A 115,343-nucleotide genomic window follows, 5' to 3' on the forward strand; every position below is an offset into this window, starting at 1 on the left:
GACGTTTAGCTTCGGTGACGTAAGCATTGCCCGGCCCAAAAATTTTATCCACTTTAGGGATTGATTCACTGCCGAAAGCCAGTGCTGCAATAGCCTGAGCGCCGCCGACCTGGAACACTTCGGTGATGCCACATAGCGATGCGGCATAAAGGATTTCATCGGCAATCGGCGGTGGCGAACACAACACTACGCGCTGACAGCCTGCGACGCGCGCCGGAATACCGAGCATCAATACGGTGGACAGCAACGGCGCGGTACCACCCGGAATGTATAAACCGACTGATGCCAGTGGGCGGGTGACCTGCTGGCAACGTACGCCGGGCTGGGTTTCGATATCAACCGCAGGCAAGATTTGGGCGACGTGGAATTTTTCGATATTCTTGGCAGCTTGTTGCATCGCCGCTTTGATCTCTTCGCCTAGACGAGAGGCCGCTTGATCGATATCACGCATGCTGACGCGCAACGTGGTGATATCGACTTTATCGAATTTGGCACTTAGCTCACGCAAAGCGGCATCGCCGCCGGATTTAACCTGTAGCAGAATATCGGCTACGCTGGCGCTAATCGAGTCAGACGCGGCGACCGCTGGACGTTGCAATAGCGCTCGTTGCTGCTGCGCATCGCATTCGTTCCAGAAAGTGATGTTGTTAAAGTTGGTTTTCTTATCAGCAGCAATCATCGCTATTACTCCATCATTTTTTCGATTGGCAGAACCAGAATCGAGCTAGCACCCAGAGATTTCAGTTTTTCCATGGTTTCCCAGAACAGGGTTTCGCTGCTCACCATGTGCATGGCGACGCGGTTTTGGTCACCAGCCAGCGGCAGTAATGTTGGACGTTCAGCCCCCGGCAACAGCTGAATAATTTGTTCCAGCTTGTCGCTTGGCGCGTGCAGCATGATGTACTTAGATTCGCGAGCTTGAATTACGCCTTGAATGCGGGTCATCAGTTTGTCGATAAGTTCTTGTTTAGCGGCTGGCATTTCGCCATCGCGCTGGATCAGGCAGGCCTTGGAGCGATAAATCACTTCGACTTCGCGTAGACCGTTGGCTTCAAGCGTTGCACCAGTAGAGACCAAATCGCAGATCGCGTCGGAAAGGCCAGCGCGCGGCGCGACTTCCACCGAGCCGTTCAGCAAGCATGATTTAAAGCGGATATTTTGTTTATCGAGGTATTGCTTAAGCAGGTGTGGGTAGGAGGTCGCGATGCGGGAATCTTGTAAACACTGCGGGCCGTCGTAAGGAACGTCTAACGGCATCGCCAGTGATAAACGACAGCTGCCGAAATCCAAGCGACGCAGCGTGAAGTAGCGCGGATCTTCGCCCTGAGCGCGGCGGCTCAACAGCTCTTCTTCCAAAACGTTCTCGCCAATGATGCCCAAATCAACAACGCCATCCATCACCAATCCGGGGATATCGTCATCGCGAACGCGCAGAATATCGATAGGCATGTTTTCAGCGAATGCGATCAAGCGTTGCTGCTGTAGATTAATTTTAATGCCGCAGCGTGCCAGAAGTTCTTGAGAGTCTTCGCTCAGGCGACCGGATTTTTGCATGGCGATACGTAAACGAGTTTTGTCTAACATGTGGCTTCCCTTAATATTTTATAAATTCTGTGATGTTATTTACTAATCTTCGGGCAACAAAAAAGCCCTCGGAAGATAATCTTCCGAGGGCTCTCTTTTGCGTTCTGCGCCACTGGAAGATTGTTAACCGTCTTCCAGCACTCATCGGCCTGTCAGACTAGTCAGGATGATGGTGATGATGGTGGCTGAACTGAACGCGAGTAAGCATTTTTTGTAATCCAATAATTTGGCAGACACGATTGTCTGCGTTAACTGTAAATTAACCTAAACCAAATGCAGGGGGGATGGCAACCCCTTTTTTGTGGTCATTTTTTGTTTTATCTCTAGCTGGCACAGAGCGAGAAAAGTTTAATATTTCGTTTTTGTTTCATTTACCCAGCATGATTGATTATTACTGACAATACTTTACTGCACGATATAGCGTGGAAATTGTATAAACAGAGAGAGTGGCGTAGCCTGATTTATATGAATAAATTGTTTTCCATGCATAATTCATCAGAACAAAGGGTGCGATTAGGTCGCAGGTCATGCGTATTGAGAGGGCCGCAATGAAAAAAATATCAATAGTAGGACTTGGTTGGGTTGGTATGCCGTTGGCCCTATCTTTGCTGGGGCGCGGCTATCAGGTCGTTGGCAGTAAAACCACGTCCGACGGCGTTGAAGCCGCTCGTATGAGCGGGATTGAATGTTATCCGTTGGTGATGACGCCTGAACTTGAGTGCGAGCAAGACGATCTGGAACAGTTGCTCGATGCCGATGCTTTAGTGATTACGCTGCCAGCCAGTCGTAGACCCGAAGAGGGGGAGCGTTATCTGCATGCGGTTCAGCTTTTGGTGGATAGCGCTTTGGCACATAACATTCCACGGATTATTTTCCTGAGCTCTACCTCGGTTTATGGCGACGCCGTTGGTACCGTCAACGAACGATCTGAGCTGCAACCGAGCACCAGCGCTGGCCGCACGTTGGCTGAGTTAGAAACGTGGCTGCACGATTTGCCAAATACCTCTGTCGACATTTTACGCTTGGCGGGATTGGTTGGCGCAGGGCGTAATCCGGGCCGTTTTCTTGCAGGAAAAACCGGTATTGCTGGCGCCAACAGCGGCGTGAATCTGGTGCATCAAGATGACGTGATTGCGGCCATTCAAATGCTGCTCAAACTGCCTCAGGGTGGGCATGTATATAACCTGTGTGCGCCGATCCATCCGACTAAGGCCGAGTTTTATCCGCCTCTAGCGCGAGCTTTAGGATTGGAGCCACCGCAGTTTGCCGATGAAGATCAGCCTGCGCAGGGAAAATTGGTGGACGGCAGTTTAATCAGCAAAGAATTAGGGTTCGAATATCAATATACAAATCCGACGCTGATGCCATTGAATTGATTTGCGCTTAAAGTAAAAAAGCCTGTCAGATGACAGGCTTTTTATTGTCAGCTTTAAACCACCTCCTCGGGAGGTGGTGATTGTCCCTGTGAGGCTATAGCCTGAAGGAAGCCCATGCCAGAAAATTCCAGCTTACTCACCACAAGTAAGAAGGAAATCACTGACATGAGCAGTTATAGAAGTTCAGCACATGTATTCTGGCGTTGCAAATATCACTTGGTGTGGACGCCAAAGTATCGCTACAAGGTTTTAGCAGGGGCGGTAGGTAAAGAGCTTTATCGCTCAGTTTATATACTTTGCAATATGAAAGATTGTGAGGTACTTGAACTGAATGTTCAGCCAGACCATGTTCATCTTGTCGTGATGATCCCACCGAAACTCTCGATCTCAACGCTGATGGGCGTCCTGAAAGGGCGCACAGCTATTCGTCTCTACAACAAGTTTCCGCATATACGAAAGAAGCTGTGGGGTAATCATTTTTGGGCGAGGGGATATTTTGCCGACACAGTTGGAGTGAACGAAGAAATTATCAGGCGCTACGTGAGGCATCAGGATAAGAAAGACCAAGAATACGAACAGCAAATGGCGTTATTACAGGATTAAAACGAACAAGGCCCCCTTTTAGGGGGCCCCATTTAAAGCCACCTCTTCAAGAGGTGGATTTTTACTGCAGAAATGAACGTCGTTATTACGCGCTAACGCTGCCCCACATATCATATTCATCAACGTTTTCGATGGTGACGTTAACCACGTCGCCGATCTTCAAGGTGGTTTCGCCGTTGAGATAGACCGCGCCGTCGATTTCAGGTGCATCAGCCATGCTGCGGCCAATAGCGCCTTCTTCGTCCACTTCATCGATGATAACGGGAAGGGTTAGGCCAATTTTGTCTTTCAGACGCTGGGCTGAAATTTGTTGCTGAAGCTGCATAAAGCGGTGGAAACGTTCTTCCTTCACTTCTTCCGGCACTTGGTCAGCCAATTCATTGGCGGTAGCCCCTTCAACTGGGCTGAATTTGAAACAGCCAACGCGGTCGAGTTTCGCTTCAGTCAGGAAATCGAGCAGCATCTGGAAGTCTTCTTCGGTTTCGCCTGGGAATCCAACGATAAATGTTGAACGCAACGTGAGCTGCGGGCAAATTTCGCGCCAGCGTTTAATGCGCTCAAGGGTGCGTTCTACTGCGCCAGGGCGCTTCATCAGTTTAAGGATTTTTGGACTGGCGTGCTGAAGCGGGATATCCAGATACGGCAACACTTTGCCTTCTGCCATCAATGGAATGACGTCATCAACGTGCGGATAGGGATAAACGTAGTGCAAGCGAACCCAAACGCCAAGTGAGGAAAGCTGTTCGCACAGGCCGATCATGCTGGTTTTCACCGGCTGTCCGTTCCAGAATCCGGTGCGGTGTTTGACGTCAACGCCGTAGGCCGAGGTATCCTGCGAGATAACCAGCAGTTCTTTGACGCCCGCATCAACCAAACGTTTTGCCTCATCCAATACGGAACCAATCGGACGACTGTCCAGATCGCCGCGCATGGATGGAATGATGCAGAACGTGCAACGATGATTACAGCCTTCAGAAATTTTCAGGTAAGCGTAATGTTTCGGCGTGAGTTTGACACCCTGTTCTGGCACCAAACTGGTAAACGGATTATGCGTTGGTTTCGGCACATACTGGTGTACGTGTTCAAGCACGGCTTCGTAGCTGTGTGGCCCCGTGATTTCCAAAACTTTAGGGTGAACTTCGCGGATCTGGTTCTCTTTTGCCCCTAAGCAGCCGGTAACAATCACTTTGCCATTTTCGTTGAGCGCTTCACCGATAGCCTCTAACGATTCTTGCACGGCGCTGTCGATAAAACCGCAGGTGTTCACGATTACGAGTTCGGCGTCGTCGTAGCGGGGGACTACATCATAACCTTCGGTGCGCAGTTCGGTCAGAATACGTTCGGAGTCCACTAGGTTTTTCGGGCAGCCCAGAGACACAAAACCAATACGCGGTTGGTGCATATATTACGCTCACAAAATGTTCAAAGAAGAAAAACGGCTGAGATTTTACACGGGAATTTATTTTGCCTCTAGTTTTTATCATGACGGGTGCTTAGGCTAGATAAATTCGTCGTGATGTTGTCAGAAATCTTGACCGATTTTTAAGGATACATAGATGGTAATGCTCGAAACTCAAAGACTCATCATGCGGCAAATAAATGAATCAGACTGGACGTTTTTCAGCGATCTTTACCGTGATGAGCAAGCTATGGCGCTGATTGCCGACACGCAAACGGAGCAGCAGATTTTGGCTGCTTTCGATTGCCGCTTACCTGAATGGCGTAATGAACTGCCCCAATGGTTGTGCTTAGTCATGATTGATCGAGACTCTGGTCAGCGAGTGGGATTAACCGGCTTTGTTTCTGAATGGATGCCACATCGTATGGCCGAAGTTGGTTTTATCATCAGCCCACAGTTTCAGCGTAAAGGCTATGGCAAAGAGTCTCTCACCGCGCTGATTCATTTTGCGTTTTCACAATGTGGTTATCACAAGCTAAAGGCGGTGGTGACGTCAGGTAATGAGGCATCGCGGGGATTGCTAATACGCAGCGGCTTTCAGCAGGAAGGCTGTTTGAGACAAAATTATTTTCTGCAGGGGAAATGGCATGATGACTGGGTCTTCGGCTTGTTGGCCGAGGAATATAGCAGGGGCGAACCCCTGCTGAGATTTGGTTGATTATTCAGCTAATTTCCTTTTCACGAAGAGCTGAACACAGAGAAGAAGCACTAATACTCCGGCGATAACCAGCAAATGTTGGATGCGGAAATGATCGGCAAGCGGGCCGAATAGCACCATACCCAGCGGCAAAGCGCAGCAGTTGGCAACCTGCACCAAGCTGAAAATTCTACCGTGCATTTCGGGTATCACTTTCTCTTGTAGAAGAGAAGTCACCGGCGCGTTAAAGCACGGCATAGTGATCCCTATCAGGAAATTAAAAACCAGATAAATGCTGAATAGAGGCGCGCAGCCCAGTGCGATCATGAAAAAGCCATAGGCGCCGCCAGCGAATAAGGTGGTGCGTAGGCGATTGGTAAATCCTCCCCACATCGCAATCAATATCCCGCCTGCAATAGCGCCGCTGCTAAACGCCATTTCATTGATAGCTAACCGCCATGCCTCTGGGCCAAACGAACGGCTGACCATCAGGGGCGTCATAAATGCCGCGGGGCTTATCAAGATCATCATGACAATCAAGAACATAATCAGATAACGGATAAACGGGTTTTGTCGCAGGTAGCGAAAACCTTCACCGATAGCCTTGATTGTCGATTGACCGTCAAGATTGTCGTTTGTGAGCTTGGTGATCTTTAACATCGACATCAACACTAAGCCAATCGCGGCGGTAATGACGTCGGCGAAGAAGATTTTTTCGATGGAGAAATAAGCATACAGAACGCCACTGGCCGCCGGTGCAATTAGCATATTCAACGAGCTTAAGGTGCTGTTTATTCCATTTATTTTTATCAAACGGTCTTTGGGAACTAACTGAGGAATGATCGCATTTACCGTAGGCGTTTGAATTCCCGTACCAAAGGAACGAACGGCCAATACGGCAAAGATCAGCCATAGCGGCTTGTATCCTAAGATAAATGAAACGGCCAGTAGCAGCGTCACTAGCGTAATAGCCGCGTCTGAAATCATGCTGACATACTTGCGGTTATAGCGGTCTACCCATACACCGGCAAACAGCGAAATAATGAGCTGAGGTAAAAAACCGCATAGCGTCGAAATGGTGATCATCAGCCCTGAAGACGTAGTCAGCGTGATGTACCAAATAATGGCGTATTGCACGATGGATGAACCAAGCAGAGTCACTGTTTGGGCTGAGAGGAAAAGGGCAATGTCCTTTTTCCAATGAAGTTGTTGCGTCATGGTATTGATACTCAAGTTTTTTCAATAAAAAAGCCGGTTCGCACTGTTGGCGGCCCGGCTTAAAGATTGTCTATTTCAACAATCCGTCACGGATGTTTTGCAACATCAAGGCCACAGATAAAGCGTGGCGAGAGACATAAACCCTTAGTTTCAGCTAGCAAAAAGCGACGTAACTAAACGACCGATAACGAGCTAGCTGATGAAGAGTTTAAGCAGCGGATGGCTGCTGATTAGGCTCCGAACAACGCTTCATCTTTCGATTGCGCGGAGCTGCGTCTGGTGACGGATTTTTTGAAGTAGGTACAAACCATGAAATTCACTCGATACCAAGAGACAAATTCTCTTTAGATTAGGTGCGAATTATATCTGTGTAATATAGATAGGGCAAATCGAGGTCTTTTGATGGCTACTCTAGGCTAAGGATATCGCCGGTATTAAACGGCTGAGCATTTAACCATAAGCGACCCCAACCACCGGTACAGTGGCAGCCATAAATGAGGTTGATTTTTTGCTATTGGAAATAGCGTCGGGTGCGGAGCATTTCAGGCAAACCTGCGCTGCGTAAATGTAGACCGCCGATAACGGCGCTAACTTTTTCTACTCCGGCGATCTGCTTGGCATAGTCAATGATATCGCAGATGCCTGAATGTGAGCAGCCAACAATAATCACTAAACCTTGGCTTCCACGCCAGATTAAACAGCTATCATCTCTGACATAGTCAGTTTCATAACCGGTATCATTTTCAATTAAGCCGAAGCGTTTATCGGGATTGCTGCGGGGGATTTCTCCGGCAAAAATAAAGCGCGTACCAATGTTTACCGGTTGGCGTGAAAGCTGAAAGGGGAAATGGGTTTGTAATTGCGTTTTGTTATTTTCAGGGGATATTTTTTTAATTTTGATGGCACGAGAACCGATAAAGCCCCCCGCATAGCGCGTGAGGAATACATCGGGGTGACATATGACCTTAGGCTTGTGTGGAGTGTAGGGAATCAGATAAGGAAGCCCACCAAAGTGATCGTAATGCCCGTGTGAAAGCACCACGGAAGAAACAGTGCTTAAATCTATTCCTAAACGTTGCGCGTTATGACAAAAACGCCGATCTTGCCCCGTATCAAATAGGACCCGCTGTTCGCCATCATCCAGCCATAAACTTAATCCTACGCCGCTGTTTAAATCCGCGTGACGGGTGTGATTTTCTAGCAAAACCGTAATCTTAAGCGACATCTGTTATTTGTCCGCACAGTTGATAATGACTAACTAAACTAGATATGAATCAGACAGCCGTTTTCTTCGAGCTGAGCCAGCTGTGCCGGATAGTGGCCAAATGAATTCCAACGCAGATCGAGTCGTTTAAGATTCTTGAGCGTGTAGATACTGTCTGGCAATGAGGTGAGATTATTTGCTCGCAGATCCAGCGTTTGTAGCTGGGTAAGAGCGGCAATACTTTCTGGTAATTCAGACAGATTATTGAATCTGAAATTAAGATCTTGTAAACGGCTTAATTGCGTTAAGGCATCCGGAATCGATTTAATGCGGTTACCCGATATATCTAGCACGCGTAGCTGGGTGAGCTGATTGATTTGGTCTGGGAACTGGCTGAGATGATTGTTCATTAAATGCAGTTCTTTGAGATTTGTCAGCTCCCCTATCTTTTCAGCAAACAACGATATTTTATTATTGTATAAGCGCAGCTCTTCCAAGGCGTACATGGAAAAAACGGTTTCTGGAATGGTGGTGAGGTGGTTATCAGTGATATTCAGGTAACGCAGGTTATGTAGTGCTGACAACGTTGCTGGAATATCGTTGAGTTGGTTATTGCTCAAATAGAGATAGACCAATTCAGTTAGCTGTCCAAGCGTGCTGGGCAATTCAGATAATTTATTATGCCCGAGATCGAGCATTTCCAGCGCGCGAAGCTGCCCAATAGAGTCAGGAATATGTGGGATCTGATTACAGGATATATTGAGCACCTGTAGCTTAGTTAAGCTGTCAATTTGCTCGGGATAGTCGCGTAGCTGGTTGTTATAGACGCTAAGACCTGTCAGCCCTTCATTCAATTTAATGTTATCAAGCTGCTCAAGTTGTTGATTATCAAGATTGAGAAACGGCGCGTTAGCCTGTTCTGTCGATGTTATTGAGCGTTGGTGTAATAGCATAGGGATGAATCCAATGAGTGAGGCTGGCAGTGAGGAGATCACTGTAGCCAGTTTGCCTCGTGATGGGAAGAAAAGGGGAGCAAAACTGAGTGCTCACAAGGATAAAATAAATCCTATTACGTGTTGTTTATAAACAGTGAGTTGGCGCACGTTGCTACGATGAATAGCTTCTCATAATGCCACTAACCATAATGCTACTAACGTTAACGAACCTGGGAAGAATAATGGAACCATTACATGCGGTTTGGGTCACTGTTGGGTTGTTTGTTCTGACCTTTTTTAATCCGGGAGCGAACCTTTTTGTGGTGGTTCAGACGAGCCTATCTTCTGGGCGGCGCGCGGGTGTGCATACAGGATTAGGCGTAGCGCTGGGCGATGCCATTTATTCTGGTCTTGGCCTATTTGGCATGGTGGCCTTGATGACCCAGTTTGAAAGCCTGTTTTCAATCATCAAAATAGCAGGTGGTGTTTATCTGCTTTGGTACGCTTACGGCGTCGTCAAAAATCAAAATGATATACAAATTGGCGCGTTGCATACGCTGGTTCCCGGCGAAGGTGCGGTATTTTTCCGCCGTGGACTGATTACCGATCTTTCTAACCCACAAACTGTGCTGTTTTTTATCAGTATTTTCTCAGTAACGCTGAGCGCTGAAACGCCGACTTGGGCTAAGTTATTAACGTGGTTTGGCATTGTGATGAGTTCGGTCATTTGGCGTATTTTCCTCAGTCAGGCTTTTTCTCTCTCGGTGGTACGCCGTGGTTATTCCCGCATCCAACGCGTAATTAGCAAAGTGATCGGTGCCGTTGTCGGGGCGTTTGCGTTACGCCTGATTTACGAAGGTGGCCGCGAACTTAGTCGTTAACGCGAGCTTAGCCGTTAAATAGCATCACCGGGATAAGCCGCAACGCTTATTAATATTTCAACTATGCTGTTATTGGGCGAAAGACAGATATGTTGCGGGATGATAAGTATGACTAATTCACTTTGGGAGTGAGGTTGCTGCTTATTGGTATCGATCGCGGCTTAGGTCACTAAGACGATCGTTTTTTGAGTTGTATGCAAAATTGTTAGATTTATGGTGGGTTATTTAATCAAATAATCAACATTTTGTGCGATCCGTCACACTTACATAGTTATAAACGTCTACCGCTTGTTTTCCTCCCTAATCAGTAAGTTACCCGTAACAATTCGTTTTATTCACGCCAAAACTGCCATTTCCAAACGTAGCGTAACGTAAACAAATGTTTCATAACAACACATTCAGCAAGGAAATGGTGTTAAATAACTGATAACATTTTGTAGATAGGCAATGTCATGGCAAATGAAAAATCTGGAAGCTCAAGAAGAGATTTCCTTCTAAAAACAATAACATTAGTACCCGCAGTGGCTATCGGTGGAACAGGTATTGGCTCACTGGCTGCTCCGATGGTTGCGCATGCAGCCGAACCTAAAACGCCGGAAAAACATACGGCACGTGATTACACTCCTACCTTTTTTACTCCTGAAGAATATGCGTTTGTGCAAGCGGCCGCTGCACGCCTGATCCCGAATGACGATCGCGGCCCCGGCGCGCTAGAAGCGGGCGTGCCTGAATTCATCGATCGCCAAATGAATACCCCCTATGCCACAGGTTCGCAGTGGTATATGCAGGGGCCATTCAACCCTGATGCGGAACATGACTTTGGCTATCAGCTACCGTTAACGCCGCAGCAGATTTATCGCTTAGGCGTAGCCGAAGCCAATGATTACGCTAAAAAACAGGCGGGCAAAATCTTTGCTGAATTACCGCAAGACAAACAAGACGATCTGTTAAGCCAAATGGAAGGTGGAAAAGCGGAATTTACTCAGGTTCCAGCCAAGATCTTCTTCTCTTTCTTACTGCAAAATACCCGTGAAGGTTTCTTTAGCGATCCCATCCATGGCGGTAACCAAGGCATGGTCGGCTGGACGCTAATTAACTTCCCCGGCGCACGTGCAGATTTTATGGACTGGGTAGAGCGCGGTGAACGTTATCCGTTCCCTCCGGTGTCTATTCGCGGAGAAAGAGGATAAATCATGGCGAATACAATGAAGAAAGTCGATGCGGTAGTGGTGGGATTCGGTTGGGCGGGTTCCATTATGGCGAAAGAGCTCACTGAAGCCGGTTTAAATGTGGTTGTACTGGAGCGTGGGCCGCATCGTGATACCTATCCTGATGGCGCCTATCCACAGGTGATTGATGAACTAACCTATAACACGCGTCGCAAGCTATTTCAGGATTTATCCAAAAGCACCGTAACCATTCGCCATAACGTCTCTCAAACTGCGTTGCCTTATCGCCAGTTAGCGGCATTTTTACCGGGAACGGGTACCGGTGGGGCGGGTCTGCACTGGTCTGGGGTGCATTTCCGTATCGACCCGATGGAATTGCGCATGCGCAGCCATTATGAAGAACGCTATGGCAAAAATTTCATTCCTGAAGGGATGACGATTCAAGATTTCGGCGTTACCTATGAAGAGCTTGAGCCGTATTTTGATAAGGCTGAGAAAGTCTTTGGTACGTCAGGCACGCCGTGGAGCGTGAAGGGGAAAGTGATTGGTCAGGGCAAAGGGGGAAACCCGTTTGCGCCAGATCGCTCTGACAATTTCCCGTTACCGGCTCAGAAACGCACCTTCTCTGCACAGATGTTTGCTCAAGCCGCGGAGTCTGTGGGCTATCATCCTTATGACCTGCCTTCGGCGAACACCTCAGGCCCGTACACCAATACCTATGGCGCTCAGATGGGGCCATGTAACTTCTGCGGATTCTGTAGTGGTTATGCGTGCTACATGTACTCCAAAGCTTCTCCAAACGTTAACGTGTGGCCAGCTTTACGCCAAGAGCCTAAATTCGAGCTGCGTACCAACTCACATGTGCTGCGCGTTAATCTGACCGATGATAAAAAGCGCGCCACCGGTGTGACCTATGTGGATGCGCAAGGACGTCAGGTTGAGCAACCTGCTGATTTGGTTATTTTGGCTGCATTCCAGTTCCATAACGTGCATCTGATGCTGCTGTCTGGCATTGGCCAGCCTTACAACCCAATTACTAATGAAGGGGTGGTAGGCCGTAACTTTGTGTACCAGAATATTTCAACCATCAAGGCTTTCTTCAATAAAGATATTTTCACTAATACCTTCATTGGTGCCGGTGGTGCAGGTGTCGGCGTGGATGACTTTAACGCTGATAACTTTGATCACGCCAAATATGGTTTCGTCGGCGGATCGCCGTTCTGGGTGAACCAAGCGGGGACTAAACCGATTTCAGGTTTGCCAACTCGCCCAGGAACTCCAGCGTGGGGAAGCAAATGGAAAGCCGAAGTCGCTGATGTTTATCCGCATCATGTCTCTATGGATGCGCATGGCGCGCACCAGTCTTATCGTGCTAACTATTTGGATTTAGACCCTAATTACAAAGATGTTTATGGTCAACCACTGCTGCGCATGACGTTCGACTGGCAGGAAAATGACATCAAAATGTCGCAGTTTATGCATGGACGTATGCATAAAATCGCCGAGGCCATGAACCCAACGGTGATTAGCGGTGCGCCTAAAAGTGAAGGGACGCATTTCGATACCACCGTCTACCAAACCACGCATATGAACGGTGGGGCGATTATGGGCGACGATCCGAAAACCAGCGCCATTAACCGCTATTTGCAAAGTTGGGATGTGCCAAACGTATTTGTACCGGGAGCATCGGCATTCCCGCAGGGCTTGGGCTATAACCCGACCGGAACCTTGGCGGCTCTGACTTACTGGTCTGCTCGTGCCATTCGCGAACAGTATTTGAAAAATCCAGGACCGTTGGTGCAGGCTTAAGGAAACCAGAACATGAAAAAAATACTCTCAGTGCTGGTATTTGGTGCGTTTAGTCTCAGCGCATTGGCTCAGGAAATGAGCGGCGCAGATTTGATTAAACGCGGTGAATATCTGGCTCGCGCCGGAGACTGCGTGGCCTGCCATACCAGCAAAGGCGGAACCCCGTTTGCAGGTGGGCTACCGATGGCAACGCCAATCGGCACGATTTACAGTACCAACATCACGCCAGATAAGAAGCACGGCATTGGTGAATACTCTTTTGAGGATTTTGACCAAGCGGTGCGCCATGGCGTGGCGAAGAACGGCAGTACGCTATATCCGGCGATGCCATATCCTTCTTATGCCGTGGTGACTGAACCGGACATGCGCGCGCTTTATGCGTATTTCATGCAGGGTGTGAAACCTGTCGATCAGGCAAACAAAGATAGCGATATTCCTTGGCCGTTGTCGATGCGCTGGCCATTGTCGATTTGGCGCGGGATGTTTGCGCCAGATGTGCAGGATTTCAAACCCGCACAGGGTGAAGATCCCGTACTGGCGCGTGGTCGCTATCTGGTGGAGGGTTTAGGGCACTGCGGTGCTTGCCATACGCCACGCAGTATCACCATGCAGGAGAAAGCGCTTAACAATGCCGAAGGCGATGTTTACCTTTCCGGCAGTGCACCGATTGATGGCTGGATTGCTTCAAATCTGCGTGGCGATAACAAAGATGGGTTAGGCAGCTGGAGTGAAAAAGATCTGACTGAGTTCCTGCGAACAGGGCGAAACGATCGTACCGCCGTGTTTGGCGGCATGACCGATGTCGTTGAACATAGTTTGCAGTACTTAACGCCAGAAGACGCCACGGCAATTGCGCGGTATCTGAAGTCGCTGCCGGCAAAAGATAAAGATCAGCAGGCCTTTAAAGAGGACAAAACCGTCGCTAATGCGCTGTGGAAGGGCGATGACAGTAAAAAAGGCGCGGCGGTGTATGTTGATAACTGCGCGGCTTGCCATCGAACTGACGGTAGCGGTTACACGCGTTTCTTCCCTGAACTGCGCGGCAATCCGGTGGTGATGACCGATGATGCTACTTCGCTTATCCATGTAGTATTAACCGGGAATACGCTACCGGGCGTGAAAGGGGCTCCATCCTCGATCACGATGCCTGCATTTGGCTGGCGCTTGAACGATCAGCAGGTGGCTGATGTGGTCAACTTTATTCGTACCAGTTGGGGGAATAAAGCCCCTGAAATTACGGCTAAAGACGTTGCCAAAGTGCGCGAGGACAAGGACATCATTCCCGATCCGAAACTGCTAGGCAGCCCTGAAATTGAAAAATTACAGGTCACACAGCAATAGCAAAAATCTGCATGCCGTTCGTTTAAGCGAGCGGCATGTTTTCTAAAGCCGGATGAGATGTGCCTATGGAGCCTGGCGTTGATGCAATATGGCGGCAATCACTAAACGTTCATCGCTGATGATGTAATAAATCACATGGCTCCTATAGGGAAAATAGAATGATTCTGCGGCCATGTTGTTACAACGGATACCCATCTGTGGCGTTTTCGCCAGCAGCTGTAGCTGCTTTCTGAGGCCGAAGAGATAATTATCCGCCTGCTCGATGCCCCAATGTTCAACGCTGAAGGCTCGGATCGTGAGCAGATGCTGCTTTGCCGCCAGCGATAAATGATAAGCCATCATTTCTTATCGTGTTTACCTGCCACAAGATCCTGCATAAAAGCTTCGCCATCAATGGTTTGCCCGTTAACGATATCGCGTTGCGCCTGTTCAAAACAGTGCTGTAGATGGGCTGCTTTAATATCTTCCACGGCTAGATAGTTTTCATAAGACATGACTACGGCCACGGTTTTGCCGTTTTTGCTGATTTGAATCGGTTCTGCCTGAACGCTCATTAATAACTCTCCAAACTGGGTTTTTGCTTGGTTGGCGGTAAAGGTTTTCATGGCTTCGCTTTGGTGGTGAGAATATATGCAAAAAATAACACGAATCGAACGATTTGCGCGATAAGCTTTGGCTTAAAATTGTTTTGCATAAACCAATATAAAAATGCCCACGGGCGTTGCCGTGGGCAGTATCAATAAAATCGATAGGGATTGCTGAGGTTTTTAGCTGTCTAATGCAGAATTTGCGAGCGATTTCATCCCTATGGCTGCATTTGCACGGGTTTGCAAATCGCGAACTGTATTTTTAAGCATCCACCAACGGGCTTAGATGCTGGAATAGCGGATCAAGATACTGATTCACCTGACGATAGACCTGCTGATTTAAGGCGTTATACAGGCTATGGTTTTCTGCGTTAGGCATAAATGTATCGCCCATTCGTACCATTTTCTGTGTCGCTTCTTCATAGCTATCAAACGCGCCGACGGCCATGCCCGCGTTAATCGCGCACCCGATGGCCGCCGACCCTTTCATCACATTTCGACGGGTGGGAATCCCAAATATATCGGCGAATATCTGCATGAAGACATCGCTGTTAGCACCGCCACCAGAGATGATGAGGCTTTTGAACGGGGTTTTTAGCTCGGCCGCCATTTTATCCATATGATTTTTCATGGTGAATGCGATGCCTTCCAGCACGGACCGATACATGTGTCCACGGGTGTGGCGGCCATCAAAGCCAATCATGGCTCCTTTGCGGAATTCAGCCTCGGATGGCGGTGCCCAGTCATGAATGGTGAGTAAGCCTTCGCATCCAGCCGGTATTTTTTCTGCTTCACGATTGAGCAATTCCTCAATGCTTTCGCCTTGGTCAGCCGTATCGGCTAAAGCCGCTGCGCCAAACTGATCGCGGAACCAGCTGATTGTCCACATGCCACGGCGAACGCCCATGCATTCATAGAGATAATGATTTGGAATCGATGCTTGGAATGGCCAGAAGTTTTTAGCATCTTTAACATTTTCGTGCCCGTGTACCATGGCACCGATGTAGGTGCCCAACGAGATCAGCGCAACGCCTTCGTCAAGAGAGCCAGCCCCCAAAGCTTCAACGGCTTTATCATGGGCGGTGGCAATAACGGGAATACCGGCGGGAATCCCCAATTTCTTGGCTACGCTATCGGTAATATGACCCAGAATTTCCCCCGGACGCACAACATCAAACACCTGCTCACGAGAGAGATTACAGCTTTGCCATGTGGCCGGATCGGTGCTCCAATCCAACGTATCATTGTCCATTGGCCACCAGCCAATGTAGTTTGCACAGGTATCTTTAAATTCCCCGGTTAGCCGATGAGTAATATAACCGGACGTGGTCGTGACATAGCGAACGCCTTGGTAGGCATCGATATACTCATAGGGTTTATTTAAACGCTTATCCATCCAGTTAATGACGGGATAAGCCAGTTCCCCATTGGCTTTGAGTAGCACTCGGCAGCAGCGAATGATACATACGCCCATAGCCAGAATATCGCTTGCATGACGTCCTTGCTGGTGGAATTTTTGCATCGCAGTGCGGAAAGCAATTTGCAGTGCATCCCACAGATCGTCATCAGGATGTTCGGCCAATAGCGGTGCGGGAATATCCATTTTTCTTAATGCTTGTTTCCCTTCACAAATAACCTGCCCGTCTACGTCAAAAATAACCACTTTTGCACTTTGGGTGCCCACGTCTACACCCATGAGATATTGACTTTTCATCTGTAAGGCCTCGCTCTAGAACTTAGGATTAATGATTAGTTTGTGATTTAGTTGATGACTGAACCGTATCTGAATGGCGATGTGTTGCTCGTCGCATGTTTTGAGCCAGCAGATAGGTAAACACGATAACGAGGCAGGTTGCGGCAAGCCCCATTAGCCACATATTTCGATAGGCCTGCGCCGCCGGTAACGTGTCTTGCCAATGCCCAACAATGGGATAGACAAAGACATCAGGAAGAAAGCCAATCACCGAGCAAATGCCAACGGTGGTTCCCATGATGTAGGCGGGGGTTCGCGCCTCGCCAATGCAGGCAAAATAAAGCCCACGCGAGGCGTAACACACAAAGGCCAGCAACAAGATCAAGCCTATTCCGATCGCAACAGAGCGCGGATTTTGGTTAGTGATGAGCAGCGCAACTAATGTGATGACGCTGATGACAGCTAAAAACTGTATGACGCGAGTGGGGGATTTGAAACGGCTATAGGTGGTGATTAAACCACCAAGCGGCCCACACATGGCGCGGAAGATCTTGTTGATCACGATCCCCATATAGCTAGCCGCCACCAGATCCATGGCGTACATTTCGGTGAGATAATTCGTCGAATAGCTGAGAATGGCGTAGATGGTATACACGCCAAAAATAATCATGCTGCAATACCACGTGGTACTAATTTTGAGTACGGAGAGAATATCGCTGAGGTGGAATGCGGGAGAGGAGGTTTCTCCGCGCTGGCTAAAGCCGTCTTTAACAAAAAACCAGCAAAGAATGCCTAGCAAAATGTAGACACTGCTATAAATTAAAATAACAGCTTTCAAGCTATTAGGATCGCTGGGGGAAAATAACGAGAACACCCACATGGTGAATACGGCTAGGGCCATAACGCCAACGCCGCGCAGGCCTTCCATCCAGCCCATAATTTTTCCCTGTTCATCATGCGAACCCAGCAACGAGGCGGCTTTAATCGAAACAGACCAGAGTAAAAGAATAGTGGTAATGGCAAATGCCACCTGAATTAATATCATGACCCAAAAAGGCGGATAAACCATCATTAATAGGCCAAGTAGCCCGGTGGCAATCATAGAAAATGACATCATTTTCTTATGAGAAAACTTATCAGCGATAACGCCGCTAGGGGCATAAAGAATAATTGCCGTAATACCAAAAGTGCTCATAATGAGCCCGATTTCGGTGTTTGAAAAACCCATAAACTTCGCCATGGGAATTTGATAAATATAGCGTAGATAGGCGAGGTCGAAACTGACACCACCGCTAATACTTATTATTGCAAGTGTTACCCAACGACGAAAATTATCTTTATCCATAATGATTTCTCAGTAAGCACATGGCAAAAAAAAAGAGAAAAGTAAACTCCCCGCAAGGGAAGTTACTTTTCTCTTAGTCTCCAGTAACGGCTGAAATTAATAGCATGATGTTTGAATTTATTTCGTGAGAGTTATCACAATTCTAATTTTGACTAATAAACAATGGTGAGAATATAAAATGCTTGTAGTAAATGTGGTTAATTTATTTTTAGACAAATAAAAGAAAGTTTTTGATGTGCGGATTTTTAATCTGTTTTCGTGAGATTTATGTGATTAGTGTCACGGAAGTAGCGAAGGTAATCATGATACTAATCTTAATCAGTTACTCGAGATAAAGAGAAAAGTAACTTCCTGCTAAGCGGGGAGTTTGCTTTTCTCTTTTTTTTTGCTCTTTTACTATGAACAAGGGATATATCATGTCACTAAGCGCATTAAATGAATTTAATCTCGACTTTTTCTCGTTAAAAGGAAAGAACGCGATCGTCACCGGTGGGAATAGTGGATTAGGTCAGGCTTTTGCAGTGGCCTTAGCCAAAGCAGGGGCAAATCTCTTTATTCCGAGTTTTATTATGGATAAAGGTGAAACTCGTGAGCTTATTGAACAGCAGGGCGTACAGGTTGAGTTCTTACAGATTGATATCACAGAAAAAGGCGCACCGGCTAAGGTGATTGCTCAGTGTGTAGAGCGGTTTGGCTCTGTGGATATTTTAGTTAACAATGCCGGTATCTGTAAGCTCAACAAAGTGCTCGATTTTGATCGTAAAGATTGGGATCCGATGATTGATATTAACCTCACGGCAGCCTTTGAACTTAGCTATGAAGCCGCAAAATTTATGATCCCACAAAAAAGTGGGAAAATAGTTAATATATGTTCGTTATTTTCTTATTTAGGTGGGCAATGGTCACCGGCTTATTCTGCAACCAAACACGCGCTAGCCGGATTTACTAAGGCTTACTGTGATGAACTTGGTCAATATAATATTCAGGTTAATGGTATTGCGCCAGGATATTACGCAACAGAAATTACGACAGAGACGCGTAAAAACCCAGAAACTAATCAGCGTGTATTGGATCATATTCCAGCTAATCGTTGGGGGGAGACTCAGGATCTGATGGGAGCGATGGTTTACTTAGCGAGCAGAGCATCAAATTATGTCAATGGACATTTGCTGGTGGTCGATGGTGGCTATTTAGTGAGATAGATAAATCTAAAATGACTCAATGAAAATAAAAGGTGGTTCCTTTTTATTTGAGGTTTTTTAGCACGGATTTATTTACTAAGAGTTAAATTTTAATTATCAAATAATGATAAGGATTTACTATGCCGTTAACACGAGAAGAAATTGTTGAGAATTTGAAAGAAATTGTTGGTCCAGCGCGCGTGATTACCGACAAAGCCGTATTACAGAAAAACAGTATTGATCGCTTCAGAAAATATGCCGATATACATGGCGTATTTACACTGCCGTTGCCAGCAGCGGTCGTGATGTTAGAAAATACCGAGCAGGTTTCACAGGTCTTAGCATTTTTAAATAAACATAAAATTAATTGCGTACCGCGTACAGGTGCATCAGCAACTGAAGGTGGTCTTGAAACCGTGGTTGAAAACTCAGTGGTGCTCGATGGCTCGGGGTTAAATAAAGTCATCAAGATTGATATTGAGAACATGCAGGCAACGGCGCAGTGCGGTGTCCCATTAGAAGTATTGGAAAACCAACTGCGCGGCAAAGGCTATACCACCGGCCACTCTCCGCAGTCCAAGCCTCTCGCGCAGATGGGCGGGTTGGTTGCCACGCGCAGCATTGGCCAGTTTTCAACGTTGTATGGCGCAATCGAAGATATGGTGGTGGGGTTAGAAGCGGTATTCCCCAATGGCACTATTACTCGAATTAAAAACGTGCCGCGCAGAGCCGCTGGGCCTGATATTCGCCACGTGATTATCGGTAACGAAGGTGCACTGTGCTATATCACTGAAGTTACGGTTAAAATCTTCAAATACCAGCCAGAAAATAACCTGTTCTATGGCTATATCCTCGATAACATGCAGACCGGTTTTAAGGTTTTGCGTGAGGTTATGGTGGAAGGATATCGTCCTTCGATTGCACGCCTTTATGATGCGGAAGATGGTACTCAGCACTTTACCCATTTTGCCGATGGAAAATGCGTGCTGATTTTCATGGCGGAAGGGAGCCAAAAAATGGCGCAGGCCATTGGCTCTGGCATTGAGGAGATTGTTGCTCACTATCCTGAATGTCGCCGTGTTGATAGCAAACTCATCGAAACATGGTTCAATCATCTGAACTGGGGGCCGGATAAAGTCGCCGCCGAGCGCGTTCAGATTATGAAAACTAACAATATGGGTTTCACTACCGAAGTATCGGGTGATTGGGGAAGCATTAATAAAATATACGAGAATGTGATTCACCGCATCCGCCATGAATTCCCACACGCCGACGATATCACCATGCTGGGAGGTCATTCGTCTCACAGCTATATCAACGGTACCAATATGTATTTTGTCTATGACTATAACGTGGTGGACTGCAAGCCAGACGAAGAGATCGATAAGTACCATAACCCGCTAAATAAGATCATCGTGGAAGAAACCATCAAGCAGGGCGGCTCTATGGTGCACCATCACGGCATTGGTAAACACCGCGTGCACTGGACAAAAGACGAGCATGGCTCCGCCTATTATATCCTCAAAGCGCTAAAAGACGTTTATGATCCGAACGGTATCATGAATACGGGGACCATTTATCCAATTGAAAAATAGAAACTATTTTTCTAGCGGTAGGGCTTCTGTTTAAAGCGCGATGAAGCATACTCAGATCGCTTGATCTGAGTATGCGCACTGAAACAAATGACTGCGCATGAGGATCATAATGTTACAACAACACCCTCAGCAGGTACGGATGGATGATGTTCCGTTAAGCCGATTTCATTTTCGCATGGCGGGTTTAACGTTTGGCGCACACCTAACCGATGGTTATGTGCTTGGCGTTATTGGCTTCGCGCTCGTGCAGATTAAGCCACAAATGGGGCTTTCAACCATTTGGGAGGGATTAATTGGTAGCTCCGCATTATTTGGCCTATTTATTGGCAGCCTGACATTAGGCTGGCTATCTGACCATATTGGCCGACAAAAGATTTTTACCTTAAGTTTTGTGCTTATCACGCTGGCCTCGTTTTTGCAGTTTTTTGCCACCTCTCCCGAACAGCTTTTCTGGCTACGGGTTTTGGTCGGCATCGGGCTCGGTGGCGACTATGCGGTTGGTCACACCATGCTGGCTGAATTTGCCCCACGCAAATACCGCGGCGTGCTGCTTGGTGCTTTCAGCGTTATTTGGACGATTGGCTACGTACTCGCCAGCCTGATGGGGCATTGGTTTACAGATTCAGGGCCGGACACATGGCGCTGGCTGCTGGGATCTGCCTCCATACCGGCGTTGTGCATTATGTTACTGCGTTGGGGAACGCCGGAATCGCCGCGTTGGCTGATGCGGAAGGGGCGAATTGAGGAGGCGCATCAGGTGGTTCGTTTATATCTGGGGCGAAATGTGATCCTTAACGATGAAATACCGGTGGAAACCTCTCACCACATTCGCACTTTATTTTCAGCACGTTATTGGCGTAGGACGGTTTTTAATAGCCTATTTTTTGTCTGTTTGGTTATCCCTTATTTTGCTATTTACACCTATCTTCCCTCCATGCTGATCCTGCTAAATATCGATGCTGGTTTTGCGACAGACATGCTGCTGCATGGGCTGCTGATCGCCGGTGCATTATTAGGCTTAGTCTTAACGCAATATTGTTCGCGGCGACGGTTTTTAATTGGCTCATTTATGGTGCTGGTGTTTTGCCTCGTGGTTCTCGCTTTCACGCCCTATCAGCAAGTCGGCATGCTGTTAGGGCTGTTTGGCATGTTCACATTAACCATTTCGGCGGTGAGTAATTTGGTGGGGGTATTTCCTGCGGAAAGCTTTCCCACCGACATCCGCTCGCTTGGGGTGGGGTTTGTCACGTCGATGAGCCGGTTGGGATCGGCAATCGGCACGGGCTTGCTACCGTTGTCGGTGTTAGAGCTGGGGATCCGCACAACGACCTTAATTCTGGCTTTAATACTTCTGCTGGGCGCGTGGATTTCTCTGCTGTGGGCACCAGAAACCAAAGGTGTAACCTTGGTTTGCGCATCTCAGGTGAAGAAAAAAGAACCACACGCTGTATTGACGCCTTCTGAACCTCTGTAAGGAGCGATCCTCGTGAAAGCATTACTTGCGTTTAAGCCTCTGTCCGATCTCAGCATGCTTTCAGAGCATGACTGGATCGCAAATGAGCAGCTACGGCTGAATATCGACTACGTGCGCTCGGCGCTAAGCTGCTTTGATGAGACTGCGGCAGAACTGTTATTAAGAGCACAGACGGCAGATCAAAGTATTAGGCTAGAAGCCTTAGCTTTCAATGACAACATGGCTGAATCTCACCTTAAATTACTGTTGGCTCTAGGTTTTGAGCGGGCGTCACGTCTGACGTCTCCAGTCTGTGAGTGCGCTTTTAACCCATTAGCCAATGCGACAATATTGGCTAATTATCTGCGAGGTGGACAACATTCTCTGGTTGTTCTTGGCATGCAGTTTGGTGACGCCGACGATGGGCAAACGGCAGCCATGCTGGCCGAAATGTTGGGATGGCCATATTTGAGTCAGGTCAGCGACTTCACATTATCACCAACGCCCCATACGATTCGCGTCAGTCGAATGGCGGAGACTGAGGTTCAACATTTCACTATCGCGTTGCCCGCCGTTTTGGCGGTGGGTAACTCAACTCAGGCAGCCGCGCTTCGAATACCTACGCTAAAACAAAAGTTGGCGGCCAGCAGAGCGAGCATTGAGGTGGTAACACATGAACTTTGCGATATAGAGCAGATAAACTCGCCGGTTTTAAAAAAGTTATCGCCCATTAGGAAACAGAGAAAAACGCAGTGGCTTGAAGGGAGAACGCCCCAAGACAAAGCGCTCGAACTCTATGATGTGTATCTGCGGAGGAGAATGAATCTGTGAAAATTGCGTTGCTGTTTGATGCCCGTTCGCCAGCATTTTTGCGCCATGCCAATGAGATGTGGCGGTTTTTACAAGATAGCCAAATAGAGAACGCCACTTTCACCTTTTGGCTTTTTTATCATCAAGATAAGCCGAGTGAACTTCCATTACTCCATTTGCTACCCGCTGAAATTATGTGGTTTGCAGTGCCAGAACCGATACAGGCCGAAGCCTGCTTAGCCAGCCTTGAAGCGGCCTTCGCCGAGCAAAAGCCTGAAGTCATACTGTGCAGCAGTGGGCCATGGGGAAACGAAATGGCTGCTCGGCTAGGGATGCGGCTACATGGGAGTGCAATAACTTCGGCACGATCCGTTTTGCTGTCTTCATCAAGCTGCACAGCCTATAAAGCCGTTTATGAACAACATCTACTGGCAGAGTTTTCGCTGTCTTTACCGCCGTACTGTATATCGGTAGCGCCAAGTGGTGGAGGGAATATCGCGGTTGCATCCGCTGCTCGGATCTCACAAATAGACATTTCAGCTCCCGTTCCTCCATGTGAATGGCTGCTTTCGGTGGACGTCGAACAGAGTGCGAATATTTCTCCGCTCAGTGAGGCTCGCCGTGTATTAGCCGTGGGGCAGGGCGTTGGAAGCCGTGCCGGATTTCAGAGAATGCAAGATATTGCGCAACAGTTGGGCGCACAGCTTGGTGCAAGCCGTCCTGTTGTGATGAATGCGTGGGGGGAAATGTCGAGATTGGTGGGTATCTCCGGCGCGATTGTGGCGCCTGACATTTGTATTGCGGCAGGTGTATCTGGAGCCGCGGCGTTTTCAGCAGGCATCAGCCATAGCCAATTTATTGTGGCGATAAACAGCGATCCCCAAGCGGCTATATTTGCTCACGCTGACGTCGCCATTGTCGATGATATGGATCAGGTGCTGGAAGCATTGGCTGCTTGCGTGCAGCAGACCTCTTTGCCGCAGAACAACTGAATACGTCCTGCGGTGAGGGATATTGCTTCATCAATGGTCGAATGAGAGTTGCCACACGCCGGTGTTGGTGGTGGAAATGGCGGTGGCACCGGCATCAAGCGCATTATTGGCGTCTTCCGCGTCGCAGACGAGACCACCGGCAATAATCGGCAGATCGATCTTCTCTGTTACCCACTTCAGAACTTTTGGCATGCAGCCGGGGAGAATTTCAATACAGTCTGGATTCGACTGGGCAACTTGTTTATCAATACTGTGAAATGAAATTGAGTCGAGCAAAAAGAGTCGATGTATGCCGTAAAATCCTTGGGCCCGAGCGGCCTTAATCATCGATGCTTTGGTGCTAATAATGCCGTCGGCGGCGGTGACGATTTTAAGGAAGTTAATCACGATTTCTTTATTCGAAGTGCCATCGAGCAGATCAACATGAATAAACGCGTATTTATCTGCATTTTTAATGCGCTGAACAATGGCTCCGATGTTGCAAATATTGCCGTATAGCACTGAAATAATTTTGCAGTCTGACTGCAATGCGATATTTAAACTTTCGGTATCTTTCACGGCCGCGATCACGGGGTGATGACGAAGAAGTGGCAGAATTGACACAGGTGCTCTCCAGCATGATGTTAATTAGCGATTCTGAACATAACATATCACTCCGCTGCATAACGTATGCGGAGATATCTCACAGCACGCCATTATCCATATCTGAATAAAATCCCAGCGCCTGCGGGAGGATATTCCCAATGCGCAAAAACCGCGCTGTCGCATAATATGCGGCAGGTGCCACATTCCAAACAACCAAGGTGATCGAATTTCAGATTGCCCTGAGCGTCTAATTGATAAAGCCCAGCAGGGCAGCCGTGAATCAATATTTGAGCCGTTTGCGGATCGATATCCTTAGATAAAATGATATGTGCTGGGCTATCAGGGGACGATTGAAAGCAATTTTTGGCGAGCTTGTCGTGAACATTCATAAGCTTTTTCCCCCTCGAACAAGGTCCTTGAGCAATTTAGTTATTCCACTGCGTTTCGCATATTTCCACAGCAACGATCTCAGCGGCGGAGGCGGTGTTTCATTGAGGGTAAAAAGATCGTGCATGAAATTAGCCGCTAGCTGCGGGTAGTGATCGAACAAGCGTGGCATTTTGAGCTGCATTTCTGGTATATGGCGATAGCGATGCATCAGCGATAATAGCGAAGTTTCTTTCAGGGCGGCGTGATATCCGCTTAGCGATGAGGAGCTAAAATCCTGTTTTTGCCAGGCGGAGATTATTGTTTGGGCTGCGGCCTGAGCGGAGAGAACGGCCAGATCCATGCCACGTACCGTGTAGCCGGTATTCACGCAGTAACCAGCGGCATCGCCGATCAATAAATATCCTGCTCCATAGACTGAGCGCGGGCTGTGGGTAATATCTTCGGGAATGAGATGAGCGCTATATTCGAGCCGTTCGCTATTTTTGATTATCGGCGCGATGACCGGATGCTGGCGAAAATCATCCATAATCTGTGGCAGGCTCTGTTTTGTGTCGTTCAGCGAAGAGAGGTTGCAGACCACACCCAGTGATAGCGAGTTGCGGTTGGTATAGATGAATCCGCCACCGACTATCCCGTGGGTGCAAGCGCCCGCAAACATCCATGCGCAGCCTTGCTGAGGAAGCAGCGTAAAGCGATCTTCTAAGGTTTGTTCTGGCAAGGCGAGAATTTCTTTTACACCAACCGCCATCGTATGAGGGGACGGTTTTGCAACGAGCTGATGCTTCTCTGCTAGCAACGTGTTTGCGCCCTCAGCAACCACGACCCAATGCGCATAGAGCGCTTCCTCGCCCATTTTTACGCCGCAAATGCAGCCTGAGCGATCGTCAATAAGAGCGTCGACATTTACGCCAAGCAAGCATTGGGTTCCTGCGGCCTCAGCCTGTGCCAATAACCAAGGATCAAAACGTGAGCGCAGCACGGAATAAGAGGCTGTGTGTGGTGCTTGAGGTGGGTGGTGATAGTCTAGCGTGACAGCGCTTTCATCGCTGAGTAATGATATTCGCTCTTGCGTTATCAGGCGTTCCAGCGGGGCGCTGGTGGCAAAATCGGGAATTAAACGGCTAAGACTATAGCTATACAGTCGCCCGCCGGACATGTTTTTCTCTCCGGCCTGCAATGAACGCTCTAAGAGAAGAACGTTCATTCCGGCTCTGGCAAGCAGCAGTGCGCAGCTACTTCCCGCGATCCCTGCACCGATGATGATGACATCAAATTTTTCATCTAAAGGCTCATTACTCATTGATGCCTATCCTCCTTCAATGGAAGGAAACAGCATAGCACTCTGCATTGCTGCAAACTTGACCTAGCACAGCACAATGATTAAGCAAAAAATTGATTAGCGAGTTTGTGAGGTTGGATTATATTTAAAGGGTTAATAATCTAGGGTTTATTCTTTAAGTTAAAGCCGTTATGGTTCCAAGCAGGGGATAAACACCCTTTGCGAAGGTAAAGAGTAATTTTTATTTATCTGAATGGATACGCTGGCATCATCATGAAGAAAATCGCACTCACTACGTTAATCAAAAAAATCACTCTCGGGGCAGGCCTGACGTTAATGGCAATCCCGATGACCTATGCGGATGAGGCTGCTCCGGCGGCCCCACAAATCAATGCCAAAGCCTATGTGCTGATGGATTACGACAGCGGGAAAATCCTCACTGAGGCCAACGCCGATGAGCGCTTGGATCCCGCTAGCCTGACGAAGATCATGGCGAGCTATGTGATCGGCCAGTCTATTAAGGCCGGTAAAATCACACCTAACGACATGGTTGTGGTGGGTAAAGATGCTTGGGCGACGGGCAACCCGGTTTTACGCGGATCGTCGCTGATGTTCCTAAAACCCGGTGACCGGGTGCCTGTTTCTGAGCTGAATAAAGGCGTGGTTATTCAATCGGGTAACGATGCCAGTATTGCGCTGGCCGACTATGTTGCCGGTAGTCAGGACGCGTTCGTTAGCCTGATGAATAAATACGTTGAAGCTTGGGGACTGAAAAACACCTCATTCAAAACGGTTCACGGGTTAGATTCTGAAGGGCAATACAGCTCGGCGCGCGATATGGCGCTGATCAGCCAACGTTTGATTGCTGATGTGCCCGATGAGTACGCGCTGCACAAAGAAAAAGAGTTCACCTTTAATAAGATCCGTCAGATTAACCGCAACCGTCTGCTATGGGATAGCAGCCTGAACGTGGATGGCATTAAAACCGGGTTTACCTCAGGTGCAGGTCATAACTTAGTCTCGTCGGCGACCGATGGCCCAATGCGTTTGATCTCGGTTGTGCTTGGTGCACCAACGGATCGAATTCGTTTTGAAGAGAGTAAAAAACTGCTGACGTGGGGCTTCCGTTTTTATGAAACCGTCACGCCAATTAAAGTAGGACAGGCATTTACTACTGAAAAAGTGTGGTTTGGTGATAAGAGTGAAGTGGAATTGGGCGTTGACAAAAACGCCGGTGTCACTATTCCGCGCGGGCAGCTGAAAAACCTGAAGGCCAGCTTCACCCTGAATCAACCTCAGTTGGAAGCGCCGTTAGCTAAAGGGCAAGTGGTGGGGACGATTGATTTCCAATTAAACGGCAAAACCATTGAGCAGCGTCCGCTGGTGGTGCTTAACGAAGTGAAAGAAGCCGGCTTCTTTGGCCGTATCATCGACTTTGTGATGATGAAAATTCATCAGCTGTTCGGTTCGTGGTTTGGCTAATTCATCCAGATATCAGCGTGCAACATGCACGCTGATTCATGCTTTATGCAATTCTCTTCGCAAGTCTTCATCGCAGTATGAAATACCGCTTTTCTCACCGAAAAATCACCGTTAGCCTGGCTGCGGGTGCTTAGGGCTGTCTGCTTTATACCCTTCATATTTCAAGCGGCATTTTTGTTGGCCGCTTTCGTTCACCCGAATCACTTACTTGAGTAAGCTCATCGGGATTCACTCACTTGCCGCCTCAATGCCGCTCGAACTATTTTGGGTATATGCATTAGTTGAAAGCAGAGAGAAAAAAGCCCCACCCGACTATAAATCGAAGTGAGGCTCAATCTTATGCAAGACAACATGAGGTTAGTCTCTTACCCGCCGCAAGGCAAGGAAAAGGAGGCCGGAGATGCCGCAAAAAACGGTGATTTATTGTGTATTGATCGTCTGTCTAACGCTGCTGGCGTTTATCAGAATCACTCACGGATATCTTTGTGAGATACATATAAAAAACGGTGATAAAGAAGTGGCGGCTGTTTTGGCCTACGCATCCAAACGGTAAGCTGACTCAACGGCGGGGAGGTTACTCCCCGCTTGTTGGGCCACGCGGGATCAATCTTGTGGCGTTAGTATCAGCCACTAAGCACCCATTTATATCATGCAGAATTAACCGCAGGTCAGAACCTTGAGTGCCAAGCCACCGCGTGAGGTTTCACGGTATTTGGCATTCATATCTTTACCTGTTTCGTACATGGTTTCGATCACTTTATCTAGGCAAACGCGTGGGTCGCTGGTACGGCGCATTGCCATACGAGAAGCGTTGACCGCTTTCACGGCGGCGATAGCGTTACGTTCGATACAAGGCACTTGAACCTGCCCAGCAACTGGATCACAGGTTAAACCAAGGTTGTGTTCCATGGCGATTTCAGCGGCCATACAAACCTGCGCAGGGCTTCCGCCCATCAGCTCAGTCAGACCCGCCGCCGCCATTGAACAGGCAACCCCGACTTCGCCTTGGCACCCAACTTCAGCACCGGAGATCGACGCATTCATTTTGTACAGTGCGCCAATAACGCCAGAGGCTAAGAAGTAACGGGAGTACGAGTTGGTATTAACTTCACGAATGAACTTATCGTAGTAGGCCAATACCGCAGGGATAATCCCGCACGCGCCGTTGGTTGGTGCTGTAACCACTCGGCCACCCGCCGCATTCTCTTCGTTAACGGCAAAGGCGTACATGTTGATCCAATCAACAACGGCCATTGGGTCAACGCTCATTTTATCGTGAGTCACCAGCATGCGACGCAGCGCAGATGCACGGCGTGGAACGCGTAATGGCCCTGGCAATATGCCTTCGGTATTCATGCCGCGCTCGATGCCGCTACGCATAACATCCCAAACGCGAGTGAAGTGGGCTTCGATCTCTTCTTTGCTGTGCAAAGCGAGTTCGTTTTGCATCACCAGACCAGATAGAGACAGCCCAGATGTTTTGCAATGTTCCTGCAAATCAGCGGCGCTCTTAAATGGATAAGGAACCTGCACTTCGTTTTCAGACTGCTTACCAAAGTTTTCTTCGTCAACGATGAAGCCGCCGCCGATAGAGTAATAGGTTTTACTATGAACCACGGTGTCGCCAGCCAGCGCAGTAATGCGCATGCCGTTCTCGTGCAGCGACAGGTTGTCTTGATGGAAATTCATGCTGGTTTCCAGCGGAAAATCCACTTCGTGCTGGCCTTTGGCCAACAACAGGCGTCCACGTTGTTCTACGTCTTTGATAAAAGCGGGGATCATATCGATATCAACGCTGTCAGGCATGTTGCCCGCCAAGCCCATGATGATAGCGAGATCGGTGTGGTGGCCTTTACCGGTGAGTGAAAGTGAACCGTAAACGTCAACAACTACGCGGGTGACATCGTTCAGGATGCCTTTTTCAATTAAATCGTCAGAGAATTCTTTACCGGCTTTCATTGGGCCCACGGTGTGGGAGCTGGATGGGCCAATGCCAATTTTATAAATATCAAATACGCTAATCATGTCGCCTCCGTACGTTAAACAGGGCTATATCCTTCGTACTTGAAGCTGCTACCGTGCTGCAATTCCAATTACTGTGGATATAAAGAATGGTGCTGCCAGAGAAGGGGAGTGATGCGGCCAGCGCAAGAGAAGAAGTGCGCTGGCCGGTAGAACATTAACTCTTACAGCGATTAACCGAACAGGGTGTACAGGATTGCAGAGATTGCAATCAGACCCATGATGACCACGAATACGTTGCTGATGTGGCCGCTGTATTTACGCATCGCTGGAACTTTATGGATGGCGTACATTGGCATCAGGAACAGGATCATCGCGATAACTGGGCCACCCAGGGTTTCGATCATACCCAGAATGCTTGGGTTCAGTGTTGCAACAGCCCAAGTAGTCAGCAGCATGAACAGCGCAGTGATTTTGTTCAGTTTGCTGGTTTCAATGGTTTTGCCTTTGCCACGCAGAGACTTGATAACCATACCGTTGAAGCCTTCACGAGCACCCAGATAGTGGCCCAGGAAGGATTTAGTGATCGCGATGAAGGCAATAACTGGCGCCATGTATGCGATAACTGGAGTATTAAAGTGGTTAGCTAAGTAAGACAGAATGGAGATGTTCTGTGCTTTAGCTTCAGCCAGATCCGCTGGAGACAGGCTCAGTACGCAGCTGAACACGAAGAACATAACGGTCAGAACCATCATGATGTGTGCGTAAGCTAGGATCTTAGAGCACTTCTTCTCAGCGTCTACACCGTACTCTTCACGTTTTGCCACAGCGAACGCAGAGATGATTGGTGAGTGGTTGAAAGAGAACACCATAACTGGAATTACCAGCCACAGGGTCATCCACAGGCCGCTGCCGTTCATTGACTGAGTCATTGCCGCAGTTTCGAAGATAGCACCGTTCCAGTTAGGGATCAGGTACAGAGCCAGCATCATCAGGACCGCAACAAACGGGAATACCAAGATGCTCATTGCTTTAACGATGAACTGCTCACCCAAACGAACGATAGTCATCAGACCCAGAATCAGGATCAGAGACAGAATGGCACGTGGAGGTGAAGACATACCCAACTGGTGAGTAATGAAGCTATCAACGGTGTTGGTGATTGCAACGCTATATACCAACAAGATTGGGTAAATAGCGAAGAAGTACAGCAGGGTAATCAGTTTACCTGCACCCACGCCAAAGTGTTCTTCTACAACTTCAGTGATGTCTTCGCCTGGATTTTTACCAGACAGCACGAAACGGGTCAGGCCGCGGTGCGCAAAGAAAGTCATAGGGAAAGCGATGATTGCCATGATGATCAGTGGAATTAAACCACCGACGCCGGCGTTGATTGGCAGGAACAGTACGCCTGCACCAATCGCTGTGCCGTACAGGCCCAGCATCCACATGGTATCTGACTTGCGCCAGGCCGTTGCGGAACCAGAAGTAGAAGTAATAGTACTAGTCTGAGTAGTGTCCATAGGGTCTCCGAAGTGAACACGTTTAAAACAGTTTCTTATCAAAACAATTCTTTGTTCAGTCGTGATGTTCAACGAAAGAACTTTATTCAATTCAACGTACTGCGTGTGTTGCTAATTACCTGGTTATAAAAATGGATTCATTCCATTAAATAAAGCGGCTGCACTATACAACAGTGTATAAAAACAACTGTGTATAAAAGGAACGCATAAAGCTTACTTTTTCATGGAGCTTGCTTTGTCCTGCTCTGCCAAAATAAAAAAAGCGAACAAATAATAGTCCGTTCATAAAATGCTCTTTTTAATTGTTGGTGAGTTGCAGCTGTTTTCGGCGGGAAAGATATATTTTTACAGTTAAAACGTCCGTGATCCGGCTCTCAATTGCGATATTCACTCGATTTTATCGCGTTTTTTCTGATTTTTAGGCTAAAATAAACACACAAAATTAACAAGGAAATTCATGCTAATTAACAGCGATAGGAAAAATAGTAAAAATTCGTTTCTTATATGAAATAAAAAACACGATTTAACTGAATTCCCAAAAACAAAGATTCTTATCACTTTGGTTATAGTCAACATGTGTATTATAAGTGAGGATATTTTAACTCACTGTTTTACATGAGTTTATTTTCGTAATTTTATTGTTTTTTGTATGACGAAAATATATGCATTTTAAATGAGAAATTAGATTAAAACTGATTATTCCTTGAGCGTAACTAATAAGCAATATTCACCTCAGTGAATGAAATTGGCTATTAAGTATGATTAATTAACTCGTTGGCGAGAAAGGAAATGATGAATAGAGGGGAAAAGATTGGTAAATAATGAAACGAATATAGCGGTGAAATGACTACAGTCTCAATTATATTGAAACTGTAGTTTATAAATAGGATTATCAAAGTGATAATGATTATTAAATAGTAGTTAGCACAAAAGTTGTACGTTCTTTAGGATCAAAAACTGGCAAATTTCCGTTCTCGGCGCCTGATCGGTGATCAGCGTGGAAAACTCGGAAAGTGGTGCAATCCAAGCTGGTTTGATTTCACCAAATTTGCTGGCATCGGCGATCAGCACCGAACGGCGCGCCCGCTGAATTGCTTTTTGCTTAAGTGCAATCTCATCGAGATTGAAGCAGGTTGCGCCCTGTTTCTGGGTGATACCTGCGGCGGAAATAAAGGCCAGCGTTGGGCAAAGGTTATCCAACTCGCTGCAAATCCCGTTAGGAACAAAAATGGCGCTGTCTGGATTAAATGAGCCGCCGCATAAGATCACACGGCAGTTTGGCTTGGTGCGCAATGCCATAAATGTGTTTAATGAGTAGCAGACGCCGGTGAAGCTCAGTGATTCATCAAGAGCATCAATGATGAAAGGAACCGTGGTACCGCAGTCAAAAAAGACGACGTCATCTTCTTGCACTAGCTGCGCAGCAAGTGTGCCGATGTGGCGCTTTTCTTTGACACGTTTTTCCTGCTGATCGGTCACGAAGTAGCGAGCGCTTTGATGGATTTTTGGGTCTAGCACCACATAACCCCCGAGTAAGACCACGTCGCTACTTTGTGAGGCTAAATCGCGGCGCACCGTCATTTCTGAGACATTAAGTAACTCGGCGGCATCTTTGAGATGTAGTTTATCTGTTCGTTTGAGCGCCTGTGACAAGCGGTTAATACGATCGTAACGCCGGGTTTCCATAGTTTCTCTCAGTAAAGTGACCGGTACTTAAGCCGGGCAAGAATAATCGGGATGCCTTTTCCCATGAGATTCCGGATAAGGAACAACGTTCCAACGTGATGTTGGATGAGATAAATGCGACTACTTTCAACGAATTCAATCGTTCGCGAGGCCTTTCATCTTACCTCTGCGCCTGCCGAGGCGCAAATTCGTGATTGAGTGAATGTAGTCTAGTAGATACAAAAAAGCCCGCAAAACGGGCTTATCATCTCATTGCGCTTATTGTCTCACCCAGCCTCGTCGAATCGGCAGAGCAAAGCTGAAGGAGTAAATCTGATGCAAGCGGCTGACGATGCTTTGGCCGATCATGCCCCAAAGCAGCTGTGTCACGGCGCAACTCATGAGTCCTACGAGCAGCCCGCCAACCATATCTAGCGGCCAATGCACGCCAAGATAGACGCGAGACCAAGCGATACACACGCCTAATGCCAACAAGATTACACCGAATAGCAGATGGCGATACCAGAACAAAAATGCCAGAGCAAAGGTAAAGATGCCAGTACCATGATCGCTCGGGAATGAGTTGTCGGGGGCGTGCGGGATAAATTGATAGCCGATACCGTCAACAAACGGCCGAGCATGAGGAAATATCATGCCAATGACGCGCGAGGCGAGTAGGGCAAAAATCAGGGCAAAGGTGGCTTTGGTAGCAAGAGTGCGGTTCTCGTCCATTGCCTTACGTGGCCCCCATAGCCAGAAACTCACGATCAGTATTGGCACAATGGCGATCAGATCGTTGGCAAAAAACTTGGCTAACGCAATCAGCCAAGCCGGAGAATTTGGTGTAGCGTTCACAAGCATAAAGAACGCTTGGTTAAACTGTTCCATATAACGTCTTACTCTTCTAACAAACCCAAAATAGGCATCTCAATGAAATAGCAGCTATTTTATCGAATGATGCCCTAACAAAGCCGAGCAGTAAGGCCACATTGACCCACATAAGTGACGGCAAAAGAGCGCGTACAATAAAAGTCGGCATCGCGGGAGTAAAGGCCATTAATCTGAAAATTAGCAAAAAGTGTGATATTCAGAATTTGAAGCAAAAAATGGTGCCTCATCCCATATCGTTACCTTAACAATCACAGCTTAAGGGAACATTAAGGGGCGATGCACCATTCGGTTTATGAACGATTGTTTGTGAATGATTAGTAAGCTCTTGCTGGTGTGGTTGGGAACATCAACCCGATGACCATGGCGCTAAGCGCAGGGAATAACGCCATCACAAACCAAGGTAGACCGGCGAGTGTTAGGCTGTGGCGAGTGGCTTCCATCAGCTCCCCGATGATGGGACTTCCCACTAAAACCGCAAAACCACCGCTCAAAGCCAACGCCTGATAATATGGCGTCGTATCATTGCCATTTGCAAAGTAGCTCACGAGGTGCTTGGTCGTGGGCACAATCAGGATCTGTCCACAGTTGATGAGGAATACAAACATCAACAGCGGCAAATAGCCATGCCACCCAGTGGTCTGATGGCGTATTGCGACAAATGCCATATAGATGAAGGCGAGCGATAGGGTTGAAAATCCCATCACCAATAACTGACTTTCTTTTCTGTTCGTAAAGCTACGTAGACCTTTCTGGATCAGCATTGAAATCAACACGGAAAACGCAAACAGCAGGCCAATGTATTCGCTCTCCCCACCCAAATGACGCAACGTCAGGGGAAGGGCTAAAAATAGCTGGCTGTAGCTGAGCAAATAGCTGCTATAGGCTAATACAAACACCAAGAAGCGGCGATTTTGCAACACGTTTTGCCACGTGCCTTTTTGCTTCGGCAACGCAGGGTAATAGAAACTAGCGGGGAGTTTTTGCGCTAACCAAATCATGGCGGCGACAAACACCAAAGCGCCAGCCCATGCAAGAGCATGAAAACCAAGGCTGACTAACCAAAATCCCAGTAATGGCCCTACGAGCGCGCCTATTTCGCCTGCGATAGCCACTGAATTCCCAAGTTCTAATATCTTGCCTGATTTCAGCTTATGATCGCCTTCGCCCGCTTCGTTCATCAGCAGGCTTTTGGCTGGCGCAAATAACGCACCGCCAACTCCTGTGAGTAGTACCCCTGCGATGAGCAGGTTGGGCTGATTAGCAAATGCTAAACACAAAAAACCACTCGCCTGCGTTAAGCATCCGAGCAGCAAAAGATTTTTCCCACCGATAGAGTGAGCGAGCTGTTCGCTCTTCATATACATCATCTGTTGGGCAAAAAAGCGCAGCCCAACGACAAACCCGATGACCTCCCCAGACAAGCGCAGCGAGTCATGCATAAACAGCACAAGGAAAGGAATAACGAGATAAAATGCACTGCTAAAGAGCGACTGACTCGCGATCAAGTCGCGCGAGTTTGCATACAGAGGGATTGGGATAATTTTATTTTTAATCTTCATAACATTACCAATAATGAGTGAAAGTCCATTAGGTACCATCTTGATAGAAGATGGCCTCAACCCGACTCATCATGAGAACGGCTTTAAAATCACTGCGGGTTCAAATCTGCCTTGATGCATAAAAGCAACGAATGCGGCGATGTGAATAACACAATACGCCTAGGGTATAGCGAGTTGCTTAAGCGAACATTAAGGATGAGAGATGTTATTGAATGAAATTATGAACAATGGCTAGGTATGGTTTAACTATTTGATTTTATGATGGTGTTTATTACAGGCAATAAAAAACCCGGTAGTCTTGAACCTAAGAAGGCGGGACTATCGGGCTCCTCAATATGGGGAACATCAAAGAAAAGCAGTGGCACTAATTAAGACTTTGTCGCGGATAGAAAGTTTCAGGCAAAGTGAAAAAAATCACAGTTTTTTTCTTTTTACCTGAATTCTAAGACTTTATTATCCGCCGATGCCGGGCCATATGATGACGATCAGTGTCCCCGCTAGTGTGAGCAGAACGTTGGCTATCGCGTAAGTGCCCGCATAGCCCAGTGCAGGGATGTTGCTGCGTGAGGCATCGCTAATGATTTCCATCGCGGGAGCACAGGTTCTGGCGCCCATAATGGCACCAAACAGCAGGGCGCGGTTCATGCGCAGCACGTAGGCACCAAACAGGAAACAGATCACAACGGGCAGCAAGCTAACCACCAAACCGGAGAGCAGCATTTGCCCACCGATTTGGCCCAGGCCGTGGTTCATGCCTGCGCCTGCGCTTAGGCCAACGCCCGCCATAAACACCATCAAGCCAAACTCTTTCACCATGTTCAGCGCCCCTTGTGGGATATAGCCGAAAGTAGGGTGGTTGGCACGCAGGAAACCCAGCATGATGCCGGAGAACAGCAATCCAGCGGCGTTACCGATGCCAAAGGAGAAGTTGCTGAACTTGAAGGTAATCAAACCAATCATCAAGCCGATGATAAAGAAGGCGCAGAAGGCTAAAAGATCGGTGACCTGACTATGGATGGAAATAAACCCGATGCGTTCTGCCACGCTTTTGACGCGGCGTGCATCACCGCTGACCTGCAGTACATCGCCTTTGTTGAGCACGATGTTGTCATCGATAGGCATTTCAATCTGACTGCGTATCACGCGGTTCAGGAAACAGCCGTGGTCAGTCAGTTTGATTTGGCTGAGGCGCTTACCTACTGCATTGTTGTTTTTGACCACAATTTCTTCGGTCACGATGCGCATATCCAGCAAATCGCGGTCGAAAACTTCTTTCCCATTACGGAAACTTGGGTCTAAACGGGCATGGGCATCAGGATAGCCGACCAGCGAAATCTCATCACCGACCTGTAAAACAGCGTCGCCGTCTGGCGTGGCTAAGATACCGTTGCGGCGGATACGTTCGATGTAACAGCCGGTTTGGCGATAGATGCCCAGTTCGCGCAGGTTTTTGCCGTCAGCCCAAGAAACCAGCTCAGGCCCAACGCGGTAAGCACGAATCACCGGCAGGAAAACTTTGCGCTGTACTTCATTATCTAAACCGCGTTCACGCGCGATCTGCTGCGCCGAGGTTGGCAGGTCTTGGTGCTGAAGCTTCGGTAAATAGCGTGCGCCAAAAATCAGGCTGACTAAACCGATGAGATAAGTCAGGGCATAGCCGAGGCTTAGGTTGTCTTGCAGATGAGGAAGGTTAGGATTGTTAGCCAAAGTTTGACGCAGCGTATCGCCCGCACCCACCAGCACCGGCGTAGAGGTCATTGAACCTGCCAACATCCCAGCGGTTAAGCCGATATCCCAATGGAAAAGTTTGCCAAAGCCCAGCGCCATCACTAGCGCACTGCCAACCATCACGAGGGCCAGCATGAGATAGTTTTTTCCATCGCGGAAAAAGATAGAGAAGAAATTGGGGCCAGCTTCCACGCCCACACAGAATATAAACAGCATAAAGCCGAGATTCAGTGCTTCCGTGTTGATGGCAAAATGTTGTTGTCCGAGGAGAAGAGAAACAACTAAAACGCCAATGGAGTTACCGAGCTGAACGGAACCCAAGCGTAATTTACCGAGGCATAACCCCAGCGCCAAGACAACGAACAACAGCAGGATGTAATTTCCTGTTAACAAACTTGCGACATCAATGTTCACGGCGAATAACTTATCGTTAACTAGCTTGCGCTTGATATGATTGACTATTGGAGATACATTCAACCATACAAAATAATAAATTTCATCTTTAACTCGGTTATCCCCAGTAATAGATGAAACCCCAATACGAACGGTGTATTGGCAGCTATTTTAGACGCGACTTGTGTGTTCGGCCAACAAAAAGCCGAAACATGTGGGAATGCGTCTTTTGCACGTTATCACGCTAGGGAATGCGTGGGCTCACAGAGCTATCTGCTTCGCCAAGGGCGGTGAAAAGGGTAGGTCACTGTGGGTGTATTGAATATCGCTTCTAAGGAAAGAGGGATTTTTGATGACAATGTATCGGCGTTGGTTGGGCGCGATGGTTGCTTTTGTCTTAGTTAGTTTGCTCTTCATGGTATTAAAACCGTGGGAGCACGCAGACGGCCCCAACATTGTGATGAAAGGTGAAATCAGCCTGCTGTGGTTTGTTATTCCCGGATTTATTGCGAGCTATGCTTCTGTGAACGGCCGCATTTTTTATCCTTTTCTTGGCACCCTTTGTGCCGTGCTGGTTTCAACATTGATTCACTTGTTTTATGGAACAGAGTTACGTAACGGATTACAGATGTTTGCGTATGGAACCAGTGCGCTTTTCTGGTCGACTTCAGGGGCGTTTCTTTTTTGGTTTGTCGCGCTCACCTGGCAGAAAAAGCGTTCGATTGGCGTTGAGCGCTATCGCTAGAAAGACACCACATTCTGATAGATAAAATAAAAGGGCATCCAAATGGATGCCCTTTTTTCGAAGCAGAAAACGATTACTGGAACAGAGCCAGATTTTCTTTAGCGTAGGCTTCAAAATCAGTGCAGCCGCCAATATGTTTCTGATCGATGAAGATCTGTGGAACGGTTTCAACAGGTTTACCGACGGTCTTTTCCAGATCAGCCTTAGTGATACCCTCTGCGTGGATATCAATATAACGGAAGTTGAAATCATCGCGTTCTTCGGTCAGTTTTTCAGCCAACTCTTTAGCACGGACACAATACGGGCAGCCCGGACGCCCAAAAATTACTGCAAACATGAGAACTCCTTGATTGATTTGAGCTTATTCACTAAATCTTGATAATGTTTAGCGCCGACTCACTTTAACTGCGTTTACTATGCCTGCTACGGCAGTTAAAAAAAAGTAGGATTTGCCTGTTACTTTGATAAATTTTGCCTATTTAGGGAGTCCGCATGAAGGCTTTAGGGGATTTGCCTAAACCTGTTTTAATCTGTGAAGCGCTGGGAATGGTGCTGCTGGTGGTAGCCTATCTCAGTATTCACGATTATATTCATCTACCCGATCTGCTCGCGACACCGCTCGCGGCGGTCATCATGATTTTTGCCGGTGTTGCGCTGATGATACCGGCTGCCGTGGCGCTGATTTGGAGCTTGACGCATAGCAAAACACCGCTGTTTAGCTTAACGCCAAAGTCAGATGCGTCGGCGGCAAAACCTGAAACAAAATCTGAGGAGCATAAAAATGACGCCAACCATTGATCTTCTGTGTTCGCATCGATCTGTCCGTGCGTTTACGCCACAGCCTATCGGTGACGCAGAGCGGGAGGCAATTTTTGCTGCGGCACGTGCCACGTCTAGCTCAAGCTTCTTGCAGTGCAGCTCGATTATTCGTATTACCGATCCTTCACTGCGTGAGCAACTGGTTGAGCTAACCGGAGGCCAACAGCATGTGGCGGATGCCGCTGAATTCTGGGTTTTCTGCGCGGATTTCAATCGCCATAAAGAAATCTTTCCTCAAGCGGAATTAGGTTTGGCTGAGCAACTGCTGTTAGGCACGGTTGATACGTCGCTGATGGCGCAAAACGCCTTTACTGCGGCTGAATCCTTAGGGCTGGGCGGCGTTTATATTGGTGGTCTGCGTAATAATATTGAGGAAGTTACCCAGTTATTAAAGCTGCCGCAAAACGTGCTGCCGCTGATGGGATTGTGTCTTGGCTATCCGGCGACTAATCCCGCGCAAAAGCCGCGTCTACCGGAGGCGATGGTGGTGCATGAAAACTACTATCAACCACTCGATCGTGAACTTCTGGCGCAGTACGACGCCCATATTTGCGCTTATTATCAAAGCCGTGGAAGTAACACGCGTAGCGATACTTGGAGCGAGCAGATTAAGCGCACGCTGGCGAAAGAGAGCCGTCCGTTTATGCTGGAATATCTGCATAAACAAGGTTGGATCCTGAGATAGTATAAGAGGTTGGCCGTGAATATCGTCATACTTTCCCGTGATGGCTCCCTATATTCATGTAAACGCTTGAAAGAGGCGGCGCAGCGACGTGGTCACAACATTGATATTGTTGATCCGCTTTCGTGCTATATGAACATCAACTGCGCAGCACCCAGCGTGCATGAAAAAGGGCGTCAGTTGGAACGCTATGACGCCGTGATCCCGCGCATTGGATCGGCGATTACCTTTTACGGCACGGCGGTTTTACGACAGTTTGAAATGCTGGGCAGTTTTCCGCTAAACAACGCCGCTTCGATTGCCAAAGCCCGCGATAAGCTGCATTCATTGCAGTTGTTGGCTCAGCAGGGCATCGATCTGCCTATTACGGGATTCGCGCACCGCCCTGACGATACCAGCGATTTAATTGAAATGGTCGGTGGTGCTCCGCTGGTGGTTAAGCTGGTTGAAGGCACGCAGGGGATCGGCGTAGTGCTTGCCGAGACGCGTCAGGCTGCGGAAAGCGTAATCGATGCTTTTCGTGGTTTGAATGCGCACATTCTGGTGCAGGAATATATCAAAGAGGCTCAGGGCGCAGACATTCGCTGTTTGGTGATCGGCAAGCGGGTAGTGGCGGCTATCGAGCGGCAGGCTAAACCGGGTGAGTTTCGTTCTAATCTGCATCGCGGTGGTACCGCGAAACGGGTGGTTATCTCCGAACAAGAACGCGAGGTGGCGCTGAAAGCCGTTGCCACGCTGGGCTTATGCGTGGCAGGCGTGGATATTCTACGCTCCGCGCGCGGCCCATTGGTGATGGAGGTTAATGCCTCGCCGGGGTTGGAAGGCATTGAAACCACCACGGGGAAAGATATTGCAGGTATGATGATCGACTACATTGAACGCACGATTGCGCGCAAAAAGCACTAAACCTGTACAAACTGATTGGTGGCAGGTTGATAGTGATATCCCGCCTGCGCCAATCGTTCCTGTAATCCACTCATCGAAATATCATAACGGCGGGCTAAATCCTCTAAGGTTGGGCACTCATCGCGGAGTTTCATGTTGACGATGCTCATCAGCATCAATGGGTCCATAGTGGCATAGCGCGTCAGCGACATTGTGTACTCCTCTTTCCGCCAAGATTGATGAATTAATTGTCTTTGAGCATAGATAAAACGGGCAATTTTCCGTAAGCTATGCCCCTTTTCTACGTCTGTGCTCATTATCTCCTGTTTTATCATTTTTGTAAGGTAGGCCACTATGGATTCGCTAATCGTCCCGGATCTGGATCTTTTACGACGCTGGCTGGATCAACTGGGCATCACCTTTTTTGAGTGTGACTCCTGCCAAGCGCTACATCTGCCGCATATGCAGAATTTTGACGGCGTATTTGACGCCAAAGTCGATATGATCGATCAAACGATTTTGTTCAGTGCGCTGGCTGAAATACGCCCGACCTCGCTGATCCCCTTGGTTGCCGATCTCAGTCAAATGAATGCCAGCACGTTAGCAGTGAAAGTCTTTGTTGATATTCAGGATGACAATTTACCGAAGCTGATTGCCTGCCTTTCATTGAACGGCAGCGTCGGTGTGACGCTTGAGCAGTTTGCTGAGTTCATGAAACAGGGCGAAGAACAGCTTTCGATGATCATGATGGAGACACGCGCCAATGGCATGTTGTTTCTCGGCGAAGGCGAAGAAAGCGACGCCGATTACGACCCAAACGCCATGAGCGGGCCTCTGCTCCATTAGTGATAACGCGCCTGACAATCACTGCGCCGACATGGTTCAACGGCACCTTTATGGTGCCGTTAGTTTTTGTATAAAAACCTCATAAATATTCTGCAAATTAATCAATCTCCCCGATATCTGACGCCATAAGCGGCTTGAATGGCGCACGACATAGATGCTATTGCATAGAAAATCGATAATTGACGTTTTTTCCACCGCTCGGTGGCTGGATAGGCTATCAGCAGTTATGCTTGATTTGCAGCGTACAGCCCAGATTTTCCTCATATTATTACTCAACATTTAAATGAAGAAATAACCGCTTTTTCTGATTTTATATGCATAACGATCTGCTGTCGCATGCCATCACGGCTGGTAAACGGGCTAGTGCGCGCCGTTTCTACATTATTTGGAGGGATTGACGATGATCAACGGGCATAAAAAATGGCTGGTAGGCGCTATCTCTGGGGCTTTAATGGCTACCGCGGCAACGGCCGCCGATCAGAAAACGCTGCATATCTATAACTGGTCTGACTATATTGCACCAGACACCTTGGCGAATTTCACCAAAGAAACCGGCATCAAGGTGGTTTACGACGTGTTCGATTCCAACGAAGTGCTGGAAGGCAAACTGATGGCCGGTAGCACCGGTTTTGACTTGGTTGTTCCTTCCGCCAGTTTCCTCGAGCGTCAGGTTGGCGCGGGCGTATTTAAACCCTTAGACAAAAGCCAACTGAGTAACTACAAAAACCTCGATCCTGAGCTGCTAAAGCTAGTGGCTAAGCACGATCCAGACAATAAATATGCGATTCCGTACACCTTTGCGACCACTGGCATTGGCTATAACGTCGAAAAAGTGAAAGCGGCATTAGGCAAAGATGTGCCGGTGAATAGCTGGGATCTGGTGTTGAAGCCTGAGAATCTGGAAAAACTAAAAAGCTGCGGCGTTTCTTTCCTCGATGCTCCCGCAGAAATTTATGCCACCGTACTGAACTACATTGGCAAAGATCCTAACAGTTCTGACGCCAACGACTACAACGGCGCGGCGAACGACTTGCTGTTAAAACTTCGTCCAAATATTCGTTATTTCCACTCCTCTCAGTACATCAATGACTTAGCTAACGGTGACATTTGCGTCGCGGTCGGCTGGTCTGGGGATGTGATGCAGGCCGCTAACCGTGCTAAAGAAGCTAAAAACGGGGTGGATATTGCCTACAGCATTCCGAAAGAAGGTGCACTGATCTTCTTCGATGTGTTTGCGATGCCCGCTGACGCGAAAAATGCCCCTGAGGCGTATCAGTTCCTCAACTACTTATTGCGCCCTGAAGTGATCGCAAATATTAGCAATCACGTTTATTACGCTAACGCCAATAAAGCGGCGACACCGTTGGTGAATCCAGAAGTGCGGGATAATCCGGGAATTTATCCTCCGCCGGACGTCAGAGCCAAAATGTTCACGCTGAAAGTGCAATCGCCAAAAATTGACCGCGTGATCACTCGCGCGTGGACCAAAGTGAAAACCGGAAAATAAATCAGCGAAACAGTTACGTAGATAAATAATGTGGCTACGCTGAATACACAGGCAGAGAAAACCTCTTTGCCTGTGTGCTTTTACACTGCTCATTGAGCGGTATGTGTCGATGCAGCCGGGTCTGTATCAGGTACGAGAGCGAGGACGTCCCGAATGAATGATATTATCCCCCGTCAGGCACCTAAGGTGCATAAAGCGTTTACGCCGTTGTTGGAAATACGCAATCTCAGTAAAACCTTTGACGGGCAGCTCGCCGTCGATGACGTCAATCTCACAATTTATAAAGGCGAAATTTTTGCGCTGCTCGGCGCATCAGGCTGTGGAAAATCCACCTTACTACGCATGTTGGCTGGTTTCGAAATGCCCTCCAGCGGGCAGATTGTCCTCGATGGGCAGGATTTAGCCCATGTGCCTCCTTATCAGCGCCCAATCAATATGATGTTCCAGTCTTATGCGCTTTTTCCCCATATGAGCGTGGAGCAAAATATCGCCTTCGGTTTGAAGCAAGATCGCTTGAGTCGCGGCGAAATCAGCCAGCGCGTGGAAGAAATGCTGTCACTGGTGCATATGCAGGAATATGCGAAACGTAAGCCGCATCAGCTTTCAGGCGGGCAGCGTCAGCGTGTTGCGTTGGCGCGCAGTTTGGCCAAACGGCCAAAATTGCTGCTGCTAGATGAGCCCATGGGAGCATTAGATAAAAAACTGCGTGAGCGCATGCAGTTGGAAGTGGCGGACATCTTAGAACGCGTGGGCGTGACCTGCGTGATGGTGACGCACGATCAGGAAGAGGCGATGACGATGGCAGGGCGAATTGCCATTATGAACCGCGGTAAATTCGTGCAAATAGGTGAGCCAGAAGAGATTTATGAGCACCCAAACAGCCGCTACAGCGCCGAATTTATTGGCTCGGTTAACGTCTTTGACGGCATTTTGAAAGAACAGTTAGACGATGCGTTGCTGATCCAAAGCCCCGGCCTGTTGAATCCGCTCAAAGTGGATCTCGATGCCGCCGTGGTTGAGGGCGTTCCGGTGCAGATTGCTTTGCGCCCAGAGAAAATTCTGCTGTGTGAAGAGCCACCGGAAGACGGCTGTAATTACGCAACGGGAGAAGTGGTGCACATTGCCTATCTTGGTGATTTGTCTATTTATCACGTCAAGCTGCTCAGTGGGCAAATGATTAGCGCTCAGTTGCAGAATGGTCACCGTTTCCGCAAAGGTATGCCAACCTGGGGCGACCAAATCAAGCTGTGTTGGGATGCCGATAGCTGCGTGGTGCTCACCGTCTGAGGAGATAGCGATGTCTACACTGTTTACAAGTCGCAGCGATCGCCCTCCGGTTCAGCGGGTGGGAAAATTCACTGCGTGGCTCTACCGTTTACGCGGGGTGCATGGCCGTAAACTGGTTATTGCCTTGCCCTATCTATGGCTGATCTGCCTATTTTTACTGCCGTTCCTGACGGTGTTTAAAATCAGTCTGGCCGAAATGGCACGTGCGATCCCGCCGTTTACCGATCTAATGACCTGGGCGGACGACAAGCTGGATATTGCGCTGAACTTTGCCAACTATTTTCAGCTTTTTGACGACCCGCTTTATGTCGATGCTTACCTTCAATCGCTGCAAATCGCCGCTGTCTCAACGATATGTTGTTTAATCATTGGCTATCCGCTGGCGTGGGCGGTAGCGCACAGCAGTTCATCGACGCGCAATATTTTGCTGCTGCTGGTGATCTTGCCGTCTTGGACGTCGTTTCTGATCCGCGTGTATGCATGGATGGGAATACTTAAAGAGAACGGCGTGCTGAATAACGTGCTGCTGTGGCTCGGCATTATCGATCATCCGTTGATTATTCTGCACACCAACACGGCGGTGTATATCGGCGTGGTGTACTCCTATCTGACATTTATGGTGCTGCCTATTTACACTGCGCTGACGCGTATTGATTACTCGCTGGTGGAAGCGGCGTTAGATCTCGGCGCGAGACCAATGAAGACTTTCTTTAAAATCATCGTCCCTTTGACCAAAGGTGGAATTATCGCGGGCTCTATGCTGGTGTTTATTCCCGCCGTGGGTGAGTTTGTGATCCCTGAATTATTAGGTGGGCCGGACAGCATCATGATTGGGCGCGTACTGTGGCAGGAGTTCTTTAACAATCGCGATTGGCCCGTTGCTTCGGCGGTGGCGATCTTGATGTTGTTACTGCTGATCGTGCCGATCATGTTGTTCCACAAATATCAGAACAAAGAACTGGGGGCACACTGATGAATACTTTACCGGTTGTGCGCTCGCCGTGGCGTATTGTGATTTTAGTGGTGTGCTTTTTCTTCCTGTACGCGCCGATGCTGCTGTTGGTTATCTACTCCTTCAACAGCTCTAAACTGGTTACCGTGTGGGCAGGGTGGTCAACGCGCTGGTACAGCGTGTTATTCCATGATTCGGTGATGATTAGCGCGGTAGGATTAAGCCTAACTATTGCCGCAGCGGCGGCTACGATGGCGACCATTCTGGGCACCATGGCGGCGGTAGTGATGGTGCGTTTTGGCCGCTTTCGTGGCTCTAACGGGTTTGCATTCATGCTGACTGCTCCGCTGGTTATGCCTGATGTCATTACTGGACTCTCACTGCTGCTGCTGTTTGTGGCGATGGGACACCTGATCGGCTGGCCCGCAGAGCGCGGCATGCTGACGATTTGGATGGCGCATGTGACCTTTTGTACGGCCTATGTCACCGTGGTGGTCAGTTCCCGCTTGCGTGAGCTGGATAAATCGTTGGAAGAGGCGGCGATGGATCTGGGCGCTACGCCGCTGAAAGTGTTCTTTGTGATCACCATTCCTATGATTGCCCCTGCGCTGGTTTCCGGCTGGCTGTTGGCATTTACGCTATCGCTCGACGATCTGGTTATCGCCAGCTTTGTGGCGGGGCCGGGATCAACGACGTTGCCGATGCTGGTGTTTGCCAGCGTGCGCATGGGTGTTAATCCAGAAATTAACGCGCTGGCCAGTATTATTTTGCTGGTGGTTGGGGTGATTGGCCTGATTGCATGGTGGTTTATGGCCAGAACAGAAAAACAGCGGCTGAAAGAGATCAGAAAAGCCGCAGGTGGTTAACCGTGGTTATCTAACCTATCTCAGCGAATATCATCACTGAGCGTGTGAATAAATAGGGCGTGTAACACGTTAATTTGAAACATAAAGATCATAAACCGCTAGCCTGAACAACATAATTTGTCCTATCATGAGTTTTTCAGGCTAGCTTATGGAATAAGATGTCAGAAATACTGCGTAACCGGCATGAAATGCTGAGAAAATGGGCTTTAGCCCCGGTACCTGTATTAATTGCCGGTACGGCAATGATCGGTATTCATACGCTTGGATTCTTGCTGTTACTCCATGAGCTGGGCTTTGACGGTTTAAGCGCGTTTATTTCAGATAGCGTACAGAATTGGGATTCCATGCTGCTTTGTATCGCAAGCGTTGCGGTGCTGAGTATTGAAATTGTCTGTGGGCTGGCCGTCATTCAGGGAAAAAACTGGGGGCGCTGGGGATACTTAGGCTGCCAGATTACGGTAATCGCCTATATGTTGCTGGCCTCGCTTGGCTGGTTTCATCCTGAAATGTTCAGCGTCAACGGAGAAACCGGCGGTGAGATTTTCGCTGAGCTAGTGCGTTTAAAAATTCCTGAGCTCATGATTTTAGCTCTGCTGTTTGTCCCCCTTGCTAGCCGCCGTTACTTTGGGTTGCAGAACCGCCGCAGGTAACGTCAGCGCGTTATTTACCTCCTGTATTTCGCCTGACCCTGTGCCTTTATGCTACAATCCGCGCCGCCTTAACCCCATCTTTTCTTATTCAATAGAGTCTTTGTGATATGCACTGTGCCCTGTATCAGTCGGGAACCTGTCGCTCTTGCCAGTGGCTTGAAACGCCATATGCCCAACAAATTACCCAAAAACAGCAGCAGCTAGAAGCGCTGATGTCTGCCTTGCCGGTCGGGCGTTGGCTACCGGTTGTCAACAGTGTAGAACAGGCATTTCGTAACAAAGCGAAGATGGTTGTCAGCGGCAGCGTAGAACGCCCGCTGTTAGGTATGCTGCATCGTGATGGCACGGCGGTTGATTTATGCGAATGCCCGCTTTATCCCGACGCTTTTGCCGCGGTGTTCGATACGCTCAAAGTATTTATCGCCCGCGCCGGGTTAACGCCTTACAACGTAGAACGTAAACGCGGTGAGCTAAAATATTTACTGCTCACCGAAAGCCAAAAAAATGGCCAACTTATGCTGCGCTTTGTATTGCGCTCGGAAACTAAGTTGGCACAGCTGCGTCAGGCATTGCCTTGGTTACAGCAGCAACTGCCCCAGCTCGCGGTGATCACGGCCAATATTCAACCGGTGCATATGGCGATTTTGGAAGGAGAGACGGAAATCTTTCTTACCGAACAGCAGGCGCTGGAAGAGTCGTTTAACCAAATTCCGCTGTATATTCGCCCGCAGAGTTTTTTCCAAACCAATCCTCAGGTTGCCGCGGCGCTGTATGCCACCGCGCGTGACTGGGTACATGAGCTCAATGTCAGCAGTATGTGGGATCTGTTTTGTGGCGTGGGGGGCTTTGGATTGCACTGCGCAACGCCTGAGATGGAACTCACCGGCATTGAGATTAGTGCCGAAGCCATCGCCTGCGCGACGCGCTCTGCGCAGCAAATCGGCCTGCATAACGTCCAATTTGCCGCTCTAGATTCAACGCGTTTTGCCACTGCCGAAGGCGAAGTGCCTGAACTGGTATTAGTTAATCCGCCGCGCCGTGGGATTGGGGCAGAGCTTTGCGCTTATCTTAGCACCATGGCTCCGCAATACATTCTCTACTCAAGCTGCAATGCGCAGACGATGGCTGTAGATATTGCGCGCTTGGAAAATTATCGCATCGAACAAGTTCAGCTCTTCGATATGTTCCCGCATACGGCGCATTACGAAGTATTAACCCTACTGGTTCGTCAGGATCGGTAGCTGATTTTCTCCAGATCGAGCAAGGCTTTTTTGATCGGTAATCCGCCTGAATAACCGGTCAAAGAGAGATCTTTGCCGAGCACGCGATGGCAGGGAATGAGAATCGAAATGGGGTTTCTTCCCACCGCGCCGCCCACGGCGCGCACGGCTTTCGGATTGTTTAACGCATTAGCAATGACCGAGTAGTGGCTGATGGTGCCGTATGGGATAGTGAGTAATGCCTTCCATACCGACTGCTGAAACGCCGTACCAACGGGCGCGAGCGGCAGGTTATCAAAACGTAGTTTTTCCCCTGCAAAATAGGCATCTAAACAGTCGCGAATTTGCCGGTTGATGCTGAAATCCCCATCCTCAATCCACTCGGCAGGGCAGATCTTTTCTTCGATCTCATTAGGTAGCCACAGCTGGCGCAGCCCTATTTCATCCGAAACTAATCTGAGCATGCCAACGGGCGAGGAATAAAGTGCGTGGTACATGAAGTCTCCCTGAGTTTGGTTTAGTCCACGTTGATTGGGCTAAGGTAGCAAAACGCAGCGAGGGAGGGTATTACCATGAAGGATAAGGGATAAAATTCAGAATTTCAGCGACCCCTCTCCCGAGGTGGGAGAGGGGGATTTTATTTATTGCGGGAACCACTGATCGTTGATTTTTTTGTACGTTCCATTGGCCTTGATATCGTCCAGCGCTTTATTGAGCTTTGCCAGCAGAGCGGTATTTTCAGGACGAACGGCAATCCCTAAGCCGGTACCGAAATATTGCGCATCGGTCACGTGATCGCCCACGGCGGCGAGATTAGGATTGCTTTTCAGCCATTCATTGACGACCGCAGTATCGCCAAATACGCCGTCCAAGCGGCCACTTTTCAGATCCAGAATCGCGTTTTGATAGCTATCGTAGGCCACGGTTTTAATTTCAGGATGCTTATCCTGCAAATATTTCTGATGGGTGGTGCCATTCTCCATCCCAACGCGCAGGCCTTTCATATCGGCGAAGGTTTTATATTTGCCTTTGTCCGCTATGATAATGGCGGAGTTAGCGTAATAGGGCTGGGTAAAGGTGACCTGCTTTTGGCGCTCTGGCGTGATGTCCATGCCAGAAATAACGGCATCATAACGTTTGAATTTCAGTGCAGGGATCAGGCTGTCGAAGGCCTGATTGGTGAATGTGCAGGTCGCCTGCATCTGTTTGCACAGCGCCTTGGCCAAATCCATGTCAAAGCCAACGATCTGGTTGTTTGAATCCATGGATTCAAACGGCGGATAGGTGGCAGAAGAGGCAAAGCGGATCGTTTCCGCTGCGGTGGCGGTAAAGCTCATTCCTGCCAGTAATGCACAAACCATCAGCTTTTTCATCGTAAAACTCCTGTCTGAAATAGTATCTTTAGGCGACCGTCTTTATTTTGAGGTATTCGCACGAACGGAACGATGTTCATACGGAATGACGGCTAAGTGAACAGAATTAACTTTGCCATTAAGTGAATTTATATGCAATATATTTGGTTAAATATTTATTGTGTGTTTTTTACAGACACAAAAAAACCAGCGCAATGGCTGGCTTTTTGTAGGTATTCTAAATGATTAGGTTAGTTTCTGCGTTCGAAGGCCAGTGCACGGCGTTCAACCATACGCATAATTAACGTAAGTAAACCATTTACGCACAGGTAAATCACGCCCGCTGCGCCGAACACCATAACATCGTAAGTACGGCCATACATCTGCTGGCTGTAACCCATCACTTCCATCAACGTGATGGTGTAGGCCAAAGAGGTACTTTTAAAAATTAACACCACTTCGTTGGAATAGGACGACAGTGCGCGTTTAAATGCGAACGGCAGCAAAATACGTAACGTCTGGCTGCGTGACATGCCAAGGGCTTCGCAGGATTGCCACTGACCGGATGGAATCGCCTTCACCGCGCCGTAGAACAGCTGAGTGGTATACGCCGCGCTGTTCAGCGCCAAGGCAACCATGGCGCATAGCCAAGGCTGCGACAGCATATTCCACAACCATGGCGTCTGCTTTATCCAGTCAAACTGCCCTGGGCCATAATAGATCAGGAAGATTTGCACCAGCAGCGGAGTACCGGTAAACAACGTGATATAGCCCTGCACTAGCTGAGTGAGCACGATAGGGCGAAGGGTCAGCACGATGGTGAACAGCAAAGCCAGCACCAAAGCCACCAACAGGGAAACCACGGTTAACGTTAGGCTGGTCGGCAACCCTTGAATGATATCGGGAATGTACTCAAACATTAGGCGTTCCCCCGCTCAAAGCGCGTGGTACGCAGTTCGATTCGCTTCAGAATATATTGGCTGAAAAGGGTAATAATCAAATAAATCGCCGCGGCAACCATATACCACGTAAACGGCTCTTGAGTTCGGGTGGCAATGCTTTTGGTTTGCAACATTAAGTCATTCACACTGATCAATGAAACCAGAGCGGTATCTTTCAGCAGTACCAGCCATTGGTTACCCAGTCCCGGCAGCGCATGACGCCACATCTGTGGCATGACCAAACGGAAGAAAATGGCGCTTTGGCTTAATCCTAATGCTTGACCGGCTTCGCGCTGACCTTCAGGAACGGCTTTCAGTGCGCCACGCAGGGTCTGAGAGGCATAGGCCGCATACAACATCGCCAGCGCGATAACGCCGCAAATGAAGGGGCTCACCTCAAAGTTTTCGATATTCAGCTGGATTGGGATCTGGATAAAGCCCAGATTCAGATTAAAACCGTCTGAAAGCACCATCAGCAACTGCGCTGAACCAAAATAGATAAACAGCACGACGAGAATTTCAGGGAGTCCGCGCACCAGCGTTACCCATGCGGTACCCAGCCAAGCCACCGGTTTAACCTGTGACGATTCCCATACGGCGAAAATCATGGCCAATATCAGCCCAAGAACTAATGCACAAAGCGCGAGGCCAACGGTCATACCCGCCGCGCTTAATAAAGGTTGAAATTCAATCATTGCTTGGAGCCTATCCCATCAGGCGCTATACGCGCCTGAATGATACTTTTTATTACGCCTACAAAGATAGGCACTATACCCGTCATCTTTCAAACTGCAGGTGCGTTGGCTGCTCTCGTTCACCCGAATCACTTACTTATGTAAGCTCATCGGGATTCTCTCGTTTGCCGCCTTCCTGCATCTTGAAATCTATCGGGTATATTCTCTGAACCCGTGGATTGCCTGCAGCACTAAATACCTAAGCGATATTACTGCTGGAACCATTTGCTATAGATGGTTTTATAGGTGCCATCTTGCTTCAGCTGGTTCAGCGCGGTGTTAAATTGATTCAACAGCTCCGCGTTGTTCTGGCGCACAGCAATGCCCAGGCCGGTGCCGAAGTAGTTTGGATCGGTCACTTTGTCGCCCACGGCGGACAAGGTCGCATTCTGCTTCAGCCATTCGTTCACTACCGCAGTGTCACCGAATACCGCATCCAGACGGCCATTTTTCAGATCCAGAATGGCGTTTTGGTAGCTGTCATAAGGAACTGGCGTAATTTCAGGATGTTTTTCCTGCAGGTATTTCTGGTGAGTTGAACCGTTTTGCATGCCAACGCGTTTACCTTTCAGCGCAGCGATGTCGGCAACTTTGCCTTTCTCCGCGATGAACAGCGCAGAGTTGTCATAGTATGGCGCGGTAAACGCAACCTGTTTCTGACGCTCTGGGGTGATATCCATACCGGAAATCACCGCATCGATACGTTTGAATTTCAGGCTTGGGATCAGGCTATCGAAAGACTGATTGGTGAACGTACAGGTCGCTTTCATCTGTTTACAGATGGCATTGGCCAGATCTATATCAAAGCCCTGCATCTGGTTGTTGGCGTCCATGAATTCAAATGGAGGATAAGAAGCTTCGGCAGCAAAACGAATGGTTTCCGCCGCTGATGCAGAGACGCTGATACCGGCTAATACTGTGGCAATTATGATTTTTTTCATCGCAGACTCCAACTTCTGTTAGCTAATAGTGTGGTCAAAAACGACCCTGTTAACGTGTCAATCTAACCGTTAGTGAGACAGATAACCGGCAAATGCTTCGGTTTGCGGATGTGCAAAATGACTGGCGTCACCGTGCTCAATCACTCTGCCTTGTTCCATATACACCACGCGGCTAGCGGTTTTACGTGCCACTTCCACTTCGTGAGTCACGATAACCTGTGTGATGCCAGTTTCAGACAGTTCGCGAATAATGCTAACGATCTGAGCGGTAATTTCTGGGTCTAGTGCCGCAGTCGGTTCGTCAAACAGTAATACCTGAGGTTCCATCATCAGAGCACGGGCGATGGCCACACGCTGCTGTTGACCGCCAGAAAGATGCAGCGGGAAACGATCCACGTAGTCTGTCAGACGCAGGCGTTGCAGCAATTTTTGCGCGCGTTCCACGGCCTGAGCTTTGCTCAACCCCAAGACTTTGCATGGTGCTTCAATCAGGTTTTGCATCACGGTCAGATGTGGCCACAGATTGTACTGTTGGAACACCATTCCGACGTTACGACGCAGTTCGCGGATCGCTTTTTCACCCGGCGTTTGGCTGAAATCGAACTGATTACCCGCAATAGAAAGTTGTCCAGAACGCGGCATCTCAAGCAGGTTTAATACCCGCAGCAGAGAGCTTTTACCTGCACCGCTCGGCCCCAGTAATACCAAGGTTTCGCCCGCAGGACATTCCAGTGTGATGTCGAACAGCGCTTGATGTGCGCCGTAAAAGCAATTAATGCCGTTTATTTGAATACTCATGCGCGTTTACTGAATAGCCATTGATGGGGCAAATGTTAACTTCCACAGAATACTTATGCAATCTTTGTGCGTTAAAATTTATTACCGCACCCCTTAATCGCTTAAGATTAGCACAATATCACCTTTTTACTGGAAAACTGGCACATTTGCCCAGCCTCGACTAAATCCTCTTGGCTGAATGCATACAAAGTGAATGAATAAGAGACTGCATTAGGTTTTATTGATGCGGCGCACTTCATTCAGTGACTGGCTAAGGTAGTCCAAAAAGGTTTTGAACAGCAGTGTCTGCCCGCGTTTAGACTCATACAAAGCGTGAATTGAGTGAGGTTCGTTAGTCCACTCGGGTAAAACATGCACTAGCGCACCGGAATCAATATGATCTAAGCAGATAAAACGCGGCAGACAGGTAATGCCGACGCCGTTAATCGCTGCATAAACCACCGCGCGCATATTATTGGTTATCAGGCGCGGAGTGACGTTGAGGGTCACTTTTTCTTTATGCACATTAATGAGACGCCATTGGCGGTTATTATCGTCGCTTTTTTTGATTATTGTTGCATGCTGTGCAAGCTCTGAAACATCGTTTGGCATGCCAAAACGCGCGATATAATCGGGGCTACATACCAATATTTGGTGCTCAATGCACAGAGGTTTAACGTGCAGGCTTGAATCGCGCAGCGGGAGTGGCTCTGGGCGAATCGCAATATCAATACCTTCCGTGGTTAAATCAACGTCTCGGTTCATGGCTAACAGTTCAATTTCCACATCGGGATATTTTTGAATAAATCGACACACCACCGGAGCCATAAATTCTTCTGTCATCATCACCGGCGCGGCGATTTTAAGCTTGCCGCTTGGGTAGGCCAATGCGTTGCTCACCAAATCTTCGGCAATTTGCGCCTGTTGCACGGCCAGACGGCACTGCTCAGCAAATTTAAGCCCCAAATCCGTGACGTTAAAGCGCCGAGTCGAGCGCTGCAATAGACGAACGCCAAGACTCTCCTCCAGCGATGCAATACGACGACTCAGCAAGGATTTTGATACACCGAGCGCTTTAGCTGCGGCGGTATAACCCTGATGGTCGACGGCATGAACGAAGTAGAGCATATCGTTGAGATCGCATTTCATTTTATTGTCTCGTTTTTGCAACAATGTTTCCGAAAATTAGATATTTCGCTCTGTAATTGCAACCATTAATCTAGCAGCAGTTATTTTTTCTTCAAAAAATGCATTTTTTGCAAACAGAATATCTTTAGGAATCAGAATGAAATTGCTGCATATCGACTCAAGCCCATTTAGCACCCAATCGACCTCGCGCCTGCTGAGCGCCGCAATCGTGGCCCAGTTGCAGGAAAACCACCGCATTCAATCTGTCATCTACCGTGATGTCGGGCTCACACCGCCGCCACATTTAACCGAAGCCGTATTCAACGCGATGCGAAATGGCGTTGAGGGATACAGCGACGAGGTTATTCACGCCGTACAGGCCGCCAATCAGGCAATTGAAGAGCTGAAAATATGTGATGCGCTGGTGATTGGCGCCCCGATGTTTAATCACTCCATCGTGACTAATCTCAAATCTTGGATTGATCAGGTCTGTCAGGCGGGGAAAACCTTTGCTTTTACCTCACAAGGTGCGCAAGGGCTGATTGCGGATAAGCCGGTATTTATCGCTTCAACGCGAGGCGGCATCTACGCGGACGCTGTTCACCGAGCGATGGATTTTCAAGAGCCTTATTTAGTTTCCGCGCTGTCTTTGATGGGGCTAAAAAACGTCAAAATTATTCGTGCCGAGGGCGTCGATAAAACGCATCCGGGCCGATCGGAAGCGCAACGCATGGCGTTGGAGGAGATAAAAAACACCGTTTTTATCGATTAATACCGCATCCAAAAGGGAGAGAATAATGACAACACAACAATACGACCACCTCATCGTGACCGATCTGGTGAATTGGATTGAAAGCCATATCGACGACAAATTGTTAATTGATGATGTTTCACGCCAGTCCGGTTATTCCAAATGGCATATTCAGCGTAAATTTAAAGCCGTCACCGGTAAAACCATTGCCAGCTATATTCGCAACCGTAAACTCACACGCGCGGCGCTGGCGCTGCGTAAAACAGATCGTCGCGTGTTGGATATCGCCTTGTCCTGTGGGTTTGATAACCAACAGACATTTACCCGCATGTTCCGCAAACGATTTGGTATTGCACCGGGATTATATCGCGCAAATGCTGATGCCTCTGCTCAGAATTTCATCTACCCAATCTAGATAAATTAAACGTAGAGAAAACAATTATTCGAACTACGATGATTTTTGCAGGCGAGCTCGGTTATTCAGAACAGCGTTCTCTCTCTCTGACTTAATTCCGTTATTATCTCGGTTATTGTTGTGACTTAGATGATGACTGCGCAAGCTAAAGGGAGAGTCGGCATGGATCTACTGAAAGAGAAAAACATTGTTTTAAAATCTGTACCACAGCCACAGGTATTTCCCGATGCTCAGCAGGTAGAGCTTCTGGATGAGACCCTTCAGCTTCGCTTGGATCGCGTGCTGGCGCGTATGAAAGCATCTGGGCACGACTATCTAGTGATTTATGCCGATAAAGAGCACGGGGCTAATTTCGAATATCTAACGGGGTTTATTCCTCGATTTGAAGAAGCGTTATTAGTGCTCGCTGTGTCAGGAAAGGCATTTTTATTGTTAGGCAATGAAAACATGAAAATGTCCCAGCATGCGCGAATTGCCAATCATGCCATCTGCGTACCTCATTTCTCGCTGCCTAATCAGCCGATGGATAACCCGATGACGTTAGCTCAGGCGCTGAAAGATACCGGAATTCATCACGCGTCTTCAGTGGGCATTGTGGGTTGGAAAATGTTCACTAGCCCAACAGAAAATAACGAGCAGATTTTTGATCTGCCTTATTTCATGATGAATGCTATTCAGCGCGTCGTTTCTCCTCACGCTAAGATCTGCAACGCGATGCATTTATTTATTGGCGGAGACAGCGGGGCACGAGTCATCAATTCGGCCAACGAAATTGCCCATTACGAATATGGCGCAAATTTAGCCTCAACCTGTATGTTGCAGGCGATGAACGCGATAGAACTGAATAAAATAGAAAAAGAGATTGGGCATTATCTCACGGCGGACGGGCAGCCCAATAACGTGGTGACGATTGCCGCGTTCGGTCAGCGGTTTAAAAATGCGCGTTTATATCCGGGTGAGAATCGTATTACGCTGTCAGATCGTGCCTCGTTGACGACCAGCTACAAAGGCGGCTTATCCAGCCGTGGCGGCTACGTTGCTCATGATCAACATGATTTGCCGCCTGACCAACGGGATTATCTCAACGCCGTGGCAAAGCCTTATTATCGCGCCGTTGTTGCATGGCTTGAATATATGGCGATTGGCGTAACAGGGGATGATATTTATCAGCGCATTGAGACTGTGCTGCCTAAAGCGCAATACGGTTGGCACCTTAATCCAGGCCATTTAGTTGCCGATGAAGAGTGGATGAGTTCACCCATCTATTCGGGTTCACAGGCTAAAATACACAGCGGTATGCTGCTGCAAATTGATATTATTCCCTCAGTTCCGGGCTACGCCGGTGCCAGCGCCGAAGAGTGTGTGGCTCTTGCTAATGCCGAACTACGTGAGCAGATTGCGCGTGAATACCCTCAGGTTTGGCAGCGTATTCAACAGCGCCGAGCCTATATTATTGAGCATCTCAACATTGCATTAGGTGAGGATATTCTACCGTTGTCTAATTTGGTGGGCTATTTACGGCCTTATTTGCTCAATAAAAATATGAGCCTTTGCTGCGAGTGATGAGGACGCATAAGGGCTGAGTTATTCAGCCCTTACATATTCATTATTTCACCTTTACCGCGGTACCACTCACGCTAACCATTAACATGCTGCCGTCTTTTCCTACGGTTTCGTAATCAATATCAATGCCGACGACCGCATTGGCGCCGAGCGATTTGGCTTGATCGTTCATTTCAGCAAAGGCTATTTCTCGTGCTTTGCGCAGCTCTTTTTCATAAGCGCCAGAACGACCACCGACAATATCGCGAATGCCCGCGAAGAAATCTTTGAAAATATTGGCGCCGAGGATGGCCTCTCCGGTGACAACGCCGCAGTAGTCAACGATAGTAAGGCCTTCGAGGGATGGAGTTGTGCTATTACGCATGGCATTGTTCCTTTAATATTGAATTACTGAATGATGGAGTTTAAGACATGCCAAAACGGATTGGGTTCGCAGCGATGACAATATTGTTGGCAATTGGCTTAGCTGGTTGCCAAAGCGCGCCGTCGCAGCACCAATTGGTCAATCGAGGTACCTATCTGGTTGAAGACCGTCATCAGGCTCAGGGCGTCGATCAGCGCATCCGGTTTTTAGTGCTGCACTACACGGCGGAAGACTTCCATTCATCGTTAAAAACGCTAACCGATGAACACGTGAGCGCGCATTATCTAGTGCCGGCGCATCCACCTGCGGAGAACGGCAAATACGTGGTGTGGCAGTTAGTGCCGGAATCGCAGCGGGCATGGCATGCGGGAGCCAGTTCTTGGCGCGGACGAACGAGCCTGAATGACACATCGATTGGTATCGAAATCGTGAACAAAGGCTACCAGCAAGGCATGTTAGGCAAAATTTGGGCACCTTATACGCCGCAGCAAATTGAGCTGGTGACCGCCCTAAGTAAAGACATAGTGCAGCGTTACGCAATTGCGCCACAAAACGTGGTGGGGCATATGGATATCGCGCCACAGCGCAAGCTTGATCCGGGGCCGTTGTTTCCGTGGCAACAGTTGGCTGAACAGGGCATTGGCGCATGGCCGGATCAAAACCGGGTAGATTATTATTTGGCGGGCAGGGCGAAAACGACACCGGTCGATGTGTTAACACTACAGAAGAAGCTGGCCGCTTATGGCTACGATATCGTGCCCAGCGGCACCAATGATTCAGCGTCGCGCAACGCGATCGCCGCGTTTCAAATGCACTTTAGACCCACCAACTATCAGGGCGAACCGGATGCTGAAACAGAGGCGATGGTTGATGCGCTAATCGAAAAATATGGCAGCGTGGATCAATGACGATCGCGGTTTTGCAGACGGCCATGATCTTTAAGCCAGTGCGCAGTGCGAATAATCCCTTCGTCAATGGAAACAATCGGATGATAGCCTAACTCAAGCTGCGCACGCGTGGTATCGAGCGTCATATCGAAGTTGAGTTTTGCTACGCCATAGTGTGTTAGCGCGGGCTCTTTGGGGCTATTAGCACCAATTTTTTCCATTCCGCGTGCCATCATATCCAGCATAGGATAAGGAATTGAACGGATTTTACATTTTACGCCCAGCTCGTCGATTAAATGCTGCAACAAGGTGTGCAGATGACGTGGCTGATGGTTTGAAATATTAAACGTTCTGCCCGACGGTGTGCTTTCGATCTGCGTTGCCAACCACATGGCATGCACCGCATTTTCTTCATAGGTCATATCCACTAACGCATCACCGCCGCGCGGCAGCAACAAGGTGCCGTGCTTGCGCATTGCGTTAAGCAAACGCGGGAGTAATACTTTATCGTGTGGGCCAAACAATCCCTGTGGGCGCAGAATGGTGAAGTGTGTTTGTGGATTAGACAGCGCTAGATTTTGAATAACGTCTTCACCCGCCGCTTTACTACGGGCGTAGTAATTGGCGTAGCGGTTCGGGACAAAATCTTCTTTGATGTCACGATGGTGGCGATAATCAAAATAGACGGCGGGCGAGGAAATATGAATAAAGTTGCGAACTCCGTAGGCGGCGGCCCATTCGCCAAGGCGGCGGGTTGAGCGTACGTTGGCCTTCTCAAAGAGTTCTTCCGAGCCCCACGGGGAGGTAAAACCATCGCAATGCCACAGCGTATCCACATCATTCAGCATGGCCTTGGCCTGTGATGATACGAGATTGGTGAGATCGGCATGAATAAATTCCGCGCCCATTTTTTTCAATAGGTCGCCCATGGCCTGATTTTGTCCAGTAGCGCGAACGCTAATCCCTTTCTGACGTAAAAACTCAACCGCATTACGTCCGAGACCGCTGGTTGCACCGGTCACCAATACTTTCATAACTTATCCGAATCCGCAGTGTGCCTAGGTTAATAGGCGTTTTATGGCTGATGTCAGCCAGCTAGTTCATTGCCCTTACTCAAAGGGAAAGGGCGCTCTCATCGCTAATTTGACCGCTTCTAGCAACAAGGGTGCCATTCTTCCGTGAATTTACTCTACATGCAATCAGATTACGGAGAGAGAGCGTAACAATTGTTTAGTTGCTCACAGGGTACGCGTTTTATAATAGATACGAGCCGTTGCCTCAGCAGGACTTATTATGCCAAGCCATGCTGAGGCAGGGCTAACTATCGCTGCTTATTTTCCCGATCGTAGGCTTCGGCAAGCTTGGTTATTTTTTTGCTCATGCCACGGAAAATAAACAGATGAGCGGGCATCATGGCAAACCAATACAACAGGCCGCTGAATCCTGCGGGATGCCACCACGCACGTACATCCAGAACGCGTTTGTCGCCTTTGTCTTCAATGGTGAAAGTTAGGCGACCAAGGCCGGGGGCTTTCATGCCAAACATCATGGCTAACTGGCGCAGGGGTTTTACCGTAATCACTTTCCAGCCGTCGACCAAATCGCCTAGCGCGAGGGTATCGCCATCAGGCCGACCATAGGCCACTTTGTTGCCGATCATATCGTCCATTCTAGCGCGGATAGCCCAGAGAATATTGGCGTAGAAATAGCCTTCTTTGCCGCCGATTTGCTGAACCACATGCCATAGGGCTTCTGGAGAGGCACTGGTTTCTTGCTCATATCCGGCGTGCTTTGGATAGAAACCGTAGCCCGGCCGCCAGCGCTCGCGGGCTTCAGGATCGTAACCCCAGTCGGCAGAGTTCACGACTTCGGCCTCTTTATCCAACGTGTCTTGTACAGCCTGATCGAATTTGATCAGCGCTTGGGGAATGAGTCGTTCAATGGCGGTGCTGTGCGCGGGAAGATCGTGTTTTAGACCTTCGATCAACGCACGGGAAATCGTGGTGGGAACCGACGTGATCATACTGAGAAAATAGACAGAAACCCAACGCGTTGGGATTGGCAGCGGGATCATCCAACGCTTTTTACCGCTCAAGGCAATGAACCGCTCAAACATGGTTTGATAGCTGATGTATTCAGGGCCTGCAACGTCAAACACGCGGTTGCCGATAGCGGGATGGTTCAGTAACTCGGTGAGATAGGTCAGCAGATTCTCAAGGGCTATCGGCGATGTTTTTGAACGCACCCAGCGTGGCGGCGTGAGGATCGGTAGGTTATAAACCATATCACGCATCACTTCAAAAGCGGCGGAGCCCGGGCCGATGATGATGCTTGCGCGCAGTTCGGTCACTGGAATTCCGCTGGCGCGAAGTGCATCACCGGTTTCTTTACGTGCCACTAAATGACGTGATGAATCGCCGTTGGGCTGAAGGGCGCCGAGAAAAATAATTTGTTTCACGCCTGAATCGCGCAGTGCTTCGCAGGTATTTTGGGCTGCATTAATTTCACCGGTCACGAAATCATGGCTATCACCCATGCCGTGAACCAGATAATAAACGACATCAATATCAGCCACGGCGGCGGGTAGGGTTTCTGGTTTATGAAGATCGACGTACTGACATTCGACGCGTGGCCAAGCCTGTTCACGTAGCCAGTCAATGCGGCGTGCGGCGGCTCTGACTGAATGGCCTTCTTCAGCTAATTTTGGGATCAGGTGTTGTCCGATATAGCCGCTGGCACCCAGCACTAAAATCCTTTGTGGGGTCATAGTTAAACCTAAGCAGATGAGAATATATTTTATTATTTTAGGATGACGCCCGCAGCGCTGGGATAAGCGTGCGGGCTATGACTTATGTTAGCCGTAAATAGCTTTGCTGGCTGTGGTGCTGCTCTGAGTATTGATAGATTGTTTAAACTCTTTCCATAAGGAAACCAGTTTCTCCAAATCTGAACGTGAGACGTCGAGATGCGTCACAATACGCGTGACCGGGCCTGCACTCATCAGTACGCCGCGCTCTTTCATCCATCCGCCTAATTGAGCGGCTTCATGCGCAGGGACTTTGAGGAACAGCATGTTAGTTTGTGCTCCTGGTGCCAAAACTTCGACCCCAATGGCACTGAGTTCATTCGCCAGCCACTGCGCGTTATCGTGGTCTTCTCGCAGACGTTCAACGTTGTTGAGCAACGCATAGCGTGCCGCCTCGGCCAAAATACCGGCCTGACGCATCCCACCACCGACCATTTTACGCCAGCGACGTGCTTGCTTGATGTATTCAGCGCTGCCGCACAAAAGCGAACCAATCGGCGCGCCCAGTCCTTTGGAAAGGCAAATGGTAAGCGTGTCGCAGTACTGTGTCAGCGTCGATAGGGGGACGTTAAGCGCCACCGTGGCATTCATAATACGCGCGCCGTCGACGTGCAGAGCAAGGCCTTTCTCACGCGTGAATACCCATGCCTGTTGCAGATAGTCGAGCGGTAAAACTTTACCGTTATGGGTATTTTCGATGCACAGCAGCTTGGTGCGCGCAAAATGAACATCATCGGGTTTGATAACGCTGGCGACGACGTCGAGCGGCAAAGTGCCATCGGCTGCGGCATCAATGGGCTGTGGCTGGATACTGCCGAGAACCGCAGCGCCACCGGCCTCAAACAGATAGTTATGCGCCTTTTGTCCAACGATATACTCTTCACCACGTTGGCAATGTGTCAGCAGCGCTACCAAATTTGCTTGTGTACCCGTTGGTAAAAACAGTGCGGCTTCTTTACCGGTAAGCTCGGCGGCTTCTTGTTCAAGCAGGTTAACGCTGGGGTCGTCACCATAAACATCATCGCCGACTTCGGCACGAGACATGGCTAAACGCATGGCGTCACTTGGACGGGTAACGGTATCACTACGAAGATCGATCACGTACTGCTCCTTAATCCCTTGGTTTTGCGCTGGCTGACGCTTGGCTTCAACGTGGGGTGTAGATTATTGAGTAGGATTTTTATAAACCTTATTCTTTGTAGCATGCGCGTTTGTAGACTCAAAACTGAAAATGGCAGATAGCGAATGATCTGCGGCAACGACCGCAAATTAGATGAAAAAACGGCGCAGAATTTCTGCGCCGGATGAGTGAGTTCGCAAGAGAAGAACGCGAGGGTTTAGCGCAGCCAGTTGGTTTTGGCTAGTTCCACCACTTCGTCACCGCGACCGTTAATAATGGCGCGTAGCATATAAAGGCTGAAGCCTTTTGCCTGTTCAAATTTGATCTGCGGCGGCATAGCCAGCTCTTGCTTGGCGGTAACCACGTCGACGACGACCGGCCCATCGTGAGCGAAAGCTTCAGCCAGCGCGCTATTTAGCTCAGAGGCTTTTTCTACCCGAATGCCCTTAATCCCTGCGGCGTTCGCAATGGCCGCAAAGTCAGGATTGTGTAAGTCGGTACCATCGGTGAGATAGCCACCGGCCTTCATTTCCATCGCCACAAATCCCAACACGCTATTGTTGAAAATAACAATTTTGACCGGCAATTTTTGCTGAGCCAGCGTGAGGAAATCGCCCATTAGCATGGTAAATCCACCGTCACCGCATAGGGCGATAACCTGACGATCGGGGTGGCTTCCTTGCGCACCTAGGGCCTGTGGCATTGCGTTAGCCATGGAACCATGGTTGAACGATCCCAGCAAACGGCGTTTGCCGTTCATTTTGAGATAGCGCGCAGCCCATACGGTTGGCGTGCCGACATCGCAGGTAAAGATGGCATCTTCGCTGGCCAGTTCGCTGATTTGCTGCGCCAAATATTGTGGATGAATCGGCTGGTCGTCGTTGGAGGTCGCCAGTGCATCCAGATCTTTACGCGCCTTGTGGTAGTGCTCTAACGCTTGGTCCAAGAACTGGCGATCGCTGTGAGTTTCAAGCTTAGGCAGCAGCGCTTGGAGCGTTGATTTCACATCGCCGAGCAACGGTAAATTGACGGCGCAGTGCGAACCGATGCTGGCCGCATTGGTATCCACCTGCACGATGGTGGCGTTAGTTGGATAAAACGCACGGTACGGGAACTGGGTGCCGAGCAAAATCAGGGTATCGGCGTTCATCATGGCATGGTAGCCCGAGGAGAAGCCGATAAGACCCGTCATCCCAACGTCATACGGATTATCCCATTCCACGTGCTCTTTACCGCGCAGCGCATGAACAATCGGCGCTTTTATCTTTTCCGCAAATTGGATCAGCTCGTCATGGGCACCTTCACAGCCGCTGCCGCACAGCAGGGTGATTTTTTTGCCGCTTTCCAGAATGTTTTTAAAGGCTTCCAACTCGCTTTCCGGTGGTAAAACGCGAGGCAGCAAAGGCGTGTGCCAAACGGGGTTGGCATCTTCCGGTGCGGGACGCAGTGCAACATCACCCGGTAGCACAATGACCGAAACGCCTTTCTTGAGAATGGCCTGACGCATTGCCACTTCGAGCGCTTGAGGGAGCTGTTCTGGGTTGGAAATGAGTTCACAGTAATGGCTGCATTCACGAAACAGCTCTTGTGGATGTGTTTCTTGAAAATAGCCGCTGCCGATTTCGCTGGAAGGGATGTGCGCCGCGATGGCGAGTACCGGAACGTGGTTGCGGTGACAATCAAACAGGCCATTGATTAGATGAAGGTTGCCTGGCCCACAGGACCCCGCGCAGACAGCGAGCTGTCCGGTAAGCTGTGCTTCGGCACCGGCGGCAAAAGCCGCGACTTCTTCATGGCGTGTGCCAATCCAACGTATGGTTCCCATTCTTAATAGGCTATCGCTAAGGCCGTTTAAGGAGTCGCCGGTGACGCCCCAAATACGTTTTACGCCAGCCTGATCGAGTGTTTTAGCGACTAGGGTTGCAACAGTTTGCTTCATGAACACCTCCCTTGAATGAATTCAGGTAGCTCGCTCATTGATGCTATCAGTGAGCGAGTGAAAGTCACGGCGCTGTCGGCAATGCCGAGTGCATTGTCTGCCATCGAGAAGACCACTATACATTTTGTATTATTAATATTGTAGAAATGTTATAGCAATGAGGCATTACTGAAAGGTATTGGAAGGGAGGAGGGGGCGAAATAAGCGGGTCATCGGTGGATGAAAAAACAGGACGACCCGACTGATTAGGCAAAAACGTTATGCAATAACGACATCACTATTTAGCTGGCAAGAGCAGGCAAGTACATACCCTTGCGCGATTTCGTCCGGCGTCAGCGTCATGGTGCTGCTGGTGGTGTAATCGCCGCTAAGAATGCGGGTTTTACAGCAACCACAAACCCCTGCGCGGCAGGCCGCCTGAATAGGAAGCTTGTTTTGTTCCATCGCGAACAGCAGCGTTGCGCCCACCGGTGCATGATAGGTATGCAACGGCGTATTGGTGGTGAGCTTGAGCGTTGCACCATCGGCATCGTTATCGGCTACCACTTGGAACTGTTCTTGATAGAAGTTTTGCGCTGGAACGCCCAGATCGAGCGCGAGTTGTTTGACCGCTTTCATGTAAGGCGCAGGGCCACAGGTCATCACGGTGCGGCTAGCAATATCAGGGCAAATCTGTTCCAGCGTTTCACGCGTAATTCTACCGGTCAAAAACTCTGTGGTAGCCTCGCTTTCAGCCATGAGCGTTAGCTTCAGCTGTGAATAACGTGCATCAAGATCGCGCCACTCATTGGCAAAAATCACGTCGCGTGGGGTTCGCACATTGAAAATAACCTGCACATGGGCTTCTGGACGATTCGCCAATAGCCAGCGGGTCATGGACATAATCGGCGTCACACCACAGCCAGCGGCCAGCATCAGGTAGCGATCGGCGGGGGCATTGGCGCAGGTGAATTCGCCTTGCGCATCGGACAGCCACAGCTGTTGCCCCGGATGAACTTCCTGTGTCAGCCAGCGCGAGCCTTCGCCGTCGGGCAAGCAACGCACGCTGATCGTAATGAATTTACTTTGCCCCGGAGACGAAGACAGCGTGTAAGCGCGCAGCGTTTCTTCGCTATCACGAATGCTCACCAGCGCATATTGCCCCGGATGATAACGGTAGAAATCGTGGCAAATAAGAGAAATTGTCCAGACGTCCGGCGTTTCCTGATGAATGGAATGCACCTGCATCTGATTAGGGCAGAGGGGAGTTGGCATTGTCATCATGTTTTCTCAATTCGAAAGCCGCAGACCCGAAGGGCTGCGGCTTTAAGGTGACATCAAGTGCGATTACGCGCCCAGAATTTCGGTCATATCTGCTTCAACCGTGGAGATGGAACGCATGCCGAATTTTTCATTCAGAATGGCCAGCAGGTTGTCGGTCAAGAAGCCCGGAGCCGTTGGGCCGGTGTAGATATTCTTCACACCCAGAGACAGTAGGGTCAGCAGGATCACGATAGCTTTCTGTTCAAACCAAGACAGAACCAAGCTCAGTGGCAAATCGTTCACGCCACAGCCTAATGTTTCAGCCAGTTTCACTGCTAACATGATTGCGCCGTAGGCATCGTTACACTGACCGACGTCCAGCAAGCGTGGCAAGCCTTCCAGAGTACCGAAGTCCAGTTTGTTGAAACGATATTTACCGCAGGCTAAGGTCAAGATCAGGCAATCTTGAGGCACGGCGCGGGCGAAATCGGTGAAGTAGCTACGTTCAGCGCGGCTACCGTCACAGCCACCCACCAAGAAGACGTGGCGCAGTTTTTTCTGTGACACTAAGTCGATGACGGTATCTGCTGCGTTCAGCAAGGTCTGGCGACCAAAACCGACGGTGATCATGTGTTCGATTTCGTTGTATGGGAAGCCTTCGCACACTTGAGCCTGAGCGATGATCTGGCTGAAATCGTCACCTTCTAAATGACGCGCACCTGGCCAGCCAACGATGCTACGGGTCCAAATACGGTCAGTGTAGTTACCGACGTTAGGATCGATGATGCAGTTAGAGGTCATCAAAATTGGGCCAGGGAACTTGGCAAATTCGGTTTGCTGGTTCTGCCAGCCGCTGCCGTAGTTACCCACCAAATGCTTGAATTTTTTCAGTTCAGGGTAGCCGTGTGCAGGTAACATTTCACCGTGGGTATAGACGTTTACGCCAGTCCCTTCGGTTTGTTCCAGCAGCATACGCAGGTCTTTCAGGTCGTGACCTGAAATCAGAATGGCTTTGCCTGCAACAGGGCGAACGTTAACGGAGGTTGGCGTTGGGTGACCGTAAGCGTCGGTTTCACCTTTGTCCAGAATCGCCATCACGTTGAAGTTCATTTTGCCAATGCCCATAGCATTATTCAGCAGGGTATCAACGTCGCGTGGCTGAGTACCTAACCATGCCATATAGGCGTGGAATTCAGCATAAATATCATCGCTGTACTGGCCGAGAACGTGGGCGTGTTCCATATAGGCCGCCGCACCTTTCAAACCATACAGGTTTAGCATGCGCAGGCCGTGAACGTCGTCGCCGATTTCTGCTTTATCGTTGTTGAGCGCGAATTCTTCAGCCTGTTTGCGCAGCGTGGCAAGGTCTGAACCCGCCAGCTGTAAATCAGCTAATGGATGATCAACCTGTGCGTTCGCGTCAACCGCGCGGCAGGCCATCATCAGCGCATCGCGCATTTCCAACGCTTCACGGGCATAACCGACGATACGTTCTGAATCGAAGTTAACGTTAGTCAGCGTAGAGAAGAAGGCGCGAGGCACGAAGTTATCAATATTGTGGTCGATAATGCCCAGCTCGCGTGCTTTCAGTGCCCATGCAGACAGGCCTTGTAATGCTGCAACCAGCAGATCTTGTAGGTCAGACGTTTCAGCAGTTTTGCCACACATACCTTGGGCGAAAGAGCAGCCATTACCCGCAGGCGTTCGGATGGTTTGTTCACATTGGACACAGTACATTCTGGGCTTCCTTTTAAAGTTGCATTTATTATGCTTGTTTTAAGAGTAGTCCCGTCCAGTGAGGTAAAAAAGGAATTTTTGAGGCAACCTTAGCTTTGTTTGATATAGCGCAAATTAAGTTGTAAGTGAGAATTATTCAGAGGAAAAAGACTAAAACTTTATAGGTATGTCATGAGGTTATTGACCCCCATGACATACTTTTTAAGGCAGGAATTATGAGGAGAAAACGGCCATCAGAACCGGAGCGATCAGGCTTAAGGCAAAGCCATGAACGATGGCGGCAGGCACTAATTCTAAGCCACCGCTGCGTTGTAGAACCGGCAGCGTGAAGTCCATAGATGTTGCGCCGCACAGGCCCAACGCGGATGAGCGGCTGCGCTGTACCAGCGTGGGGATCATCATAATGGCAAATAATTCACGCGCCAGATCGTTAAAGAAGGCCGCGCTGCCGATCACCGGGCCAAACGCATCGGTCATCATGATCCCTGAAAGGGAGTACCAGCCGTAGGCAGACGCAATGGCTAAACCCGTTTTTATCGGCAGTCCCAGCAACAGGGCCGCGATGGCACCGCCGACCAACGCGCTCACACACACCAGCACGGCGATAATCATGCCGCGGCGGTTAAGAATGATTTGTTTGAGTGACATGCCGCTATTACGCAGCTGCAATCCGACCAGCAACAGCAGGAAGATCAGCGCATATTCACTGCCGTGAGAGGCGTAGCTGAGCCATGACCACTGCGTTAAACCGAGCGCAAAACCACCCACCACTACGCCGCACAGCTTGAGCGATTCCAGCGCCATGTGCAGACGGGAAGGGAGTTCTTCCTGTTTATGGGGTACAACCCAAGGGCGCTTTTTTTCCAGTAGCAGTAACGCAATAAGATTGGCCACGATGATGCAAATAAAGAATACCGAAGCATACTGAAAAATAAGCCACAGGTTCTCGCTGAGGTTATCGAGAAAGGCGAGGCTGATGCCCATAAAAAACAGAATAACGTAAACCATCCAGCTAAGCAGACGGTTGATTAATACCACTAAGCTCTTTTGGCGTAGAGGGATTAGGTAGCCGAGCAGAAGCGGCACCAAGATAATGAGCAGTCCCGAGTACATGGAAAACCTAAATTGCGGAGAATAATGGCGATACGCTACCCAAAAGGGTTTGGTGAGTAAAGCGTGGCAGAGGAATTGATAAAACAAGCCGAATGGTTTGGCGTTTTACTCTCCACGAACTGAATAGGCAGAAGAAAATCGGGCATCACATCTCAGTGAGTGCTTGACCAGACAGCGTTTTTTTTTCATTCTCAGATGAATGCATCCGTAAGGGAGAGTAGCAATGTATCTAGAACGGATCGAAATTGTCGGATTCAGAGGGATAAATCGCCTCTCTTTGACGCTGGATGAGAATACGGTTCTTATCGGCGAAAATGCGTGGGGCAAATCGAGCCTTTTGGATGCGCTGACGCTGTGTCTTTCACCTAACGCCGATCTCTATCACTTCGAATCGCAAGATTTTTATTTTCCTCCCGGTGATGAAGGCGCAAAAGAGCGCTATCTACAAATTATCTTTGTATTTTGTGAGTCGGATGTAGGGCACCACAACGCGCCCCGTTATCGACCCCTGTCGTCGCTATGGCAAAATGGGGACGACCGTTTTCAACGCATCTATTTTCGTCAGGAAGGCGAGTTGTGTGACGATGGCACGGTGTGTACGTGGCGTTCTTTTCTCGATCAAAATGGCGAGCCGCTTCAACTACATCACGTCGATAAACTGGCGCGTGAGATTGTTCGGTTGCATCCGGTGCTACGCCTGCGCGATGCGCGCTTTATTCGCCGACTGCGTCCGAACGTATTAGCAGAACGCCAGATCCCCGATCAGGCGGAAGTGGCCCAACAGCTTGACGATCTGACGCGTGAAATGGTGCGTAACCCGCAGAAGCTGAGCAACAGCGAACTGCGTCAGGGCTTGAATGCCATGCAGTTGCTGCTGGAACACTATTTTGCTGAACAGGGGCAACAGCCGCAGAACTCGCGCCGTCGAAAGCGTCATAGCGACGAAGTACACGGGCGTCAGGCATGGCGTTCGCTCGAAAATATGAATCAAATGGTGGCTGAATCCGGTAGCCGAAATATGCGGTTGATTTTACTTGGGCTGTTTTCAACGCTATTGCAGGCTAAAGGTGCGATCACGCTCGATCCTCATGCGCGGCCGCTGCTGCTGGTGGAAGATCCTGAAACTCGCCTGCATCCCATCATGCTGTCGGTGGCGTGGGGGCTGCTCAATCAGCTGCCGCTGCAAAAAATCACCACTACCAACTCGGGCGAATTGCTTTCGCTGGTGCCGGTTGATCGCGTATGTCGTTTGGTGCGCCAGTCAAACCGCGTGGCAACCTATCGTATTGGCCCGCAGGGGATGTCACCTGAAGATAGCCGGCGGATTGCCTTCCACATTCGATTTAATCGGGCATCGACACTGTTTGCTCGTTGCTGGCTGTTGGTTGAGGGTGAAACGGAGGTTTGGTTGCTCAATGAGCTTGCGCGCCAGTGCGGCTACCATTTCGAAACGGAAGGGATCAAGGTTATTGAGTTTGCCCAGTGCGGTATTCGTCCGCTGGTGAAATTTGCGCGCCATATGGGACTTGAGTGGCACGTGCTGGTGGACGGCGACGATGCGGGGCGTAAGTATGCCGCTGCGGTACGTGCGTTGACCGAGCATGCTAAGGAGAACGAACGCGATCGTCTGACCGCGCTACCTGCGCCGGATATGGAGCATTACATGTACCGTGAGGGGTTTGCGTCGGTGTATCACGATATCGCAGGCCTACCGAGCAACGTACCGCTGTCAGCGCGTAAGGTGATCACCAAAGCGATACACCGCTCATCTAAACCCGACTTAGCTATTTCTGTGGCGGCACAGGCTGAAGTTTGGGGCAGAGATTCTGTGCCTGCGCTTATCAAAGGGATGTTTTCACGGGTGATTTGGTTGGCACGCGGTAAGGCTGAGTAGCTAAGGCAGAGTAACAAGATAGCCGCCATTCGTATTCAGAATGGCGGATTCTGTGTGAGATTTAGCGACTCAGTGCCGCGTGAGCTGCGGATTCCAGATCGTCCAGCAACTGGTAACGGCGACGATATTCTGCCCGTTTTTTGCTGGCGATTTCTTCCAACGATTTTCGGGCAATCGTTAGTGGCAGGCGGAAATAACCTTCCTGCGTTGTTTCTGCGCCGATTGAGAGCCAGAAGCTGTCGTAGTCTGACATCATCTTGCTGCTTTTCTTTTTGTTGTAGCGCCAGTTTTTATAGATATGGGTGTCATTGCCCACGGCTAATATCTGTTCGCATCCCACGCTGTTGGCAAATAAGCAAAGTGCCTGCATCAAAAGGCGTTTAGGAAATAAACCATGGCATTCTTTAGTAGCGGTTTGAATAAGCTCATGCGGGACCGAACGTTTTGGCCCTTGTAATCCACCGACGAACAGCGTTTTTTTACCTAAATAGGTGAGCAAGGTAAAGGTGCATTCAGAAAGCATGGTGCCTTCATCGTTATAAAATAATAACGACAGCTCGCCTTCCTTATTCAGACTATCAATTGGGCTGATCCCGATACGGAATAGCTGGCCGTTTTTGCCTGTCATTTCACACAGATAATAGGGTTTGGCATTATATATTTTACGCAAAATGCTCTGCGGCAACGCGTCATCCATCATCTGGTAGTGTTCGCCAATGGCTTTGACGGCATCTTGGCGCTTGAAGTGAACATTCAGATAGGGATGATGAAGCTTACACGGCAGGCGTGGCTGGGCTAAAAGCACGTCCTGACAGCTAGGGATAGCCGCAATGTTTTCCAGCAGCTTTATCGTTGTGACTGGGGCTAGCAACGTTCTGAGCGCAAATTTCACGCGGTAATTTTTCGCATGCCAAAGACGCCCCGGCTTTAAGTCTCCTTTTACGAGAGAATTAAAGAGTTGGAAACCCGTCATGGATGAATCTGCTGTGCGTTCGACGCTGATTTGAGACATACGATATACCTGATAGAACGTTGCTGTATTTAATTTCTATCAAGTAGTTAAACAGGCTAAACCTCAACGGCAATTAAATCGGCGAGCTAGGTGAACGTATTTTAAATAATTATTTGATTGTCGTTGATGATTTATTTAGTGAATGAGCGAGTTGAGCGGTCAAATAACTATTGGTGTTAATTATTAGACGGTTAATTAATCATAAGCAGAAGGAGAGCGGGTTGCCCTTGAAAAAAAAGGAAACGCCACTATCTAACAAAGAGGAAGATAGCGTATTGCCATGATGATAAGTGCTATAAAACAATGCCAGCGCGGGGCTGGCATGGAGCAAAAGTGGTTCCTTCGAGCAGCGTAATCAGGAGGTTAGGCCGTCATTTCTACTTCGATGGGAACGATGGCGTTGGCGTGGTTGCCCTTAGGGCCTTCTTGCACATTAAATTGGACCTGTTGCCCAGCTTTCAGTGTGCGGTAACCTTCCATCTGAATTGAAGAATAGTGAGCAAAAATGTCTTCGCCGCCATTCACAGGACAGATAAAGCCAAAACCTTTAGCATTATTGAACCATTTAACAGTACCCGTCTCCATGCTTATACAACCCTCGCCATGCTGTGATAAGAGGTTTGCACGATTAACCCAGAGTCATCGGCAAAGCTCGCTATGTATGTTATGAGATAAGATTGATGCCCTTCATTCTTCGAACCGTGGGTCTTGGTTGATGCGAAACCTCGGTTGAGTGCGAGGGCAGATACAGGACGTGTTCTTAAGATGTTCGGTTAACGCGCCACACCGTGGTGCTGAACAGCTTAGGAACGCCCCCTACGGGTGCCGAAAAGATCTGTTAACTAAGGAATAATTCACGTTAGTTTGAACCAGAGACTTATCGGTCGAAACGGTATCGATTTGTATGAATCGTCACCAGCTTACAAATTTACACTCTAGTGTATGCCGCTAGTTCGTCAAGCAATGGCTATTTTTAACACAGTGCATTGTGATGAAAGTTTGAAGCAGATAACGCTATTTAGATGAATCGGGCGAAATTTAATCACTTAATGCAACGCAAATAACACAACTGTGAAGATTTGTGTCACAGTTAAGTCACTAGCAAGAAAGACATGTAGTTATGCGATCGTAGTCTGTATCGCATGATTGTTAACAGAGAATGGGCAGGACATGGCAAACCAAAACGACTGGCTGAATTTCGAACAATTAGCCGACAGCAAACAAATCGATGAGGTAAAACCGCCGTCAATGTATAAAGTTATACTTAACAATGACGATTACACACCGATGGAATTTGTGATTGACGTCCTGCAAAAGTTTTTTTCATATGATATTGAACGTGCAACGCAGTTGATGCTTACTGTGCATTATAAAGGAAAAGCGATTTGCGGTGTTTTCACCGCTGAGGTGGCGGAAACAAAAGTCGCTCACGTCAATCGGTATGCGCGGGAGAACGAGCATCCACTGTTGTGTACGTTAGAAAAGGCCGGTTAACGGCCGCTTAAATGGGGGAGGTGCCTATGCTCAATCAAGAACTGGAACTCAGTCTCAACATGGCGTTCGCCAGAGCGCGCGAGCATCGCCATGAGTTTATGACCGTGGAGCACCTGCTGCTGGCACTGCTTAGTAACCCTGCTGCGCGTGAAGCGCTGGAGGCTTGCTCTGTTGATCTAGCCGCTTTGCGTCAAGAACTCGAAACCTTTATTGAACAAACCACACCCACGTTACCTAACGGTGAAGCCGAGCGTGATACTCAGCCTACGCTGAGTTTCCAACGCGTTCTGCAGCGTGCTGTTTTCCATGTTCAGTCCTCAGGCCGCAATGAAGTTAGCGGCGCGAACGTACTGGTCGCGATTTTCAGCGAGCAAGAGTCTCAGGCTGCGTATCTGTTGCGCAAGCACGACGTGAGCCGCTTGGATATCGTGAACTTCATCTCGCATGGCACACGCAAAGACGAAACTGGACAGGCGCCAAATGCCGAAAATCCAGCACCGGAAGAGCCTGCTAGCGGTGAAGATCGCATGGAGAACTTCACCACGAACTTAAACCAGCTTGCACGCGTCGGCGGTATCGATCCGTTGATAGGCCGCGATAAAGAGCTGGAGCGTGCGATTCAGGTGTTGTGCCGTCGTCGTAAAAACAACCCGCTATTGGTTGGGGAATCCGGCGTGGGTAAAACCGCGATTGCGGAAGGGCTTGCTTGGCGAATTGTGCAGGGCGACGTGCCTGAGGTGATGGCGGACTGCACCCTGTATTCACTGGATATTGGTTCATTGCTGGCGGGTACAAAATACCGCGGCGACTTTGAGAAGCGCTTTAAAGCGTTGCTCAAACAGCTTGAGCAAGATACCGATAGCATCCTGTTCATCGATGAAATTCATACCATCATCGGTGCGGGCGCAGCGTCTGGTGGGCAGGTTGATGCGGCTAACCTGATCAAACCGCTGCTGTCTAGCGGCAAGATCCGCGTGATCGGATCGACGACCTATCAAGAGTTCAGCAATATCTTTGAAAAAGATCGCGCCTTGGCGCGTCGTTTCCAGAAGATCGATATTACTGAGCCAACCCCAGATGAAACGGTACAGATCCTTAATGGTCTGAAACCAAAATATGAAGCTCACCATGACGTGCGCTATACCGCGAAAGCGATTCGCGCGGCGGTTGAGCTGTCGGTTAAATACATCAATGACCGTCATTTGCCAGATAAAGCCATTGACGTTATTGATGAAGCGGGCGCTCGTAGCCGTTTAATGCCGGTGAGCAAGCGTAAGAAAACCGTCAACGTCGCTGATATTGAATCTGTGGTCGCTCGCATTGCGCGCATTCCAGAGAAAACCGTATCAGCCAGCGATCGCGATGTGCTGAAAAGCTTGGGCGACCGTCTGAAAATGTTGGTGTTTGGACAGGATAAAGCCATCAGCGCGCTGACCGAAGCGATCAAAATGAGTCGTGCTGGTTTAGGTCAAGATCATAAGCCGGTCGGTTCGTTCTTGTTTGCTGGCCCAACGGGCGTAGGTAAAACCGAAGTCACGGTCCAATTGGCGAAAGCCTTGGATATTGAGCTGCTGCGTTTTGATATGTCCGAATATATGGAACGTCATACCGTTAGCCGTTTGATTGGTGCGCCTCCGGGATACGTTGGCTTTGATCAAGGTGGTCTGCTGACGGATGCGGTGATCAAACATCCTCATGCGGTTCTATTGCTGGATGAAATCGAAAAAGCGCATCCTGACGTCTTCAACCTGTTGTTACAGGTGATGGACAACGGCACCTTAACGGATAATAACGGCCGTAAAGCCGATTTCCGTAACGTGATTTTGGTGATGACGACCAACGCCGGTGTGCGTGAAACTCAGCGTAAATCAATTGGCTTTGCGCAGCAGGATAACAGCACCGACGCGATGGAAGAGATCAAGAAGGTGTTCACGCCAGAGTTCCGTAACCGTCTGGATAACATCATTTGGTTCAACCATCTGTCGACTGACATTATTCAGCAGGTGGTGGATAAGTTCATCGTCGAACTGCAGGCTCAACTGGATGCTAAAGGCGTTTCGTTGGAAGTGAGCGAAGCAGCGCGTTTGTGGCTGGCAGAGAAAGGCTACGATCACGCGATGGGCGCTCGTCCTATGGTACGTGTGGTGCAGGAAAATCTGAAAAAACCGTTGGCGAACGAATTGCTGTTTGGTTCGTTGGTGGACGGTGGCTCTGTCACCGTTGATTTGAGCGAAGATAAGCAGCAGTTAACGTATGAATTTTGTAGCGCACAGAAGCGTAAAGCCGAAGACGCCCTGCATTAACCGAAGTTTAAGAAGTAAAAGAAAAGAGCGCCAAAAGGCGCTCTTTTTTTATGGCTGAAATTTAAGTTTTTCAGCTAACTCTCAGTGATATTTATGTGTCTCGTCAGACCGTCATATCACCGCGAGTATAATTTATGCCGCAGATGCGTGAACGCAGGTGCGCAGGGTGAGCCTATCAGCGGCTACGGAAGACAATGCGGCCTTTGCTCAGGTCGTACGGGGTCAGCTCTACAGTGACTTTGTCGCCCGTCAGAATGCGGATGTAGTTTTTACGCATTTTACCGGAGATGTGAGCGGTAACGACGTGTCCGTTTTCTAATTCAACGCGGAACATCGTGTTTGGTAACGTATCAAGTACGGTACCTTGCATTTCAATATTGTCTTCTTTGGCCATCGAATCCTCTAGGTATGAGTACCATATTTTTTAATCGGCAAGATAATGCCGAAAAACCCCGATTATGTAAAGGAGTGTCGGTGGTTCTTCATCCATTACGGGCAATTTTGATGGGGTTTTATCGCAAACTCGCGTGAAATAATAGTTTGGGGTTTCCAGCAGGCGGGATTAATTACCTTATTCTGGTCAATCCGTAAGTGGTGTAAATAATCACTGCGCGGGATATTACGCGCACCTAACGACTCAGTGTGCGCGTTAAGCACCTGACAGTCAATTAATGTTCCCCCAAACGACACAAAATGCTCACAAAACGCAATTAGAGCCGTTTTGGAGGCGTTTGTGGCGCGGCTGAACATCGACTCGCCGCAAAAGAGAGAGCCTTGTAACACGCCGTACAGGCCGCCTACGAGCCGATCTTCTTGCCAGACCTCAACGGAGTGCGCATGGCCAAGTTCGTGCAACTTCACATAAGCTTGCTGCACGTCCTCACCAATCCATGTGCCTTCTTCGCGTTGATCGGCGCATTCACGAATGACATCGGCAAACGCCTGATTAATCGTGACTTCAAAATCGTGCTTACGTAAAAATTTCGCCATGCTACGGCTAATGTGCAACTCATGCGGGAATAAAACCGCACGTGGATCGGGCGACCACCAGAGGATGATGTCCCCCGGTGTGAACCATGGGAATATCCCCGCACCGTAGGCGGCAAGTAAACGGGCAGGGCGTAAATCCCCGCCAATGGCCAGCAACCCGTTCGGTTCACGCAGTGCGAGATCCGTTGGGGGAAATAACGTTGATTGCCGATCCAGTTGCATGATGCGCATCAAAATATTCCAATCTGAATGAAAAACATCATTGGCCTGTTAATTATTACCCGTATTAACTATAGCCGCTGGCACAGCTGATAATATCGGCCTTTTTCGTCAAGAAGTTTAGCGTGATGCCCTTGTTCGACGATCTGGCCATTTTCCATCACGCAGACCCGATCCATTTTATCCAAGCCTTGCAGGCGATGAGTAATTAAGATCAGCGTTTTGTGCTGGCAATGCTGCATGATGAGTTCAAGGATCTGCTTCTCAGTGTCGGCGTCTAAGCCTTCAGTGGGTTCATCCAATAGCAGCAGCGGTGAGCGATGTAGCAGCGCACGAGCAATACCTAAGCGACGCTGTTCGCCGCCTGAAAGCGGTCGACCGCCGTCGCCGAGCCATGCATTTAGCCCTGTATCTTCTAGCAATTTGCCTAAGCCTACCTGTTCCAATACGGTTTTTAGCTCCAGGTCGGTCGCTTGGTCATTGGCGATTTTTAAATTATCCCGCAGCGTTGAACTGAAAACATGTACCCGCTGGCTGACGACGCCGGTGGCTTGTCGTAGCGTTGCTTCATCAAAGGCAGGTAGCGGCATATCATTCAGGCAGATTTCGCCCTGAGAGCAGTCCCATGCGCGTGTTATCAGCTGTAACAGGGTCGATTTGCCACAGCCGGTACGTCCGAGCAGGGCGATTTTCTCTCCGGGTTGCACCGAAAGGGAAATATCGTTAAGTACTGAAACCGGTTGATTTGGATAGCTAAAGCTCACGTGGTCAATGTTAACGGCAATCTGTTCACTCAGTGCGGGGCCTGATCGAGGGAATGTTACCTCGGGTTTTTGCTCAATCATCTGCGCTACGCGGGTTGCTGATGCGGTGACCTGTCCCAAATGCTGGAAGGCACCGGCAACCGGAGCTAAGGCTTCAAAAGCGGCCAGAGATGAGAAGACAAACAGCGCTATCAGCGCACCGGGCTGGGCATAGTGCCCAACGCCACCGGCGGCGAGCCAGAGCATTAAGGTGAACGTTAACCCTGAAGCCAAAATCATCAAAGCCTGTGCGGCACCGGTTAAAGACGCTTGCTTCTGCTGTTGCTGTTGCCAGTCGCGCTCTTTGGCATCCAGCGCCTGACGAAAGCGGTCAGCCGCGCCGTAGATGGCGAGTTCTGCTTGCCCTGCAACCCACGTAATTAATAAAGTGCGGTAGTCGGCACGGAGTTCAGTGAGCGCAATCCCAACGGGCTTTCCTGCTTGATAAAAACCTAGCGGCAAGCAAAACAGCAGCAACAACATGATGCCGCCCAGCGTGATTGCTAGCGTAGGATCGAACCAAGATAAACCGGCCGTAACGACCACGATCACCACGATGGCGCTAATCAGCGGAGATATTACGCGGAGATAGAGATGATCGAGGGTGTCTACGTCAGCAACCAAACGGTTGAGTAACTCCGCCTGACGAAAACGCGCAATGGCTCCCGGCGACAGCGGCAGTATTTTACTAAAGGTGAATACGCGTAGATGGGAAAGCACGCGAAACGTTGCATCATGGCTGACAACGCGCTCGGCGTAGCGCCCTGCGGTACGGATAATCGCCGCTCCGCGTACGCCAGCGGCTGGCAACATATAGTTAAACGTCATCAGCCCTGCTAGCCCAGCCAGCGCTGAGGCAGCAAGGAACCAACCCGAAAGCATCAATAACCCAATGCTGGCGAGAAGGGTAACGATAGCCAGAACTACGCCCAGTGAGATGAGGAACCAGTGGCGACGATAGAGTGCTAAAAACGGCAAAAGTACGCGCATGGTTATAGCTCCTTACTACGGGTTGCAAGCAGATCGGCAAAAGGCCCTTTTTGCTGGCTGAGCTCGGTATAAGCGCCGCGCTGAACCAGCTTGCCATTATCCATTACCCAAATTTGGTCGTAGGCACTTACATCATCTAACTGATGCGTCACCATCAGCGTGGTTTGCTGATGCGAGGCTTCAGACAATGCCTGCATGACAAGCTGCTCGCTGTGCGCATCCAAACTGGCTGTGGGTTCATCTAACAACAAAAGGCGGCATGGACGAAGTAAGGCGCGCGCCACTGCAACACGCTGTGCTTGGCCGACCGAGAGGCGAGCGGCACCCTCACCGATTTCTGTATCAACGCCTTCATTTAGCAGGGGCAAAAACTCGGTAACATGCGCACGTTCTAACGCGGTGGTCAGTTGTTCTTCTGTGGCCTGAGGAGCGCCCAGCAGCACATTAGCCCGCAGCGTGGTCTCTGGCAGATTAGGGTTTTGCCCAATCCAGCCGAGGACCTGACGCCAGCTCGCTGGCGCTAATTCACGTAGCTCTTTTCCATCAACTAAGAGGGAACCGCGGTAGGGGAGGAAGCCGAGTAACGCGTTAATCAACGAACTTTTCCCAGCGCCGCTAAAGCCTACCAGCGCAATTCTCTGCCCTGCATCAATGCTGAACGTCAGTGGCCCAGCCAGCACTTTTCCCTGTGGAGATAATACTTCCAACTCTGAAGCCACAATGCTAATGGGATGCGTACCGGTTAACTGCTCTTGGCCTTGCCCCTGCGCTGGGCTTTCTGCATCTTCTGCTAAAAAAGTCACCAGAGATTCAGCCGCGCCCACGGCCTGTGCTTTCGCGTGGTAAAAAGTGCCTAAATCACGCAGCGGTTGGAAAAATTCCGGTGCCAGAATAAGCACCAGAAAACCCGCAAAAAGAGTCACGCTGGTGCCATAGCTACCAAAGTTGAGTTCGCCCAGATAGGAAAAACCAAAATAGACCGCCACCACGGCGATTGAGATGGAGGTAAAGAACTCCAACACCGCAGAGGAAAGAAACGCCATACGCAGCACTTCCATAGTGCGGCTGCGGAAATCTTCCGATGAACGACGGATATTGTCGGTTTCGGCGGCGGCGCGATTAAACAGGCGTAGCGTATCTAAGCCACGCAAGCGATCGAGGAAGTTGCCGCTTAAACGTCCTAATGCCAAGAAGTTTCGGCGGTTAGCATCGGCGGCACCCATACCAACCAGCGCCATAAACAGTGGGATCAACGGCGCTGTGACCAGCAGGATCATACCTGCGGCCCAGTTAATCGGGAATACGGTGATCAGAATCAACAGCGGGATCATGGTTGCCAGATACATCTGCGGCAAATAGCGAGAGTAAAACTCCTGCATGTCTTCAATTTGTTCAAGAATTAACGTTGCCCAATGTCCGGCTGGTTTTCCTTGTATCCATGCAGGGCCGAGTTCATCGAGCCGATTAAGCACCAAGTTTCTAATTTGTACTCGTACTACTTGGCCACACTTAAAACCAACGCGTTCACGCAGCCAGCTTAAGGCTGAACGTAGCACAATGGCGGTAATCAATAAGCCAAAAGGCAGCAGGAGAGATTGGCGCGGTACCTGCTCAATAATCAAATCATGCAGCAGTTTCGCCAAGATCCACGACTGAGCGACGATCAGAAGTCCGGATATCAAACCGAGGATCATAGAAATTCGAAGCCAACGGCGAGCCAGCGAACTGCGCTGTTTGAGCCATTGGGTTAATTCGCGTTGTCTGTTTTTATTCATGTGTTGCGATGGTTTCTAAAGCAGATGAAGCGTCGAAAAGAGTGCTGATGGCCGGCCTATTTTATCTTTACTCACCGGTTCACGCGTAAGCTCTGATATTACAACGGCCTGCGGGGACATGAAACCAAAGGAAGGTAAATTCTGTTAACAACTGTGGTGGAGTTCAGATAACAAGTGACAATTTGAGCACAAATAGGTGAAAAAACACGGTAGCTACAAAAATAAGGGCCACCGAAGCAGCCCTTATGATTTAAATCGAGAGTGATTTACTGATTGGCAGACAGCCCATCCAAATAACGCTCGGCATCAAGCGCCGCCATACAGCCGGTGCCCGCGGAGGTAATGGCCTGACGATAGATATGATCCATAACGTCACCCGCGGCGAAAACGCCGGGAATGCTGGTTTGGGTAGCGTTGCCACTCAGGCCAGATTGAACCTTGATATAGCCGTTTTCCAGTGCGAGCTGACCATCAAAAATGGCCGTGTTCGGTTTGTGGCCGATAGCCACAAACAAACCTGTTACGCTCAGTTCTTCAACGGTATTGCTGTCGGTCGCTTTTAAACGTAATCCGTTTACACCCATAGCATCGCCTTGAACTTCATCAAGCGTGCGGTTGGTGTGCAGCACAATGTTACCGCTCGCAACTTTATCCATCATGCGTCCAATCAAGATTTTTTCGGCGCGGAATGTATCACGACGATGTATCAAGTGAACCTTGGAGGCGATATTAGACAAATAAAGTGCTTCTTCAACCGCAGTATTACCGCCGCCGATCACCGCCACTTCTTGTTGGCGATAGAAGAAACCATCACAGGTCGCACAGGCAGATACGCCACGGCCTTTGAACTCTTCTTCGGAAGGCAGGCCGAGATATTGCGCGGAAGCGCCGGTTGCAATAATCAATGCGTCGCAGGTGTATTCCTGAGAATCGCCAAACAGGCGGAATGGGCGGTTCTGCAAATCGACACGCTGGATGTGGTCAAAAATAATCTCGGTGTTAAATTTGGCCGCGTGCTCGTGCATACGTTCCATCAGCAGAGGACCGGTGAGCCCTTCGGGATCGCCTGGCCAGTTTTCGACTTCTGTCGTGGTGGTGAGCTGACCGCCTTTTTCAACGCCGGTAATTAATACTGGGTTCAAGTTAGCGCGTGCCGCGTAGACCGCCGCTGTATATCCTGCAGGGCCTGAGCCCAAGATCAGGAGTTTGCTGTGTTTGACTGTGCCCATGAATTCCTCTTTTCCAATTTTACCGGACAATAACTCGATTGTAGGGAAGTTAGCGCCTGAAAAAAAGCGTGCAAAAAAAATGTTATCAATTTGTTTGATAGTGGCTAGCTATCGATTAGTAAAAATCATGGCAGCAGATAATTTTTTTTAAACCTATTCCGATAACATTCTTGCCGAGAAAGCCCCCTAATAGCGCTTCTTAGCGACGCTTATTCGTCTGTTTTGACGGTTTATTTTGTTGTCGCCTCGAAAGTCTTCTTTAGAATAGTTGGCATGTTCGTCTGATTTTGCTTCTTTTGCTTTGACAATCGCCTGTGCATTTGCGAAAACATGGATGTAGGGAAGAACTTGTCTTTGGTTTTTGTGGCTTGAAAGTCATTTAGCAGAATTTTTATCTGCTTGAAGGCAACAAATAGCCTATTGAACTAAAACAGCGCTTTCTTCTCCTGATGTAAGAAATACCGCGTATACGAAAAGAAATGTGTAGTGCTTAGATTGGCTTCAATGAGTGGCGTTAGGGATCGTGGTCTTACGATGAACCTCTATGTGCATTGATTTGGAATCAGAGCAAAGCAATTATGCGAGCCCTCGCATGTGAATTAAGTGCAATCTGCGAAAACAGATGAAGTTGAAAGCTAGCTTCGGCGGATTTATCCGGCTGTTTTCGTCATCATAAGCAATGGGAATTGCTGATTGACTGCAGGCATGGGGTTTTCGTTTGGGACAAATCCTTAACAAATTGAACTTGTTGAGGGGATGGCGAGCAGGGAAGGATATAAGAGAGACAATAAGATGGCAGACAATAAAAAGCGCCCCGGTAAAGATCTCGACCGTATCGACCGTAACATCCTGAATGAGTTGCAGAAGGATGGACGAATTTCGAACGTTGAGCTTTCAAAGCGAGTTGGCTTATCACCAACTCCATGTTTAGAACGTGTGCGTCGCCTTGAGCGTCAGGGTTTTATTCAAGGTTACACTGCGTTATTGAACCCGCACTATCTGGATGCATCCTTACTGGTATTTGTAGAAATTACCTTGAATCGTGGAGCGCCAGATGTGTTTGAACAGTTCAATACGGCTGTTCAGAAACTGGAAGAAATTCAGGAGTGTCATTTAGTTTCAGGCGATTTCGACTATCTGTTGAAAACGCGTGTGCCTGACATGTCCGCTTATCGTAAATTGCTTGGTGAGACCCTGTTACGCCTGCCTGGCGTTAATGACACCCGTACCTATGTGGTTATGGAAGAAGTCAAACAGAGCAATCGCTTGGTTATCAAAACACGATAACGGTAGCAGGTGCAAAACCTGATTAATTTGGTTACACTCCTGTGTATCTATACAGTTTCAACGCCGAGGGTAGACTCTCTCGGCGTTGTTATTGGTATGAGTTTTACTGAAATATAATATTACGTGGCAATGCGTTGTTCTAAAGCGGCAATAGGCAATAATAGTGCTATGGTGAAAAACAGGAACCTGGAGAGCCTTTCTTGAGCCAGGAATACACAGAAGAGAAGGACGTTACTCTCAAACGAATGAGCAGTGGACGTCGGTTATACGAGGCGTTACTCATCGTAGTAGCGTTGTTTTCTATTTATCTTATGGTTTCGTTGCTGAGTTTTGACCCCTCGGATCCGAGTTGGTCACAAACGGCATGGCACGAGCCTATCAATAATATCGGCGGCGGCGCAGGAGCATGGCTGGCTGATACCTTATTCTTCGTTTTCGGAGTGATGGGTTACGCCATTCCTCCCGTCATTATCGTTCTGTGCTGGTTTGCGTATCGCAAACGCGACGATAGTGGCTATGTTGATTATTTCTCTATTTCGCTCAAGCTTATCGGTATGTTGGCATTGGTGCTGGCATCGTGTGGCTTAGCGTCGCTGAACGTTGACGACCTTTACTATTTCGCCTCAGGCGGCGTGATCGGTAGCCTTCTCGCAAACGGCGTGATTCCTCTGCTGGGTAGCGTGGGCGGAACACTGCTTCTGCTGGGTGTTTGGGCAGTGGGGCTGACGCTGTTTACCGGCTGGTCTTGGCTGACGATTGCTGAAAAAATCGGTGGTGTTCTCCTCGGTGGCATGACGTTTATGAGTAATCGTTCTCGCCGCGATCGAGATGATGAATACGACTATGAAGACGATAGCCGAGAAGTGGTTACTGCCGAGCGTGAACGTTCAGAAGGTGAGGGCGCAGATGATGTATTGCTTAATACCTCCGCCGTGGAAGACGATGACGATATTCTGTTGGCTAAACCAGTAAAACAGCCTGTTGAAGCGCCTGTTGCTGATGTCGATGCTGAAGACGACGATCCTTTATTGGGTAAACTCCGTCCGTTGCACGAAGCTGAGAACTCGCTGAATGATGTGGCTCAGCCTGCAGTCATACCGACGATGGCCCCAACCGCGGCGGTTTCTGCCGTTGGAGCAGCGGTTGCCGCCGCTCAGCCGGTAGCCTCTGCTGCCACTCAGCCTATGACGTTCAGTGCTTCAGAACCCGAGCCTGTGGCGGAAATTAAGCCGAGCATGCCTCCGCTGTATTCCTTTGAAGTCCCTGAAGGTAGACCGTCTAACGTGGCCAATCATTCATCTCGTCCAACGCGCTCTGCTTGGGATGATGAAGGCCCACGAATTGGCAGTTTTGAGCCTGAAACGCCTACTTCACAAATCGGGAATGCGTCATCGGGGATGAATTTCTCGGCCTCGCATTTTGATCGCGATGAATCGCCTGCGACGCCATATATTAATCCTGGCCTATCGTCGGATACGGTTCCGTTTGGTGCGGCCTCGCGTAACGATGTTGTTCCTGCAACCGTATCAACGGCTGCAGCCGCGGGCTCAATGTTTATGCCTGCGTTTAGCGCAACCGAAGACAGCAGCTTGCAGGTGAAACAAGGCGTCGGACCTGAACTGCCGCGTCCGAATCCTGTGCGTATCCCAACGCGCCGTGAGTTAGCCTCTTTAGGCATTAAACTTCCTTCACAGCGAATGGCTGAAGAGCAGGCGAAGAAAGAAGCAGAAGCTCTGCGCCAGCAAATGGTAGCCTCTCCAGAGCCGGAGCAGAAAACTGCACAGCCGATGGATGAGGAAAGCCTTGCCCTGCGTCAGGCGTTTGCCGAGCGACAGCAGCAGCGTTATGGTGAGCAACAGTATGCGCATCAGGCAGAAGATGAGCAGGCCGCTGAGATGGCGCGGTTGCAGAGCGAATTTTCTGCTCAGCAACAGCAGCGTTATCAGCCACAACCTGTCGCAGACGACCACGCATCAGCATTAAGCGGCGTGACCGCCTCGCGCAATGACCTGATGGACTTCTCTCCGGCGAAGGCGTTGAGCGAAGCAGCGGCTTCTAACCCTAATGCTTTCAGCTTTACCCCCGTTTCAGACTTAGTGGATGATGGACCTTCTGAGCCGCTATTTACTATTACGCCTGAGCAGGAAGAGAGCGCTGCGCGTGAAGATGATGCGTACGATGTTCCGTTTGGTCGCTACGATGAACCAGAACAGCCAGCGCCTGCGCAGTATGCAACGCGTCAGCAAGATCCTCGCTTTGCACCTGTGCAACAGCAGCCATCTGCGCCGCAAGCACCTCAGCCTCAATATAATCAGCATAATAGCCAGCCAGCACCGAGCGTGCAGCAAACTGCCGCGCCACAGTATGCAGCTCAAACTGCGCCAGTGCAGCAGCCTGTGGCTCAACAACCCGCTGGCCAGCATCCCGCGATGGATGGCTTAATTCACCCATTCTTGATGCGCGGTCATGAACAGCCGCTGGAAAAACCAACTACGCCGTTGCCAACGTTGGATCTGCTCACAGAGCCTCCTGCTAACTCCGAGCCGGTTGATATGTTTGCGCTAGAGCAGGTGGGAAATCTGGTTGAATCGCGTTTGGCGGATTATCGCGTTAAAGCCGAAGTAGTCGGGATTTCGCCGGGGCCGGTAATCACCCGTTTTGAGTTAGATTTGGCGCCAGGCGTGAAAGCGGCGCGAATTTCTAACTTGTCGCGTGACTTGGCGCGTTCACTGTCTGCGGTTGCCGTGCGCGTGGTAGAAGTTATTCCGGGTAAGCCTTACGTTGGATTGGAGTTGCCAAATAAGCATCGCCAGACGGTTTATCTGAGAGAGGTTTTGGACTGCACCAAGTTCCGTGAAAGCCCTTCCCCACTGACTATCGTGCTGGGCAAAGATATTGCTGGTCAGCCTGTGATTGCCGATCTAGCAAAAATGCCTCATCTGTTGGTGGCAGGTACCACCGGCTCAGGTAAGTCAGTTGGCGTGAACGCCATGATCCTCAGCATGCTGTATAAGGCGACGCCGGATGAAGTTCGCTTCATCATGATTGACCCTAAAATGCTGGAGCTTTCGGTTTACGAAGGGATTCCACATCTGCTGACCGAAGTGGTCACCGACATGAAAGACGCCGCCAATGCGCTACGTTGGTGTGTAGGTGAGATGGAGCGTCGCTATAAGCTGATGTCGGCATTAGGCGTGCGTAACCTTGCTGGTTACAACGAACGCGTTGAACAGGCCATTGCCATGGGGCGCCCAATCCCAGATCCGTTCTGGAAGCCGGGTGACAGCATGGATATGACGCCGCCGGTATTGGAAAAACTGCCTTACATCGTGGTGCTGGTCGATGAGTTTGCCGATCTGATGATGGCCGTCGGTAAAAAAGTGGAAGAGCTGATTGCACGTTTGGCCCAAAAAGCACGTGCGGCGGGGATACATTTGGTTCTGGCGACTCAGCGTCCATCGGTTGACGTTATCACCGGCTTGATTAAAGCGAACATTCCAACGCGTATCGCGTTTACCGTTTCGAGCAAAATCGACTCTCGTACTATCCTTGACCAAGGTGGCGCAGAATCGTTGCTGGGGATGGGGGATATGCTGTATATGCCGCCTAACTCGTCAATGCCGGTTCGTGTGCATGGCGCATTCGTTCGCGATGAGGAAGTGCATGCGGTGGTTCAGGATTGGAAAGCCCGTGGACGTCCACAGTATATCGATAGCATCCTGAGCTCTTCTGAAGAGGGCGAAGGTGGGTTTGGGTTGGATAGCGATGAAGAGCTCGATCCGCTATTTGACCAAGCCGTTGCTTTCGTGGTGGATAAGCGCCGAGCCTCAATTTCAGGCGTTCAGCGCCAGTTCCGTATCGGTTACAACCGCGCTGCGCGTATCGTTGAGCAGATGGAAGCTCAGGGGATCGTGAGCTCACCGGGCAATAATGGTAACCGTGAGGTATTAGCGCCGCCATCGCATGATATGTAATTTCGTCATTGCTTGATGCCATGTTAGCGGGCGGTGATTTCACCGCCCGTTTTATTTATCGATGAGATGCAAAAATAGACGAATGTCTGTCAGCGAAAAGATGTGTAAATCACGGTCATTCAGAATGTTACCGATGATAACTCCATGTCTATTGGCTACAGTTAGCGTATTATATTGTTTAATATAAAGCGTGGTGTAACGGCTAGCGTGCCGTTGACCAGATGATAAAAATCAGCCGAGGTTATCTGTTTTTGCAGCTAACCATGACCGACAAAAGGTGTAGAAAATAATGAAAAAGCTGTTATTAGCGTGCTGTTTAATGACTGGTTTTGCATCGACCGCCGCGCTGGCGACGCCAAGCCGCGATTTGCAGAGTCGCCTGAATAAGGTCAACAGTTTCCATTCAAGCTTTACTCAAACCGTAACAACGGCCGACGGCGCTGCTGTACAGCAGGGTGAAGGTGAACTTTGGGTCAAACGTCCTAACCTGTTCAACTGGCACATGACCTCACCCGATGAGAGCGTTTTAGTTTCCGATGGCAAAACGCTGTGGTTCTATAACCCGTTCGTTGAGCAGGTAACCGCGACTTGGCTAGATAGCGCGACCAGCAATACACCGTTTATGCTGATTACGCGTAACGATGCGAAAGAGTGGAATCAGTACAATGTGAAACAAACCGGTGATACGTTTGATCTGACACCGAAAAGCCAGAAAAACAATCTGAAGAAATTTACGATTAGCGTATCGCCAACGGGCACCATCAATAGCTTTACCGCCGTTGAACAAGACGGACAAAGCAGTGCTTATAAGCTGAAAAGCCAGCAAAGCGGCGTGGTTGATGCCAGCAAATTCCAGTTCACACCGCCTAAAGGCGTGACGGTGGACGATCAACGCCAATAGACAAACTTGATGAATGGGAAAAGCCAGTGAGTAATCTGTCCCTCGACTTCTCGCAGAATGAATTCCAACCACTGGCCGCGCGTATGCGGCCAGAAACATTGAAGCAGTATATTGGGCAGCGTCACTTGCTGGCTGAGGGCAAGCCCCTGCCGCGTGCGATTGAGGCCGGACATCTGCATTCAATGATTTTGTGGGGGCCGCCAGGGACCGGGAAAACCACGCTGGCTGAATTGATTGGCCGCTACGGTAATGCCGACGTTGAGCGTATTTCGGCGGTGACTTCTGGGATCAAAGAAATCCGCGAAGCCATTGAACGAGCGCGCAATAATCGTGATGCGGGCCGTCGAACTATCCTGTTCGTCGATGAAGTCCATCGCTTTAACAAAAGTCAGCAAGATGCTTTCCTTCCGCATATCGAAGACGGCACCATCACGTTCATTGGTGCTACCACGGAAAACCCTTCGTTTGAGCTCAATTCTGCGTTGCTTTCACGCGCCAGAGTTTACCTACTCAAGGCGTTAACCAGCGAAGATATCGTTGAAGTGCTTAATCAGGCAATGGCCGATAAAGATCGCGGATACGGTGGGCAAAATATTGTTTTGCCTGATGACACGCGCGATATGATTGCCGAGCTGGTGGGTGGCGATGCCCGCCGAGCGTTGAATACGTTAGAAATGATGGCTGATATGGCAGAAGTGGATGCCAGCGGCCATCGCGTTTTAACCGCAAATCTGCTGAAGGAAGTGTCCGGCGAGCGCAGTGCGCGCTTTGATAATAAAGGCGATCGTTTTTACGACCTGATTTCAGCGTTGCATAAATCAGTGCGCGGCTCTTCTCCGGATGCCGCGCTGTACTGGTATGCACGTATTATCACCGCCGGTGGCGATCCGCTTTACGTTGCACGACGTTTGCTGGCGATTGCCTCCGAGGATGTCGGTAATGCCGATCCGCGCGGCATGCAGGTTGCGATTTCAGCCTGGGACTGTTTTACCCGTGTCGGGCCCGCAGAAGGTGAGCGTGCGATTGCACAAGCCATTGTCTACTTAGCCTGTGCACCGAAGAGCAACGCCGTCTATACCGCGTTTAAAGCCGCTGTGCGTGATGCCAAAGAGCGCCCTGACTATGATGTTCCCGACCATCTGCGCAATGCGCCAACTAAACTCATGAAGGAAATGGGGCTGGGGGCAGAGTATCGTTATGCGCATGATGAAACCAATGCCTACGCTGCGGGTGAAGTGTACTTCCCGCCTGAAATGTCACAAACCCGATATTATGTGCCCACTAACCGTGGTTTAGAGGGCAAAATTGGTGAAAAACTGGCATGGTTGGCTGAGCAGGATCAAAATAGCCCGACAAAACGCTACCGCTAATATTCCCATTGCGGTAAGGTTATCCCTGATAAAATACGCTTTACATTGAGCGCCTTGTGCTCAATGTATTGCTCATTATAACTCCCTCAATATAATCACAGGATTAGCATGCTAGATCCCAATCTACTGCGTAATGAGCTAGACGCAGTCGCCGAAAAGCTGGCTCGTCGAGGCTTTAAACTGGATGTTGACACTTTGCGTCAGCAGGAAGAACGCCGCAAAGTGCTGCAAGTTGAAACTGAAAGCCTGCAAGCAGAGCGTAACTCGCGATCCAAATCCATCGGTGCGGCTAAAGCGCGTGGGGAAGATATTGAGCCACTGCGTCTTGAAGTCAACGAATTGGGCGAAAAGCTGGATGCGGCCAAGTCAGAGCTGGATCAGTTGCTAAATGATATCCGCGATTTGGCGTTGTCCATTCCTAACATGCCAGATGATTCTGTGCCGGTCGGTAGAGACGAAAACGACAATCTGGAAGTTAGCCGCTGGGGCGAGCCTCGTACGTATGATTTCGAAGTTCGCGATCACGTGACTCTGGGCGAAATGACTGGCGGGCTGGATTTTGCTGCCGCAGTTAAATTGACCGGTGCGCGTTTCGTCGTGATGAAAGGCCAAATGGCGCGTATGCACCGTGCATTGGCTCAGTTCATGCTTGATCTGCATACCGAACAGCATGGTTACCTCGAAACCTACGTTCCTTATTTGGTTAACCATGACACGCTGTACGGTACAGGCCAGTTACCTAAATTCGGTGGCGATCTGTTCCATACGCGTCCACTGGAAGAAGAAGCGGATTCCAGCAGCTATGCGCTGATCCCAACGGCAGAAGTCCCAGTCACCAACTTGGTGCGTGGCGAAATTCTGGAAGAAGAATCTCTGCCGCTGAAAATGACCGCACATACGCCATGTTTCCGCTCCGAAGCGGGTTCTTATGGTCGTGATACTCGCGGTCTGATCCGTATGCACCAGTTTGATAAAGTTGAGCTGGTTCAGATTGTTCGTCCAGAAGATTCAATGGATGCGCTGGAAGAACTGACGGGTCACGCCGAGAAAGTGTTGCAGCTGCTGAATCTGCCATACCGTAAAGTGCTGCTGTGCACCGGTGATATGGGCTTTGGCTCAAGCAAAACCTACGATCTGGAAGTTTGGGTTCCTGCGCAGAACACCTACCGCGAAATCTCTTCATGTTCAAACATGTGGGACTTCCAAGCGCGTCGTATGCAGGCTCGCTGCCGTAACAAGACCGACAAAAAACCACGTTTGGTGCATACACTGAACGGTTCTGGTTTAGCTGTGGGTCGTACTCTGGTTGCTGTATTAGAAAACTATCAGCAAGCTGATGGCCGAATTCAGGTACCAGAAGTTCTGCGTCCGTATATGAACGGTTTAGAATATATTGGTTAATTCCTAATATGTTTAATAAAAGCGCCTAAGGGCGCTTTTTTCGTTTATAAACTCAAATATAAATTCAGATCCTATTTTTAATATTGTTGCGGCTGTATTAATTCAGTTTAAAAGCATTTAAGTTGACTGATAGCTATTCTCAATCGTAAGTTTTTGATTTTGATAAGTTGCTAATTCCATCACATAAACCGCCAGCGGCCTGCTTGCGCGTGCCTTTATTGACATCAAACAATATGGATTACTCCCAAAGAAGTATTATCCATTTGAGAAAGTGGGCGCTGATATTTAATGACCTTCCATTCCATATCATTTCATTCTAATTAATTGCGAGTTGATTATTTTCCTTAGTGTTTTGAGCACACGCTGGATGATCAATTACGTAATAGGCCACTTTCTTTTTTGCTGACTAAAAAAACGCTGACTTTTGTTAGCGCTTTTTGCGGTCACATTTTTGATTTTGAAAGCAAACTGAGTGGGTATTGTATGAAAAATACGAAAGAGACAGGCTTATTGTCTGCGCAGGTAAGCCGCCGCAAACTGGTAAAATCCAGTGCCATTGGCGGTTTAGTTGCGGCAAGCGGTGGATTATCTTTGCCATTTGCCCGCAAGGCAGTCGCCCAATCAAACACCGCATCTGCTAACACCAATGAAAAAGTCATTTGGAGCGCATGCACAGTAAACTGTGGCAGTCGTTGTCCATTACGCATGCACGTTGTCGATGGCGAGATTAAGTATGTTGAAACCGATAATACCGGTGATGACAACTACGAAGGTTTGCATCAGGTACGTGCCTGCCTACGTGGACGATCAATGCGTCGCCGTGTTTATAACGCCGACCGCCTGAAATATCCGATGAAGCGCGTTGGTGCGCGCGGTGAGGGCAAGTTCAAACGTATTAGTTGGGAAGAAGCCTTCGATACCATCGCGGCGAGCATGCAGCACATCATCAAAGATTATGGCAATGAAGCCATCTACCTCAACTACGGCACAGGGACGCTGGGCGGCACCATGACTCGCTCATGGCCACCAGGTTCAACGCTGATTGCCCGTCTGATGAACTGCTGCGGTGGTTACCTAAATCATTATGGCGACTACAGCACGGCGCAAATAGCCGAAGGGCTAAATTACACCTACGGTGGTTGGGCCGATGGCAACAGCCCGTCGGATATTGAAAACAGCAAACTGGTGGTGCTGTTCGGGAATAACCCAGGCGAAACGCGAATGAGCGGCGGCGGGGTAACATACTATTTGGAACAGGCTCGTCAGAAATCTGATGCGCGTATGATCATCATCGATCCGCGTTATAACGATACGGGCGCTGGCCGTGAAGATGAGTGGGTTCCTATTCGTCCAGGCACCGATGCGGCGTTGGCCTCGGCGCTAGCCTATGTGATGATCAAAGAAGATTTAGTTGATCAACCATTCCTCGATAAATATTGCGTCGGCTATGATGAAAAAACCATGCCTGCCGGTGCGCCAGCCAACGGTCACTATAAAGCTTACATCCTAGGTGAAGGTGCCGATGGCATTGCTAAAACGCCTGAATGGGCTTCAAAGATCACCGGAATTCCAGCCGATAAAATTATTAAGCTCGGTCGTGAAATCGGTGCAGCAAAACCTGCGTATATCTCACAAGGCTGGGGGCCACAGCGCCACTCAAACGGTGAATTAGCCTCACGCGCTATTTCTATGCTGGCCATCCTAACGGGTAACGTCGGGATCAACGGCGGAAATAGCGGCGCGCGCGAAGGCTCTTACGATCTTGATTTCGTGCGCATGCCTACGCTTGAAAACCCCGTTCAGACCAGTATTTCGATGTTCTTATGGACCGATGCCATCGTGCGCGGTCCTGAGATGACGGCGAAGCGTGATGGCGTACGCGGTAAAGATAAGCTGGATGTGCCGATCAAAATGATCTGGAACTACGCAGGTAACTGCTTGGTTAACCAGCACTCTGAAATCAACCGTACGCATGAAATCCTGCAAGACGATAAGCAATGTGAAATGATCGTGGTGATTGATAACCACATGACCGCATCGGCAAAGTATGCCGATATTTTACTGCCAGACTGCACGGCATCAGAGCAGATGGATTTTTGCTTGGATGCGTCTGCGGGCAACATGTCATACGTTATCTTTGCCGATCAGGTGATTAAGCCACGTTTTGAATGCAAAAATATTTATGAGATGACCAGTGAATTGGCGAAACGCATGGGCGTGGAGGCGCAGTTTACCGAAGGTCGTAATCAGGAAGAGTGGCTGCGTCATCTGTATAAACAGTCTCAGCAAGCCATGCCAGGTCTGCCGTCGTTTGAAGAATTCCGTCAGCAGGGGATTTATAAGCAGCGCGATCCTGAAGGGCACCATGTGGCCTACAAAGCGTTCCGTGAAGATCCGGCGGCTAACCCGTTAACCACACCTTCAGGCAAAATCGAGATTTACTCTGCGCAATTGGCTGAAAAGGCAGCGACATGGGAATTGGCTAAGGATGATGTTATCGATCCTCTGCCAATCTACAGCGCCGGTTTTGAAAGCTATGAAGATCCGCTAGTTGAGAAATTCCCTCTGCAGCTAACAGGGTTCCACTACAAAGCACGTGCGCACTCTACCTATGGCAACGTTGATCTGCTGAAAGCTGCGTGTCGCCAAGAGATGTGGATTAACCCGATGGATGCGAAAAAACGCGGCATCACCAACGGCGATATCGTGCGTATTTTCAACGATCGCGGCGAAGTTCGTATCAACGCTAAGGTGACACCTCGCATGATGCCGGGCGTTGTCGCACTGGGTGAGGGGGCATGGTATAGCCCTGATGCAAACCGCGTCGATCATGCAGGCTCAATTAACGTGCTGACCACCCAGCGCCCATCGCCGTTGGCGAAAGGGAATCCGTCGCATTCGAATCTTGTTCAAGTCACCAAGGCATAAGGAGTAGCTGATGACAACGCAATACGGCTTTTATATCGACTCTAGTCGTTGCACCGGCTGCAAAACCTGCGAGCTGGCCTGCAAAGATTTTAAAAATTTGACGCCTGATGTGAGTTTCCGCCGCATTTATGAATATGCAGGGGGGGATTGGCAAGAGGATAACGGTGTTTACCACCAAAACGTGTTTGCTTATTACCTGTCGATCTCGTGTAACCACTGTAGCGATCCGGCTTGTACCAAAGTGTGTCCAAGCGGTGCGATGCACAAGCGCGAAAAAGATGGCTTTGTCGTGGTCAACGAAGAAGTGTGCATCGGTTGTCGCTATTGCCATATGGCCTGCCCGTATGGCGCTCCTCAATACAATGAGGAGAAAGGGCATATGACCAAGTGTGATGGCTGCTATGAGCGAGTCGAAGCGGGTAAAAAACCGATCTGCGTTGAATCCTGTCCACTGCGTGCATTGGATTTAGCGCCTATTGAGGAGCTGCGTGCCAAATACGGTGATTTAGCTGAAATTGCACCGCTTCCAGCTGCGCACTTTACGAAGCCGAATATCGTATTAAAACCTAACGCCAACAGCCGTCCGGTTGGAGATACCACCGGTTATCTGGCAAATCCGAAGGAGGTCTGAGATGGGTATGGGATGGCATGAATGGCCGTTAATGATTTTTACGGTCTTAGGGCAGTGTGTTGTCGGTGGTTTCATCGTACTGGCGCTGGCATTACTCTCTGGGCGTTTGGATAACGATCGCACGCGACGCGTTCATCTGAGTATGTTTTTTCTCTGGGTGCTGATGGGGATAGCGTTTATCGCCTCGGTGATGCATTTGGGCTCGCCAATGAGGGCGTTCAATTCGCTTAACCGTATCGGCGAATCTGCTCTGAGTAACGAAATTGCTAGCGGTTCGGTGTTCTTTGCCGTTGGCGGTATCTACTGGCTTTTGGCGGTATTAAACAAAATGCCTGCTGCGCTGGGTAAGCTTTGGCTTGCGGTCACCATGGTGTTAGGTCTGTTATTTGTTTACGCCATGTGTCGTGTGTACCAGATTGATACCGTACCTACATGGCATAACGGCTACACCACGCTAGGCTTCGTGCTGACGATGTTTATTGGTGGGCCATTGCTCGGCTTCTTACTGCTGAGGGCTGCCGGTGTGTGTGGCTGCGCAATGCGTATTTTGCCCGTTGTTAGCGTATTGGCGGTGATTGTCAGCGTTGCCTCTGTAGCGATGCAGGGCTTTGGTTTGGCTGAAATTCATAGTTCAATCCAACAAGCTTCTGCGCTTATTCCATCGTTTGGTGCTTTGCTAGCATGGCGTTTGGCGCTGCTGGTGCTTGGATTGGGTTGCTGGATTTGTCCAATGATCAAAGGCAGAGCGCCATCAGTTGCCTGGCTGGTGATTGGTTTATTACTGGTTGTCGCCGGTGAGCTGATTGGCCGCGGTATGTTCTATGGTCTACATATGACAGTAGGTATGGCAATCGCAGGGTAAATACTGTTTTTGCTGAGTGGGGCTCAGAATCGAGCCCCATTATCTGTCAGCTAACATTTGTTATGTTATTAAAATTGTCATTCGCATCGCGATGAAATTGATTTGGTATCCTCATGCTACAACCACAACAGCTTCAAGATATTGCCATTTCGGCCCGCTCTTTAGGCGCGCTTTTTTATTATTCCCCAGAAAGTGAAGCCTGTACGCCGCTGGTGGAAATCTTCACTTCATCTGAATGGTGCAGTGAATGGCCGTATGGTTCGGAACCGCAGTTAGCGCAGTGTATGACTCAGTTGGCGGCTGCTACGAATGAATCTTTGGAAGATGCGTACCAGCGTTTGTTTATCGGGCCACATGCGTTACCGGCTCCCCCTTGGGGCTCGGTTTATCTGGATAAAGAGAGCGTTCTCTTTGGTGATTCAACGCTGGCGCTACGTCAGTGGATGCGCCAGCATCATATTGAAGGGCAGAGCGAGCAAAAGGAGCCAGAAGATCAGTTTGGTTTAATGTTGATGATGGCTGCATGGCTTGCTGAGACACAGCCTCAGGCACTCGGTGAGTTTTTATCTGCTCACCTGTTGCCATGGAGCTCACGCTATTTGACGCTCATGATACAGGACGCTCAACATCCGTTTTATCAAGGGTTAGCAGAGCTTGCGGTGTTAACTTTGGCAAGTTGGCAGCAACAGTTAGCGATTATGCCTGTTGCGTGTGAGCTTTATCGCTAATGAGTGAGCAAAAGGATCAAGACTACTATCGCGCTTGGATGTCTCATCGTACCGTAAGCCGCCGCGGGCTTTTCCGTGGCTTGCTAGGGGCCGGTAAGCAGGCTCAGTTACAGGTTGCGCAAGAAACGGTGCAACGCGCTGTGGGCCGGCCACCGCAGGCGGTAGCGGAAAGTCTTTTTCTGGCATTGTGTACAGCATGTGGGGAGTGCGTGGGCGCGTGTCCCTACGGCTTAATTGAAATTAAAGATGGCGCGGCGGCAGTACAGATTGATTTTTCATCCTGCGATACTGCGAAGTGCAACTATTGTACTGCGGCGTGCAAAACGGGAGCGCTGTCTCCGCTAATTCCTTCAGATACGGCATTAAGGCCAGTTGTCGCCAAAGGCTGCATTGGGCGAGGAAATGATGACTGCCGTTTGTGTGTTCATGCGTGTCCTTCACAGGCGATTAAGTTTGACGAAGTCGATCAGCCAAGCTTTGACGAAGCCCGCTGTGACGGCTGTGGGCAGTGTAAAACGGCCTGTTATCATGGGCATATTTTGCTGGTGGCAGGAAGTCCAAAATTAGCCAGTTTGTCAGAAAAATAAATTTATCCCCCTACGTATTAACAAATCGTGCTATGTCTAATCTATGGGCGATTGACTTTTAATTCACCAGTGGCATGATGCCGCCACTTCTCAATGCGGTTCGGTTTTAAATTCACATGTTTTCATACTCTCGCCCAGTGCTTTTATTGCTCTGCGGGCTCCTGCTGCTGACCGTTGCTATGGCGGTTTTAAATACTTTAGTTCCATTGTGGCTGAGCCATGAGCAGTTACCGACTTGGCAAGTCGGTCTAGTGAGTTCCTCGTATTTTATGGGGAATCTGGTAGGGACGCTGGTTGCTGGTTCAGTGATCATGCATTCAGGATTTAACCGAAGCTATCATTATGCCTGTGCCATTTTTGCGATTTCGACCGCGGCGCTGAGCTTTTCAACCGATATCTGGAGCTGGTTGGCTCTGCGTTTCTTCGCAGGTGTAGGCTGTGCGATGGTGTGGGTAATTGTTGAAAGCGCATTACTGCGTAGTGGAACAAATGCGAATCGTAGCCAATTGTTGGCGGCTTATATGACGGTTTACTACTTGGGAACCGTGCTGGGACAACTGATGCTGGGTGCTGTGCCGACCGCCGTATTACAGGTGCTGCCATGGGCAACGTCGCTGATGGTATTGGCTATGCTGCCGCTGTTGTTTGCTCGTTTTACTCGGCCGGAAGCGCATACCTCGGTGCCGATGTGGGCGATGTTGCGTCGTCGTAGCGCGCGCTTAGGTATCCATGGCTGTATTATATCCGGTGCGGTGCTTGGGTCTTTATATGGCCTACTACCTTTGTATCTGGCCCATAAAGGCATGAGCGATGCGAATGTTGGCCTGTGGATGGCATTGTTGGTCAGCGCTGGCATTATGGGGCAGTGGCCGGTTGGTCGTTTAGCCGACCGCTTTGGGCGTTTGGCGGTGCTGCGTGTGCAGGTGAGTTTGGTCATTATCGGCAGCATTGCGATGCTGGGCAACTACGGTATCGTGCCAGCCTTATTCACGCTGGGATGTGCGGGATTCACGCTGTATCCGGTCGCCATGTCGTGGGCATGCGAAACTGCAGCAGCGCATGAATTAGTGGCGATGAATCAGGCCTTACTAATGAGCTATACCATTGGCAGCCTTGCTGGCCCAGCGACGGTTGCCGCTTTGATGCAGCAATACTCTGATAATGTGCTGTTTGTGATGATTGCGGGGATCGCGTTGGTGTATCTGCTGATGCTGATGAAGAAGACCGATCATCATCATGCATTGCCTGCTGCATGATTTTCCAGTCGTCATGAAAAGCCATAAAAAAACGCCCGAGTGGGCGTTTTTTGTATCTGTATTGTAAGCCTGCAATTAGTGCATGCGGCTTCCAGCCTGGATGCGAGAGCCCAGCATATTCTGACTGGTTGCTTGCATTAGATGCTCACGGCAGTTATTCATCTCTAACCAGCCTTCAATTTGCTGGTGCAGCGTGTTCATCTCGGCTTGCGTTCCCGCAGAGAGCACGATAATCAGGCTAACTTCGCTGCCATTTTGCAGCACAACCGGTTTATCGCACTTCAGCACTGATGCTTCTCCGCGTTTACTGATTACCCCGTTTTCAGGTTGGGCAAACACCAGTAATACACCTTCGCTAACCACGAAATCCTGTTTATCCTGTTTAAGCGCATCGATGATATGCAGCGGGTAGCTTGCATTCACCTTGCTTTCGCTAATCAGCGGTTGGCAGGCTAAATGGATCGCGTGGCGCCAGCTCAGTGGCTGGTGGCAGTACTGCCAGCGTTGGTCGAGAATTGCATCAATTGACATAAAACCTCCGGTAACATTGCACCTGTAAATGGGGCGCCTGAAAAATTAAATAAAGGCTATCCATAGTGTTTATTTGATTCATCCACCTCTGGTGTTTGCAGCAATGTGCAGGCACAAGTCAGTATGAAAAAAAGTATTCACAACTCCGCAATAGACTGAAATTAAAAGCCTATCATTTAACACCTATCGTTTGCGGGTGTATGGGCAGTGTATCGGGGCAAATCAGGGAAGTCACTGCTTAGAAGAAAGTCTAATAATCCACCCCATCTCATCACATTACTTAAATTCTGTTAGGAATATTAGGAAAATAATTTAGTTGGGTGCTTACGGAGCAGTATAAAACTCCGAATGTTAAATATTCATAAAAAATGACTGCTAAGGCGATTTATGCGTATTTCTTTGTGTTTGTATTCAGTTAGAAATGTTTCAAATAATAATAAATATCAATATGAAGGGCGGTAAGGAGTATTGCGGCTGGAAACCAAAAGAAATTATCACGGGCGGAATAATTAATTGGGCTGGTATTTTTACCAGCCCAAAAGACATAAATCATTAATACATGACTTTATGCCCATAACTTTCGAGAATATTTTTTACGCGCTCCATAGTTTCGTGAGTTGGTGGTTTAACGCCACCTAATTTGTATTCCTCACCCATGGCTTCCCATTTATGCTTGCCTAGTTCGTGATAAGGCAACAGCTCAATTTTCTCAACATTCTTCATGTCTTTCGTGAAGTCGCCGAGCAAGTGGGCAGAAGCATCATCATCTGACCATCCAGGCACAACTACATAACGGATCCAGGTTTTCTGGTTACGCTTTGCCAAATAGCGGGCAAATTCCAGCGTACGATGATTTGAGACGCCTACCAAGTTCTGGTGAATATCATCGTTCATCTGTTTGAGATCCAGCATGACGAGATCGGTAACGTCGAGCAGTTCGTCAATCACGGGGTCATAACGACGAACAAAACCGTTAGTGTCTAGACAGGTATGAATGCCTTCTTCTTTGCATGCGCGGAACCAGTCACGCACAAACTCAGCCTGAAGGACGGCTTCACCGCCGGAAGCTGTTACGCCGCCGCCTGAAGCATTCATGAAGTGACGATAGGTCACGACGTCTTTCATCAAATCTTCAACGGTAATCTCAGTACCGCCGTGCGTATCCCAAGTATCCCGATTATGACAATACAGGCAGCGCATGAGGCAGCCTTGGAAGAAGGTAATAAAGCGGATCCCAGGGCCGTCTACGGTACCGCAGGATTCGAAAGAGTGGATGCGACCTTTAAGTGACATTGCGGGGTTTTCTCCAAAATTGACTGATCAATAGCAGTCTAAAAAGGCAATGATATAGACAGCGGGCATCAATACCTTGCTGATAACTGTTTTGCCTGATGTCCATCGGCATGTATGTTTTGAGTATAGGGGGAGCCATAGCAACCCGGCAAAACAGTTAAGAGTGTCGTTTTATCACTGAATTATTTTCGTAGAGCTGTTCGCTCGCCGAAACGACCCAGCTATTATCTCACACTTAATAAAAAGGCCCCACCTAAGTGGAGCCTTTATTTTATGCCATTTTAAGCTGGCAGGTAATTACATGGACTGAGTGAAAGTACGAGTAATTACGTCCTGCTGCTGTTCTTTGGTCAAAGAGTTGAAGCGTACAGCGTAGCCAGATACACGGATGGTCAGCTGAGGATATTTCTCAGGATTTTCCATCGCGTCTAACAGCATTTCGCGGTTCATAACGTTAACGTTCAGGTGTTGACCACCTTCGATGCTCGCTTCGTGGTGGAAGTAACCATCCATCAGGCCAGCCAAGTTAGCTTTACGAACTTCGTCGTCTTTACCCAGAGCGTTAGGAACGATAGAGAAGGTATAAGAAATACCATCTTTAGCATAAGCAAACGGCAGTTTAGCAACGGAGGTCAGAGAGGCTACAGCACCTTTCTGGTCACGGCCGTGCATTGGGTTAGCACCAGGACCGAATGGAGCGCCAGCGCGACGACCATCTGGGGTGTTACCTGTTTTCTTACCATAAACCACGTTAGAGGTGATGGTCAGAACAGACTGAGTAGGAACCGCGTTGCGGTAAGTAGTCAGTTTCTGAATTTTCTTCATGAAACGTTCTACCAGGTCACAAGCGATATCATCGACGCGTGGGTCGTTGTTACCAAACTGCGGGTATTCACCTTCGATGTCGAAGTCAACAGCCAGGCCGTCTTCGTCACGGATAGTAGAAACTTTCGCATATTTGATTGCAGACAGGGAGTCAGCAGCAACAGACAGACCTGCGATACCACATGCCATAGTACGATATACGTCACGGTCATGCAGAGCCATCAGGGATGCTTCGTAGCTGTACTTGTCATGCATGTAATGGATGATGTTCAGCGCGGTGACATACTGTTTAGCCAACCAGTCCATGAAGTGGTCCATACGTTCCATGACTTTGTCATAGTCCAGTACGGTATCCATCATTGGCGCTTCTTTCGGGCCAACCTGCATTTTCAGTTTTTCATCAACGCCGCCGTTGATTGCGTACAGCATGGTTTTAGCCAAGTTTGCACGAGCACCGAAGAACTGCATTTGTTTACCAACAATCATTGGGCTTACGCAGCAAGCAATTGCGTAGTCATCATTGTTGAAGTCAGGGCGCATCAGGTCATCGTTCTCATACTGTACAGATGAGGTGTCGATGGAAACTTTAGCCGCAAATTTCTTGAACGCCAGAGGCAGTTTTTCAGACCACAGGATGGTCATGTTTGGCTCTGGAGATGGACCCATGGTGTACAGGGTGTTCAGGAAACGGAAGCTGTTTTTGGTAACCAGAGTACGACCGTCCAGACCCATACCAGCCAGGGATTCTGTTGCCCAGATTGGGTCACCAGAGAACAGTTCATCATATTCTGGAGTACGCAGGAAGCGAACCATACGCAGTTTCATAACCAGATGGTCAATCAGTTCCTGAGCTTCTTCTTCAGTCAGTTTGCCTTCTTTCAGGTCACGTTCGATGTAGATATCCAGGAAGCTGGATACACGACCGAAGGACATTGCAGCACCGTTCTGAGATTTAACCGCAGCCAGGTAGCCGAAGTAAGTCCACTGTACAGCTTCTTTTGCGTTTTTAGCTGGAGCAGAGATATCGCAGCCATATTTGGCAGCCATTTCTTTGATCTGGCCCAGAGCGCGATGCTGGTCAGCAATTTCTTCACGCAGACGAATAGTCGCTTCCAGATCTTCACCGTTTTCCAGTTTGGTCTGCAGTGATTGGAACTGAGCGTATTTGTCTTTCATCAGGAAGTCGATACCGTAAACGGCGATACGACGATAGTCACCGATGATACGGCCACGGCCATACGCATCTGGCAGACCAGTCAGAACACCAGATTTACGGCAGTTCAGGATGTCTTTGGTGTAAACGTCAAACACGCCCTGGTTGTGAGTTTTACGGTATTCGGTGAAGATTTTCTTGATCATTGGATCAAGTTCACGACCGTAAACTTTACATGAACCTTCAACCATCTTGATGCCGCCGAACGGAATCAGAGCACGTTTCAGAGGCGCATCAGTTTGCAGACCAACGATTTGTTCCAGGTCTTTGCTGATGTAGCCAGCATCATGAGAGGTGATGGTTGCAGCTACGTTGGTATCGAAATCAACCGGCGCATGGGTACGGTTTTCAATTTTGATACCGTCCATGACTTTATCCCACAGGTTGGTCGTCGCTTGAGTAGCGCCAGCCAGGAAGGATTCGTCACCTTCGTACGGGGTGTAGTTTTTCTGGATGAAATCACGAACGTTGACTTCATTCTGCCAGTCGCCTTTAGTGAAACCTTCCCATGCGGCTGCTTGTTTTTCATTAAGCTCGGACATTTAACACCTACCTTCTAGTGTGGATTTCTTTGTAAACCCGGCGCTGTGGTAAAGCACGTAATTAGTGCTTATCGCCACCGCGCAGATAAATAACCCAGTATGTCAGACCAACCAGTAAGCCACCGCCGATGATGTTCCCAATCGTGACAGGGATCAGGTTATCGGTAATGAAGTGGCTAACGGTCAAGTTTGAGAACTGTTCTGGTGCAGCACCAATGGCTTGCCAAAACTCCGGCGCTGCGAAATTCTTAATCACAATCCCTAATGGGATCATGAACATATTTGCAATGCTATGTTCAAAACCGCTCGCCACAAACATGGCCACCGGTAAAACCATTGCAAACATTTTGTCCATCAGGCTACGGCCGGAATAGCTCATCCAAACGGCGAGACAAACCATCAAGTTGGCCAAGATCCCCAGGCAAACGGCTTCAACAAACGTATGATGCAATTTGTGATCGGCTGTTTGCAGCACATTGAGACCCCATGCGCCATTCGCTGTCATATGTTCGCCGGCAAACCACATCAGTGCTACAAAGAAAAGTGCACCAATCAGGTTGCCTACATAAACATTTAACCAGTTGAGGCCTAACTGTCTCCAGGTAATACGCCCACTGGCCTTGGCAACGACAATTAATACGGTTGAAGTAAACAGGTCAGCCCCGCAAACCACAACAAGCATCAGGCCAAGAGAGAAACAGATACCACCAACCAGCTTGGCAAAGCCAAAAGGTACACCAGCAGTGCCGGTTGTCGCGGTAATGTAGAAAACGAAAGCAATAGAAATGAAGACACCAGCCGTGATCGCTAAATAAAAAGTCTTCAGCGGGTGCTTAGTGGCTTTATAAACGCCAGCATCTTCGGCCACTTTGGCCATTGCTGCTGGTAGTAGTAGATCAAAGGGGTTGTCAGCTTTCACACTAACTCTCTCTTAATATTAATCAGCGTTGAGATACTAACAAAGCAGTATACGGCAAAAATTGATCTGGATCATGATGCGCAGAACTAGCCTACCCAAAATACCCCTAAAAACAGTAAGTTAAATAATAAACTCGTTGAATTCAAAAGGAAAAATATTTTTTAAATTTTACACACTAAGTTGAATGAGCACGCTAACAGATAGTGTAAAAGGTAAATAAATAACTTAATAATTCGATCAAATTGAAGATATTATTTTTCAATGCCAGCAATAAGACTACTTATATACAACAATTAAATTACATATGAATGACGGTTGTAGATATTCATACATAGAGTAGAAAAGCCCACCTTCCAAACTTACTGCAAAAGGGCATACGACTATCATAGTCGTTGTGCCATTTTTACTGTGATGATAAATGCGTTTAGAAGAGGGATTTACCAGATTCGCGCGTTTATTGATCGAAAACGTCTGCACCGGTGTACGCGTGCAGACGTTCGCTTAGCTCAACAAGCCTATTATTTAGACCAATAACGGCGCTTTGCTGCCTGAAGTTTTTGATACGCTTGTAGCAGCGCTTGATGCGCAGGGAGGGCTTTCAAGTCGTCGTCAATCGCAGGAAGGCCATAGAAACGTTCTTCTCCGGCGATAATCGCCGAAGCGGCTTCGAGCGTTTCGGCGCCATACATGCGGCTGAATGCTTGATAGTACTGTGCGGGATCGCGTTCTTCTTCCATGCTTAGCAACAGCAAGGTTTGCAGGCAACGATAGAAATTGGCGCGTTCTGGACTGAATACTGAGGCATTGAAGTCCTGAGTCCATTCGGTCCATGTCAGCGCTTGCTCCAAATCGCCGCCCGCTAATGCCAACATCGCCTTTAATTCACCCACACGCAGGGTATACCAGCCGTTGTCTTTGCCGGTTGCGATACCAAGCAGTTCACGTACACGGGTGAAATCGTCAAGGCCTTCGTCATCGAGTTGTTCGATGATCTGTAAATACTCTTCCTTAGTCAGATTGGAAGCCGGTAACTGAAGCAACTGAGTGCGCAAGTGCGCACCCATGCTGTTATTGGCTAACAGCAAATCTTCGGCAGGATAGATATCGGACATGCCTGGAACGATGATACGGCAGGCATAAACATCAAGATGTTCATAATCTGCAATGTAAACTTCTTTATCTTCTTGTTCGAAGATACTCATTAAAGTGCTGAACTCTTCCTCGGTGGTACCTTTAAACGACCAATCGGCAAAGGCATAATCGGCGTCTTGCTTAAACATATCCCAAGAAATCAGACCGCTTGAATCGATGAAGTGAGTTTCAAGGTTGGCATGCTCGCCGACTTCTTCATCATCAAAGGTTGGCGCGGTGAAGACGTCGAGATCTTTCAGGCTGCGGCCTTGCAGCAGTTCAGTCACCGTACGCTCTAGGGCTACGCCAAAGTCAGGATGGGCGCCGAACGAGGCAAAACAGGTGCCGTTGGCTGGGTTAAACAGCACAACGCAGATAACCGGATACTGACCACCGAGCGAAGCATCGTAGGACAGAATAGGGAAGCCTTCCTGCTCTAATTTTGCAATAGCTTCAACCACTTCAGGATAGCGGTTTAAAACCTCGTCAGGAATTTCTGGCAGGCTGATAGATTCTGCGATGATACGGTTTTTTACGTAACGCTCGAAAACTTCAGACAGGCCTTGTACGCGCGCTTCGTTGCGCGTGTTGCCCGCAGACATGCCGTTTGAAACGTATAAGTTGCCAATGATGTTCATTGGAATATAAACAGTTTGCTGATCGGACTGGCGGGTAAACGGCAGCGCGCAGATGCCGCGATCGACGTTACCGGATTGCAGATCGATAAGATCCTGTGCGCCTACATCACCTTCTGGGTTGTAAAACGCATGCAAACGCTCATCTAAGATGCCTTCTGGCAGGCTGTCGTCGGCAGGAACAGGGAACCACTTCTCATTTGGATAGTGAACGAAGTCTCCTTGCGCAATTTCACGGCCAAGGTAGAAATCAGCAAAGAAATAGTTGGTCGACAAGCGCTCAAAATATTCACCTAACGCCGATGCCAGCGCGGCTTTTTTGCTAGCGCCTTTGCCGTTGGTAAAACAAAGTGGGCAATCACGGTCGCGGATGTGTACAGACCAAACATGCGGAACAGGGTTTAGCCAAGAGGCCTCTTCAATATTGAACCCAAGATCGGTCAATTGCTGTTGGAAGCGTGCAATAGAGTCTTCCAGCGCGGCATCTTTGCCGAGAATATAGGTCTGCGTCATTTGAGTCACTTGTTAGCTGCAAAAAACGGCATGATACGTTTTTTTAGCCTATTCCTCCATGAATTCCATATCCATAGGGAATGTCACATTTTTTTTATGGATATAAAAGATAATTCATGCAGTTATCTAATAGGAGAAATCGAATGAAGTTGGTTAAAGTAAGTTTGCTAGCGCTGTTGGTTTCAGGGTTTAGTGGCGCGGCTTTTGCGTTGCCTAATGTCACCATTTTGGCAACGGGCGGGACTATCGCCGGGGGCGGTGACTCAGCAACAAAATCAAATTATACCGCTGGGAAAGTGGGCGTAGAATCGTTGGTTGATGCGGTGCCTCAGCTGAAAGATATCGCTAACATCAAAGGTGAGCAGGTAGTCAGCATCGGTTCGCAGGATATGAATGACGATGTGTGGCTAAAACTTGCCAAAAAAATCAACGCTGATTGCAATAAAACCGATGGGTTCGTGATCACTCACGGCACGGATACCATGGAAGAAACGGCTTATTTCCTCGATTTAACCGTAAAATGTGACAAGCCTGTGGTGATGGTTGGTGCGATGCGTCCATCAACTGCCATGAGCGCGGATGGCCCATTCAACCTGTATAACGCCGTTGTGACTGCCGCCGATCCGGCTTCAGCCAAACGTGGTGTGCTGGTGGCGATGAATGATACCGTGCTGGATGGTCGTGACGTGACCAAAACGAACACCACCGGCGTGCAAACATTCCAAGCGGTTAACTACGGCCCATTGGGATACATTCACAATGGCAAAGTGGACTACCAGCGCTCGCCTGAGCGTAAACACACTACACAAACCCCATTTGACGTAAGCAAGTTAACCTCATTGCCAAAAGTTGGCATTGTATACAACTACGCCAACGCGTCGGATCTGCCTGCAAAAGCGCTGCTTGAGGCGGGCTATCAAGGGATTGTGAGTGCGGGGGTTGGTAACGGCAATCTGTACAAATCTATTTTTGATACTTTAGCCACTGCGGCACATAACGGCGTTGCCGTCGTGCGCTCATCACGTGTTCCTTCTGGGTCAACCACGGAAGATGCAGAAATTGATGACGTGAAATATGGCTTTGTCGCATCAGGCACGCTCAATCCGCAAAAAGCACGTGTCTTGCTTCAATTGGCTCTGACACAAACTAAAGATCCAAAACAGATCCAGCAGATGTTTAATCAGTACTAAGTTCTCTCTAAAAGGGGGAGTGTTCCCGCTCCCCTTTGTCTTTTGCCGTCTAAGCTATATTCACCACTTATGGCAAATGGACATCCATCCCGATGCAATCCTTTGATTTAAAACGTATGGCCTTTGATAAGGTGCCGCCAGATTTTCTTGCGGAAGTTGCGGTGCGCTGCCTATTCACATTCTTTCTGGTCTTTATTTTTCTCAAAATGACGGGGCGTCGCGGCGTACGGCAAATGTCGCTGTTTGAAGTGGTTGTCATCCTCACGTTAGGTTCTGCGGCGGGCGACGTGGCGTTTTATGATGATGTTCCTATGCTGCCGGTATTTACCGTCTTTATTTGCATCATGCTGCTTTATCGTTTTTCAACGTTCTTGATGTCTAAAAGTGAAAGAATTCAGACTTGGATGGAAGGTAAACCACTGGTCATTATCCGTGACGGTACGTTTATCTGGGAAACCCTAAACCGTGAAAATATTACTCACGATGAGTTCTTTATGGAGTTGAGGCAAGAGGGCGTTGAACACTTGGGCCAAGTGCGACTGGCCATTCTTGAAGTTAATGGGTCTATCAGCGTCTATTTTTTTGATGACGATAATGTGCGTTATGGACTGCCTGTTTTGCCCAACTGCTGCATTAAAAAAGTAGATAAAATTGTAGATAGAGGTACCTACGCGTGCAGCGAATGTAGCTTGGTTGAGCATCAAGCCGTTGGGGACTCGCCAGTCTGCTCGCGATGTGGAAATCAATGCTGGATAGAGGCTAAAAATAACAGTCGGGTAAACTAAAAATAAACACAAAAAAGAATGAAAGTTTTTTGGTCTTACGCCGACGCAGAACTTTATTTTTAAAACGCCTATAGTGGCTTGGTGGCACATAGTTTAGCTCGTTGGGGACAGTGACCAATAACCGTTGCAGCCTGAGCGCGCGAATGATAAAACCAAATGATAAAGTAAATTAGATGTGAATAAATTCGATATCAATGTGGGCTGATCATCCTTATAGATGGGTTTGCCAGCATGTAGACAATTGACTAAATATAGCGAAGAGCGGTGAGGCAAAATGACACAGGTGTACAATTTTAGTGCTGGCCCAGCAATGATGCCGGTTGAGGTATTGCGTCGTGCTGAACAAGAACTGTGTAACTGGAATGGCCTAGGCACTTCGGTCATGGAAATCAGCCACCGCGGAAAAGAGTTTATGCAGGTCGCGGCACAGGCTGAACAAGATTTACGCTCTCTGCTGAAGGTTCCTGAGAACTATAAAATTCTATTCTGTCATGGCGGTGCGCGTGCGCAATTTGCCGCTGTTCCGTTAAATCTGCTGGGCGATAACAACACAGCCGACTATATGGATGGTGGCTACTGGGCGCATAGCGCTATCAATGAAGCGCAGAAATACTGCACGCCGAACGTTGTTGATATAAAAACAACCGACGACAACGGCCTTCAAGCGATCAAGCCAATGCGTGAGTGGACGTTGAGTGACAATGCTGCCTATGTGCATTACTGCCCAAATGAAACCATTGATGGTATCGCCATCGATGAAGAGCCTGATTTTGGCGATAAAATCGTGGTTGCCGATCTCTCTTCCACCATTCTTTCTCGCCCAATTGATGTTAGCCGCTATGGCGTGATTTATGCTGGGGCGCAAAAAAATATCGGCCCAGCAGGGATCACCGTGGTGATTGTGCGTGAGGACTTGCTGGGCAAAGCGCGCCAAGAATTGCCATCGATTCTCGACTACACCGTTTTGGCTGAAAACGATTCTATGTTCAATACACCACCGACCTTTGCATGGTATCTCTCAGGCATGGTATTTAAATGGCTGAAAGAGCAGGGTGGCTTGGTTGAGATGGAAAAACGCAATAAAGCCAAAGCCGACTTGCTCTATAGCGCGATTGATAGCAGTGATTTTTATCGTAACGGCGTTGCACTACAAAATCGCTCACGTATGAACGTACCGTTCCAGATGGCAAATCCTGCATTAGATCCGTTGTTCTTGCAGGAAGCGAAAGCAATTGGCTTAGTTGCTTTGAAAGGCCACCGCGTGGCGGGGGGGATGAGAGCGTCTATTTATAATGCGATGTCGATTGAAGGTGTTAAAGCACTGACCGACTTTATGGCGGATTTTGAACGTCGCCATGGCTAATGAGGCTGCATCGGTTTTAAACCCCGGATGCCGGAGTTTTTTGTTTGTGTATAAGAAAGATGACAGCCGTCACGAAAAACGGTACAACAATGTAATGATTTATTTGCAGTGATGGGATTCGCTGCATTAACTGAAAATTTGGAGTGAGTTTGATGCTGGATTCCCTGACTTTACAACCTATTGCACATTTTTCCGGTGAGATAAATTTACCTGGTTCTAAGAGCGTGTCTAACCGAGCGTTGTTGCTATCGGCTCTGGCGAGTGGAACGACATGTTTACATAATTTGCTTGATAGCGATGATGTTCGCCATATGCTAACTGCGTTAAAGCAACTGGGTATTCATTTCCAATTATCCGATGGGCACACCCGCTGCGAAATTACTGGCAACGCGGGTGCTCTAAAAGCACATAGCGCGCTTGAACTCTTTTTAGGTAACGCAGGAACGGCCATGCGCCCACTTGCTGCTGCGTTATGTTTGGGTGATGGGGATGTGATCCTCACCGGCGAACCGCGTATGAAAGAGCGCCCAATTGGGCATCTGGTTGATGCGTTACGTCAAGGTGGAGCCCAGATCGATTATCTGGAGCAAGAAAACTATCCGCCTCTGCGCCTACGCGGTGGGTATACCGGTGGTGATATTGAGGTTGATGGTTCGGTTTCCAGCCAGTTTTTGACTGCGTTATTGATGATGGCGCCGTTGGCCACGCAGAACACCGTTATCTCCATTAAGGGTGATTTGGTTTCGAAACCTTATATTGATATTACCTTGGCGCTGATGCGCAGTTTTGGCGTCAGCGTTGAGAACGATAATTATCAGGTCTTCCGTATCGCGGGTGGACAACACTATGTTTCCCCTGGCGATTATCTCGTCGAAGGAGATGCGTCGTCAGCATCCTATTTCCTCGCCGCGGCTGCAATTAAAGGTGGCACGGTACGTGTAACTGGAATTGGTAAAAACAGCGTGCAAGGGGATATTCGCTTTGCAGATGTGCTGGAGACTATGGGGGCAAAAATCACCTGGGGCGATGATTTTATCGAATGTTCACGCGGCGAACTGCATGGCATTGATATGGATATGAACCATATTCCTGACGCGGCAATGACTATTGCCACCACCGCGTTGTTTGCCGATGCGCCAACCACTATCCGCAACATCTATAACTGGCGTGTAAAAGAGACCGATCGCTTATCCGCGATGGCCACTGAGTTGCGCAAGGTGGGCGCTGAAGTTGAAGAGGGCGATGATTTTATCCGCGTAGTACCTCCCGCACATCTGAAAGCCGCTGAGATAGGCACCTATAACGATCACCGTATGGCGATGTGTTTCTCGCTGGCTGCGCTGTCGGATACGCCAGTAACGATTCTCGATCCTAAATGTACGGCGAAAACTTTCCCGGACTATTTCCAGCAGTTTGCTCGGCTAAGCCAGTAGTCCAAATCCTAAAAAGGGTCTGTTCATTCAGACCCTTCCTTTTTTGTACTTTGTCACATAACCCCCTCGCAACCGATTAACTAGGATTTTTCGCGTCTCATTGCATCGCTTTCGCCTAAACTATGGAACACATGTGTGTCTGTGGGTGCGAGTTTTTCCAGCAACCAGCACCGTTGAGGGTAACAGTGAGGCGTTGATCGGCGTATAATGCGCGCCGTTCGATGTGTGTGTCCTGCTATGGTAAATCTGCCTAGATGCAAATATATCGTCGCGCCATAGCAGAGCACACCCAAGCCTTCGTAGGCAAAGTCTATGCAGGCAGTTGTTTCCCCCAGAAAGGAGAGAAAAATGACGGCAATAGCTCCGGTAATTACCGTTGACGGGCCGAGTGGTGCGGGTAAAGGGACTTTGTGTAAAGCGTTGGCTGAATCTTTGGGTTGGTGTCTTTTAGACTCCGGCGCGATCTATCGCGTTCTTGCCCTGGCTGCGTTGCATCATCAAGTCGATATCACGTCAGAAGAGGCTCTGGTGCCATTGGCTGCACATCTTGACGTACGTTTCGTGGCACAGGATGGACAGTTACAGGTCATTCTTGAAGGCGAAGATGTGAGTAATGAAATTCGCACCGAATCCGTGGGCAGTACGGCATCTCAGGCTGCTGCATTTCCGCGCGTAAGAGAAGCGTTGCTACGTCGTCAGCGTGCGTTCCGGGAGTTCCCCGGTCTTATCGCCGATGGTCGTGATATGGGCACCGTGGTTTTCCCTGATGCGCCGGTTAAGATTTTTCTTGATGCGAGCTCTGAAGAGCGTGCTCGTCGACGCATGCTTCAGTTGCAGGAGAAGGGCTTTAGTGTTAACTTTGAACGCCTTTTGGACGAAATAAAAGAACGCGACTACCGCGATCGTAATCGTTCAGTGGCACCGCTTGTTCCTGCGCAGGACGCGCTGATGCTGGATTCAACCCAGATGTCTATCGAACAAGTGATTGAAAAAGCACTGGCTTATGCCAAGCAGACATTACAACTTTCTGCCGAGTAGGGCGGGAAGCAAAGCTTACCGATAAGGATAAGCCGATAGCCATAATGTTAAACTACATTATGGCTATTGTTGTTATTGATAAATTTGTTCAGCTAATATTGCTGAACGATGTATAATATTACCCTCCCTGCCGCTATGGATTGTCGCGGGGCATGTTAAACAACCCCATCTAGCAGGATGCCTGATGGACGTTAAAATAAAGAACCCTGAAGATTATCAATATGACTGAATCTTTTGCTCAACTCTTTGAAGAATCCTTAAAAACAATCGAAACCCGCCCGGGTTCCATCGTTCGTGGCGTTGTTGTTGCTATCGACAAAGATATCGTACTGGTTGACGCTGGTCTGAAATCTGAGTCTGCAATCCCAGCAGAACAGTTCAAAAACGCACAGGGCGAACTGGAAATTCAGGTAGGCGACGAAGTTGATGTTGCTCTGGATGCAGTTGAAGACGGCTTCGGTGAAACTCAGCTGTCCCGTGAGAAAGCTAAGCGCCATGAAGCTTGGATCACGTTGGAAAAAGCTTACGAAGAAGCTGCAACTGTTACCGGTGTTATCAACGGTAAAGTTAAGGGTGGCTTCACTGTCGAGCTGAACGGTATCCGTGCATTCCTGCCAGGTTCTCTGGTAGACGTTCGTCCGGTACGTGACACTCTGCACCTCGAAGGCAAAGAGCTTGAGTTTAAAGTCATTAAGCTGGACCAGAAACGCAACAACGTTGTTGTTTCTCGTCGTGCCGTTATCGAATCTGAGAACAGCGCAGAACGCGATCAGCTGCTGGAAAACCTGCAAGAAGGTATGGAAGTTAAGGGTATCGTTAAGAACCTGACTGACTACGGCGCATTCGTTGATCTGGGCGGTGTTGACGGCCTGCTGCACATCACTGATATGGCTTGGAAACGCGTTAAGCACCCAAGCGAAATCGTGAATGTGGGCGACGAAATCACTGTTAAAGTGCTGAAGTTCGACCGCGAACGTACTCGTGTATCTCTGGGCCTGAAACAACTGGGCGAAGATCCATGGGTAGCTATTGCTAAGCGTTATCCAGAAGGTACCAAACTGACTGGTCGCGTGACTAACCTGACTGATTACGGCTGCTTCGTAGAAATCGAAGAAGGCGTTGAAGGTCTGGTTCACGTTTCCGAAATGGATTGGACCAACAAAAACATCCACCCATCCAAAGTTGTTAACGTTGGTGATGTTGTGGAAGTTATGGTTCTGGATATCGACGAAGAACGTCGTCGTATCTCCCTGGGTCTGAAGCAGTGTAAATCTAACCCATGGCAGCTGTTCGCAGAAACCCACAACAAGGGCGACCGCGTTGAAGGCAAAATCAAGTCTATCACTGACTTCGGTATCTTCATCGGCCTGGACGGTGGCATCGATGGCCTGGTTCACCTGTCTGACATCTCCTGGAACGTTGCAGGCGAAGAAGCAGTACGTGAATACAAGAAAGGCGACGAAATCGCAGCAGTTGTTCTGCAGGTTGATGCAGAGCGCGAGCGTATCTCCCTTGGCGTTAAACAACTGGCAGAAGATCCATTCAACAACTACATCTCTATGAATAAGAAAGGTGTAATTGTTACTGGTAAAGTAACTGCAGTTGACGCTAAAGGTGCTACAGTTGAATTAGCTGATGGCGTAGAAGGCTATCTGCGTGCTTCTGAAGCTTCCCGTGACCGCGTTGAAGATGCCACTCTGGTTCTGAACGTAGGCGACGAAGTTGAAGCTAAATTCACTGGCGTAGACCGCAAGAATCGCGTTGTAAGCCTGTCTGTACGTGCTAAAGACGAAGCTGATGAGAAAGATGCAATCGCTGTTGTTAACAACAAACAGGAAGATGCACCTAACTTCTCTAATGCAATGGCTGAAGCATTCAAGGCAGCTAAAGGCGAATAATGATGAGGGCGGTTTCGGCCGCCCTGTAACGGTAGTTAAGCTGCAAAGTGCGTTCCCCAATGAGGGGAAATAGCTTGGAGGAAATATGACCAAGTCCGAACTTATTGAAAGACTTGCTAGCCAGCAACCACATCTGCCTGCGAAGGCGGTTGAGGATGCAGTGAAAGAAATGCTTGAGCATATGGCAACAACGCTTGCTGACGGTGAACGCATTGAGATCCGTGGATTCGGCAGTTTTTCACTTCACTACCGTGCGCCTCGCGTCGGTCGTAATCCTAAAACTGGTGATAAAGTGGAACTGGAAGGTAAATACGTTCCCCATTTTAAACCTGGTAAAGAACTACGTGACCGGGCGAACATCTACGCTTAAGCAACCTGCTTAGAGTCTAAAACGGCACCTTCGGGTGCCGTTTTCATATCTAAAATTCATTCGTAAACCTCTGCACAATTAACGTTTTCTGACGAAACTTGCGATGCTATTCGCAATAAAAAGTTCAGCCAAACTCTGTTACTACGATTCCTTTCAATCTCTTATGCATTACTCAATGCAGGCCATTTTTACTTTCACTCACTTCAGCCAACATGCCGTATCTGCTTAATAAGAGGCATTACCGGTGAGAATGACATGGGATGAGAGTATTCATTGTGCTGCGCTAGGCTGCCTGCCGTTAATATTTTTTCCTAGCTTGCCCGCAAAATATTATGCCTATGGGGCCTTGCCGGTTGCGTTGCTGTTTTTTTGTATTTGTTCTGGACGCTTTCGAAAAATTGCATTTGTAATACTGGGGCTAGCATGGGGGATCGCTTGCGCGGAGAACGTACTAGCACCTTTGGACTATGATATTTCTCGGCCTGTCAATTTGACGGGAAACGTTATAAGCGTAGCGCTTGGCGTTTTATCGCCACAGGACAAGGTAACGTTTCGCGTTTCTACGGTTAATGGCCAAGATGTGAAAGAGAGATTCGATATCACCTTATATTGGAACTCAGAACGCTACTCATTTTGCGCTGGGCAGCGGTGGGCGATAACCGCGCGCTTGCGCCCCGTTCATGGACGTCTCAACCAAGGCGGATACGACGCACAACGAACATCAGTCGGGCATCATATTGTTTTGCAAGGCATGCCGACGGCTTACCAACGGCTGTCTATTGGCTGTGGTTGGCGACAACAAATTATAAGCAGATCGGTAAAAGCAATACCGGATACATCTTCTAAGGCCATTATCGTTGCATTAGCTTTTGGTGAAAGAGCGCTACTTACGCGCGAGCAGAATTCACTTTTTCGCTTAAATGGTTTGTCTCATTTGCTAGCCATTTCTGGTTTACACATTGCTTTAGCGGCGATGCTGGGATGGTGTGTCGCTAGGGCGATACAGCTGTGTTTTCCTCTTCGCTGGATTAATCCTTATTTTCCAATGGCAATGATGATGGGCGTTGGCTGGGTTTATGTGTGGCTTGCAGGAGTCAATCCTCCGGCCATTCGCGTTGGTGTTGCAATGCTGCTTATCTCTGGCTATGGCGTTTGGGGAAAGTTTATCCCGCCCAAGAAATATCTGCTAAATGTGGTCTGTCTTATGGTTGTTTGGGATCCGCTTGTATTGCTGTCTGACAGTTTTTGGCTATCTGTGATGGCAGTTTCCAGCCTTTTGTTTTGGTATTGGCTGGCGCCATTGCCCTCATCGTTACAAATGCAGAAACGATTCTTTTGGTTGAAGCTATTACATCTGCAGTTTGGCATCGCTTTGTGCTTGATGCCCGTACAAATTTATTTGTTTCATGGCATCAGCGGGGGTGCGCTGTGGGCCAATTTTTTTGCCGTGCCCTTGGTCACTTATCTTGTTGTGCCGTTGATTTTAGTGGGTATAGGCTCCTGTTGGTGGAACGACCCGTTAGGTGCATGGCACGCGGCAGGATATCTGCTAGATGTGATGCAATGGGGATTAACAAGTGTGCCTACGCTCTGGACAGATAGTAGCACCGGCGGGCTCTGGATAAGCCTGAGCTTCCTAACCCTGTTTGTTATGAATTTTTCTTTTTCTAAAGCAGGCTTGCCGCTTTGGTGTGTAGTTCAGGCCGTATCTTATCTTTGGATATTTAGTGCTAAAAAGAGTGATGATATTGAGCTGCGTGTTCATATGCTGGATGTGGGGCACGGACTGGCGGTGCTTATCGAACGCCGCGGTAATGCAATTTTGTATGATACGGGTAATAAATGGGACGGCGGAGATATTGCCACCAGTGAAATTATTCCTTACTTAAATTGGCATGGGCTGAATCTGGATGGAATGGTTATTAGCCATAGCGACTCAGACCATAGTGGGGGGCGATATTCTCTTAGTCATGCGTTTCCATTAGCTTGGGTTAGAAGCCCCGATCCTCGCGATTTCTCCTGCCACATTGGCAGTGATTGGGTCTGGCAAGGTGTGCGTTTTACGGTGCTTTGGCCACCACATCAGATTGCTGTCCCGAAAAATAATGATTCTTGTGTCGTCATGGTTGCAGTGGGAGAGCGTAAAATGCTGCTTACTGGAGATATAGAAACGGAAGCTGAAACTCAATTGGTACAGCGCTGGAGAAAGCAGCTTAAGGCCGGTATCTTGCAGGTTCCACATCATGGCAGCAATACCTCGTCGAGTAGCCTACTTCTGCGCACGGTTGAACCAAACGAGGCGATAAGTTCCTCGGCTCGATTTTCTCAGTGGCATTTTCCTTCACCAAAAGTGACCGCGCGTTATCGCGCACAAAATATTCATTGGCATGATACTGCACATGCTGGAGAGGTCATAATGACGGCAAAAGCAGATAATTGGCGAATAAATGAACTAAAAACGCAATTAAATCCACGTTGGTATCACGGTTGGTTTGGCGTAAGGAGCCATAATGAGTAAAATGATCCGCTATTTCATCCTAAGCTGGTTAACTAAATGCTGAATGACAAAGATCTTTCGACCTGGCAAACATTTCGTCGCTTATGGCCATCGATCTCTCCTTTCAAGGCAGGCCTGATTGTTGCGTCAGTTGCCCTCGTAATTAATGCGGGTAGTGATGCCTACATGCTCTCCTTGTTAAAGCCATTATTGGATGATGGTTTTGGCAAGACAGGGTCCGATATTCTGAAATGGATGCCATTCGTCGTTATTGGATTGATGATCGTACGAGGGATTTCTGGTTTCATCTCCAGCTACTGCGTCTCTTGGGTGGCCGGCAAGGTGGTGATGAATATGCGTCGTCGCTTGTTCAGCCATATGATGGGTATGCCGGTTTCCTTCTTTGACCAGCAGTCGACGGGTACGCTCCTATCGCGAATCACCTATGACTCTGAGCAGGTTGCCTCTTCGTCATCCGATGCATTGATTACGGTTGTGCGTGAAGGCGCATCGATTATTGCATTGTTCTGTATGATGTTTTATTACAGCTGGCAGCTATCTCTGATTCTGATTGTTATTGCCCCTGTGGTTTCAATTGCGATTCGTATGGTGTCGAAGCGTTTTCGTAACATCAGCAAGAATATGCAAAACACGATGGGCACATTGACCACTAGCGCCGAACAGATGCTAAAAGGTCATAAAGAAGTACTGATCTTTGGTGGTCAAGAAGTAGAGAGCAAGCGTTTTGACAAAACCAGTAACTGGATGCGTCAGCAGAATATGAAGATGGTCGCTGCGTCTTCTGTTTCAGACCCGGTTATTCAGTTGATTGCCTCCTTTGCCCTTGCTTTCGTGCTGTATGCAGCCAGTATTCCGTCGGTCATGGATACGCTGTCGGCGGGTACTATTACCGTGGTGTTCTCTTCGATGATTGC

At 48.9% G+C, this 115,343-nt stretch carries 100 protein-coding genes and 1 other annotated feature (2 of these 101 cut by a window edge); of the genes, 52 read left to right on the forward strand and 48 right to left on the reverse strand.

Going from position 1 to position 115,343, the window contains the following annotated elements; all coding sequences use genetic code 11:
- The 3 genes from hisD to hisL form a co-directional block, all read right to left on the reverse strand.
- Window positions 1-679, reverse strand: partial view of a histidinol dehydrogenase gene (hisD, locus tag U0008_RS07300; protein ID WP_043492176.1) — the 5' portion only. The gene continues 659 nt to the left of window position 1, outside the view; 679 of the gene's 1,338 nt are visible here — the first part of the coding sequence; the start codon lies at window positions 677-679; its stop codon lies off the left edge, out of view.
- A 5-nt stretch (window positions 680-684) separates the two neighbouring features.
- Window positions 685-1,584, reverse strand: a complete 900-nt coding sequence (hisG, locus tag U0008_RS07305; protein WP_004095958.1) for an ATP phosphoribosyltransferase — start codon at window positions 1,582-1,584, stop codon at window positions 685-687.
- A gap of 56 nt (window positions 1,585-1,640) precedes the next feature.
- Window positions 1,641-1,766 (reverse strand) — a sequence feature (His leader region).
- Window positions 1,742-1,792: a his operon leader peptide gene (hisL, locus tag U0008_RS07310; protein WP_102961614.1), complete on the reverse strand. Its 51-nt coding sequence runs from the start codon at window positions 1,790-1,792 to the stop codon at window positions 1,742-1,744. It overlaps the preceding feature by 25 nt.
- Before the next feature lie 340 nt (window positions 1,793-2,132).
- Here hisL and U0008_RS07315 point away from each other — a divergent pair, with 340 nt between their 5' ends.
- Together U0008_RS07315 and tnpA are read left to right on the forward strand one after the other, a co-directional pair.
- On the forward strand, window positions 2,133-2,960 hold the full coding sequence (locus U0008_RS07315; protein ID WP_043492178.1) for an SDR family oxidoreductase: 828 nt from the start codon (window positions 2,133-2,135) through the stop codon (window positions 2,958-2,960).
- Window positions 2,961-3,125: 165 nt separating this feature from the next.
- Window positions 3,126-3,563 (forward strand): IS200/IS605 family transposase, encoded by a 438-nt coding sequence (tnpA, locus tag U0008_RS07320; protein ID WP_043495692.1) that lies wholly within the window; start codon window positions 3,126-3,128, stop codon window positions 3,561-3,563.
- Between the two features lie 85 nt (window positions 3,564-3,648).
- Here tnpA and rimO read toward each other — a convergent pair whose 3' ends face one another.
- Window positions 3,649-4,965 (reverse strand): 30S ribosomal protein S12 methylthiotransferase RimO, encoded by a 1,317-nt coding sequence (gene rimO, locus U0008_RS07325; RefSeq protein WP_043492196.1) that lies wholly within the window; start codon window positions 4,963-4,965, stop codon window positions 3,649-3,651.
- Window positions 4,966-5,149: 184 nt separating this feature from the next.
- On the opposite strand from rimO, the gene U0008_RS07330 reads away from it, so the two are divergent.
- Complete coding sequence (locus U0008_RS07330) at window positions 5,150-5,680, forward strand: GNAT family N-acetyltransferase (protein WP_319022511.1); 531 nt, start codon at window positions 5,150-5,152, stop codon at window positions 5,678-5,680.
- On the opposite strand, the gene U0008_RS07335 is transcribed toward U0008_RS07330, so the two are convergent.
- The 3 genes from U0008_RS07335 to U0008_RS07345 form a co-directional block, all read right to left on the reverse strand.
- Window positions 5,681-6,877: an MFS transporter gene (locus U0008_RS07335; RefSeq protein WP_043492201.1), complete on the reverse strand. Its 1,197-nt coding sequence runs from the start codon at window positions 6,875-6,877 to the stop codon at window positions 5,681-5,683.
- A 511-nt stretch (window positions 6,878-7,388) separates the two neighbouring features.
- Window positions 7,389-8,102 (reverse strand): MBL fold metallo-hydrolase, encoded by a 714-nt coding sequence (locus tag U0008_RS07340; protein WP_226929993.1) that lies wholly within the window; start codon window positions 8,100-8,102, stop codon window positions 7,389-7,391.
- A gap of 38 nt (window positions 8,103-8,140) precedes the next feature.
- Window positions 8,141-9,034, reverse strand: coding sequence for a leucine-rich repeat domain-containing protein (locus tag U0008_RS07345; protein WP_043492204.1), 894 nt, complete (start codon window positions 9,032-9,034; stop codon window positions 8,141-8,143).
- Between the two features lie 224 nt (window positions 9,035-9,258).
- Here U0008_RS07345 and U0008_RS07350 point away from each other — a divergent pair, with 224 nt between their 5' ends.
- The 4 genes from U0008_RS07350 to U0008_RS07365 all read left to right on the forward strand — a co-directional run bounded on the left by U0008_RS07350 (window position 9,259) and on the right by U0008_RS07365 (window position 14,216).
- Window positions 9,259-9,897, forward strand: coding sequence for a homoserine/threonine efflux transporter (locus tag U0008_RS07350; RefSeq protein ID WP_040045850.1), 639 nt, complete (start codon window positions 9,259-9,261; stop codon window positions 9,895-9,897).
- 452 nt (window positions 9,898-10,349) lie between these two features.
- Window positions 10,350-11,087 carry a gluconate 2-dehydrogenase subunit 3 family protein gene (locus U0008_RS07355; RefSeq protein WP_043492207.1) on the forward strand — a complete coding sequence of 246 codons (738 nt, stop codon included), beginning with the start codon at window positions 10,350-10,352 and terminating at the stop codon, window positions 11,085-11,087.
- A 3-nt stretch (window positions 11,088-11,090) separates the two neighbouring features.
- Window positions 11,091-12,875: a GMC family oxidoreductase gene (locus U0008_RS07360; protein ID WP_043492210.1), complete on the forward strand. Its 1,785-nt coding sequence runs from the start codon at window positions 11,091-11,093 to the stop codon at window positions 12,873-12,875.
- A 12-nt stretch (window positions 12,876-12,887) separates the two neighbouring features.
- On the forward strand, window positions 12,888-14,216 hold the full coding sequence (locus U0008_RS07365; protein WP_043492213.1) for a c-type cytochrome: 1,329 nt from the start codon (window positions 12,888-12,890) through the stop codon (window positions 14,214-14,216).
- A gap of 63 nt (window positions 14,217-14,279) precedes the next feature.
- Here the strand turns inward: U0008_RS07365 and U0008_RS07370 are convergent, their stop codons facing one another.
- The 4 genes from U0008_RS07370 to U0008_RS07385 form a co-directional block, all read right to left on the reverse strand.
- Window positions 14,280-14,558, reverse strand: a complete 279-nt coding sequence (locus U0008_RS07370) for a type II toxin-antitoxin system RelE/ParE family toxin (RefSeq protein WP_043492217.1) — start codon at window positions 14,556-14,558, stop codon at window positions 14,280-14,282.
- On the reverse strand, window positions 14,555-14,821 hold the full coding sequence (locus U0008_RS07375; RefSeq protein ID WP_043492219.1) for a type II toxin-antitoxin system Phd/YefM family antitoxin: 267 nt from the start codon (window positions 14,819-14,821) through the stop codon (window positions 14,555-14,557). Before U0008_RS07375 ends, U0008_RS07370 begins: the two co-directional genes overlap by 4 nt.
- Before the next feature lie 244 nt (window positions 14,822-15,065).
- Entirely contained in the window at window positions 15,066-16,517 is a 1,452-nt protein-coding gene (locus tag U0008_RS07380; protein ID WP_043492222.1) for an FGGY-family carbohydrate kinase, read from the reverse strand.
- A 28-nt stretch (window positions 16,518-16,545) separates the two neighbouring features.
- Complete coding sequence (locus tag U0008_RS07385) at window positions 16,546-17,841, reverse strand: MFS transporter (RefSeq protein WP_046450544.1); 1,296 nt, start codon at window positions 17,839-17,841, stop codon at window positions 16,546-16,548.
- Window positions 17,842-18,257: 416 nt separating this feature from the next.
- On the opposite strand from U0008_RS07385, the gene U0008_RS07390 reads away from it, so the two are divergent.
- The 5 genes from U0008_RS07390 (at window position 18,258) to U0008_RS07410 (ending at window position 23,872) form a co-directional block, all read left to right on the forward strand.
- Window positions 18,258-19,043 carry an SDR family oxidoreductase gene (locus tag U0008_RS07390; RefSeq protein WP_043492225.1) on the forward strand — a complete coding sequence of 262 codons (786 nt, stop codon included), beginning with the start codon at window positions 18,258-18,260 and terminating at the stop codon, window positions 19,041-19,043.
- Window positions 19,044-19,162: 119 nt separating this feature from the next.
- Window positions 19,163-20,617, forward strand: coding sequence for an FAD-binding oxidoreductase (locus U0008_RS07395; protein WP_043492228.1), 1,455 nt, complete (start codon window positions 19,163-19,165; stop codon window positions 20,615-20,617).
- A gap of 109 nt (window positions 20,618-20,726) precedes the next feature.
- On the forward strand, window positions 20,727-22,091 hold the full coding sequence (locus U0008_RS07400; protein ID WP_043492230.1) for an MFS transporter: 1,365 nt from the start codon (window positions 20,727-20,729) through the stop codon (window positions 22,089-22,091).
- Window positions 22,092-22,103: 12 nt separating this feature from the next.
- Window positions 22,104-22,901 carry an electron transfer flavoprotein subunit beta/FixA family protein gene (locus tag U0008_RS07405; RefSeq protein WP_043492232.1) on the forward strand — a complete coding sequence of 266 codons (798 nt, stop codon included), beginning with the start codon at window positions 22,104-22,106 and terminating at the stop codon, window positions 22,899-22,901.
- Window positions 22,898-23,872 (forward strand): electron transfer flavoprotein subunit alpha/FixB family protein, encoded by a 975-nt coding sequence (locus tag U0008_RS07410; RefSeq protein ID WP_051874102.1) that lies wholly within the window; start codon window positions 22,898-22,900, stop codon window positions 23,870-23,872. Before U0008_RS07405 ends, U0008_RS07410 begins: the two co-directional genes overlap by 4 nt.
- Before the next feature lie 30 nt (window positions 23,873-23,902).
- Here the strand turns inward: U0008_RS07410 and U0008_RS07415 are convergent, their stop codons facing one another.
- Both U0008_RS07415 and U0008_RS07420 read right to left on the reverse strand, forming a co-directional pair.
- A complete protein-coding gene (locus U0008_RS07415; protein ID WP_025800889.1) occupies window positions 23,903-24,475 on the reverse strand; it encodes a glycerol-3-phosphate responsive antiterminator in 573 nt (190 codons plus the stop codon).
- A 367-nt stretch (window positions 24,476-24,842) separates the two neighbouring features.
- Window positions 24,843-26,147 (reverse strand): FAD-dependent oxidoreductase, encoded by a 1,305-nt coding sequence (locus U0008_RS07420; RefSeq protein ID WP_043492239.1) that lies wholly within the window; start codon window positions 26,145-26,147, stop codon window positions 24,843-24,845.
- Between the two features lie 252 nt (window positions 26,148-26,399).
- Here U0008_RS07420 and U0008_RS07425 point away from each other — a divergent pair, with 252 nt between their 5' ends.
- Window positions 26,400-27,608, forward strand: coding sequence for a serine hydrolase (locus U0008_RS07425; RefSeq protein ID WP_040045852.1), 1,209 nt, complete (start codon window positions 26,400-26,402; stop codon window positions 27,606-27,608).
- Window positions 27,609-28,008: 400 nt separating this feature from the next.
- Complete coding sequence (locus U0008_RS07430; protein WP_025800893.1) at window positions 28,009-28,161, forward strand: Hok/Gef family protein; 153 nt, start codon at window positions 28,009-28,011, stop codon at window positions 28,159-28,161.
- 104 nt (window positions 28,162-28,265) lie between these two features.
- On the opposite strand, the gene U0008_RS07435 is transcribed toward U0008_RS07430, so the two are convergent.
- The 6 genes from U0008_RS07435 to U0008_RS07460 form a co-directional block, all read right to left on the reverse strand.
- Window positions 28,266-29,633: an L-serine ammonia-lyase gene (locus U0008_RS07435; RefSeq protein ID WP_025800894.1), complete on the reverse strand. Its 1,368-nt coding sequence runs from the start codon at window positions 29,631-29,633 to the stop codon at window positions 28,266-28,268.
- A gap of 170 nt (window positions 29,634-29,803) precedes the next feature.
- Window positions 29,804-31,093, reverse strand: coding sequence for an HAAAP family serine/threonine permease (locus U0008_RS07440; protein WP_025800895.1), 1,290 nt, complete (start codon window positions 31,091-31,093; stop codon window positions 29,804-29,806).
- Between the two features lie 921 nt (window positions 31,094-32,014).
- Window positions 32,015-32,779: a DNA-binding transcriptional repressor DeoR gene (gene deoR / locus U0008_RS07445; protein ID WP_040045855.1), complete on the reverse strand. Its 765-nt coding sequence runs from the start codon at window positions 32,777-32,779 to the stop codon at window positions 32,015-32,017.
- Between the two features lie 258 nt (window positions 32,780-33,037).
- The gene (ybjG, locus tag U0008_RS07450) at window positions 33,038-33,646 is read right to left on the reverse strand and encodes an undecaprenyl-diphosphate phosphatase (RefSeq protein ID WP_043492243.1); all 609 of its coding nucleotides are present in this window, start codon (window positions 33,644-33,646) and stop codon (window positions 33,038-33,040) included.
- 317 nt (window positions 33,647-33,963) lie between these two features.
- Window positions 33,964-35,208, reverse strand: coding sequence for an MFS transporter (locus tag U0008_RS07455; protein WP_043492484.1), 1,245 nt, complete (start codon window positions 35,206-35,208; stop codon window positions 33,964-33,966).
- Window positions 35,209-35,661: 453 nt separating this feature from the next.
- Window positions 35,662-37,350, reverse strand: a complete 1,689-nt coding sequence (locus U0008_RS07460; RefSeq protein WP_043492486.1) for an aspartate:alanine antiporter — start codon at window positions 37,348-37,350, stop codon at window positions 35,662-35,664.
- A gap of 331 nt (window positions 37,351-37,681) precedes the next feature.
- Here U0008_RS07460 and ybjM point away from each other — a divergent pair, with 331 nt between their 5' ends.
- A complete protein-coding gene (gene ybjM / locus U0008_RS07465) occupies window positions 37,682-38,074 on the forward strand; it encodes an inner membrane protein YbjM (protein ID WP_025800909.1) in 393 nt (130 codons plus the stop codon).
- A 73-nt stretch (window positions 38,075-38,147) separates the two neighbouring features.
- On the opposite strand, the gene U0008_RS07470 is transcribed toward ybjM, so the two are convergent.
- Window positions 38,148-38,411, reverse strand: coding sequence for a GrxA family glutaredoxin (locus U0008_RS07470; protein WP_004095905.1), 264 nt, complete (start codon window positions 38,409-38,411; stop codon window positions 38,148-38,150).
- A 155-nt stretch (window positions 38,412-38,566) separates the two neighbouring features.
- Between U0008_RS07470 and U0008_RS07475 the strand changes: the two genes are divergently transcribed.
- From U0008_RS07475 to rimK, 3 genes are read left to right on the forward strand one after another with little or no spacing between them, the layout of a single operon-like run.
- Entirely contained in the window at window positions 38,567-38,872 is a 306-nt protein-coding gene (locus U0008_RS07475) for a DUF1418 family protein (RefSeq protein ID WP_025800910.1), read from the forward strand.
- Window positions 38,856-39,578 carry an oxygen-insensitive NADPH nitroreductase gene (gene nfsA, locus U0008_RS07480; RefSeq protein ID WP_025800911.1) on the forward strand — a complete coding sequence of 241 codons (723 nt, stop codon included), beginning with the start codon at window positions 38,856-38,858 and terminating at the stop codon, window positions 39,576-39,578. The genes U0008_RS07475 and nfsA overlap by 17 nt, the downstream gene beginning before the upstream one ends.
- Window positions 39,579-39,593: 15 nt before the next feature.
- Entirely contained in the window at window positions 39,594-40,481 is an 888-nt protein-coding gene (gene rimK / locus U0008_RS07485) for a 30S ribosomal protein S6--L-glutamate ligase (RefSeq protein ID WP_043492244.1), read from the forward strand.
- Here the strand turns inward: rimK and U0008_RS07490 are convergent.
- Complete coding sequence (locus U0008_RS07490) at window positions 40,478-40,672, reverse strand: DUF4250 domain-containing protein (RefSeq protein WP_043492247.1); 195 nt, start codon at window positions 40,670-40,672, stop codon at window positions 40,478-40,480. The genes rimK and U0008_RS07490 overlap by 4 nt on opposite strands.
- 142 nt (window positions 40,673-40,814) lie before the next feature.
- On the opposite strand from U0008_RS07490, the gene U0008_RS07495 reads away from it, so the two are divergent.
- The 7 genes from U0008_RS07495 to rlmC all read left to right on the forward strand — a co-directional run bounded on the left by U0008_RS07495 (window position 40,815) and on the right by rlmC (window position 47,809).
- Window positions 40,815-41,306 (forward strand): type III secretion system chaperone family protein, encoded by a 492-nt coding sequence (locus U0008_RS07495; RefSeq protein WP_043492250.1) that lies wholly within the window; start codon window positions 40,815-40,817, stop codon window positions 41,304-41,306.
- Window positions 41,307-41,706: 400 nt separating this feature from the next.
- Window positions 41,707-42,813 (forward strand): spermidine/putrescine ABC transporter substrate-binding protein PotF, encoded by a 1,107-nt coding sequence (potF, locus tag U0008_RS07500; protein ID WP_043492251.1) that lies wholly within the window; start codon window positions 41,707-41,709, stop codon window positions 42,811-42,813.
- A 153-nt stretch (window positions 42,814-42,966) separates the two neighbouring features.
- Window positions 42,967-44,100 (forward strand): putrescine ABC transporter ATP-binding subunit PotG, encoded by a 1,134-nt coding sequence (gene potG, locus U0008_RS07505; protein ID WP_043492254.1) that lies wholly within the window; start codon window positions 42,967-42,969, stop codon window positions 44,098-44,100.
- 10 nt (window positions 44,101-44,110) lie between these two features.
- Window positions 44,111-45,073 carry a putrescine ABC transporter permease PotH gene (gene potH / locus U0008_RS07510; RefSeq protein WP_043492257.1) on the forward strand — a complete coding sequence of 321 codons (963 nt, stop codon included), beginning with the start codon at window positions 44,111-44,113 and terminating at the stop codon, window positions 45,071-45,073.
- Window positions 45,073-45,918: a putrescine ABC transporter permease PotI gene (gene potI / locus U0008_RS07515; RefSeq protein WP_025800918.1), complete on the forward strand. Its 846-nt coding sequence runs from the start codon at window positions 45,073-45,075 to the stop codon at window positions 45,916-45,918. The genes potH and potI overlap by 1 nt, the downstream gene beginning before the upstream one ends.
- Window positions 45,919-46,076: 158 nt before the next feature.
- Entirely contained in the window at window positions 46,077-46,568 is a 492-nt protein-coding gene (locus tag U0008_RS07520; protein WP_043492259.1) for a YbjO family protein, read from the forward strand.
- Between the two features lie 107 nt (window positions 46,569-46,675).
- Complete coding sequence (rlmC, locus tag U0008_RS07525) at window positions 46,676-47,809, forward strand: 23S rRNA (uracil(747)-C(5))-methyltransferase RlmC (RefSeq protein WP_043492262.1); 1,134 nt, start codon at window positions 46,676-46,678, stop codon at window positions 47,807-47,809.
- On the opposite strand, the gene U0008_RS07530 is transcribed toward rlmC, so the two are convergent.
- The 7 genes from U0008_RS07530 to U0008_RS07560 all read right to left on the reverse strand — a co-directional run bounded on the left by U0008_RS07530 (window position 47,797) and on the right by U0008_RS07560 (window position 53,682).
- Window positions 47,797-48,285 carry a methylated-DNA--[protein]-cysteine S-methyltransferase gene (locus U0008_RS07530; protein ID WP_043492264.1) on the reverse strand — a complete coding sequence of 163 codons (489 nt, stop codon included), beginning with the start codon at window positions 48,283-48,285 and terminating at the stop codon, window positions 47,797-47,799. The two genes, rlmC and U0008_RS07530, sit on opposite strands and share 13 nt — an antisense overlap.
- A gap of 144 nt (window positions 48,286-48,429) precedes the next feature.
- Window positions 48,430-49,161, reverse strand: coding sequence for an arginine ABC transporter substrate-binding protein (gene artJ, locus U0008_RS07535; protein WP_043492268.1), 732 nt, complete (start codon window positions 49,159-49,161; stop codon window positions 48,430-48,432).
- 230 nt (window positions 49,162-49,391) lie between these two features.
- Window positions 49,392-50,060 carry an arginine ABC transporter permease ArtM gene (gene artM, locus U0008_RS07540; protein ID WP_025800923.1) on the reverse strand — a complete coding sequence of 223 codons (669 nt, stop codon included), beginning with the start codon at window positions 50,058-50,060 and terminating at the stop codon, window positions 49,392-49,394.
- Window positions 50,060-50,776 carry an arginine ABC transporter permease ArtQ gene (gene artQ, locus U0008_RS07545; RefSeq protein ID WP_025800924.1) on the reverse strand — a complete coding sequence of 239 codons (717 nt, stop codon included), beginning with the start codon at window positions 50,774-50,776 and terminating at the stop codon, window positions 50,060-50,062. Before artQ ends, artM begins: the two co-directional genes overlap by 1 nt.
- 248 nt (window positions 50,777-51,024) lie before the next feature.
- Complete coding sequence (gene artJ / locus U0008_RS07550; RefSeq protein ID WP_025800925.1) at window positions 51,025-51,756, reverse strand: arginine ABC transporter substrate-binding protein; 732 nt, start codon at window positions 51,754-51,756, stop codon at window positions 51,025-51,027.
- A gap of 69 nt (window positions 51,757-51,825) precedes the next feature.
- A complete protein-coding gene (gene artP, locus U0008_RS07555; RefSeq protein ID WP_043492272.1) occupies window positions 51,826-52,554 on the reverse strand; it encodes an arginine ABC transporter ATP-binding protein ArtP in 729 nt (242 codons plus the stop codon).
- A gap of 210 nt (window positions 52,555-52,764) precedes the next feature.
- On the reverse strand, window positions 52,765-53,682 hold the full coding sequence (locus tag U0008_RS07560) for a LysR substrate-binding domain-containing protein (RefSeq protein ID WP_043492275.1): 918 nt from the start codon (window positions 53,680-53,682) through the stop codon (window positions 52,765-52,767).
- A gap of 136 nt (window positions 53,683-53,818) precedes the next feature.
- Between U0008_RS07560 and U0008_RS07565 the strand changes: the two genes are divergently transcribed.
- From U0008_RS07565 to U0008_RS07575, 3 genes are all read left to right on the forward strand, one after another.
- Window positions 53,819-54,433, forward strand: coding sequence for an FMN-dependent NADH-azoreductase (locus U0008_RS07565; protein ID WP_043492278.1), 615 nt, complete (start codon window positions 53,819-53,821; stop codon window positions 54,431-54,433).
- 25 nt (window positions 54,434-54,458) lie between these two features.
- On the forward strand, window positions 54,459-54,827 hold the full coding sequence (locus U0008_RS07570) for a helix-turn-helix domain-containing protein (protein WP_043492280.1): 369 nt from the start codon (window positions 54,459-54,461) through the stop codon (window positions 54,825-54,827).
- Window positions 54,828-54,989: 162 nt separating this feature from the next.
- On the forward strand, window positions 54,990-56,390 hold the full coding sequence (locus U0008_RS07575) for a M24 family metallopeptidase (protein WP_043492283.1): 1,401 nt from the start codon (window positions 54,990-54,992) through the stop codon (window positions 56,388-56,390).
- Between the two features lie 43 nt (window positions 56,391-56,433).
- On the opposite strand, the gene U0008_RS07580 is transcribed toward U0008_RS07575, so the two are convergent.
- Entirely contained in the window at window positions 56,434-56,754 is a 321-nt protein-coding gene (locus U0008_RS07580; protein WP_025800931.1) for a heavy metal-binding domain-containing protein, read from the reverse strand.
- Between the two features lie 47 nt (window positions 56,755-56,801).
- On the opposite strand from U0008_RS07580, the gene U0008_RS07585 reads away from it, so the two are divergent.
- On the forward strand, window positions 56,802-57,662 hold the full coding sequence (locus U0008_RS07585) for an N-acetylmuramoyl-L-alanine amidase (protein ID WP_043492286.1): 861 nt from the start codon (window positions 56,802-56,804) through the stop codon (window positions 57,660-57,662).
- On the opposite strand, the gene U0008_RS07590 is transcribed toward U0008_RS07585, so the two are convergent.
- The 7 genes from U0008_RS07590 to U0008_RS07620 form a co-directional block, all read right to left on the reverse strand.
- Window positions 57,656-58,675: a 3-beta-hydroxysteroid dehydrogenase gene (locus tag U0008_RS07590; protein WP_025800933.1), complete on the reverse strand. Its 1,020-nt coding sequence runs from the start codon at window positions 58,673-58,675 to the stop codon at window positions 57,656-57,658. The two genes, U0008_RS07585 and U0008_RS07590, sit on opposite strands and share 7 nt — an antisense overlap.
- A 287-nt stretch (window positions 58,676-58,962) precedes the next feature.
- A complete protein-coding gene (locus U0008_RS07595) occupies window positions 58,963-60,408 on the reverse strand; it encodes a DUF2867 domain-containing protein (protein ID WP_043492288.1) in 1,446 nt (481 codons plus the stop codon).
- Window positions 60,409-60,495: 87 nt separating this feature from the next.
- On the reverse strand, window positions 60,496-61,503 hold the full coding sequence (ltaE, locus tag U0008_RS07600) for a low-specificity L-threonine aldolase (RefSeq protein ID WP_248298850.1): 1,008 nt from the start codon (window positions 61,501-61,503) through the stop codon (window positions 60,496-60,498).
- Between the two features lie 281 nt (window positions 61,504-61,784).
- The gene (poxB, locus tag U0008_RS07605; protein WP_043492292.1) at window positions 61,785-63,506 is read right to left on the reverse strand and encodes a ubiquinone-dependent pyruvate dehydrogenase; all 1,722 of its coding nucleotides are present in this window, start codon (window positions 63,504-63,506) and stop codon (window positions 61,785-61,787) included.
- Between the two features lie 258 nt (window positions 63,507-63,764).
- Complete coding sequence (gene hcr, locus U0008_RS07610) at window positions 63,765-64,766, reverse strand: NADH oxidoreductase (protein WP_172625173.1); 1,002 nt, start codon at window positions 64,764-64,766, stop codon at window positions 63,765-63,767.
- 66 nt (window positions 64,767-64,832) lie between these two features.
- Entirely contained in the window at window positions 64,833-66,485 is a 1,653-nt protein-coding gene (hcp, locus tag U0008_RS07615; RefSeq protein ID WP_043492296.1) for a hydroxylamine reductase, read from the reverse strand.
- A gap of 213 nt (window positions 66,486-66,698) precedes the next feature.
- Window positions 66,699-67,598 carry a LysO family transporter gene (locus tag U0008_RS07620; protein WP_025800939.1) on the reverse strand — a complete coding sequence of 300 codons (900 nt, stop codon included), beginning with the start codon at window positions 67,596-67,598 and terminating at the stop codon, window positions 66,699-66,701.
- A 223-nt stretch (window positions 67,599-67,821) separates the two neighbouring features.
- Here U0008_RS07620 and U0008_RS07625 point away from each other — a divergent pair, with 223 nt between their 5' ends.
- Entirely contained in the window at window positions 67,822-69,492 is a 1,671-nt protein-coding gene (locus U0008_RS07625) for an ATP-dependent endonuclease (protein ID WP_043492300.1), read from the forward strand.
- Between the two features lie 61 nt (window positions 69,493-69,553).
- Here U0008_RS07625 and U0008_RS07630 read toward each other — a convergent pair whose 3' ends face one another.
- Both U0008_RS07630 and cspD read right to left on the reverse strand, forming a co-directional pair.
- Window positions 69,554-70,504: a VirK/YbjX family protein gene (locus U0008_RS07630; RefSeq protein WP_043492303.1), complete on the reverse strand. Its 951-nt coding sequence runs from the start codon at window positions 70,502-70,504 to the stop codon at window positions 69,554-69,556.
- A gap of 363 nt (window positions 70,505-70,867) precedes the next feature.
- Window positions 70,868-71,089, reverse strand: a complete 222-nt coding sequence (gene cspD, locus U0008_RS07635; protein ID WP_025800942.1) for a cold shock-like protein CspD — start codon at window positions 71,087-71,089, stop codon at window positions 70,868-70,870.
- Window positions 71,090-71,674: 585 nt separating this feature from the next.
- On the opposite strand from cspD, the gene clpS reads away from it, so the two are divergent.
- Window positions 71,675-71,998, forward strand: a complete 324-nt coding sequence (gene clpS / locus U0008_RS07640; protein ID WP_004095820.1) for an ATP-dependent Clp protease adapter ClpS — start codon at window positions 71,675-71,677, stop codon at window positions 71,996-71,998.
- Between the two features lie 26 nt (window positions 71,999-72,024).
- A complete protein-coding gene (gene clpA / locus U0008_RS07645; protein ID WP_025800943.1) occupies window positions 72,025-74,301 on the forward strand; it encodes an ATP-dependent Clp protease ATP-binding subunit ClpA in 2,277 nt (758 codons plus the stop codon).
- Between the two features lie 175 nt (window positions 74,302-74,476).
- On the opposite strand, the gene infA is transcribed toward clpA, so the two are convergent.
- The 5 genes from infA to trxB form a co-directional block, all read right to left on the reverse strand.
- Window positions 74,477-74,695, reverse strand: coding sequence for a translation initiation factor IF-1 (gene infA / locus U0008_RS07650; protein WP_002211347.1), 219 nt, complete (start codon window positions 74,693-74,695; stop codon window positions 74,477-74,479).
- Window positions 74,696-74,790: 95 nt separating this feature from the next.
- A complete protein-coding gene (gene aat, locus U0008_RS07655) occupies window positions 74,791-75,522 on the reverse strand; it encodes a leucyl/phenylalanyl-tRNA--protein transferase (protein ID WP_043492307.1) in 732 nt (243 codons plus the stop codon).
- 59 nt (window positions 75,523-75,581) lie between these two features.
- Window positions 75,582-77,303: a heme ABC transporter ATP-binding protein/permease CydC gene (gene cydC / locus U0008_RS07660; protein WP_043492309.1), complete on the reverse strand. Its 1,722-nt coding sequence runs from the start codon at window positions 77,301-77,303 to the stop codon at window positions 75,582-75,584.
- Between the two features lie 2 nt (window positions 77,304-77,305).
- Window positions 77,306-79,078, reverse strand: a complete 1,773-nt coding sequence (gene cydD, locus U0008_RS07665) for a heme ABC transporter permease/ATP-binding protein CydD (protein WP_043492311.1) — start codon at window positions 79,076-79,078, stop codon at window positions 77,306-77,308.
- Window positions 79,079-79,344: 266 nt separating this feature from the next.
- Window positions 79,345-80,307, reverse strand: a complete 963-nt coding sequence (gene trxB / locus U0008_RS07670; RefSeq protein WP_043492313.1) for a thioredoxin-disulfide reductase — start codon at window positions 80,305-80,307, stop codon at window positions 79,345-79,347.
- A gap of 792 nt (window positions 80,308-81,099) precedes the next feature.
- Here trxB and lrp point away from each other — a divergent pair.
- From lrp to U0008_RS07725, 11 genes are all read left to right on the forward strand, one after another.
- Window positions 81,100-81,594, forward strand: coding sequence for a leucine-responsive transcriptional regulator Lrp (lrp, locus tag U0008_RS07675; RefSeq protein ID WP_008812989.1), 495 nt, complete (start codon window positions 81,100-81,102; stop codon window positions 81,592-81,594).
- A gap of 200 nt (window positions 81,595-81,794) precedes the next feature.
- Window positions 81,795-85,568, forward strand: a complete 3,774-nt coding sequence (locus U0008_RS07680; RefSeq protein WP_043492317.1) for a DNA translocase FtsK 4TM domain-containing protein — start codon at window positions 81,795-81,797, stop codon at window positions 85,566-85,568.
- A 289-nt stretch (window positions 85,569-85,857) separates the two neighbouring features.
- On the forward strand, window positions 85,858-86,469 hold the full coding sequence (lolA, locus tag U0008_RS07685) for an outer membrane lipoprotein periplasmic chaperone LolA (RefSeq protein WP_043492318.1): 612 nt from the start codon (window positions 85,858-85,860) through the stop codon (window positions 86,467-86,469).
- Window positions 86,470-86,495: 26 nt separating this feature from the next.
- Window positions 86,496-87,839, forward strand: a complete 1,344-nt coding sequence (locus U0008_RS07690) for a replication-associated recombination protein A (protein ID WP_025800950.1) — start codon at window positions 86,496-86,498, stop codon at window positions 87,837-87,839.
- 108 nt (window positions 87,840-87,947) lie between these two features.
- Window positions 87,948-89,240, forward strand: coding sequence for a serine--tRNA ligase (gene serS, locus U0008_RS07695; RefSeq protein ID WP_025800951.1), 1,293 nt, complete (start codon window positions 87,948-87,950; stop codon window positions 89,238-89,240).
- A 483-nt stretch (window positions 89,241-89,723) separates the two neighbouring features.
- Window positions 89,724-92,168 (forward strand): dimethylsulfoxide reductase subunit A, encoded by a 2,445-nt coding sequence (gene dmsA, locus U0008_RS07700; RefSeq protein ID WP_043492488.1) that lies wholly within the window; start codon window positions 89,724-89,726, stop codon window positions 92,166-92,168.
- Window positions 92,169-92,178: 10 nt separating this feature from the next.
- Complete coding sequence (locus U0008_RS07705; protein ID WP_025800953.1) at window positions 92,179-92,799, forward strand: DMSO/selenate family reductase complex B subunit; 621 nt, start codon at window positions 92,179-92,181, stop codon at window positions 92,797-92,799.
- A gap of 1 nt (window position 92,800) precedes the next feature.
- On the forward strand, window positions 92,801-93,661 hold the full coding sequence (locus tag U0008_RS07710; protein ID WP_043492321.1) for a dimethyl sulfoxide reductase anchor subunit family protein: 861 nt from the start codon (window positions 92,801-92,803) through the stop codon (window positions 93,659-93,661).
- Window positions 93,662-93,774: 113 nt separating this feature from the next.
- On the forward strand, window positions 93,775-94,389 hold the full coding sequence (dmsD, locus tag U0008_RS07715) for a Tat proofreading chaperone DmsD (protein ID WP_043492322.1): 615 nt from the start codon (window positions 93,775-93,777) through the stop codon (window positions 94,387-94,389).
- Window positions 94,389-94,976: a ferredoxin-type protein NapF gene (gene napF, locus U0008_RS07720; protein WP_043492324.1), complete on the forward strand. Its 588-nt coding sequence runs from the start codon at window positions 94,389-94,391 to the stop codon at window positions 94,974-94,976. The genes dmsD and napF overlap by 1 nt, the downstream gene beginning before the upstream one ends.
- Before the next feature lie 116 nt (window positions 94,977-95,092).
- Window positions 95,093-96,232, forward strand: coding sequence for an MFS transporter (locus U0008_RS07725; RefSeq protein WP_043492326.1), 1,140 nt, complete (start codon window positions 95,093-95,095; stop codon window positions 96,230-96,232).
- Window positions 96,233-96,307: 75 nt separating this feature from the next.
- On the opposite strand, the gene U0008_RS07730 is transcribed toward U0008_RS07725, so the two are convergent.
- The 5 genes from U0008_RS07730 to ycaO all read right to left on the reverse strand — a co-directional run bounded on the left by U0008_RS07730 (window position 96,308) and on the right by ycaO (window position 103,834).
- Window positions 96,308-96,763: a PTS sugar transporter subunit IIA gene (locus U0008_RS07730; RefSeq protein ID WP_043492328.1), complete on the reverse strand. Its 456-nt coding sequence runs from the start codon at window positions 96,761-96,763 to the stop codon at window positions 96,308-96,310.
- A 552-nt stretch (window positions 96,764-97,315) separates the two neighbouring features.
- Window positions 97,316-98,056, reverse strand: coding sequence for a pyruvate formate lyase 1-activating protein (pflA, locus tag U0008_RS07735; RefSeq protein ID WP_025800959.1), 741 nt, complete (start codon window positions 98,054-98,056; stop codon window positions 97,316-97,318).
- A gap of 297 nt (window positions 98,057-98,353) precedes the next feature.
- Window positions 98,354-100,636, reverse strand: coding sequence for a formate C-acetyltransferase (gene pflB, locus U0008_RS07740; RefSeq protein ID WP_025800960.1), 2,283 nt, complete (start codon window positions 100,634-100,636; stop codon window positions 98,354-98,356).
- Window positions 100,637-100,697: 61 nt separating this feature from the next.
- Window positions 100,698-101,555, reverse strand: coding sequence for a formate transporter FocA (gene focA / locus U0008_RS07745; protein ID WP_025800961.1), 858 nt, complete (start codon window positions 101,553-101,555; stop codon window positions 100,698-100,700).
- Window positions 101,556-102,073: 518 nt separating this feature from the next.
- Window positions 102,074-103,834 (reverse strand): 30S ribosomal protein S12 methylthiotransferase accessory factor YcaO, encoded by a 1,761-nt coding sequence (gene ycaO, locus U0008_RS07750; protein WP_043492332.1) that lies wholly within the window; start codon window positions 103,832-103,834, stop codon window positions 102,074-102,076.
- 143 nt (window positions 103,835-103,977) lie between these two features.
- Here ycaO and ansB point away from each other — a divergent pair, with 143 nt between their 5' ends.
- The 9 genes from ansB to msbA all read left to right on the forward strand — a co-directional run.
- Window positions 103,978-105,024: an L-asparaginase 2 gene (gene ansB / locus U0008_RS07755; protein WP_025800963.1), complete on the forward strand. Its 1,047-nt coding sequence runs from the start codon at window positions 103,978-103,980 to the stop codon at window positions 105,022-105,024.
- A 92-nt stretch (window positions 105,025-105,116) separates the two neighbouring features.
- A complete protein-coding gene (locus U0008_RS07760) occupies window positions 105,117-105,809 on the forward strand; it encodes a DUF421 domain-containing protein (RefSeq protein WP_043492334.1) in 693 nt (230 codons plus the stop codon).
- 274 nt (window positions 105,810-106,083) lie between these two features.
- A complete protein-coding gene (gene serC, locus U0008_RS07765; protein ID WP_043492336.1) occupies window positions 106,084-107,172 on the forward strand; it encodes a 3-phosphoserine/phosphohydroxythreonine transaminase in 1,089 nt (362 codons plus the stop codon).
- A 152-nt stretch (window positions 107,173-107,324) separates the two neighbouring features.
- A complete protein-coding gene (aroA, locus tag U0008_RS07770) occupies window positions 107,325-108,605 on the forward strand; it encodes a 3-phosphoshikimate 1-carboxyvinyltransferase (RefSeq protein WP_043492338.1) in 1,281 nt (426 codons plus the stop codon).
- A 348-nt stretch (window positions 108,606-108,953) separates the two neighbouring features.
- Entirely contained in the window at window positions 108,954-109,643 is a 690-nt protein-coding gene (cmk, locus tag U0008_RS07775) for a (d)CMP kinase (protein ID WP_025800967.1), read from the forward strand.
- Window positions 109,644-109,864: 221 nt separating this feature from the next.
- Window positions 109,865-111,541: a 30S ribosomal protein S1 gene (rpsA, locus tag U0008_RS07780; protein WP_025800968.1), complete on the forward strand. Its 1,677-nt coding sequence runs from the start codon at window positions 109,865-109,867 to the stop codon at window positions 111,539-111,541.
- Between the two features lie 85 nt (window positions 111,542-111,626).
- Entirely contained in the window at window positions 111,627-111,911 is a 285-nt protein-coding gene (gene ihfB / locus U0008_RS07785) for an integration host factor subunit beta (protein ID WP_004095742.1), read from the forward strand.
- 250 nt (window positions 111,912-112,161) lie between these two features.
- The gene (locus U0008_RS07790; protein ID WP_248298848.1) at window positions 112,162-114,429 is read left to right on the forward strand and encodes a DNA internalization-related competence protein ComEC/Rec2; all 2,268 of its coding nucleotides are present in this window, start codon (window positions 112,162-112,164) and stop codon (window positions 114,427-114,429) included.
- Window positions 114,430-114,465: 36 nt separating this feature from the next.
- Window positions 114,466-115,343, forward strand: the 5' portion of a protein-coding gene (msbA, locus tag U0008_RS07795; protein WP_043492344.1) for a lipid A ABC transporter ATP-binding protein/permease MsbA. 871 nt of this gene lie beyond the right edge of the window; the window shows 878 of its 1,749 coding nt (coding positions 1-878); its start codon is at window positions 114,466-114,468; its stop codon lies off the right edge, out of view.

Source organism: Hafnia alvei (assembly GCF_034424155.1).
GTDB lineage: Bacteria > Pseudomonadota > Gammaproteobacteria > Enterobacterales > Enterobacteriaceae > Hafnia > Hafnia alvei.

Bases quoted from the DNA above. Each gene is read 5' to 3' on its own strand.
- ybjM (WP_025800909.1), top strand. From the start codon at position 37,682: ATGACAATGTATCGGCGTTGGTTGGGCGCGATGGTTGCTTTTGTCTTA.
- U0008_RS07350 (WP_040045850.1), top strand. From the start codon at position 9,259: ATGGAACCATTACATGCGGTTTGGGTCACTGTTGGGTTGTTTGTTCTG.
- aat (WP_043492307.1), bottom strand. From the start codon at position 75,522: ATGCGCATCATGCAACTGGATCGGCAATCAACGTTATTTCCCCCAACG.
- rimO (WP_043492196.1), bottom strand. From the start codon at position 4,965: ATGCACCAACCGCGTATTGGTTTTGTGTCTCTGGGCTGCCCGAAAAAC.
- hcr (WP_172625173.1), bottom strand. From the start codon at position 64,766: ATGACAATGCCAACTCCCCTCTGCCCTAATCAGATGCAGGTGCATTCC.
- tnpA (WP_043495692.1), top strand. From the start codon at position 3,126: ATGAGCAGTTATAGAAGTTCAGCACATGTATTCTGGCGTTGCAAATAT.
- U0008_RS07375 (WP_043492219.1), bottom strand. From the start codon at position 14,821: ATGAAAACCTTTACCGCCAACCAAGCAAAAACCCAGTTTGGAGAGTTA.
- cmk (WP_025800967.1), top strand. From the start codon at position 108,954: ATGACGGCAATAGCTCCGGTAATTACCGTTGACGGGCCGAGTGGTGCG.
- U0008_RS07425 (WP_040045852.1), top strand. From the start codon at position 26,400: ATGAAGAAAATCGCACTCACTACGTTAATCAAAAAAATCACTCTCGGG.
- U0008_RS07365 (WP_043492213.1), top strand. From the start codon at position 12,888: ATGAAAAAAATACTCTCAGTGCTGGTATTTGGTGCGTTTAGTCTCAGC.
- U0008_RS07340 (WP_226929993.1), bottom strand. From the start codon at position 8,102: ATGTCGCTTAAGATTACGGTTTTGCTAGAAAATCACACCCGTCACGCG.
- artM (WP_025800923.1), bottom strand. From the start codon at position 50,060: ATGTTTGAGTACATTCCCGATATCATTCAAGGGTTGCCGACCAGCCTA.
- ybjG (WP_043492243.1), bottom strand. From the start codon at position 33,646: ATGGAACAGTTTAACCAAGCGTTCTTTATGCTTGTGAACGCTACACCA.
- U0008_RS07530 (WP_043492264.1), bottom strand. From the start codon at position 48,285: ATGTACCACGCACTTTATTCCTCGCCCGTTGGCATGCTCAGATTAGTT.
- ltaE (WP_248298850.1), bottom strand. From the start codon at position 61,503: ATGCGTTTAGCCATGTCTCGTGCCGAAGTCGGCGATGATGTTTATGGT.
- U0008_RS07390 (WP_043492225.1), top strand. From the start codon at position 18,258: ATGTCACTAAGCGCATTAAATGAATTTAATCTCGACTTTTTCTCGTTA.
- U0008_RS07385 (WP_046450544.1), bottom strand. From the start codon at position 17,841: ATGGATAAAGATAATTTTCGTCGTTGGGTAACACTTGCAATAATAAGT.
- U0008_RS07435 (WP_025800894.1), bottom strand. From the start codon at position 29,633: ATGATTAGCGTATTTGATATTTATAAAATTGGCATTGGCCCATCCAGC.
- clpS (WP_004095820.1), top strand. From the start codon at position 71,675: ATGGCAAACCAAAACGACTGGCTGAATTTCGAACAATTAGCCGACAGC.
- pflA (WP_025800959.1), bottom strand. From the start codon at position 98,056: ATGTCACTTAAAGGTCGCATCCACTCTTTCGAATCCTGCGGTACCGTA.
- artJ (WP_043492268.1), bottom strand. From the start codon at position 49,161: ATGAAAAAGCTGATGGTTTGTGCATTACTGGCAGGAATGAGCTTTACC.
- aroA (WP_043492338.1), top strand. From the start codon at position 107,325: ATGCTGGATTCCCTGACTTTACAACCTATTGCACATTTTTCCGGTGAG.
- trxB (WP_043492313.1), bottom strand. From the start codon at position 80,307: ATGGGCACAGTCAAACACAGCAAACTCCTGATCTTGGGCTCAGGCCCT.
- lrp (WP_008812989.1), top strand. From the start codon at position 81,100: ATGGCAGACAATAAAAAGCGCCCCGGTAAAGATCTCGACCGTATCGAC.
- U0008_RS07560 (WP_043492275.1), bottom strand. From the start codon at position 53,682: ATGAAATGCGATCTCAACGATATGCTCTACTTCGTTCATGCCGTCGAC.
- artJ (WP_025800925.1), bottom strand. From the start codon at position 51,756: ATGAAAAAAATCATAATTGCCACAGTATTAGCCGGTATCAGCGTCTCT.
- U0008_RS07475 (WP_025800910.1), top strand. From the start codon at position 38,567: ATGAAGGCTTTAGGGGATTTGCCTAAACCTGTTTTAATCTGTGAAGCG.
- lolA (WP_043492318.1), top strand. From the start codon at position 85,858: ATGAAAAAGCTGTTATTAGCGTGCTGTTTAATGACTGGTTTTGCATCG.
- ansB (WP_025800963.1), top strand. From the start codon at position 103,978: ATGAAGTTGGTTAAAGTAAGTTTGCTAGCGCTGTTGGTTTCAGGGTTT.
- ycaO (WP_043492332.1), bottom strand. From the start codon at position 103,834: ATGACGCAGACCTATATTCTCGGCAAAGATGCCGCGCTGGAAGACTCT.
- U0008_RS07495 (WP_043492250.1), top strand. From the start codon at position 40,815: ATGGATTCGCTAATCGTCCCGGATCTGGATCTTTTACGACGCTGGCTG.
- U0008_RS07335 (WP_043492201.1), bottom strand. From the start codon at position 6,877: ATGACGCAACAACTTCATTGGAAAAAGGACATTGCCCTTTTCCTCTCA.
- cydD (WP_043492311.1), bottom strand. From the start codon at position 79,078: ATGAATAAAAACAGACAACGCGAATTAACCCAATGGCTCAAACAGCGC.
- nfsA (WP_025800911.1), top strand. From the start codon at position 38,856: ATGACGCCAACCATTGATCTTCTGTGTTCGCATCGATCTGTCCGTGCG.
- napF (WP_043492324.1), top strand. From the start codon at position 94,389: ATGAGTGAGCAAAAGGATCAAGACTACTATCGCGCTTGGATGTCTCAT.
- pflB (WP_025800960.1), bottom strand. From the start codon at position 100,636: ATGTCCGAGCTTAATGAAAAACAAGCAGCCGCATGGGAAGGTTTCACT.
- U0008_RS07345 (WP_043492204.1), bottom strand. From the start codon at position 9,034: ATGCTATTACACCAACGCTCAATAACATCGACAGAACAGGCTAACGCG.
- U0008_RS07470 (WP_004095905.1), bottom strand. From the start codon at position 38,411: ATGTTTGCAGTAATTTTTGGGCGTCCGGGCTGCCCGTATTGTGTCCGT.
- cspD (WP_025800942.1), bottom strand. From the start codon at position 71,089: ATGGAGACGGGTACTGTTAAATGGTTCAATAATGCTAAAGGTTTTGGC.
- deoR (WP_040045855.1), bottom strand. From the start codon at position 32,779: ATGGAAACCCGGCGTTACGATCGTATTAACCGCTTGTCACAGGCGCTC.
- U0008_RS07370 (WP_043492217.1), bottom strand. From the start codon at position 14,558: ATGATGGCTTATCATTTATCGCTGGCGGCAAAGCAGCATCTGCTCACG.
- U0008_RS07355 (WP_043492207.1), top strand. From the start codon at position 10,350: ATGGCAAATGAAAAATCTGGAAGCTCAAGAAGAGATTTCCTTCTAAAA.
- U0008_RS07440 (WP_025800895.1), bottom strand. From the start codon at position 31,093: ATGGACACTACTCAGACTAGTACTATTACTTCTACTTCTGGTTCCGCA.
- rpsA (WP_025800968.1), top strand. From the start codon at position 109,865: ATGACTGAATCTTTTGCTCAACTCTTTGAAGAATCCTTAAAAACAATC.
- hcp (WP_043492296.1), bottom strand. From the start codon at position 66,485: ATGTACTGTGTCCAATGTGAACAAACCATCCGAACGCCTGCGGGTAAT.
- dmsD (WP_043492322.1), top strand. From the start codon at position 93,775: ATGCTACAACCACAACAGCTTCAAGATATTGCCATTTCGGCCCGCTCT.
- hisG (WP_004095958.1), bottom strand. From the start codon at position 1,584: ATGTTAGACAAAACTCGTTTACGTATCGCCATGCAAAAATCCGGTCGC.
- U0008_RS07395 (WP_043492228.1), top strand. From the start codon at position 19,163: ATGCCGTTAACACGAGAAGAAATTGTTGAGAATTTGAAAGAAATTGTT.
- U0008_RS07760 (WP_043492334.1), top strand. From the start codon at position 105,117: ATGCAATCCTTTGATTTAAAACGTATGGCCTTTGATAAGGTGCCGCCA.
- artP (WP_043492272.1), bottom strand. From the start codon at position 52,554: ATGAGTATTCAAATAAACGGCATTAATTGCTTTTACGGCGCACATCAA.
- U0008_RS07620 (WP_025800939.1), bottom strand. From the start codon at position 67,598: ATGTACTCGGGACTGCTCATTATCTTGGTGCCGCTTCTGCTCGGCTAC.
- U0008_RS07360 (WP_043492210.1), top strand. From the start codon at position 11,091: ATGGCGAATACAATGAAGAAAGTCGATGCGGTAGTGGTGGGATTCGGT.
- U0008_RS07590 (WP_025800933.1), bottom strand. From the start codon at position 58,675: ATGAAAGTATTGGTGACCGGTGCAACCAGCGGTCTCGGACGTAATGCG.
- U0008_RS07625 (WP_043492300.1), top strand. From the start codon at position 67,822: ATGTATCTAGAACGGATCGAAATTGTCGGATTCAGAGGGATAAATCGC.
- poxB (WP_043492292.1), bottom strand. From the start codon at position 63,506: ATGAAGCAAACTGTTGCAACCCTAGTCGCTAAAACACTCGATCAGGCT.
- U0008_RS07380 (WP_043492222.1), bottom strand. From the start codon at position 16,517: ATGAAAAGTCAATATCTCATGGGTGTAGACGTGGGCACCCAAAGTGCA.
- potG (WP_043492254.1), top strand. From the start codon at position 42,967: ATGAATGATATTATCCCCCGTCAGGCACCTAAGGTGCATAAAGCGTTT.
- U0008_RS07595 (WP_043492288.1), bottom strand. From the start codon at position 60,408: ATGACCCCACAAAGGATTTTAGTGCTGGGTGCCAGCGGCTATATCGGA.
- U0008_RS07730 (WP_043492328.1), bottom strand. From the start codon at position 96,763: ATGTCAATTGATGCAATTCTCGACCAACGCTGGCAGTACTGCCACCAG.
- U0008_RS07430 (WP_025800893.1), top strand. From the start codon at position 28,009: ATGCCGCAAAAAACGGTGATTTATTGTGTATTGATCGTCTGTCTAACG.
- U0008_RS07570 (WP_043492280.1), top strand. From the start codon at position 54,459: ATGACAACACAACAATACGACCACCTCATCGTGACCGATCTGGTGAAT.
- U0008_RS07315 (WP_043492178.1), top strand. From the start codon at position 2,133: ATGAAAAAAATATCAATAGTAGGACTTGGTTGGGTTGGTATGCCGTTG.
- U0008_RS07330 (WP_319022511.1), top strand. From the start codon at position 5,150: ATGCGGCAAATAAATGAATCAGACTGGACGTTTTTCAGCGATCTTTAC.
- U0008_RS07710 (WP_043492321.1), top strand. From the start codon at position 92,801: ATGGGTATGGGATGGCATGAATGGCCGTTAATGATTTTTACGGTCTTA.
- cydC (WP_043492309.1), bottom strand. From the start codon at position 77,303: ATGCGCGTACTTTTGCCGTTTTTAGCACTCTATCGTCGCCACTGGTTC.
- potI (WP_025800918.1), top strand. From the start codon at position 45,073: ATGAATACTTTACCGGTTGTGCGCTCGCCGTGGCGTATTGTGATTTTA.
- artQ (WP_025800924.1), bottom strand. From the start codon at position 50,776: ATGATTGAATTTCAACCTTTATTAAGCGCGGCGGGTATGACCGTTGGC.
- dmsA (WP_043492488.1), top strand. From the start codon at position 89,724: ATGAAAAATACGAAAGAGACAGGCTTATTGTCTGCGCAGGTAAGCCGC.
- potF (WP_043492251.1), top strand. From the start codon at position 41,707: ATGATCAACGGGCATAAAAAATGGCTGGTAGGCGCTATCTCTGGGGCT.
- U0008_RS07575 (WP_043492283.1), top strand. From the start codon at position 54,990: ATGGATCTACTGAAAGAGAAAAACATTGTTTTAAAATCTGTACCACAG.
- clpA (WP_025800943.1), top strand. From the start codon at position 72,025: ATGCTCAATCAAGAACTGGAACTCAGTCTCAACATGGCGTTCGCCAGA.
- U0008_RS07725 (WP_043492326.1), top strand. From the start codon at position 95,093: ATGTTTTCATACTCTCGCCCAGTGCTTTTATTGCTCTGCGGGCTCCTG.
- ihfB (WP_004095742.1), top strand. From the start codon at position 111,627: ATGACCAAGTCCGAACTTATTGAAAGACTTGCTAGCCAGCAACCACAT.
- U0008_RS07705 (WP_025800953.1), top strand. From the start codon at position 92,179: ATGACAACGCAATACGGCTTTTATATCGACTCTAGTCGTTGCACCGGC.
- U0008_RS07790 (WP_248298848.1), top strand. From the start codon at position 112,162: ATGACATGGGATGAGAGTATTCATTGTGCTGCGCTAGGCTGCCTGCCG.
- U0008_RS07400 (WP_043492230.1), top strand. From the start codon at position 20,727: ATGTTACAACAACACCCTCAGCAGGTACGGATGGATGATGTTCCGTTA.
- potH (WP_043492257.1), top strand. From the start codon at position 44,111: ATGTCTACACTGTTTACAAGTCGCAGCGATCGCCCTCCGGTTCAGCGG.
- U0008_RS07420 (WP_043492239.1), bottom strand. From the start codon at position 26,147: ATGAGTAATGAGCCTTTAGATGAAAAATTTGATGTCATCATCATCGGT.
- U0008_RS07520 (WP_043492259.1), top strand. From the start codon at position 46,077: ATGTCAGAAATACTGCGTAACCGGCATGAAATGCTGAGAAAATGGGCT.
- serS (WP_025800951.1), top strand. From the start codon at position 87,948: ATGCTAGATCCCAATCTACTGCGTAATGAGCTAGACGCAGTCGCCGAA.
- infA (WP_002211347.1), bottom strand. From the start codon at position 74,695: ATGGCCAAAGAAGACAATATTGAAATGCAAGGTACCGTACTTGATACG.
- U0008_RS07580 (WP_025800931.1), bottom strand. From the start codon at position 56,754: ATGCGTAATAGCACAACTCCATCCCTCGAAGGCCTTACTATCGTTGAC.
- U0008_RS07490 (WP_043492247.1), bottom strand. From the start codon at position 40,672: ATGTCGCTGACGCGCTATGCCACTATGGACCCATTGATGCTGATGAGC.
- U0008_RS07565 (WP_043492278.1), top strand. From the start codon at position 53,819: ATGAAATTGCTGCATATCGACTCAAGCCCATTTAGCACCCAATCGACC.
- serC (WP_043492336.1), top strand. From the start codon at position 106,084: ATGACACAGGTGTACAATTTTAGTGCTGGCCCAGCAATGATGCCGGTT.
- U0008_RS07630 (WP_043492303.1), bottom strand. From the start codon at position 70,504: ATGTCTCAAATCAGCGTCGAACGCACAGCAGATTCATCCATGACGGGT.
- rlmC (WP_043492262.1), top strand. From the start codon at position 46,676: ATGCACTGTGCCCTGTATCAGTCGGGAACCTGTCGCTCTTGCCAGTGG.
- U0008_RS07585 (WP_043492286.1), top strand. From the start codon at position 56,802: ATGCCAAAACGGATTGGGTTCGCAGCGATGACAATATTGTTGGCAATT.
- U0008_RS07455 (WP_043492484.1), bottom strand. From the start codon at position 35,208: ATGAAGATTAAAAATAAAATTATCCCAATCCCTCTGTATGCAAACTCG.